This window comes from Catenovulum sediminis, assembly GCF_007289895.1.
Classification (GTDB): Bacteria; Pseudomonadota; Gammaproteobacteria; order Enterobacterales; family Alteromonadaceae; genus Catenovulum; species Catenovulum sediminis.
Genome location: NZ_CP041661.1, coordinates 115343 through 230685, shown reverse-complemented (window position 1 = coordinate 230685; position 115343 = coordinate 115343). Strand labels below are relative to the sequence as shown.

81 protein-coding genes and 2 pseudogenes (2 of these 83 running past the window's edge) are annotated in these 115343 nt (G+C 40.8%); 48 read left to right on the top strand and 35 right to left on the bottom strand.

The features are described from left to right. A protein-coding gene (locus FNT16_RS18450) for a glycosyl hydrolase 115 family protein (protein ID WP_143873304.1) crosses the window boundary here: on the bottom strand, nucleotides 1–700 show its 5' portion. 2180 nt of this gene lie to the left of the window's left edge; 700 of the gene's 2880 nt are visible here — the first part of the coding sequence; it begins with the start codon at nucleotides 698–700; its stop codon lies off the left edge, out of view. A 26-nt stretch (nucleotides 701–726) separates the two neighbouring features. Then, a complete protein-coding gene (locus FNT16_RS18445; RefSeq protein WP_143873302.1) occupies nucleotides 727–2676 on the bottom strand; it encodes a sialate O-acetylesterase in 1950 nt (649 codons plus the stop codon). Between the two features lie 345 nt (nucleotides 2677–3021). Here FNT16_RS18445 and FNT16_RS18440 point away from each other — a divergent pair, with 345 nt between their 5' ends. The 7 genes from FNT16_RS18440 (at nucleotide 3022) to FNT16_RS21060 (ending at nucleotide 13855) form a co-directional block, all read left to right on the top strand. Then, nucleotides 3022–4164 (top strand): carbohydrate binding domain-containing protein, encoded by a 1143-nt coding sequence (locus tag FNT16_RS18440; RefSeq protein ID WP_143873300.1) that lies wholly within the window; start codon nucleotides 3022–3024, stop codon nucleotides 4162–4164. A gap of 63 nt (nucleotides 4165–4227) precedes the next feature. Then, complete coding sequence (locus FNT16_RS18435; protein WP_143873299.1) at nucleotides 4228–5370, top strand: endo-1,4-beta-xylanase; 1143 nt, start codon at nucleotides 4228–4230, stop codon at nucleotides 5368–5370. Between the two features lie 69 nt (nucleotides 5371–5439). Continuing rightward, on the top strand, nucleotides 5440–7011 hold the full coding sequence (locus FNT16_RS18430) for an alpha-N-arabinofuranosidase (RefSeq protein WP_143873297.1): 1572 nt from the start codon (nucleotides 5440–5442) through the stop codon (nucleotides 7009–7011). Nucleotides 7012–7459: 448 nt separating this feature from the next. After that, nucleotides 7460–10171, top strand: a complete 2712-nt coding sequence (locus tag FNT16_RS18425; RefSeq protein WP_143873295.1) for a TonB-dependent receptor — start codon at nucleotides 7460–7462, stop codon at nucleotides 10169–10171. A gap of 72 nt (nucleotides 10172–10243) precedes the next feature. Beyond that, entirely contained in the window at nucleotides 10244–11773 is a 1530-nt protein-coding gene (locus FNT16_RS18420; RefSeq protein WP_143873293.1) for a tryptophan halogenase family protein, read from the top strand. Then, nucleotides 11774–12469, top strand: coding sequence for a SapC family protein (locus tag FNT16_RS18415; RefSeq protein ID WP_143873291.1), 696 nt, complete (start codon nucleotides 11774–11776; stop codon nucleotides 12467–12469). 363 nt (nucleotides 12470–12832) lie between these two features. Beyond that, nucleotides 12833–13855, top strand: coding sequence for a glycoside hydrolase family 11 protein (locus tag FNT16_RS21060; RefSeq protein WP_143873290.1), 1023 nt, complete (start codon nucleotides 12833–12835; stop codon nucleotides 13853–13855). Between the two features lie 124 nt (nucleotides 13856–13979). Here the strand turns inward: FNT16_RS21060 and FNT16_RS18405 are convergent, their stop codons facing one another. The 4 genes from FNT16_RS18405 to FNT16_RS18390 all read right to left on the bottom strand — a co-directional run bounded on the left by FNT16_RS18405 (nucleotide 13980) and on the right by FNT16_RS18390 (nucleotide 22140). Next, nucleotides 13980–15479, bottom strand: coding sequence for a tryptophan halogenase family protein (locus FNT16_RS18405; RefSeq protein ID WP_143873288.1), 1500 nt, complete (start codon nucleotides 15477–15479; stop codon nucleotides 13980–13982). A gap of 18 nt (nucleotides 15480–15497) precedes the next feature. After that, nucleotides 15498–16811 (bottom strand): tryptophan 7-halogenase, encoded by a 1314-nt coding sequence (locus FNT16_RS18400; protein WP_143873286.1) that lies wholly within the window; start codon nucleotides 16809–16811, stop codon nucleotides 15498–15500. Next, on the bottom strand, nucleotides 16808–18334 hold the full coding sequence (locus FNT16_RS18395; RefSeq protein WP_143873284.1) for a tryptophan halogenase family protein: 1527 nt from the start codon (nucleotides 18332–18334) through the stop codon (nucleotides 16808–16810). Before FNT16_RS18395 ends, FNT16_RS18400 begins: the two co-directional genes overlap by 4 nt. 452 nt (nucleotides 18335–18786) lie before the next feature. Further along, a complete protein-coding gene (locus FNT16_RS18390) occupies nucleotides 18787–22140 on the bottom strand; it encodes a TonB-dependent receptor (protein WP_143873282.1) in 3354 nt (1117 codons plus the stop codon). A 323-nt stretch (nucleotides 22141–22463) separates the two neighbouring features. Between FNT16_RS18390 and FNT16_RS18385 the strand changes: the two genes are divergently transcribed. Both FNT16_RS18385 and FNT16_RS18380 read left to right on the top strand, forming a co-directional pair. Next, complete coding sequence (locus tag FNT16_RS18385) at nucleotides 22464–23126, top strand: hypothetical protein (protein WP_143873280.1); 663 nt, start codon at nucleotides 22464–22466, stop codon at nucleotides 23124–23126. Between the two features lie 8 nt (nucleotides 23127–23134). Next, nucleotides 23135–23323, top strand: a complete 189-nt coding sequence (locus FNT16_RS18380) for a hypothetical protein (RefSeq protein ID WP_143873278.1) — start codon at nucleotides 23135–23137, stop codon at nucleotides 23321–23323. 123 nt (nucleotides 23324–23446) lie between these two features. On the opposite strand, the gene FNT16_RS18375 is transcribed toward FNT16_RS18380, so the two are convergent. Next, a complete protein-coding gene (locus tag FNT16_RS18375; RefSeq protein ID WP_143873277.1) occupies nucleotides 23447–24784 on the bottom strand; it encodes a glycoside-pentoside-hexuronide (GPH):cation symporter in 1338 nt (445 codons plus the stop codon). Nucleotides 24785–25049: 265 nt separating this feature from the next. Here FNT16_RS18375 and FNT16_RS18370 point away from each other — a divergent pair, with 265 nt between their 5' ends. From FNT16_RS18370 to FNT16_RS18345, 6 genes are all read left to right on the top strand, one after another. Continuing rightward, complete coding sequence (locus FNT16_RS18370; protein ID WP_143873275.1) at nucleotides 25050–26204, top strand: endo-1,4-beta-xylanase; 1155 nt, start codon at nucleotides 25050–25052, stop codon at nucleotides 26202–26204. 67 nt (nucleotides 26205–26271) lie between these two features. After that, entirely contained in the window at nucleotides 26272–29025 is a 2754-nt protein-coding gene (gene galB, locus FNT16_RS18365) for a beta-galactosidase GalB (RefSeq protein WP_143873274.1), read from the top strand. A gap of 18 nt (nucleotides 29026–29043) precedes the next feature. Continuing rightward, complete coding sequence (locus FNT16_RS18360; RefSeq protein WP_143873272.1) at nucleotides 29044–31218, top strand: alpha-glucuronidase family glycosyl hydrolase; 2175 nt, start codon at nucleotides 29044–29046, stop codon at nucleotides 31216–31218. A gap of 1 nt (nucleotide 31219) precedes the next feature. Further along, nucleotides 31220–32923, top strand: a complete 1704-nt coding sequence (locus FNT16_RS18355) for a glycoside hydrolase family 43 protein (protein ID WP_221935101.1) — start codon at nucleotides 31220–31222, stop codon at nucleotides 32921–32923. 96 nt (nucleotides 32924–33019) lie between these two features. Next, a complete protein-coding gene (locus FNT16_RS18350; protein WP_185976803.1) occupies nucleotides 33020–36061 on the top strand; it encodes a glycosyl hydrolase 115 family protein in 3042 nt (1013 codons plus the stop codon). Nucleotides 36062–36087: 26 nt separating this feature from the next. Then, nucleotides 36088–37446, top strand: a complete 1359-nt coding sequence (locus tag FNT16_RS18345) for a DUF1593 domain-containing protein (protein ID WP_143873266.1) — start codon at nucleotides 36088–36090, stop codon at nucleotides 37444–37446. A 61-nt stretch (nucleotides 37447–37507) separates the two neighbouring features. Here FNT16_RS18345 and FNT16_RS18340 read toward each other — a convergent pair whose 3' ends face one another. From FNT16_RS18340 to FNT16_RS18330, 3 genes are all read right to left on the bottom strand, one after another. Next, on the bottom strand, nucleotides 37508–39280 hold the full coding sequence (locus tag FNT16_RS18340) for a bifunctional lysophospholipid acyltransferase family protein/GNAT family N-acetyltransferase (RefSeq protein WP_143873264.1): 1773 nt from the start codon (nucleotides 39278–39280) through the stop codon (nucleotides 37508–37510). Nucleotides 39281–39297: 17 nt separating this feature from the next. Beyond that, nucleotides 39298–39936, bottom strand: a complete 639-nt coding sequence (locus FNT16_RS18335; protein ID WP_143873262.1) for an HvfX family Cu-binding RiPP maturation protein — start codon at nucleotides 39934–39936, stop codon at nucleotides 39298–39300. 92 nt (nucleotides 39937–40028) lie between these two features. Further along, nucleotides 40029–41342, bottom strand: a complete 1314-nt coding sequence (locus tag FNT16_RS18330) for a phospholipid carrier-dependent glycosyltransferase (RefSeq protein ID WP_143873260.1) — start codon at nucleotides 41340–41342, stop codon at nucleotides 40029–40031. 357 nt (nucleotides 41343–41699) lie between these two features. Between FNT16_RS18330 and FNT16_RS18325 the strand changes: the two genes are divergently transcribed. Both FNT16_RS18325 and lacZ read left to right on the top strand, forming a co-directional pair. Then, nucleotides 41700–42983 (top strand): family 43 glycosylhydrolase, encoded by a 1284-nt coding sequence (locus FNT16_RS18325; protein ID WP_143873259.1) that lies wholly within the window; start codon nucleotides 41700–41702, stop codon nucleotides 42981–42983. 156 nt (nucleotides 42984–43139) lie between these two features. Further along, nucleotides 43140–46388: a beta-galactosidase, LacZ type gene (lacZ, locus tag FNT16_RS18320; protein ID WP_185976802.1), complete on the top strand. Its 3249-nt coding sequence runs from the start codon at nucleotides 43140–43142 to the stop codon at nucleotides 46386–46388. Nucleotides 46389–46477: 89 nt separating this feature from the next. On the opposite strand, the gene katG is transcribed toward lacZ, so the two are convergent. Beyond that, a complete protein-coding gene (katG, locus tag FNT16_RS18315) occupies nucleotides 46478–48694 on the bottom strand; it encodes a catalase/peroxidase HPI (protein WP_143873255.1) in 2217 nt (738 codons plus the stop codon). 179 nt (nucleotides 48695–48873) lie between these two features. Here katG and FNT16_RS18310 point away from each other — a divergent pair, with 179 nt between their 5' ends. Then, a complete protein-coding gene (locus FNT16_RS18310) occupies nucleotides 48874–49365 on the top strand; it encodes a hypothetical protein (protein ID WP_143873254.1) in 492 nt (163 codons plus the stop codon). A 148-nt stretch (nucleotides 49366–49513) separates the two neighbouring features. Here the strand turns inward: FNT16_RS18310 and FNT16_RS18305 are convergent, their stop codons facing one another. From FNT16_RS18305 to FNT16_RS18290, 4 genes are all read right to left on the bottom strand, one after another. Beyond that, entirely contained in the window at nucleotides 49514–51616 is a 2103-nt protein-coding gene (locus FNT16_RS18305; protein WP_185976801.1) for a winged helix-turn-helix domain-containing protein, read from the bottom strand. Between the two features lie 57 nt (nucleotides 51617–51673). After that, the gene (locus FNT16_RS18300; protein WP_185976800.1) at nucleotides 51674–53275 is read right to left on the bottom strand and encodes an Ig-like domain-containing protein; all 1602 of its coding nucleotides are present in this window, start codon (nucleotides 53273–53275) and stop codon (nucleotides 51674–51676) included. A 279-nt stretch (nucleotides 53276–53554) separates the two neighbouring features. Next, nucleotides 53555–55597: a glycoside hydrolase family 53 protein gene (locus tag FNT16_RS18295; protein ID WP_185976799.1), complete on the bottom strand. Its 2043-nt coding sequence runs from the start codon at nucleotides 55595–55597 to the stop codon at nucleotides 53555–53557. 578 nt (nucleotides 55598–56175) lie between these two features. After that, on the bottom strand, nucleotides 56176–57288 hold the full coding sequence (locus tag FNT16_RS18290; RefSeq protein WP_143873247.1) for a DUF3083 family protein: 1113 nt from the start codon (nucleotides 57286–57288) through the stop codon (nucleotides 56176–56178). Between the two features lie 560 nt (nucleotides 57289–57848). On the opposite strand from FNT16_RS18290, the gene FNT16_RS18285 reads away from it, so the two are divergent. The 6 genes from FNT16_RS18285 to FNT16_RS18260 all read left to right on the top strand — a co-directional run bounded on the left by FNT16_RS18285 (nucleotide 57849) and on the right by FNT16_RS18260 (nucleotide 66890). Continuing rightward, nucleotides 57849–60332: a TonB-dependent receptor gene (locus FNT16_RS18285; RefSeq protein WP_143873245.1), complete on the top strand. Its 2484-nt coding sequence runs from the start codon at nucleotides 57849–57851 to the stop codon at nucleotides 60330–60332. A gap of 502 nt (nucleotides 60333–60834) precedes the next feature. Then, the gene (locus tag FNT16_RS21055; RefSeq protein WP_143873243.1) at nucleotides 60835–62172 is read left to right on the top strand and encodes a 2OG-Fe(II) oxygenase family protein; all 1338 of its coding nucleotides are present in this window, start codon (nucleotides 60835–60837) and stop codon (nucleotides 62170–62172) included. Continuing rightward, entirely contained in the window at nucleotides 62139–62327 is a 189-nt protein-coding gene (locus FNT16_RS21175) for a putative 2OG-Fe(II) oxygenase (protein ID WP_143873241.1), read from the top strand. The genes FNT16_RS21055 and FNT16_RS21175 overlap by 34 nt, the downstream gene beginning before the upstream one ends. Continuing rightward, nucleotides 62327–63841 (top strand): tryptophan halogenase family protein, encoded by a 1515-nt coding sequence (locus tag FNT16_RS18270; RefSeq protein WP_143873239.1) that lies wholly within the window; start codon nucleotides 62327–62329, stop codon nucleotides 63839–63841. Before FNT16_RS21175 ends, FNT16_RS18270 begins: the two co-directional genes overlap by 1 nt. Before the next feature lie 668 nt (nucleotides 63842–64509). Beyond that, the gene (locus FNT16_RS18265; protein ID WP_185976798.1) at nucleotides 64510–65709 is read left to right on the top strand and encodes an IS4 family transposase; all 1200 of its coding nucleotides are present in this window, start codon (nucleotides 64510–64512) and stop codon (nucleotides 65707–65709) included. 485 nt (nucleotides 65710–66194) lie between these two features. Continuing rightward, nucleotides 66195–66890 (top strand): SDR family NAD(P)-dependent oxidoreductase, encoded by a 696-nt coding sequence (locus FNT16_RS18260; protein WP_143873235.1) that lies wholly within the window; start codon nucleotides 66195–66197, stop codon nucleotides 66888–66890. Nucleotides 66891–66992: 102 nt separating this feature from the next. Here the strand turns inward: FNT16_RS18260 and FNT16_RS18255 are convergent, their stop codons facing one another. The 6 genes from FNT16_RS18255 to FNT16_RS18230 form a co-directional block, all read right to left on the bottom strand. Further along, nucleotides 66993–67295: a DUF3325 domain-containing protein gene (locus FNT16_RS18255; protein WP_143873234.1), complete on the bottom strand. Its 303-nt coding sequence runs from the start codon at nucleotides 67293–67295 to the stop codon at nucleotides 66993–66995. A gap of 26 nt (nucleotides 67296–67321) precedes the next feature. Further along, entirely contained in the window at nucleotides 67322–68917 is a 1596-nt protein-coding gene (locus FNT16_RS18250) for a PepSY-associated TM helix domain-containing protein (RefSeq protein WP_143873232.1), read from the bottom strand. After that, complete coding sequence (locus FNT16_RS18245) at nucleotides 68917–69210, bottom strand: hypothetical protein (protein ID WP_143873230.1); 294 nt, start codon at nucleotides 69208–69210, stop codon at nucleotides 68917–68919. Before FNT16_RS18245 ends, FNT16_RS18250 begins: the two co-directional genes overlap by 1 nt. Nucleotides 69211–69298: 88 nt before the next feature. Then, entirely contained in the window at nucleotides 69299–71299 is a 2001-nt protein-coding gene (locus tag FNT16_RS18240; RefSeq protein ID WP_143873229.1) for a TonB-dependent receptor domain-containing protein, read from the bottom strand. A gap of 141 nt (nucleotides 71300–71440) precedes the next feature. Next, on the bottom strand, nucleotides 71441–72796 hold the full coding sequence (locus FNT16_RS18235) for a histidine kinase sensor domain-containing protein (RefSeq protein ID WP_143873227.1): 1356 nt from the start codon (nucleotides 72794–72796) through the stop codon (nucleotides 71441–71443). After that, nucleotides 72793–73512 carry a response regulator transcription factor gene (locus tag FNT16_RS18230; RefSeq protein ID WP_143873225.1) on the bottom strand — a complete coding sequence of 240 codons (720 nt, stop codon included), beginning with the start codon at nucleotides 73510–73512 and terminating at the stop codon, nucleotides 72793–72795. Before FNT16_RS18230 ends, FNT16_RS18235 begins: the two co-directional genes overlap by 4 nt. A gap of 135 nt (nucleotides 73513–73647) precedes the next feature. Here FNT16_RS18230 and FNT16_RS18225 point away from each other — a divergent pair, with 135 nt between their 5' ends. The 3 genes from FNT16_RS18225 to rhaM all read left to right on the top strand — a co-directional run bounded on the left by FNT16_RS18225 (nucleotide 73648) and on the right by rhaM (nucleotide 78370). Further along, the gene (locus tag FNT16_RS18225; RefSeq protein ID WP_143873223.1) at nucleotides 73648–75534 is read left to right on the top strand and encodes a GGDEF domain-containing protein; all 1887 of its coding nucleotides are present in this window, start codon (nucleotides 73648–73650) and stop codon (nucleotides 75532–75534) included. 350 nt (nucleotides 75535–75884) lie between these two features. Next, complete coding sequence (locus tag FNT16_RS18220) at nucleotides 75885–78017, top strand: beta-galactosidase (protein WP_143873221.1); 2133 nt, start codon at nucleotides 75885–75887, stop codon at nucleotides 78015–78017. A gap of 38 nt (nucleotides 78018–78055) precedes the next feature. Continuing rightward, nucleotides 78056–78370, top strand: a complete 315-nt coding sequence (rhaM, locus tag FNT16_RS18215; protein WP_143873219.1) for an L-rhamnose mutarotase — start codon at nucleotides 78056–78058, stop codon at nucleotides 78368–78370. Here the strand turns inward: rhaM and FNT16_RS18210 are convergent. The 3 genes from FNT16_RS18210 to fucP are packed head-to-tail and all read right to left on the bottom strand — an operon-like array spanning nucleotide 78345 to nucleotide 82312. Then, a complete protein-coding gene (locus FNT16_RS18210) occupies nucleotides 78345–79382 on the bottom strand; it encodes a Kelch repeat-containing protein (RefSeq protein WP_246072575.1) in 1038 nt (345 codons plus the stop codon). The genes rhaM and FNT16_RS18210 overlap by 26 nt on opposite strands. A gap of 40 nt (nucleotides 79383–79422) precedes the next feature. After that, on the bottom strand, nucleotides 79423–80904 hold the full coding sequence (locus FNT16_RS18205; protein ID WP_143873217.1) for an alpha-L-fucosidase: 1482 nt from the start codon (nucleotides 80902–80904) through the stop codon (nucleotides 79423–79425). Further along, nucleotides 80885–82312: an L-fucose:H+ symporter permease gene (fucP, locus tag FNT16_RS18200; RefSeq protein WP_143873215.1), complete on the bottom strand. Its 1428-nt coding sequence runs from the start codon at nucleotides 82310–82312 to the stop codon at nucleotides 80885–80887. Before fucP ends, FNT16_RS18205 begins: the two co-directional genes overlap by 20 nt. A gap of 435 nt (nucleotides 82313–82747) precedes the next feature. Here fucP and FNT16_RS18195 point away from each other — a divergent pair, with 435 nt between their 5' ends. The 6 genes from FNT16_RS18195 (at nucleotide 82748) to FNT16_RS18170 (ending at nucleotide 90914) form a co-directional block, all read left to right on the top strand. Continuing rightward, complete coding sequence (locus FNT16_RS18195) at nucleotides 82748–84121, top strand: c-type cytochrome (RefSeq protein ID WP_143873213.1); 1374 nt, start codon at nucleotides 82748–82750, stop codon at nucleotides 84119–84121. 1 nt (nucleotide 84122) lies between these two features. Further along, on the top strand, nucleotides 84123–85598 hold the full coding sequence (locus FNT16_RS18190) for a DUF7133 domain-containing protein (RefSeq protein WP_143873211.1): 1476 nt from the start codon (nucleotides 84123–84125) through the stop codon (nucleotides 85596–85598). Nucleotides 85599–85693: 95 nt separating this feature from the next. Further along, complete coding sequence (locus tag FNT16_RS21050; RefSeq protein ID WP_143873209.1) at nucleotides 85694–86833, top strand: methyl-accepting chemotaxis protein; 1140 nt, start codon at nucleotides 85694–85696, stop codon at nucleotides 86831–86833. 740 nt (nucleotides 86834–87573) lie between these two features. Continuing rightward, on the top strand, nucleotides 87574–87786 hold the full coding sequence (locus tag FNT16_RS18180) for a hypothetical protein (protein WP_143873208.1): 213 nt from the start codon (nucleotides 87574–87576) through the stop codon (nucleotides 87784–87786). A gap of 10 nt (nucleotides 87787–87796) precedes the next feature. Further along, nucleotides 87797–89134 (top strand): Imm49 family immunity protein, encoded by a 1338-nt coding sequence (locus tag FNT16_RS18175; RefSeq protein WP_185976797.1) that lies wholly within the window; start codon nucleotides 87797–87799, stop codon nucleotides 89132–89134. Nucleotides 89135–89402: 268 nt separating this feature from the next. Then, complete coding sequence (locus FNT16_RS18170; protein ID WP_143873204.1) at nucleotides 89403–90914, top strand: Fic family protein; 1512 nt, start codon at nucleotides 89403–89405, stop codon at nucleotides 90912–90914. A gap of 673 nt (nucleotides 90915–91587) precedes the next feature. Here the strand turns inward: FNT16_RS18170 and FNT16_RS18165 are convergent. From FNT16_RS18165 to FNT16_RS18145, 5 genes are all read right to left on the bottom strand, one after another. Next, nucleotides 91588–94176: a glycoside hydrolase family 9 protein gene (locus FNT16_RS18165; RefSeq protein ID WP_143873202.1), complete on the bottom strand. Its 2589-nt coding sequence runs from the start codon at nucleotides 94174–94176 to the stop codon at nucleotides 91588–91590. Nucleotides 94177–94531: 355 nt separating this feature from the next. After that, on the bottom strand, nucleotides 94532–95434 hold the full coding sequence (locus FNT16_RS18160) for a hypothetical protein (protein WP_185976796.1): 903 nt from the start codon (nucleotides 95432–95434) through the stop codon (nucleotides 94532–94534). 152 nt (nucleotides 95435–95586) lie between these two features. Further along, on the bottom strand, nucleotides 95587–96867 hold the full coding sequence (locus FNT16_RS18155) for a TRAP transporter large permease (protein ID WP_143873200.1): 1281 nt from the start codon (nucleotides 96865–96867) through the stop codon (nucleotides 95587–95589). 54 nt (nucleotides 96868–96921) lie between these two features. Then, nucleotides 96922–97473 (bottom strand): TRAP transporter small permease, encoded by a 552-nt coding sequence (locus tag FNT16_RS18150; RefSeq protein WP_143873198.1) that lies wholly within the window; start codon nucleotides 97471–97473, stop codon nucleotides 96922–96924. Then, complete coding sequence (locus FNT16_RS18145) at nucleotides 97448–98467, bottom strand: sialic acid TRAP transporter substrate-binding protein SiaP (protein ID WP_143873197.1); 1020 nt, start codon at nucleotides 98465–98467, stop codon at nucleotides 97448–97450. Before FNT16_RS18145 ends, FNT16_RS18150 begins: the two co-directional genes overlap by 26 nt. A 239-nt stretch (nucleotides 98468–98706) precedes the next feature. Here FNT16_RS18145 and FNT16_RS18140 point away from each other — a divergent pair, with 239 nt between their 5' ends. Next, nucleotides 98707–99309: a hypothetical protein gene (locus FNT16_RS18140; protein ID WP_143873195.1), complete on the top strand. Its 603-nt coding sequence runs from the start codon at nucleotides 98707–98709 to the stop codon at nucleotides 99307–99309. A 361-nt stretch (nucleotides 99310–99670) separates the two neighbouring features. On the opposite strand, the gene FNT16_RS18135 is transcribed toward FNT16_RS18140, so the two are convergent. Further along, complete coding sequence (locus FNT16_RS18135) at nucleotides 99671–101125, bottom strand: sulfatase-like hydrolase/transferase (RefSeq protein WP_143873193.1); 1455 nt, start codon at nucleotides 101123–101125, stop codon at nucleotides 99671–99673. Between the two features lie 49 nt (nucleotides 101126–101174). Then, entirely contained in the window at nucleotides 101175–102602 is a 1428-nt protein-coding gene (locus FNT16_RS18130) for a sulfatase-like hydrolase/transferase (protein ID WP_143873191.1), read from the bottom strand. A 373-nt stretch (nucleotides 102603–102975) separates the two neighbouring features. On the opposite strand from FNT16_RS18130, the gene FNT16_RS18125 reads away from it, so the two are divergent. The 3 genes from FNT16_RS18125 (at nucleotide 102976) to FNT16_RS18115 (ending at nucleotide 105528) form a co-directional block, all read left to right on the top strand. Then, complete coding sequence (locus FNT16_RS18125) at nucleotides 102976–104424, top strand: helix-turn-helix transcriptional regulator (protein ID WP_143873189.1); 1449 nt, start codon at nucleotides 102976–102978, stop codon at nucleotides 104422–104424. Between the two features lie 178 nt (nucleotides 104425–104602). Further along, nucleotides 104603–104956, top strand: a complete 354-nt coding sequence (locus FNT16_RS18120; RefSeq protein ID WP_143873188.1) for a hypothetical protein — start codon at nucleotides 104603–104605, stop codon at nucleotides 104954–104956. Nucleotides 104957–105036: 80 nt separating this feature from the next. Further along, a complete protein-coding gene (locus tag FNT16_RS18115; protein WP_143873186.1) occupies nucleotides 105037–105528 on the top strand; it encodes a hypothetical protein in 492 nt (163 codons plus the stop codon). Nucleotides 105529–105861: 333 nt separating this feature from the next. Here the strand turns inward: FNT16_RS18115 and FNT16_RS18110 are convergent, their stop codons facing one another. Further along, entirely contained in the window at nucleotides 105862–106329 is a 468-nt protein-coding gene (locus FNT16_RS18110; RefSeq protein ID WP_185976795.1) for a transposase, read from the bottom strand. 238 nt (nucleotides 106330–106567) lie between these two features. On the opposite strand from FNT16_RS18110, the gene FNT16_RS18100 reads away from it, so the two are divergent. Next, nucleotides 106568–106975 (top strand): hypothetical protein, encoded by a 408-nt coding sequence (locus FNT16_RS18100; RefSeq protein ID WP_342779178.1) that lies wholly within the window; start codon nucleotides 106568–106570, stop codon nucleotides 106973–106975. Between the two features lie 276 nt (nucleotides 106976–107251). On the opposite strand, the pseudogene FNT16_RS18095 reads toward FNT16_RS18100, so the two are convergent. Continuing rightward, a pseudogene (locus FNT16_RS18095) lies at nucleotides 107252–107414 on the bottom strand (transposase); the annotation flags it as partial. A 203-nt stretch (nucleotides 107415–107617) separates the two neighbouring features. Here FNT16_RS18095 and FNT16_RS18090 point away from each other — a divergent pair. After that, nucleotides 107618–108130 carry a hypothetical protein gene (locus FNT16_RS18090; protein ID WP_143873181.1) on the top strand — a complete coding sequence of 171 codons (513 nt, stop codon included), beginning with the start codon at nucleotides 107618–107620 and terminating at the stop codon, nucleotides 108128–108130. 62 nt (nucleotides 108131–108192) lie between these two features. Here the strand turns inward: FNT16_RS18090 and FNT16_RS18085 are convergent. After that, nucleotides 108193–108438 (bottom strand): annotated as a pseudogene (locus FNT16_RS18085) (type II toxin-antitoxin system RelE/ParE family toxin); the annotation flags it as partial. Between the two features lie 95 nt (nucleotides 108439–108533). Between FNT16_RS18085 and FNT16_RS18080 the strand changes: the two are divergent. Together FNT16_RS18080 and FNT16_RS20465 are read left to right on the top strand one after the other, a co-directional pair. Continuing rightward, complete coding sequence (locus FNT16_RS18080; RefSeq protein WP_143873179.1) at nucleotides 108534–109493, top strand: DUF4350 domain-containing protein; 960 nt, start codon at nucleotides 108534–108536, stop codon at nucleotides 109491–109493. 75 nt (nucleotides 109494–109568) lie between these two features. Beyond that, nucleotides 109569–109745 carry a DUF6176 family protein gene (locus tag FNT16_RS20465; RefSeq protein ID WP_185976794.1) on the top strand — a complete coding sequence of 59 codons (177 nt, stop codon included), beginning with the start codon at nucleotides 109569–109571 and terminating at the stop codon, nucleotides 109743–109745. Between the two features lie 27 nt (nucleotides 109746–109772). Here FNT16_RS20465 and FNT16_RS18075 read toward each other — a convergent pair. Next, nucleotides 109773–110923 (bottom strand): IS3 family transposase gene (locus FNT16_RS18075; RefSeq protein WP_143873177.1). Its coding sequence is split into 2 segments (ribosomal slippage): nucleotides 109773–110680 and nucleotides 110680–110923, totalling 1152 coding nucleotides; the frame shifts between segments, so codons are not numbered across the junction. Nucleotides 110924–111009: 86 nt separating this feature from the next. On the opposite strand from FNT16_RS18075, the gene FNT16_RS20460 reads away from it, so the two are divergent. The 7 genes from FNT16_RS20460 to FNT16_RS18045 form a co-directional block, all read left to right on the top strand. After that, the gene (locus FNT16_RS20460; protein ID WP_185976793.1) at nucleotides 111010–111159 is read left to right on the top strand and encodes a hypothetical protein; all 150 of its coding nucleotides are present in this window, start codon (nucleotides 111010–111012) and stop codon (nucleotides 111157–111159) included. Next, the gene (locus FNT16_RS18070; protein ID WP_143873175.1) at nucleotides 111156–111359 is read left to right on the top strand and encodes a helix-turn-helix domain-containing protein; all 204 of its coding nucleotides are present in this window, start codon (nucleotides 111156–111158) and stop codon (nucleotides 111357–111359) included. The genes FNT16_RS20460 and FNT16_RS18070 overlap by 4 nt, the downstream gene beginning before the upstream one ends. 183 nt (nucleotides 111360–111542) lie before the next feature. Then, nucleotides 111543–112085, top strand: a complete 543-nt coding sequence (locus FNT16_RS18065) for a DinB family protein (protein ID WP_143873173.1) — start codon at nucleotides 111543–111545, stop codon at nucleotides 112083–112085. 160 nt (nucleotides 112086–112245) lie between these two features. Next, nucleotides 112246–112434, top strand: a complete 189-nt coding sequence (locus FNT16_RS18060) for a hypothetical protein (protein WP_143873171.1) — start codon at nucleotides 112246–112248, stop codon at nucleotides 112432–112434. Nucleotides 112435–112532: 98 nt separating this feature from the next. Further along, a complete protein-coding gene (locus FNT16_RS18055) occupies nucleotides 112533–113318 on the top strand; it encodes a YqjF family protein (RefSeq protein ID WP_143873169.1) in 786 nt (261 codons plus the stop codon). 178 nt (nucleotides 113319–113496) lie between these two features. Further along, nucleotides 113497–113991, top strand: coding sequence for a type II toxin-antitoxin system HigB family toxin (locus FNT16_RS18050; protein ID WP_185976814.1), 495 nt, complete (start codon nucleotides 113497–113499; stop codon nucleotides 113989–113991). A 225-nt stretch (nucleotides 113992–114216) separates the two neighbouring features. Further along, nucleotides 114217–115343, top strand: partial view of a sulfatase-like hydrolase/transferase gene (locus FNT16_RS18045; protein WP_246072573.1) — the 5' portion only. It continues 775 nt past the right edge of the window; the window shows 1127 of its 1902 coding nt (coding positions 1–1127); the start codon lies at nucleotides 114217–114219; the stop codon falls past the right edge of the window.

The following is a 115343-nucleotide window of genomic DNA, read 5'->3' as shown; positions in this document are numbered from 1 at the left end:
CATTGACATAAAACTGATGATTGTAACCACCAAAGTTTTTATTTACCCAGTTAGTCAGAGCCGGTGCTTCATCATTTAAAAAGATACCGCGATACTTGACTTTAGGGATTTCTACAATGGGCTTGTGTAATTGGCTGAATAAGGTTTTAGATTTTTTGACCGGTATATCCGCCCAGTAATACCAAGGAGAAACACCCGCTTGTTCACTAATATCATACGTGCCATAAATAGCGCCGCGCTTATTACTGCCCGCAATGATTAAAGCTTTTTTTATCTTGGGGGATATATCATTAGCCAATTGGATCTGATACGCATCCCATTGATTGTCAATGGCTGTTAAATTGATTTTTGCCGCTTGTTCAAGCTGTTTTAGTAATTGAGATTGGCCGATAGTGGCTATAACAATGACATTACCGCTGGCGGTTGTTAAGTCATTTATGAGCGGTAATTTTTGACCGGTAACCGCCTGTAGATCGTCTTGTAAGTCTTGAGCCGCTCTCAAAACACCTTTGCTTTCATTCGCTGCAACAAAAATACTGGCATTAGACTGGCCAACAATCACCATGCTTTGTTTGGTATCTGTGGCTGATTGGTCGGCATAGATAAACTGCTGTACACCAAATGCAAAAACCGGCTGGAGCAGACTGCATAACAAAGCTGCCAGCAGGCAGATTTGTTGTTTTAGTTTAGATAAGTTCAAAATATCACCTAACAATTAATGACAATTTAATGACAAGTTGTTGATACCGGCAACTCTGCCGGATAAGCTGGTAACGCTTTGTTATTGGTTAAGTTTGCGCGTTCAGGATTGCTTTGCCATGCATAGCGGACAAACTTAACTTGGCTGGCATCCGCTGTATTGATAATAATATTCGCGTCTTTAATTTTGGCATCTACCCACTGATAGCTTGTGCCATCGTTAGAAATTGCAAAACCGTCTAGCTTTTCGCCTTTGATGAATAAGCCGTTTTGTGGGTTTTCAATTTTAATAACAATTTGATTGTCTGTTTGCAGGGCGCAGCTTAAAATTGGCCCTTGATAAACGACATTGTGTTGGCCATATACAGTGTTCAGCGCAGCCAATGCAAATCTATCCCCGACCGTTTTTTTATTGAGTGGATGAATATCATTCCATTCGCCTACATCAATAGCTGTGATCATCGCTGTATTAGCCAGTTTAAGAGCCGCCGCCTGCGCTGCTCGAGTTTGTGCCCAACCAGCGTTGGAAGGGTCTTTATCCGCACTCATATAATTGGCAAGTTGAGTAAAAATAAATGGTAGACGCGGGTTGTTAAGTGTCTCTCGCCAGTTTTGGATCATTGCCGGAAACACTTTGGCATACTTTTCTGGATGACCAGCGTTAGATTCGCCCTGATACCAAATTACGCCTTTAACTTGCATGTTTTTAAGTGGCGCAAACATCGCGTTATACATTGCATTTGGTTGCATATGTGGCCAAAATTGAGTCGATGGTGCATTGTCCATTTTCGCGCCAAAACGGAATTTCCAGATACCCGCTAGATTAATTTTACTATCAGCAAAACTGATTTGATAAGGTTTATCTGGAATAAAACCACCTTGTCCGGCAGGCGCAACAATGCGTACAACCAGAGAATTTACCCCAGCTTTTAGAAGGCTGCTATCAATAGTGTAACGGCGCGGTGGGTATTGATAACTAACATGACCAACTTCTACCCCGTTCACATAGGTTGTATCAGAGTCAATAATTCTCCCCAGTTCTAAAAATCCGTTTTGCTGCGCCTGAGCGGGCGTGAGGTTAAAAGTGGTTCTATACCAGGCTGCACCACTAAAATCCTCGGTGCCCTGATCGCCCCAATAACCCGGAACCGACATAGTACGCCAGTAACTGTCGTCATAGTCTGGATTTTGCCAGTTATATTGTTTGCCTAAATCACTTTGATTTAGTTTTTGCCACCAATTATTGCTGTTAGTTTTATCTTGTTGTTGTATTTTTTCTAAATAACCGTCTTGCTGATTATTTTGCACCGTTTGATAATCTTCCGGAAATGCTTTTAAAGCAGCTTCGCTCATCCAACCCTGAGCGCGAGAGCCGCCATATGCATTATTGATGATAGCTACCGGCACACCCGTTTGTTGGTGGATTTTTTTCGCAAAAAAATAACCGACCGCTGAAAAAGAGCCTATATTGCCTGATTCCGCTTTAAGCCAGTTGGCAGATTTTACTTGCTTGAGTGGTCCATTATAGGCTGAGTGTTTGTCTATTTTTAACTGGCGGATTTGTGGAAAGTGATCTTGCTTAAGTTCGTTTTTATAGGTCAATCCAACGCGCTGCATCGGCAACTCCATATTGGATTGGCCAGATACAAACCAGACGTCACCAAATAATACGTCCTTGAGTTCCAGTTGCTGATTTGCTGTTATAAATGTCAACCTGTGAGGCCCACCGGCGGACATTTTGGGTAACTTTGTTTGCCAGTAACCCGCTTGAATGGTTGTTCTATCTATGGTTTTTCCATCCAACTGAATGAGCAAAGTCTCATCTTGATCTGAGTAACCGCTGATTACGTTAGCAGTGTTTCGCTGTAAGATCATTGAATCGGCGAATTGTGGAGCGAGTTTGATTTTTGCCTGTGCCAAAGTAGACAAACTCATCAAACTTAAAAGGACTAACGGCTTAACTATCTGTTTTTTCATCTTGGTTTATTATTGTTCATATAACAATAAGGTTAATCTAACTAAAAATATATAACATTTCAATATCAATTTTTAACTCGACTAGCGTGTGTTTTGCTGAGAATAGGGAAATAAACCCGTTTTTATAGGTGTTAACTGGCTTAATGTGTGCGGTTTAGTCAGTGTTTGAGTTCTGGTTGGATGATTTTAAGTATATGTTTGTTATTAAATATTTTGGTTATTGATGGCTAACTTTAAGAGTTAGCTCAATATAGTTAAAATAAATATAACAATGCATTGACAAATTTGATAACTCATTTGTATACTCTTTATGGTTTTTGTGACTATTACGGTAAAGGTACCATCATGTTTAAGTTGAACCATATATTAGTATTAATACTTGCAACAGGTAGCATTACAGCTTGTAGCTGGGAAACCGATGAAGAAAGCGCTTGGACAGTTGAAGTTGAGCAACCCCAAAATTCTGAGGATGAAGGTGGCGACACTAATGACGATAGCGACACGAATGACGATAGCGGTGAAGGTAGTGATCAAAATGCTGCTATTGTTTATCAAACCAGTTTTGAAGATGGCACAGTCGGAGACTGGATTGCACAAGGCTCGGTTGGGATGGCAACGGTGCAGGATGCGCAAGATGGTGTCTATGCGCTTGAAGCAAGTGGCCGTGCCGAGAACTGGAATGCACCAGGGGTTGTCCTGACTGAACAATTAGAGGTGGGTAAAACATATCAGTTTTCAGCTTGGGTTAAACTGTCAGGCAGCGACGCTGCAAACATTAAAATGACGTTAAAAACCAGTGTAGAAGGACAAGAAACAACATATAACGGTGTGACTGAAGCCGTTGCAGCGAGCGACTCTGATTGGGTGGAAGTTAAAGGAACTTATACATTTACAGCGGAAGGGACAGTCACGGAAGCTTTTTTGTATGTTGAAGGTCCAGAAGCTGGCGTGGATTATTTGATTGATAATTTTGTGGTTGAACAAGTGCAGGCTGCATCGGAAGAAGAAACTCAGAGTGATTTGTATTCTGCTAATTTTGACGACGGTACAGTGGGTGATTGGTCGCAACAAGGTGGGATCACCATTGAAGCGGTTGAAAATGCAAAAGTAGGATCACATGCATTAAGTGCGACAGGAAGAACCGCTGGCTGGAATGCGCCAGGTGTTGAATTGGTTGAAACCTTAGTGGTTGGTAACACATATGAGTTCAGTTTTTGGCTGAAATTATTAGATAAGGAAGCCGCTCAGGTTAAAGCTTCGATAAAATATAGTTTCGGTACTGCAAACGACCAATACGGTGAAGTTTTGCCTTTAACCGATGCTAGCAATGCAGACTGGGTACAATTAACCGGTCAATATACGGTAGATGCTATGGGGGAATCTGAGGCTCCAACGGGCATTTTTGTTTATATCGAAAGCAGTGATGCTGAGGCTAGCTACTTAATTGATAACTTTACAATTAATCCAGCTTCACCGGAAACGGATTAGCTGGAAGCTAACACTTTATCTATCCCTCATTTAAAAAAACAATATAAACGACACGGTTAATTTATGAATAAGATATTAAAAGCACTTGTTACGAGTTGCACTTTGATTGGTTTGGTCGCATGTGGCTCAGGCAATACCAACATTCCTGAAGCGCATTATTCTAACGACGGACTTCAACTTGATGAACCTTTGACTGAATATTCACAGGTAACTGTGACTAGTCTAAAAGAAGGGGCTGATTTACCGATTGGCGTCGCGGTTCCAGCGGGCGGTGCCTCAAACAGTATTTTTGTCAGTGAAGAAAGAAAAAATATTGTACTTCAGCATTTTAGCCAGGTTTCGGCTGAAAATATAATGAAGATGGATGCATTGCACCCGTCACAAGGCAACTTTAATTTTGATGCTGCGGATGAGCTGGTTAATTTTGCGGCGAACAATGGTTTGAGTGTGCACGGTCATGTTTTAGTGTGGCATAGTCAAACTGCTGGTTGGATGGAATCATTCAGTGGCAGTAAAGTTGAGTGGATCGACATGATGGAAAATCATGTAACACAGATAGCGACACATTTTTCAGGGCGTTTGCAAAGTTGGGATGTCGTAAACGAAGCCTTTTTAGAAAATGGAGAATATCGGGATGATGGCTCAATTTGGTATCAGAATATTGGTGCAGAGTTTATCGAACGTGCATTTACCACAGCCCGATCCGCAGATGCCAATGCCGAGCTATATTACAATGATTATAACCTTTCAAGCAGTGAGCCTAAAATTGACGCTGTAGTGGCAATGGTAAAAGATTTTCAGGCGCGTAATATTCCAATTGATGGGGTCGGTTTTCAAATGCATATTGGAGCAGATTCACCCAGCGCTGATACCATAAAAGCACATTTTCAAAAGGTCGTTGATTTAGGTATTAAAGTTAAAATTACCGAATTAGACATTCGTATGAATGCAGCAAACAATGACGACGCGTTAACACCGGATATCGCGGAACGTCAAAAAGAACGTTACTACGAAGTTGTTTCTGCTTACCTTGAAACCGTACCAGCAGCGCAAAGAGGCGGGATTACTATTTGGGGTATAACGGATGCGGATAGCTGGATTATTAATTTATACGACCAGCCCGACTGGCCATTACTGTTTAACAGCGAATTAGAAGCTAAGCCCGCATTACAAGGTGTGGCAGATGCAATTGCTGATAATCAATAGTTAGTAAAATGCCGGTTTTCGTTTTCACCGGCTTTTTCTCTTTTATAACTTACACGCTAAAGGTATTAAATGATTCAATTCGCTTTTCAATTGCCAAATAAATTACTGTCCAGTGTCTTGCTTACGTGTACATTAAGTGCGTTTTCTGTTCTAGCTGAAAATCAGGCTGTGATTTCAGTGGACACGGATAATACAACTTTTACGATCAACAAAAATATTTATGGCCAATTTACTGAGCATTTAGGCAGAGGTATATATGAAGGAATATGGGTAGGGGAAGATTCAGATATTCCCAATACCCGAGGTTATCGCAATGATGTGATTAACGCATTGAAAAATTTACCAGTGCCTGTCGTCAGGTGGCCTGGAGGCTGTTTTGCCGATGAATATCACTGGCGAGACGGCATTGGTAATCGAGCGTCACGTCCAACCCGGGTTAATTCAAACTGGGGTGGGGTTGAAGAAAGTAACCAGTTTGGCACACATGAATTTTTTGAGTTTGCCGAAATGATCGGCGCAGAGACTTACTTGAATGTTAATCTAGGTACAGGTACCGCAAAGGAGATGGCACAGTGGCTCGAATATATGACAGCGACGAATAATTCAAGCCTAGCTCAAGAGCGACGTGCGAATGGCCGACATAAACCGTTTAAAATTGATTATTTGACGATTGGTAACGAGGCTTGGGGTTGTGGTGGTAACATGACGCCTGAATATTACGCCGATTTATATAATCAATATGCAACTTTCGCCAAAACATATAGTGGTAAGCCACCGGTGTTTGTTGCAAGTGGCGGTACCGGAGACGATACCAAGTGGACTGAAGTTTTAAGTCAAAATAAACGCGCTAAAATGGATGCGATTTCTTTTCACTATTATACGCTACCGACCAACGACTGGAATAAAAAGGGTAAGGCCATCTATTTTCCGCAATCTGAGTGGGACTCAACTATGGTGAATACACTCAAGATTGAAAAGTTTATTCGGGATAATTTAAAAGTATTGGATACTCATGATCCTGAAGGGAATATCGGTTTTTATGTCGACGAATGGGGAACTTGGTACGATGTTGAACCCGAGCACAACCCTGGGTTTTTGTATCAGCAAAATACTATCCGTGACGCTGTGGTAGCCGCTGCAAATCTAAATATATTCCATCAATATGCTGAGCGCGTACAGATGACAAATATTGCTCAAATGGTCAATGTATTACAGGCGATGATACTGACGGACAAAGAAAAAATGATACTGACGCCGACCTATCATACGTTTAAGATGTATGCGCCGTTTCAGGATGCGCAATTTATTCCGCTCGAGATAGACACGATGGACTACGAAAGCTCCGGGGATGATAGTTACCCAGCCGTAAGTGTGTCAGCAGCTAAAGCTAAAGATGGTTATATTTATTTATCGCTTGTTAATTTATCTTCAAAAAATCTGGCTGATGTAAAATTAAAACTTACAAACAAGGTTTTTACACGAGCAGAGGGAGAGTTACTGACCTCCGAAAAAATGAATAGTTTCAATTCTTTTTCTCAACCTGAGCGCGTTAAACCAGAAAAAGTAGGGTATGCAATCAAGCGAGGTAGGTTATCTGTGGCCTTGCCTCAGCATTCAGTGCTTGTGGTTAAGCTTCGTTAGCTGATCGATTAAGTTAAAACCTGTTAGCTCAGTTGGCTTACCTCAAACAGGCGAGCCAATTGAGCTGGCGAGTCCGTGTCGATTTTCCTGGCTTACTCTTTTTTAGTCCTCTTTTTACCCTTATTTTCTCTCCTATTTCCCTTCCTATCTCCCTTATGTAAAAGTCCTTTGAACTATAATGTTAATGTGCTGTGTTGTATTATGGCTTAATTATTTTTAGACATCTTATTAAAATTAGAGAGAAAGGGTCTGTATAAAAAGCATTTATAATCAGCGGTTTATATTTTTTATCGTGGTTAATGTAAAATAATTGTATTAATTAGATTGCGGTTGTGGTGCGTGTATGATATATCTATATACTATATGGTCTAAATGACAACTACTGGCCGTATGGGATGAGCGACACATACGTTATTAAGCACGAATTCAAATTAGAGAGAGAGGGGCTATGTTTAAACAAACATTACTATCAGTTTCAATTTTATCTGCGTTAGCGGCGACACCCGTTTTAGCCGCTGAGGAAGGCGCATCAACTGAGGTTATCAAAGTGTCCGGTATCAGAGGAAGTCTGATATCGTCTATGAGTGTGAAACAGGATGGCAACGGCGTTGTTGACGCAATATCAGCAGAAGATATAGGTAAATTTCCAGATACAAATTTGGCTGAGTCATTACAACGAATTACCGGTGTATCGATCGACCGCAGCAGTGGTGAAGGGCAGCAGGTAACTGTACGTGGTATGGGACCTTCGTTTAATTTAGTGACGTTAAACGGTCGTCAAATGCCAAATAGTGGTGAAGGTCGGGCATTTGATTTTAGTGATATCGCTTCTGAAATGGTGAGCGGTGTTGAAGTTTATAAAACTTCGTCTGCTGCAATGCAATCTGGTGGTATAGGTGCATTAATTAATATCACAACCGCAAGGCCACTGGCGTTAGGAGATAAAATTTCAGCCAGTGCTAAAATGTCATCTGATGTTAAAGCTGGGGAAATCACGCCACAAATTTCAGGTTTAATCAGCCGTGAAATAACGGATAACTTTGGCATTTTATTTGCGGGTGCTTACCAACAGCGCAAAACAGAAGAAGATAGACTGGCGGTAACGCGCTGGAATACAAACCCGAATATCAGCGGCGTTGAAAACGTTCAAGGGTTAACCAGTGATAATTATTTTGTCCCTCAGCAATCTATGTATAGCAGACGTCAGGATGAACGTACCCGTATTAACGGTAACCTAGTTTTGCAATATAAGCCATCTGATAACTTAAGCACAACGCTGGATATAATGTATGCAGATGAAGAAGTTGATCGGTACAAACAAGAAGCTGCGACCTGGTTCTCGCAAAATACAGCACAGTCGATCACCTTTGATAATAACGGCACTACAATCGCTTACGATCAAGGCTCGAGTGCAGTTGACTTTTTTGCAGGTAAAGAAGTTTCCCGTACACTCAATAAATCAGCAGCACTAGGCGCTGAGTGGAAGTTAACAGACTCGTCTACAATAGAGGTTGAATATAGCACTGCGAAGTCAGAGTCTAACCCAGACGGTGAGTTTAATATTAATCAATCAGATGTCCAGTTTGATACGCCGTGGGGTTTTGAAGTGTCAGATGAGTTGGCATATTTTACATTTGATACACAAGACATGGCAGCTAATGGCAGCGCAGGGTTACGTACCTGGGTAAACGAGATGTATCAGGACAATCGTGAAGATCAAATTGATCAAACACGTTTTGATTATAGCTTTGATGATGGTGGTAATACCAAGGTTAAAGCCGGTTTAATGTATACCGACCAAACTAAAGATATTCGCAACGCGCAAAACGACCAAACTTGGGATGATTTTGCGTGGGATGTTTATGGTAGTCAGGATGTAAGAGATGAAGATTATAACTGGAACCCTGTTGGTGGCTTTATGGATGCTTTTGGAGGGGCTGGCGGATTTGCGGATGTCAATTTAGGCTGGTTTAACTTTGATCCAATTGTTGTGCGAAATCATTGGTTGGAGGATATTGATGATAATCTACCGTTAGATTATTTCTATCCAGAATATCAAACAAGTTCATATACAATTAACGAGAAAACAACGTCAGCGTATCTTGAATTAACTTCATTTACTGAGCTAGCGGGTGAGCCGTTAACGATAGTAGTTGGTGCGCGCTATGAAGACACTAAAATTGCTTCAACCGGTAATGAGCAAACTTTGCTTGAGTTGGAGTTTACCGATCCAGAAGAGGATATGAATCGCATTCAATCTGACTTTATTAAGTATACCGATGAATCAGATTACAATATTTTATTGCCTAGTTTGTCGGTTAAATATGAAGCAACTGATGAACTTATAATGCGATTTGCCGCATCTCGCTCGATTACTCGTCCGTCTTTAAATGATATGACTTCTGTACGCTCTATTCGCGGTACGCGTCCTGGATTATTAGATGCTTCGGCCGGTAATCCAGGGTTACGCCCTTTTGTATCTGATAACTTGGATTTGTCTGCTGAGTGGTATTTTAGTGATGTCGATTATGTTTCGGTAGGGGCGTTTGTTAAAAACGTGAGTAACTTTATTGTGACTCGAGTGTTTGAAGAAGACATTAATGGTGTAACCGACCCGTCAACCGGTACTGATCCAACTGGGCCGGATGCTCAAGACAAAGTGGCAATATTTAATGTAAGTCGACCCGCGAATGGTGAAGATGCACAAGTTTATGGTTATGAAATCGCAGGCCAGTATGCTTTTGGAGATACGGGTTTTGGGACCGTTGCTAACGTGACCTTAGTATTTACCGATAGTGATTTTGACCGCGAAAACGTCGGCCAAACCTTTGCGGTTACCGGCCTAAGTCATTCAGCGAACTTGGTTGGTTATTATGAGAAAGATGGTTTCCAAGCTCGTTTAGCGTATAACTGGCGTGATGAATTTCTACAAAGATTTGGTCAAAATACTTTATCAACGACAGAACCAACCATAGTCGATGCCTATTCTCAGTTAGATTTAACGGTGAGTTATGACTTAAATGACGAGCTGTCTGTATTCCTTGAAGGGATTAATATTACAGATGAAGCTTATCGTTCACACGGTCGATATGCAAATCAGTTGGTTGAGGCAACTGATGTAGGTGCTCGCTATTCTGTAGGCATTCGAGGTAGCTTTTAATTGAGCACTCAATTAAATTAGGCTCTTTATGGGCCACTTATTGTGGCCTTTTACGATTTTGGCAGGTGAGAAATGACAAACAGCAAAATTAGTTCGATTTTGATTGTGGGTGGTGGTTCTGCAGGTTGGTTGACTGCTGGGATTATTGCTGCACGGCACGGTCAGAGTGTAAAAATTAGTTTGTTAGAATCCAGCACACTGCCAACTATTGGTGTTGGTGAGGGGACTTGGCCTACAATGAAAACCACGTTGCAAAAAATGGGGATTTCAGAAACCGAGTTCTTTCGCTATTGTGACGTCTCTTTTAAACAGGGTGCGAAATTTTGTCAGTGGGTAACAGGTAAAAAAGACGATTTTTACTATCACCCGCTCACTTTGCCCAAAGACTTTCTTGATATAAACCTTGCACCGTTTTGGCTAGAAAATCCGAGTGATTCTTTCTCAAACTCAGTCAGCTTTCAGGAAGCTATTTGTGAAAAAAATTTAGCACCCAAAACCTTGTTAATGCCAGAATATGCTGCTGCGGCAAATTATGCCTATCATCTGGATGCGGGTAAATTGACAGAGTTTTTATCACAGCATTGTCAGCAAAAGTTGAATGTGCAGCATATTATCGGCACAGTGGATGAAGTATTGGTTTCGGAGCAGGGAGATATTAATAGCGTAAAAACGCAGGATGGACAAAGTTATCAAGCTGACTTATTTATTGATTGTACTGGCATGTCTTCATTACTGTTGGGCAAGGCATTGAACACCGAGTTTGTTGATAAAAGTGATGTTTTGTTTATCGACAGAGCGATAGCAACCCAAGTGCCGTATGAATCAGAAGATTCTCCTATTTTACCTTATACTTTATCGACTGCGCAGAGCGCTGGTTGGATTTGGGATATAGGCTTAACTAGTCGACGTGGGACAGGGCATGTATATTCATCACGCCATATGAGTGATGATCAGGCACTCAAGCAATTTTCTGATTATTTGGGTAAACCGCTTAAAGAAACAACCGTCAAAGAAATTAAAATTCCATGCGGACACCGTAAAGAATTTTGGAAGCATAACTGCGTGGCTGTCGGCATGGCTGCTGGTTTCCTTGAGCCTCTTGAAGCTTCAGCTTTAGTATTAGTTGAACTCAGCGCTAATTATATTCGCGATCAATTACCTGAAAATAAAGCGATTATGCCGATTATTGCTAAGCGCTTCAATCAGTTAAATACGCACAGATGGAACAGCATAGTTGATTTCTTAAAATTACATTATGTATTGAGTAAAAGAACAGACAGTCAGTTTTGGTGTGATAACCGAGATCCGCAGACTATTCCTGATTCTTTACAAGAGTTATTGCAGCTTTGGCAGTATCAAAGCCCTTATATGCATGACTTTTTATATAAAGAAGAGGTGTTTCCTGCGGCAAGCTATCAGTATGTCTTATATGGTATGGGCTTTGATACTCAAGCAGCACTGGCAATGAGCTCGCAGCAACGGCAAAGATATGCGCAAAGTATAAATGAAAACAAACAGATTAAGCAAAAAGCGCTAAACAGTTTGCCGGACAACCGCACGCTATTGAATAAAATTAAAACTTTTGGCATGAAGGCGATCTAAATGACTAACGATTATCAGATGTTGAGTAAAACAGCGCATAAAAATTTAAGAGTTTGTGAAAGTAAGCTCCATGATTTGCAAGTTGCTACACAAATCGCACCAGTGCTAATTACCGAGGTAGACAGGCTGGCAGCCGAGTTTTCACTATTTTTTTCGAAAAATAGTCAAACGGGTGATTTTGTGCTGGTGGCATTGTTAGGCTTTAGCGACAATGAAAATCTGTTTTTAGCAGACGGACAATGGCAGTCCAGCTCGATTCCTCTGGCGTTTGAGCGACACCCGTTTTTAATTGAACAAACTGACGGGAGTATTTTTATTGATATGCAGAGCCCAGCTGTCAGTACTACCGAAGGTGAACGAATTTTTGACGATACAGGTGAGGCGAGTGCTTACTTACAGCGCAAAATCTCTGTACTCGAAGCCATTTATAATGGTGCAGAACCGACGCAACAGTTTATTAAGTTGTTGCAAGAATATAACTTGTTAGAGCCGGTTAAGTTGGATATCACATTTGCTAATCAGTCTCAGCAATCTATTGACGGCTTATATACCATAGCTTCAGAGCGTTTAGCAGGATTGGCAGAGCAAGCTATGATTAACCTTCACAAACAAAACTTACTGCAACCCTGTTTTCTCGTAATGCATTCATTACAACATTTACAGGCACTTATCGATAAAAAGAATCAGCGGCTGTGAATCCCATTTCAATTTAATCTTGCTATAAAAACGCCCAGCGCATCACTGGAGAGGCGTCTTGTATCTGTCTTTATTTAATTTATTGGTTTTGACTATAAGGTTGTCATTTTACTGCATTTTGTTGAATGATGTTTAAGTCAATCATATTGAGTTATTTTAGTTTTTTAGCTATTTATCAATTTGTTAATGACTCTATTTTTATTGTGTGATTTTTAGGTTAATTAAATGTGATAGGCGTTGACACGTTTGTAAATGTGATCAAGACTATAACTGTTCGGTTTTTGTTCTGTTTAACTGATGGACTACAGAATAGGCTGAATAAAATGTTTAATTGATAAACACTTAAAAATAGGGAATCTCGTTATGAGAATTAAAAATACGAATTTAGTTAGAATGATTATCGCAGCTGCCGCCTTAACTTTTTCATCGGTTCAGGCTCAGACGCTAACTTCCAATGAGACCGGTTATAATAATGGGTATTTCTATTCATTTTGGACCGATGCACCCGGGACCGTTAGTATGACGTTAGGGGCGGGTGGTAACTATAGTTCTTCATGGACCAATACAGGTAACTGGGTTGGTGGTAAAGGCTGGAGTACAGGTGGCCGAAAAATAGTAAATTATTCCGGTACTTTTACGCCATCCGGCAATGGGTATTTAACTCTGTATGGTTGGACAACAAATCCATTGGTTGAATACTATATTGTTGATAACTGGGGGACTTATCGTCCGGGTGAAAGTGGTACTTATTACGGTACAGTAACAACTGATGGCGGTACTTATGACATTTACCGAACTCAAAGAGTGAATCAACCTTCTATTCAGGGCAATGCTACGTTTTATCAATACTGGAGTGTTAGGCAGCAAAAACGAACCGGTGGCACGATTACGACGGGGAATCACTTTGATGCTTGGGCCAGCCATGGTTTAAACCTTGGTACGCATGATTATATGGTGATGGCGACCGAAGGATACCAAAGTAGTGGTAGTTCGAATATTACAGTAAGTGAAGGCACTAGCAGTAGTAGCTCAGGTATTACCGTACGTGCTCGTGGTACCACTGGTAGTGAACACATTAAACTTAATGTTGGTGGTACGACTGTTGCTGATTGGTATCTGACAACTAACAATCAAAATTATGTATATCTGGGCAATGCGAGTGGAGACATCAACGTTGAATTTGATAATGATGCCTCTGGCCGTGATGTTGTATTAGATTATATTCAAGTTAACGGTGAAACCCGTCAGGCAGAAAATATGGAATATAATACAGCCGCTTATGACGGTGGTTGTGGCAATGGCTCATATTCTGAAATGATGCAGTGCAATGGTGTTATCGGATTCGGTTCTACCAGCGATTGCTTCAGCGGAAGCTGCTCTCAATAAAGCACACAGATAGAATATACTGCTTGCCATTTAAGTAGTTTAGCCTCAAGCCGGCTTTGTATTAAAGCCGGTTTTTTTGGTCGTTAAGCGTCTAGAAAAGGAGACATCAGTTAATTGTTGATCATCAGGCTTTGCAATGATGATGTATAAACTCATTGTGTGACGGCATATAATCGACACATTGCTGGACAACATTACGAATGTTGAGCAGGTTTTGCTGGATCTCTTGCTCGCTCATCATATTGGTGAGGGGATGATAGCTTTCGGGTTCAATATTTTGACCAAATAACACTTCAATCCAGCTATTTTCATTGAAAAGCTCATTGTTATAACGCATTACATGTGCGCTCGCTTTAAATAACTCAAGCTTTTCGGCAAGACTATCTGGCACCGACATATTTTTGCAGTAACGCCAGAATTTTGAATCCTCACGTTGCGTTGCTTTATAGTGCAGAATAATAAAATCGCGAATACTGTCGTATTCAAAATGGGTTTGACGATTAAATTCGTCGATATTGGCTTGATTAAAATTTTTGTCTGGGAATAACGCCATTAAACGCGCGATAGCAGACTGTACTAAATGAATACTGGTAGATTCTAGCGGCTCCATAAACCCGCTAGATAAACCAATTGCGACACAGTTTTTATGCCAGAAAGATTTGCGTTTACCTGTGGTGAATTTAATGAGTTTGGGATCATTGATTGCAGGTGTGTCTAGGTTGCTTAATAAAATATCGCGTGCCGTGTTTTCAGCCATATAAGCACTACTAAATACATGACCGTTTCCGGTTCTATGCTGTAGAGGAATACGCCATTGCCAGCCAGCAGAGTGCGCTGTAGAGCGGGTATAAGGCGGTAGTGGATTCAGTTTTTCACTGGGTACGGCCCAGGCCGAGTCGGTTGGCAGCCAATGTTGCCAGTTTTCGTAACCGATATTGAGTGTTTTTTCTAGCAGCAACGCACGCATACCAGAGCAGTCAATAAATAAATCTGCTGATAAAGGTGTACTGTCTTTAAGCGAGACGGATTCAATAGCGCCAGTTTGCGCGTTGACAGATGCTGAATCTATATCTGCAATTAGATGCTGAACACCCAGTCCAATGGCATAGTCTTTTAAATATTGTGCGTATAACCCAGCGTCAAACTGATACGCATATACAATATTGGAAAGCGGAGAGTTGCCCGCATCAATAGAGCGCATAAATTTATTCTGATAGGCCGCACAGCAATTAAGCGCGTAGTCTTTTAAAGGTTCAGCTTTATTTTGTTTGCGCATTTTCCACCAATAGTGATGAAAAGGCAAAGCGCTCATGTCTTGCCCTAAATGGCCAAAGCCATGAATATATGAATCATTTAATTGACCCCAGTTAACAAACTCAATACCCAGCTTAAAAGTACCCTGAGTTTTTTTTATAAAGTCATTTTCATTGATGCCGAGTGTTTTGTTAAATACCTGAATTTGTGGGATTGTGGCTTCTCCCACACCGATACTGCCGATATGAGCCGACTCAACCAAAGTGATCTGACATCCCTTAGCTATAAAGCGACTGAGCCCAGCAGCTGTCATCCAACCAGCGGTTCCACCGCCTACAATTAAAATGCTTGTTATATTATTATCAGTCATTTTTGCCTCTGAAAATTGTTAGATATTCTTTACTTTCTGGTTGAAAACCGACTTGATTTTTTCGCAGTGACTGACCAATTGTGCTTCGGTTAGCTGGTTGGCGTATGGGCTGCATTTTGCAGGGATAATATCAAATGACATCAATAATCCAATGATCCAATCTGGTTTTATTAAGTCTGGGTCTAACTGCAGAATTCTGCCGGATTCTTTAAATAAATTAATACTGTTATTGTTCGTCTCTTTTGAAAAAATAGCATGGAGAAGTTGATCATAACGCTGAAGAGACTGTATCTGTTTAGTGTAGTGTTCAGTAAAAATAGAGTTTAATTTTTGATTGTCGTTTCTTCGCGGGAAATGCTCAAATAGGTTGACGATAAATACACTGATTGTATCGATTGCTGAATAAGACCAGCTTTTTAATTGTTGCCACTGAACATCAAAAGCAATGTGACTAGCACGATAAAACGCCTGATTTTCAGCTGGGGTCAACTGTTTGCTCACTCGAATGTCACTTGCCTGTTGAGTGTATTGCGCAACAATTCGATTGATCGCAGTCTGATCATCGCTGAGTGCATCTGGCAAGTGGTTTAATGTGAGCTGACATTGACTCATGTTTTTGTTATCGGGCAATGCAAGTTTACTGAGCAAGCCATGCGCAGTCATTTCAATGGTTTTATGATACTGACCCGTAAACTTTTGGCAGGACGGTTCAAGCCAACTAATAGAGTTGGCTGTGAGCGGCATTTTGCTAGGTGCAATACTGCAATTTATGATGAGATCATGAGCCGCTGTTAAGGGCGGAATCGCATCCAACTGTTTAACCTTTGGACAGCTCATTTGTAGATAATGAATAAAAGATGCAGTATCTATGATGTAGCCATTCACATAAGTGGAATAAGCAGAATTCGGATTCTTTGAACTGACTTGATATTTGCCATGTTTGGCTTGTAAAACAGCCAAAGAATAGTTGCAGAAATCATCTTTTACCCATCTATTGTGCTTGAGCCGGGCAAAAGCTTGATGAAATTCAAGTGGTCCCAACGGTGCGCCATATTCACTAAATGCAAACCAATGTTGTTGTGACGCGTTATTAATATTAGTCATCACCTGATGAGCTAACAAAGGCTGATTGATTACTTGTTGAGTAAACTCGTTTTTGGGGATCTGAGCGAGTTTTAAATATTCGTCAAAATAGGGGAGTGCGGATTGAATGGCTGGTAGATTATTTGAAGATTTTTTTCCCGCTATAGTAACTTCAAAATGGGAATAGACTGATAAAGCCTTAGCAGTCATCCAGGCAGCCAAATTATTACCTAAGATTAAAATTTTCATTGACGCATGACTCCGATTTGATTAAGCCAACAGTCATGTCCCGGCATTTGACGAACGGTCTCATCTTGCTTGTCAAGATAACGCAAAACAAAATCTAATGCTTGCTGATTGGTCATCAAATCCGCTCTGGGATCGGTTTGCTTCGGTGTTAAACCTTGTCCGAATAATACGGATTGCCAACTGGGCTTAAAAAATAAACCTTGTTGGTTCTCAGTTAAAATACCTGTTAGTTTAAAAGTTTCTATTTTGTGCTTTAAACTGTCGGGTATATCGATACTTTGACAATCTTGCCAGAATGCTTCTTTGCGCTGATTTAAGTAATAATGCAAAATAATAAAGTCGCGAACGGTATTGTATTCATAATTGATTAGCCGGTTATATTCTGCGCGCGCTAGAGCAAACTGATTATCAGCCGGCATAAGCTCGATGAGTTTAAAAATACTGGCCTGAATCAGGTGAATACTGGTAGATTCCAGTGGTTCTAAAAAGCCGCTTGAAAGGCCAATTGCAATACAGTTTTTAACCCAAGCGCGCTGGCGCACTCCCGGTCGAAAGCGTATTGGACCATTTATGCGCGCGTTTTTAGATAAACCAATTTTTGCTTGCAATTGAACCAGCGCCTGCTGATCGGATAGGTACTGGCTGCTGTAAACGATGCCGTTACCACAGCGCGTTTGCAGTGGAATATGCCAATACCAGCCAGCTTGATGGGCAATTGCTTGAGTATAGGGATGCGGGCTGGAATGCAGCGGGCTTTGAATTGCGATGGCACTGTCGCATTTGAGCCAGTGTGACCAGTCTTGATAGTCAGATTTTAAAAGTTGACCGATAAGCAGTGCTCGAAATCCAGAACAATCAATAAATAATTCACCTGCTACCGTTTTTCCATTGTCTAAGGTTAGCGAGCAAATATCGCCGTCAGGTAATTTAGTCTTAATCGCTGTAACCTTGCCCTCAACGCGTTTAACCCCTCTTTGTTCACTGTATTGCCGTAAAAAACGGGCATAAGCAGTGGCATTTAAATGATAGGCATAGGAATAATTGTTCAAAAGTGGTGGCGGTAGGTTTTGCGCAAAACAAAACTTTTTTTCTCGTGAAGCTGCAATAGCGGTTGAGAAGTTGTCAAAAGGTAGCTTCAATCCGGCTTGCTTGGCTTTAAGGTATAAATTTTGGAAATTAATTTGTTGATATGCCTCGCCAAAATCTGAGAATGGATGAAAATAATCAGAATCTTTGTTGCCCCAGCCTTTAAACTGAATACCTAATTTGAATGTAGCCTCAGTGGCCTGCATAAATTCGCTTTCACTGATGCCTAACAAACTGTTAAAAGTACGGATATGGGGGATGGTTGCTTCGCCGACGCCGACAGTACCAATTTGCTCAGACTCAACCAGTTTTATTTGAATATTGTCAGGTTTAAGTGCTTTGGAAAGGGCTGCGGCTGTCATCCAGCCTGCCGTTCCTCCGCCTAATATAACAATATTTTTTATTAACTTAGGTCGAGAAACTGATTGCATCATCATTACCTAATTATATTCTCTACGAGAAAGCAGGCGAAACCTAGGGCGTGTTTATCTTTGTTTATAATTTGAGCTGAGAGAAAAAATGGTCTTAGGCAAGGCAGAAATAATGAAGTTTAGTCATCTAAATAAGTTATTTCTAACGCTGCATAAGATCATTTTGTCCTCAGCCCGAAGGGCAATGGCTATTTTAACCCTTAACGGCATTAGAATTCGTTTATTTAGAATGACTAAACCCCACTCATTCTGCTTTGTTAATGATTAAAATAGCCTATTGCTCAAAAATAATACAAAGATAAACACGCCCTAAGTTTAGCCTGCTGATTTTAACCTGAATACAGGTTATCGATACCCAGATGGTATAAAACGAGTGTGATTTAGACCGCGTCTAATTGTCGCCATCACACCCCAAAATGTCATCCAAATACCCTTCAATTAATACAATATTGCATTAATTAAAAGTTTGCGCGAATAATCAACTGATATCGTCGATCTTTGGTAAACCATGAGCGGCCGAGTTGTAAATTATTGTCGACTTGCTGGAATGTTTTCGTTTGTTCCGCTGTTAGATTTACGCCTTGCACACCAACTTTGATACTGTCAGTTAATTGATAGAATAATGAAGCATCTAACTGACCTTCGTCATCATTGAAAATAGGTAGTTCAGTAATAACGTCTTTAGACGTTAACAAGAATTTTGAACGCCATTTGTAGGCTATCCTTGCAGACCAGCCATCTTTTTCATACATACCAATTAAATTAGCCGTATGCTCAGACTGACCACGCAATGGTAACTGGCCTTTAAATATATCCAGTGCTTCACCCCCACCTTCGTTAGCCACATCAGAACTATCCAAATTTGAGTTAGGGACCCCTTCAGCTTTAATGTACGAGTAGTTTGCTTGTAAACCTAAGCCGTCAAAAGGAGAAGGTAAGAATTGATAGAATTGATTATAGCTTAATTCCACCCCTTTCATTTCGCCTTTGCCGCCATTGGTTGGGCCGTCAATAATAGCGGTTTGAGTAACCCCTGTATCTGGATTCGTATAATCGACATTGTAACCCCCTTTAATAAAGAAGTTACTTAAGTCTTTATAGAAGAAAGAAGAGACAATTGAACCGTCGTCTGCAAAATACCATTCAAGTGATAAGTCCAGTTGGTTTGATTCCATTGGTTTTAAGAATGGATTGCCTGCACTACCACTCCAACCTTCAAATATAACTGAGTCAGGATTAATGACTCTTTGTTGCTCTAAATCTTCACCAAATTCATCGACCGGCATCCCAGTTGTAGAATCTGCAGGTGCATCTGGATGCGGATTTTCAGCGTGATAGTAAGGGTCTTTGTAACTGACCGACGTGGTGTAAGCAATTGGGCCTAATCGGGTATAATTGCGTAAATCGCCTATATCCGGCAATGCTATGGCTTTTGATAACGCAAATCGTGCCAATAAGTCATCGGTAAGTTCAATTTTAAGGTTAAAACTTGGCAGTACTCGGCGTGTTTTATTTTTCGCAAAGTTTTTGGTGTAAGCACCGCTGGCAAACCCTTTTATCTCTTGTGGTAAGTAGTTGTAGGCATCACCCAAGAATTCAGATTCTTCAGCAAATAAATCATACGCTTCAATATTATAATTGTATGGGTCCCAACCTTCAGGTGCTGGAGTGGTTGTGTTCATTTCAGGAAATATCATAAAACCATCGGTTTCACTGACAATTTCAACTAAACGCACACCAAAATTACCTGAAACTCGGTGATCGGCAATATCGGTATCATAGTCAATACGGACATAAACAGCTTTATTTTCTTCTGATGTATGGCTGATTTCGTTATCTTTGAAATATCCATTTAAGTTGATTTCAGAGCAGTCATCTTCAGATACCCTATCATCTGCCATAACAAAGTCTAGACAGTCATCGGCTGCTAAGGGCGCAAGTCGGTCACCTAAATTGTATCTATCTTTAACTAATGCTTCAGATGGGTGGAACATTTGATTGCCGCCCAGAATATTGAGCGCATCGCCACGATAAAAATCACCCCAGTTAATAACATCGTATTCGTCTGCAAGACCCGCATCAATCATAAGCTCTGAATCTAACCAACCGCGATCTTTCCACATAGGCGCTAATTTGCCCCAGTCATACTGAGTTAAGCGAATTGTTTGATCACGTTTACGATAGCGCACACCAAATTTAACTGATGAGAATACATTGTCGTCAAGGAAATATTTTGCATCCAATCGAATGGCATCAGAAGTGCCTTCACTATCACCAAAGTGGTCCATACCTGCATGCATCAAATAAGAGCTTGGCTGAGTGAAATAGTCATCACCTGTGTAGTCAACCCCGTATTGTTCATAATGTGCGGTTAGCTGCTCATTTGTCATATGGGCAAACGGATTACCAAGATGCAAAGTTGGGTAGTCATCTCCCCCCATCAGATCATAATTTTGAACACCGCGCACAGCGTAAATAAGTTGCATATCATAGGTATCACGAGCCGCTTCAATATGTTGAATATCAGCTTCTAATTCCCAGTTGTCATTGGCCATCCAGCGCACATTGAATGATAAATCATCGACGACAGATATATCTTCATGGTATCGGGTATCCGCGCCGATTTGTAGACCGAAGTTATGTACTTCATTCATATTTGACCAGCGCTCGCCATCACCTCGCCAACCACTTCTTCTATCAGAAATCGTACCGCTTTGGAATGTGCCTTCTGGTGTGATATCCCACTGATCATCTGGCGCCGGGTAAGTAAATTGTTCATCCGTTCGTGACGCATATCCTACATCACTTTTTAACGCATTTTCTTTCCAAGAAGAATCTGATTTTGAACGCATGAACTGCAATGAAGCTTCAATATCGCCATCTAAGCTTTTCCATTGGAGCGCGCCCGCTAAACCTGAACGAATGTGAGTATCGTTTTTCATCGTTAAATTAGAACCCGCCGGCATTAAAATACCGCGGTCGCCTACTTCAACGCCCTCTGGAATATTTGCAAAAGTGCCATTATAGGTATAGTAAGGTGCATCTTCGGCCACAGCACCAGCTTCAATCATTTGCTCTAAGGGTCTAAATTCGAAACGTTTTGACTGAATACCATGTGATTCAGTGGCTATTTCAGAGCGCGAAGCATTCACTAAAATCCCCCAGTGACCAGATTGAGTTTCCCATCGGTCACTGTACAAGCCAGCAATTGTTGGCGTGACTTCGCTTGCCATGTCACCATAGTTGGCTTCTAGAGTCAGGGCTACTTTACGTCCTTGACTGTCAAAAGGCTTACGGGTACGTAAACTGATGGTGCCGGCAATACCACCTTCAATCATATCGGCTGTTTGGTTTTTGTATACATCCACACCGGCCATCATGGTTGAAGATACGTCGGAGAAACTTAACCCTCGGCCCGACGTTGCAGAAAACGAATCGCGACCGTTAAATTCACTGCGGGTTTGGCTCATCCCCCTTACAACAGCACCTGAGCCCTGCGCAGAAAAATGGTCAGGATCATTCGGTGAAGCAAACTGGTCGATTGATACACCCGGCACACGTGCTAAAGATTCCAGTACACTTGAATCTGGCAAGGCGCCAATATCCGTTGCCGTAATTGAATCAACGAAAGTATCTGCATCGCGCTTTATCGCCTGAGCGGATATAACGCTACCGCGAATGCCCTTTACTTCGATTGTCTCAGTTTCTTGTTGACTGTCCTCTGCTGCATAAACCGGTTGTAACAACCCCAAAACTGCTAGGCTAATCAAGCTTTTTTTGAAGCTTTTCATATTTTTTATTGTATGTGCCATTTTACACCTGTTGTTTATTTGTAATGAATGTGTTGTTGCCGACTAAAAAAATAGTTATATCTTATGTTGTAGGTAGTTTATTTGACTATTACTATTTGGTCAACTCTGCTATAAATATTTATTTACTTTTTATTAAACAAATGTTCGGTTTTTTGTGGTTTTTAAATTGTAATTTATTGTTTAACACTGTTTATGAACTTTTAAATCTTTGTGTTTGTGTTGAATTTGCACGTTTTTCATATTGAAACATTATGGTTTTTGTGACTATTATGTTTGTGTTTTAGTCAAATTAATCATTTTGATGCAAATGAGGATGTTAAAAAATGTTGAGATTTTTTTGTTCAATTTTTGCTGTTTGTGTGGTCACAGTGAATTGTTATGCTGAACCGAATTTAACCGTGCAGGGACTCAGTAGCGAAGGTAAGCTACCCAACCGCATACTGGAAGCTTTGATTGCTCGCGAAGGTGGGTACACAATCGTTTACCCAGATGACAAGAGTGGCATTGAAACATCAGAGCCCAAGTTACATTCCGAGATTTTATCCGGTGAACGTGATTTGATGTGGACGCTAACGAGCAAAGCACACGAAGAAAAGTTTCAAGCAGTATATATACCCTTATATCGAGGGCTTATTGGCATGCGAATTGCTCTTGTAAAAGCGCAGAACCTAAATTTATTTAAAAATGTATCAAGTTTACAGGATTTACAACAATTTAAAGCCGGGCAGGGTTTAATGTGGGCGGATACCAAAATTCTGGAAAGTAACCAATTGAAAGTTGTTAAAGAATTAAAGTACTTGAATTTATTTCCAATGCTGGAAGGTGGCCGGTTTGATTATTTTCCGCGGGGTTACCCGAACCCTTTAGTGAAATTGAACGTGAAGCCAAATATAATCTGGCTGTCGAACCCTATCTCTTGCTTAAATACACAGCCCCGTTTTATTTTTTTGTACGCAAAGGGAATACCGAATTACACGATTATTTAAAAAATGGTTTGGAAAATATGATTGCGGATGGCACATTTGAAACATTATTTTTTAATGACACACAGGTCAAACAAGCCTTAAAGCAAGCCAATGTTAAGCAGCGTATCGTGATAGAGCTAAATAACCCGGGGTTGACTCCACAAACTCCGATTGGACGCAAAGCCTTGTGGTTCGATCCGATTAATGAGGATTTTTAACCCAACGGGGCAGTTTTTAGCTAGTTTTTTTAGCGCTTTATTGATCTGCTGACGTCAAAGCCCAAAATACAACAACAGATGAATGTCGCTATTTTTGGGCAAGATGTGTCTTGGTGATCACAGCTATTCAGATATGCTCAGTTTTTCCTGTACTTTGTAGAGCTTACCCTCAGTTAATTTGTATTTGTTCATGACAAAGTAAGCGGCTGCCAGTAACACTGCAGGGACGGCCGCAAATCCTAACATTATTCCACTTAACGCTTCTTTGGTTTGTGCCTGATTGGGTACATAGTTATAAATACTTAACAACCAACCGGCTGTCGCCCCGCCAATGGCAAAACCTAATTTAATAGCGAGCAAATGACCTGAAAATGTCATTGCCATAATTTTTTTACCGGTTTTGAGATGTCCATAATCTACTGTATCTGCGATCATTGAGAACATCAGCGGCGTTACTATCATGTGCACAAAGTTAGCAACAAAAAATACGAAGAAGATGAATACAATCTGTGATGCTGGCAACACAAACAAAGCGGCATGCGCAATAACACCGATGATCAGACCAAATTGAAAGAGTGGTTTTTTTCCAAACTTCTGTGACAAGAAGTGAGTGGCCAGTGCACCTAAAACAGAAGCTATCATACCCATAGTTAAAAAGTTACTGGTAAGTGATTCATCACCTACATAATATTTAACATAATGAGGGGCAATGGCGGAACGCAGACCAATTAATGTTAAAACAAATACCGTGATGACGACCATTAAAACCCATTGGTCATTTTTAAATAGGCTAGCGAAATCTTTTATGATACTTGATTGTTTGCTGACTTTTACTTGTTCTCGCTCTTCAGTTAATAAAAAGCAGGTTAAAAAGCAGACAACCGCTAACAATGCTAAAATTGCCATTGCGTACTGATAACCTGTTTGCTGGCCATATTCTGCAAACGCATCTACTAATTGTGGTAATGCCCAAACGACAATGACCCCCCCACTCATTGCCATGGCAAAACGAAATGATTGTAATGAAGCGCGTTCGCGAGGATCGCTGGTCATAACGCCGCCTAGTGCTGAATAAGGTATATTGATTGCGGTATAGCAGGTCATTAATAGCGCGTAAGATACATAGGCATATACCAACTTGCTATCTTGTGCTATATCAGGGGTGGTAAAAGCCACAACGGCGAGCATACCGTACGGAATACACATGATTAATAAATAAGGCCGATAAGTACCAAAACGTGTACGCGTTCTATCTGCAATGCCGCCCATAATTGGGTCAGTTATACCATCAAATAGTCGCACAACCAGCATTAAAGTTCCGGCAGCGGCAGCACTAATGCCAAAAACATCTGTGTAAAAAATCAGCATGAAATTGGCCAGTATCTGAAAAACAATGTTACTCGCCGTATCTCCCAACCCATAGCCCAGTTTCTCTTTTATAGAAAGGCGTTGTTGCGACATTTTTATTACCTTTGTTACGCTTTATATAGTTTATATGGTCATATAAACTATATAAAGCGTGGGTTAATGTAAACAGTTTTTATTTAAAAAAGATACCAAACAATGGCAATTATTGGAATTTTATCTGTTCTAATTGTTTTTAAGTTGTAAATAGATGTGAGAATTGACTGGATTTTTACAAATTAATTTCATATAGTTTATATGACCATTATGTTTGTTGTTTAACATAAGTAAAAATTCAGCTTAATTACGTGTTGAGGTAAAAATGAAAAAATTCTGGGTTGCAGCTTGTGCCAGTTTAGCATTAACGGCTTGCGTACATACCACTGCTACTGATCATAAAGAACTGAGTTTAAGAGATGCGTATAAAGATATCTTTTTAGTTGGGACGGCGTTAAGTGAATCTCAAATAATGGGATACAGCGAATACGATAGAGAAAGTCAACAGGTGTCAAATAAACAATTTTCAGCTGTGACAGCAGAAAACTCGATGAAATGGGAAGAGATACATCCAACCCCAGGCACATTTAATTTTAAGGTGGCAGACAAACTCGTCGAGTTAGCTGAACAAAATGACCAATTTATAATTGGTCATACCTTATTGTGGCATTCGCAAACACCCGATTGGGTATTTGAAGATCAAAATGGTAATCCGGCAAGTCGAGAGTTATTGTTAAATCGTCTAAAAAATCACATTGATACTATCGTTGGCCGCTATAAAGGGCGTATTCAGGCATGGGACGTAGTCAATGAAGCTTTAAATGAAGACGGCACTATGCGCCAATCTAAATGGTATAAGATTTTGGGTGAGGACTATATTGCTAAAGCCTTTGAGTTTGCGCATGCTGCTGATCCAAACGCTGAGCTTTATTACAATGATTATAATTTATGGATGCCGAAAAAACGTCAGGGTGCGGTTAGAATCGTTCAGTCTTTGTTAGATAAAAATATCCCAATTACCGCAATTGGCATGCAGGCGCATTATAGTATCCCTTCATTGGTCACTAACCCAGATTTAACTGAGTTCGAAGCTTCAATTGTTGCCTATAAAAATCTAGGCATAGAAGTCATGTTAACCGAGGTCGATGTGACGGTTATTCGCTTTCCTGGTGCGGCAAATCAAGGCGCGGATATTTCTATAAATTATGAACTTCAAGAAAAATTTAATCCTTATAGCAAAGGCTTACCAGATTCTGTTTCAGCAGAATTTACCCAACTTTTAGTTGATATGTTCAAAATTATTGCTCGCCATCAGGAATCCATTTCCCGAGTGACATTTTGGGGGGTAAACGATAGCCAAACTTGGCGAAATGGCTGGCCAATCGAAGGGCGTACAGACTACCCACTATTGTTTGATCGTCAGAATCAACCAAAGCCAGCAGTTAACGCATTGATTGAATTAAGTAAAACACATTTTTAATGGTTAGTCAGTTTAACGCAATTAAATAAGCCAATTTTATTGGCTTTCGAGCGACAGGTATTAGGTAATGAAAAATTTAGTCACGGCAATTTTGGCGACACTTGCAGTCAGTGCTTGCTCAAAAGCGCCCGATAATCCAGTTGATATCACTCAAATTAAAACGCAATCTGCATCAAAACGAGAGATCATATCGCTAAATCAGAACTGGCGATTTTATAAATATGATGATACTGCATCTGCGGATGAACTGATTTATGACGTTCGACCTAAGGTTAAGCATTTTAAAGATGATAAAGATGCAGATAGTAAACCCACTGATGCCGTTAAGGTAAAAGCAGATAAAGCGATATTGAAGCCCTGGATTCTACCAACAGGAAATGCATTTTTAGCGGATCCTGCCAAGCGACATAAACGTCCTGCCGGTAATCCAGGTGGTGATTTTAAATTTGTTCAACACGATTTTAATGACAGCGCATGGCAACAAGTTAATTTACCACATGACTGGGCAATAAGCGGGCCATTTTATCAGGGTGAAAATCCAGAAGTTGGCGGTGGTATGGGGCGTCTGCCCAGCCCAGGGATAGCTTGGTATCGCAAAGATTTAACCATTAATAAATCAGATTTAAATAAAAAGATTTATCTAGATATTGAAGGTGCCATGTCATATTCAATGGTTTGGTTAAATGGCAACTTAGTTGGCGGCTGGCCATTTGGTTATTCCAGCTATCGATTAGATTTAACGCCTTATATTAATTTTGGTGGTGAAAATCAAATTGCGATCCGGTTAGATAACCCAAATCATTCATCACGTTGGTATCCTGGTGGTGGAATATATCGTGATGTTTGGCTGGTTAAAACCAATCCGGTTCATATTGCGCAGTGGGGGACTAAGATTAGAACTGAGTCCGTTGCGAATAACCAAGCAGTGGTGGCACTTGAGGTAAAAGTGGACAATACGACTCAGACTGAACAAGTTGTTGAGGTCAGCACTGAAGTTTTCGAAATGAACGAAAATGGTCAATTAGCGGAAACTGTTGTTGCTAATTCGGTTAAACAAACCCTTATGTTACAGCCCACCTCTTCGGTTTCAAGCAGCAGCCAACTCTTAGTGAACAATCCTAAACTGTGGGGGCCGAAGCCTCAGCAGACTCCTAATATGTATGCAGCTGTTACTACGGTTTGGAAAGATGGTAAACCCATTGATCAATATACTTCCGAGTTTGGTATTCGAACACTGACATTTGACCCAAAATCAGGTGTTTATGTGAATGGTGAGCTAATTAAGCTAAAAGGGGTTAATCAACATCACGATCTAGGTGCACTTGGTGCGGCTTTCAATCGCAGAGCAGCAGAGCGTCAATTAGAAATTCTGCATGAAATGGGTGTTAATGCGATACGTATGGCACATAACCCACCCGATCCTGAACTACTTGAATTAACCGATCGCATGGGTTTTTTAGTGATGAATGAATCGTTTGATGTTTGGCAAAAGAAAAAAACACCACATGATTTTCATTTAATTTTTGATGACTGGCATGAGCAGGATTTGCGCGCTTTGGTTCGCCGTGACTATAACCATCCTTCTGTTTTTATGTGGAGTATTGGTAATGAAGTCGGTGAGCAATACGAAGGTCATGCAGGTTATCAATTAGCTCAGCACTTAACGGATATTGTGAAAAGCGAAGATCCCTATCGTCCCACCACCGCATCTAAAAATTGGGCGAAGCCTGACATGCCTTTTGCGAACGGCATGGATAGCATTAGCTTAAACTATCAAGGTGAAGGTATTCGTCAAGATCCACTATTTGACAATGTAACGGATCGAATTAAAACGCCACCACAATATGATTTATATCATGCCGCGCATCCAGATAAAGTAATTATTGGCAGTGAAACGGCATCTGCATTGAGTAGCAGGGGCTTTTATACTTTCCCTGTGACAGAGAAAATCAGCTCACCTGCCAGAGATGGCATGGGGGGCGACTCAAAAGCTGAGCAAGTGAGCAGCTACGAGTTATATGCCGTTGATTTTGGTTCATCGCCAGATAAAGTATTTAAAGCGGTAGAGAGCCATCCATTTGTGGCTGGGGAATTTGTCTGGACTGGCTTTGATTATTTAGGCGAACCAACCCCTTATTATTCAGCACGTAGTTCCTACAATGGTATTGTCGATTTAGCGGGCTTCAAGAAAAACCGTTTCTATTTATATCAAGCGCATTGGCGCCCTGATTTTCCAATGGTGCATATTTTACCGCACTGGAACTGGCCGGATCGAGTTGGCAAGGTTACGCCAGTGCATGTCATCACATCAGGTGATGAGGTTGAACTATTTTTAAATGGTAAATCCTTGGGTCGCAAGCAAAAAGGCAAATTTGAATACAGATTAAGATATGATGATGTTGTTTACCAACCCGGCATATTAAAGGCGGTAGCATATAAAAATGGGAAAAAATGGTCAGAAAATGAAGTTAAGACGACTGGCCTCCCTGCTCAGTTATCACTTACCGCCGACAGATCCACAATTCACTCTGATGGTGAAGATTTAGCATTTATCACATTAAAAGTTGAGGACGAAAATGGCTTAGTGATACCAGATGCAAATCATTGGATTGATTTTAGTGTGGAAGGCGATGCTGAAATTGTTGCGACAGATAATGGTAAACATTCAGATTTTACCCCTTTCCCTTCGCCAAGCCGTAATGCATACCATGGATATGCTTTAGTCATTGTAAAAGCAAAAATGGGTAGCAAAGGTCAATTTACCGTTAAAGCCGATGCTGACGGCTTAAAAGCAGCCAGCGTGATGATCAAAGTTAATTAATTACAAAGTGAGAATTTAATGAAATCGTTTATTGTTTCGTTTTTATTATTGGTGATAGGGTTAACTAGCCCTATCACTCAGGCTTCTAGTATCGTCACGGGGGAAGACGGTTATCGTTTATGGATGAAATATGATTTATTGCAAAACAAGTCATTGCGAAAAGCTTATCAAAAGCAACTGACTAAATGGTCGGTTGTTGGTCAGTCAGAAACCAGTCAAATTATTCGAGATGAGCTGGACTACGCATTAAGCGGTCTGTTGGGGCAGTCTGAGCCTGCTGGTTATCGATCAGCCAACTTAGTGGTGGTAACCGGACGTTTGGCAACAAGGTGGATACCGGATCTTGGCGACGAGCTAAGCAAATTGGGAGATGAAGGCTATATCATTCGACAAGTTGAACATAATAACAAGTCGGTTATTGTGGTTACTGCGAATACGGATATCGGCGCGCTTTATGGTACCTTTAATCTACTGCGTTTAGTTCAAACGCAAACCCCTCTTGACGCTGTGGATATTAGCTCAGCGCCTAAAACCAAAGTGCGGGTATTAAACCATTGGGATAATCCAGACAGACATGTTGAACGGGGTTTTGCTGGAGAATCCATTTGGGACTGGCATAAATTACCGCATTACAAGTATCAAAAATATACAGATTATGCGCGCGCAAATGCTTCTATCGGGATTAATGGCACAGTGTTAAACAATGTTAATGCTGATCCCATTATGCTGACGCCTGCTTATCTTGAAAAAGTCAAAGCGCTGGCTGATTTGTTCCGTCCGTATGGATTAAAAGTTTATTTATCCATCAAGTTTAATTCACCTGCAACACTGGGCGGATTAAAAAATTCAGATCCGTTAAATCCACAAGTCGCAAAATGGTGGGATAAAAAAATCGCTGAAATTTATCAGCTTATTCCTGATTTTGGTGGCTTTTTAGTTAAAGCAAATTCAGAAGGACAACCGGGACCGGGCGATTATGGTCGCACGCATGCGCAAGGTGCCAATATGTTAGCCGATGCTCTTAAACCACATGGCGGTATTGTGATGTGGAGAGCATTTGTTTACGCCAATGAAAAAAATGAAGAGCGCTCTAAACAAGCATATTCTGAGTTTAAACCTTTAGATGGCAAATTCCGTGAAAACGTAATGGTACAGGTTAAAAATGGGCCAATTGATTTTCAGCCGCGAGAGCCGATTAGTCCATTATTTGGTGCAACTCAAGAAACTCCAATGATGATGGAATTTCAAATCACTATGGAGTATTTAGGATTTAGTACCCACTTTGTCTATTTAGGGCCCATGTATGAAGAGGTCTTAAAAACAGATACTTATGCAAAAGGCAAAGGCTCTACCGTTGGTAAAGTCGTGGCCGGTGAAGTTTATGATTACCCGCTTACCGGTATGGCTGGAGTTTCTAATATAGGCTCTGACAGAAACTGGACGGGACATATCATTTTACAATCTAACTGGTATGTATTTGGCCGGATGGCGTGGGATTATAATATCAGTGCAGAGCAGGTTGCCGAAGAGTGGACCAGAATGACGCTGAGCAATAAATCAGCGGTTGTTAAAAAGGTCACTGAGATGATGATGTTATCGCATGAGGCAACGGTTAACTACATGACGCCCCTGGGTTTACATCATATTATGGGGACAGGGCATCACTATGGTCCGGCGCCTTGGGTAGATGATTTAGGCCGAGCTGACTGGAATCCGGTTTATTATCACAGAGCAACAAAAGGTGGCATAGGCTTTGATCGCTCCCCGAGCGGGGTTAATGCAGTTGAGCAATATTTTTCACCGTTGAAAGAGCAATTGGCTGATCCTAAATCAACCCCTGAAAAATATTTATTATGGTTCCACCATTTACCTTGGGACTATAAAGTGAAGTCTTCTGGTAGAACTTTATGGGATGAAATTGTCCACCGCTATTATTTGGGGGTTGACCAAGTTGCGCAAATTAGCCAAAGCTGGGACAGCTTGCAAGGTCAAATAGATCCATTGCAATTTAAGCAAGTGCAAATGGCAAATACCATCCATTTAAAGGAAGCAATATGGTGGCGCAACGCATGCGTATTGTACTTCCAAACGTTTTCGCAAAGACCGATACCACCAGGTTTGGATAAGCCGCAAGGCACTCTAGATACTTATAAGGCGATGGAATTCCCGTATGCGCCGGGACAAGGAGAATAATTTGTCGGTAAAGTTATTTAGAGTTTTAGCTGCCAGTGCTGTTATAGCGCTGGCAAGCTGCTCACAAATGCAAAAAGAGCATAAAGCAAATATTCAGCAACAGACTGGAACCGCATATTTTGACTGGTTTAAATATCAGGGTCATGATGATGTTTTTAATCACACTCTGGCCGACGACGAGTTTCAAAATCCAGTTATCTCCGGTTTTTATCCTGACCCGAGTATCACTCGCAAAGGAAAAGATTATTATATTGCTACGTCGTCGTTCGCTTATAACAACGGCCTGCCCATTTTTCACAGTAGGGATCTTGTAAATTGGGCATTGATAGGCCATGGATTAACGCGAGATGAGCAAATCGAATTGTCTGGCATTGATATATCCAGTGGTATCTATGCACCCACTATTCGATATCATGATGGCTTATTTTATATTATTACGACCGCTGTCTATTCGGGCGGGAATTTTATTATTACTGCCGAAGATCCCGCAGGGCCATGGTCACAACCCATCCTGTTACCTGAAGTCGGTGGCATCGACCCAGATATCTTTTTTGACGATGATGGTCGAATTTATATTGCACATAATGATGCGCCACCTGGCAAACCGCTATATGACGGACATAGGGCGATTTGGCTATGGGAATATGACCCTATTGCTCAGCAAGTTAAACCAGAATCACGAAAGCTACTCGTTGATGGTGGTACTGATATAAGCAAGAAACCGATTTGGATAGAAGCCCCGCATATTTATAAGGTTAATGGTTGGTATTATCTGGTCTGCGCCGAAGGTGGCACTGGTTATAACCATTCAGCAGTTGTTTTTAGAACCCGAGATTTAAGCGAGCCTTTTATTCCTTATCACGCAAATCCAATTTTAACTCAGCGCGATCTGGATATTGAACGCGTCAACCCAATTACAACAGCAGGCCATGCTGATTTAATTAAAACACCACAAGGTGAGTGGTGGGCGGTATTTTTAGCAACGCGTTCATATAACAAAACCTTGTACAACACAGGGCGCGAAACCTTTTTACTACCCGTTGATTGGACAAACGAAGGCTGGCCTGAAATTTTACCGCCGGGTGAAACAATTCCTTATCGCCTTAAAAAGCCAGCAGGTGGTGAAAAAATTGCTAATACGGAGCAAACAACGGGTAATTTTAGTTGGCTGGATGAATTTGAAAGTGAACAACTTGATTTACACTGGAGTTGGTTGGGTCGTCACAATAATACCAACTGGTTAACGTTAAATAATGGTTTTGCACAATTAAAAGCGGCTAAACGACAGTTAAGCAGTTTAGAGCAGCCCGTTTATTTAGCAAGACGGGTGCAACATCAAACTTATCAAGCCAGCACTCAAGTTTTACTACCTCAATATTCTGGTTTACAGCTGGGCATTACTGCGTATCAAAATGAAAAGTTTCATTACTTTTTTGCATTAGAAAAAACAGATACAGCCTACCGCTTGTTTGTTGAATCTGTGGTTAAAGGTCAACGGCGCATGCTTGCAAGCGTTGATTTGGATAGTGGGGGGGATGCGATTGAGCTGATAGTCTCTGCCGATAAAGACAAGATTAGTTTTAGCTATCGTCAAAGTGAAGCTATCAAACCAGTCTTAACCAACGCAGATGCAACTATTTTAAGTACAGCAAAAGCCGGTGGATTTGTCGGATCTATGCTGGGCTTACATGCTAGGAAATTTTAAAACTGGAGGCTGGTTCTTTAACTTGTGCTGCACCCGCATTTGAGCAAGTTAAAGAACTTTACATCGATAGATTTAATGAATAGGGCGATGATAAATATGGATACCTTATTTAATCATTTCACCACTAAAAAACTAAAAGTTTTCGCATGCTACATTTTTATTTGTGTGGTGAGCGGATGTGGCGTTTCAGACAAGAACCCAATAGAAGCGATTTCTAAATATGCTTCTGATAATACATGGCAACCTTATGATGGTATGCAAGTTGAGCAAGTATCTAACAAAGATTATTTTGCGATTCCATTTATGCCAGTGACTGTATCGGCCACACCCAACTCAATGAAAATTGCTGATCATTTAACCGCAGCGGGCATTTATTATAGCCAATCTGATGCGCAAGTTGTCGAAATAGCCGCTAAAGCACTGGCTTTGGATATACAGTCGGTTACCGGTCGTAAAGCGCAGGCCTTAGCAAGCAAACCTAAAGGTAAAAGTACAATCTTGATCGGCACTATAGGTAACAGTCCACTAATTGATGAATTGATCGCTAATAATCAACTAAAGGTGTCATCTATTGTTGGCAAATGGGAAGCTTATACAGCACAAGTGATTAAAAATCCGCTTAAAGATGTTGAACAAGCACTGGTGATTGCAGGCAGTGATAGACGTGGTACAGCGTATGGCGTGTTTGCATTATCTGAAGCAATGGGGGTTTCTCCTTGGCATTTCTGGGGGGATGTACCGGCTCCATCCAAACCCGCACTTTACATTGCGGGTCAGCATATTCAACACTCTCCGGCTGTTAAATATCGTGGCATTTTTATCAATGATGAAGATTGGGGATTATTACCCTGGGCAAGTAAAACGTTTGAGCCAGAAACGGGTAATATCGGCCCTAAAACTTATGCGACTATATATCAGTTATTGTTAAGGTTACATGCCAATATGATTTGGCCGGGTATGCACGAATTTCCGCGAGAGACGACACCGTTTTATTTAATGCCGGGTAATAAAGAGATGGCTGATAAATACGCAATCGTCATCAGTACCTCACATCATGAGCCAATGTTAACCAATAGCCATGAGTTTAAAGAGGATGTACATGGTGAATATAATTATTGGAGCAATAAAGAGACAATATATAAATTCTGGGAAAGCAGAGTAAAAGAAACTGCTGACTATGAAAATATCTATACAATTGGTATGCGAGGTCGAACGGATGTTGGCATGCTCGCGCCAGAAGGTACAACTGAAGCGGGTAAAGCTAAAAAGATTCAAAATGATATTATCCCAGATCAGCGTCAAATGATTGCTCAGCACGTTCATCAAAACCCTACGCAAATCCCACAAATCTTTATCCCGTACAAAGAAACTTTAGTGCAATACCAATCAGGTTTAGAGTTGCCTGACGATGTGATTATTGTATGGCCAGACGATAACCACGGGTATATTCGTCAATTGTCGACACCCGAAGAACAAAAACGAAGTGGTGGCTCTGGTGTTTATTATCACCTGTCATATTGGGGGGTACCCAGTAGCTACCTATGGTTAAATAGCACACCACCTGGTATGACTTATGCTGAGATGATTAAAGCTTGGGAGTTTAACGCCAATAAAATTTGGATTGTTAATGTGGGTGATATTAAACCACATGAATTTGGTACTGAATTTTTCTTGCGCTTGGCGCGAAATCCAGAAGCATTTAGAAATTTTGACCAACGCCAATATTTTAAACAATGGACTGAACGCACTTTTGGCCAAAAATATGCAGAAGATATTGCAGATGTGATGCAAAGTTATTTCAGCTTAAACATAGTCAAACGTCCAGAGCATATGCATGTCAGTGGTACAAATACTTTTAGCATGATAGCAAAAGGGGATGAAGCCGCTGTCAGGTTAAATAAATTTGAGCAAGCAACTCAACTTGCAAATCAGGTTTATCAAAACTTACCGGAGAAATATAAGAGTGCATTTTACCAAATGGTATTATATCCATTACGGGCCTCGTACTTAATTAATAAAAAAGAACTGTTAGCAGAGCGAAGTCGTTTATGGGCCAAACAAAAACGAGCGGCAACGCATTTATTGGCTGAACAGTCTATCCAAGCGCATCAAGCATTATTGGCTGAAACGCAATTTTATAATGACATAAATGCTAATGGGAAATGGCAGCATATGATAAGCCCCATGCCATTAAGCGAACTGCCAAAGTGGGCCTATGATACGCAAAACCCATGGCGCAAAGCGGAGTTAGGTCGTTATCAAGCACCAGATAAAAAGCAACTTGCCGTTGCGCTTGAAGGTTCTGAAAATCCTTTAATACCTACCGACATTGGTATATTGCCTTTGTTTAATCGAGCTGCCGATACGCGCTATTTTATTGATGTATTTAACCAAGGCAAGCAGGCATCCAATTGGACGGCAAGCGCAAATCGCCCTTGGGTTAAAATAAGCCAAACAAGTGGGAAAACAGATGCGAGAATTACGCTTAGTATCGACTGGGATTCTGCGCCTAATGGCACTGAAATTCCGGCAGTTGTTACTATATCCGACAATGATCGTAAATTTGATATTCAACTAAAGGTGTTCAACCCTGCCAATTTAGCGTTTGGTAGTTTGCCCGCAGCGGTAGAAAATAAAGCTTCTGTTGAAATAGAAGCTGAAAACTATATTGCTAAAACAGACGCTGATAATGGTGTGGGCTGGCAGCAGTTTAATAACGCTGCAGCGTCAGAGCACGCTATGACAGTGCAGCCTTTCACGGCAGCAAGCATTGAATTACCTCAATTGCAAACTCGCAGCCCATCGTTAAGTTATCAGTTTTATGCCGTTAGCACGGGTAAAGTTAAAATTTATAGCCAAGCTTTACCTACTCATAAGATAACAGCAGATCACCCGGGGGTTCGATATGCGATATCAGTTAATGGAGATAAACCACAAATCATCGGTTTACATTCAAACGAGTACTCAAAATTGTGGAATGTTAATACTTTAAGGGCCGCATCAATTGGTATATCTGAACATCAAATAAACCAAACTGGTATCCAAAATATCAAAATCTGGATGGTTGATCCCGGTGTAGTATTAGATAAGTTTACAGTGAAATTTGACGAAAGTGCGATACCCACTCCTCTTCACTAGAGTAATTGAATTTAATAGGAAAATTTATGTCAAGTAACAAAAAAATGATGCATTTTATTGGCCTGTTCATATTGTCGTTAGCAGTGGCCAGTTGTAGTTCGAACATGAGAAAAACAGAAAGTGATCATGCTCAAGCTTTTAAAGCGCGAGTGATTCACACCACGGATATGGGCGCCGATCCAGATGATCAGCAATCATTAATTCGACAATTAGTGATGGCGAACGAAATTGATATTGAGGGGATTATTACTTCAACCGGTTGTTGGAAAAAATCACAACAAGATACCACTTACGTAGATAAAATTTTACAAGTATATAGTCAAGTGTATCCAAACCTAACTCAACATGCGCAAGGTTTTCCGACACCTGAATTTTTACAGTCAGTTTCAGTAATGGGACAAACTGGTTATGGGATGAGTGATGTTGGAACAGGCAAAAATTCTGCTGGCTCCGACTTAATCATTGCTGCAATAGATAAAAAAGATCCTAGGCCCCTGTGGTTAACTTGTTGGGGCGGTTGCAATACGATAGCTCAATCGTTATGGGATTTAAAAAATAATCGTTCAGCTACTGAACTGGCTGAGATTATTAAACGAATTCGCGTATATGATGTATTAGGGCAAGATGATGCTGGCACTTGGATTGCTAAAACATTCCCTGAGCTTTTGTATATTCGAAGCCTAGCTGTTTATAGCTGGCAACCCTCTGATGAATATTTAGTTGAACATATTCAAAGCCATGGGGCGTTAGGGAGCGCTTATCCAAATCGTCAGTGGGCAACTGAAGGTGATACACCGGCATTTATGCATTTAATAAACCCGGCTTTAAATGACCCTGATAAAGTGGCGCAAGGTGGTTGGGGCGGACGTTTTGCTGAGAAAAAGCAGCCCGCTATTCGCGGTATGAAATGCATGAAAGGCGAAGATGAATTATATGACCCTTATTATATGTATGGTGATGCATCTGAAGGTGGCAAAGCAATTAGCCGTTGGCAAACTGCATACAACAACGATTTCCAAGCACGTATGGACTGGACAATCACACCTCAGTATGAAGATGCAAACCACCATCCGCACGCGGTTGTGAATGGTATAAAATCTGAAAAAGTTGTCTATTTGACAGCAAAGGCGGGAGATTCCATTTTATTGTCTGCCAGTGGAAGCTCTGATCCTGATGGCGATAAAATTCAATACTCATGGGAACTATATAAAGAAGCCAGCAGTGACAATTCAGACGTAGCGATTCTACAACCGTCTAATGTTAACACCCAGTTAATGATCCCAACTGATGCTAAAGGGAAAGACATACATATTATTTTGACCATTGTGGATGATGGAGAACCTAATTTATATGCTCATCGCAGAATTGTGATAAGTGTAAAATGATGAAATGAAGGACGGCCAATAGCAATTAGCAATAACGTTAAAGTTATTGCTATTGCTATTGTTATTGCTGATTCGCATGAACGTCCGTAACACCATGACAGTATCTTGTATAATCATCGCCTAAATAAAGTTTTAACAGTTTTTGTGGTGCGTCCGGTAAATAAACGCTTAATAATAAACCGGGCGTTGTCGCAAAGTTGGGATCTAAGCCTAACGCATGAAATTTAGCACCGAGTTGATGGTACTGTTTTAATAACACTGGCAGGCCTTTGCCGTCGGGCTCAATTTGTTTGACTAACCATTCCAAGGTGTTTATATCTTTGTCATTGACCAAAAAAAACTGCTCAAGCGCTTTTGGGGCAGGGTGCTCAAACGGGCAAATTGCAGTTGCGCTGCGGTTTGGTCCTTCAATTAAAAAAGATTCTATCAGTTTGATACTCAGCGGTTGATATTGCGTGCTGAGCGAAACCGTACCATATAAGGTTTTATACTGGGGAAACCGGCAAACAAAGCGGCCAATGCCTTTAAACAGCAACAACAGTGCGTGATAGCTTTTTTGCTGGTTTGCGACGACAAAAGAACGCCCCATTTCCAAACAGGGCGCTTGTTGGTTAATAAACTGGGCACTGAAGTTAAACATGTTGGCTAAATATAAGGTATCAATCTTGTCTGTTTGGCCCATGCGGTATGCGCCGACAATATCTTCTGATGCACTATCAAAGATAAACAAATGGGTGTAGCTGTAGTCAAAATCATCACCGTCTTGTGGTGCACCGCTACCTTCATCCCAACTGCGAAACGTTGCTTCGCGTAGTCTTCTGATTTGCGCTAAACAGGCCGGTATTTGATTGCCCTGAGCATAACATACGACAAAGTTTTTAAAGTTGATAAGGTTCTGGTTTTGTTTGCTTAAAGCTAAAACTTCAGCGTGCATATCAGCTTTACGACTCGGCTCGGCAAGTGGTTGGAGATCGGGTGTTGATTGCACAGGCCAAGGGTAGTTATACGCCGGGTTTTGCAAATAGGTGAGCAGTTGCAATCTATCGCTTATTTGTTGTGGGTTATATTTTGACAAAGCATTTAAATCTTGGTGTTGCATGATTTTCCCTGCATAAAAACGAATGGTTTTACCTTTTGCGGCAATCATTTCACGAATGAGCATCAGTAGCCGAAAGCGAAAATAAATGCGGCCTAATCGATAAAATATAGCTCGGTTTTGGCCCGCAATATACAAAGGCAGGACATCTGCTTGATTATTTTCTATCAGTTGAGCCGCGCTGCGGTGCCATCTGTGATCGCTAATTGCTTGTGTTGATTGTTGATAATAACTGACGCGTCCGGCCGGAAATAAGAGTAATGCGCCGCCAGATTTTAAATGCTGGTGGCATTTTTTTAATGAGGTCACATTGCCTTTCGCAGATGCTTTGAGCGGGTTCGTAAAAATAAACTTCTCATGCAGCTCTGAAAAAATACTGAGCCCTTGATTGGCCAGTACTTTTAAATCAGGCCTTTGTTGGGCTAAAAAATAAGTTAACAATACACCTTCTAAACCACCAAATGGATGATTGGCAACAATAACCAGTGGTTTATCTTTAGGCAGGTTAAGCGGGGTTGTAAACTCGCTTGTTAACTTAAATACCTCAATAAATTTTTCACAAAATGCCTCGGCGCTTAAGCCAGCAAATTGATGCTGCTGATACAAATAGTCTAAGTGCCGTATCCCAAGCAGTTTATCTGCTAATTTTCCAAATATTTTATGCCAAGCTGAATGCGGCTCAGGCAGCAGTTTTAACAAAGATAAGTTATTTGTTTTCTGAGGCATTTCATTTAACATCAAGTATTTTCTTGAGTTCAGTTTATGCGATTGCTCTGGCAAAAACGAGCTTTAAGCCAATAATCTAGGCTGGTAAAACGGCCTCCGCCAGTGAACAACAAACTCAATAAGATAATAAAATAGGTTGCAGCAAACTCGATACCATTGTTTAAAATGACAAACTTTCCACTGGCTGTTAACCAATTGTAGTGGCCATATTCTTGTAATAATGAATTAGCGGCCGCCAGCTTTTCATCCGCTTGCATGATGCTTTCATTATAGAAAATCGTGCCATCGGCCAGCCAACTAGCGCTGTCTGCAATGGCAAGCCAACCATTGGGTAAGTGCACGGTAAAAATAGCAACCAACATAGTGATCATCAGCGGAATACTCACCAGACGGGTTAATAACCCCAGCAATAACAAGATCCCGCCAATCAGCTCAGCTGCAGTTGCTAGAGCAGCCAATAAAATCGGAAAAGGCAAACCCAGTCCCCAGTCACTATTGCCAAACCAACTGACAATATCACTAAAATTGGTGTATTTATTCCATCCGGCTTGAATCATTATCGGCGCAAGATAAAGACGAAATAACAAGGGTGGAATTCCGTCCAATATACTTAACTTTTTGACACTCGTTTGATACAAACATTGAATCGACTGGATAATAGCTAACATATAAAGGTACTCTGCAGGTTTCTAATCGGGTTTATAAACAAAAAGACAGTCGAAAATACATTTTTCTTTCAATGTTTCTGCTTTCACAACAATTATATCCAGCTTTTAAACCACATCCTTTGATAAAAACCGTCGACAGAAAGCGGAAGTCCGAGTTGAAATGGTAACCAATATACAAATGCAAAAGTTAAAATAAACAGACAAGTATAGGCAGCATATTTGTGGGTTTTAGAACCCTGTAGCAAAGTCGTTAATAACCATGCCAACGCAATAAATGAGAAGACAGAAGCAGATTGATAGTGGTATAAAAAAGTACAACGCGAAACCAAACTCCAGGGCAACCAAGACGCGAGATACCCGCCTGTTATAAACAGCAGGGTAAACTGGTTGGAATTAAATGTTTTGTTTTTCACCATATAAGCTATCTGTTTAATCGTCATGATTAACATTGTTAGCATCGCTAAACTGGCCATCCAATACAACACTGGGTTGCCAAAAGAATGAACGTTTTTAAAACATCTGGGTTGATTATCGGTTGCCGGAATTTTTTCGAAATGATAACTAATCGGGCGCTGCATTAAAGGCCAGCTGTACCATTTTGAACAATAAGGATGGGCATCTTCTGAAACTCGGTTTTTGTGATAGGTAAAAAACTGTCTGTGCGTTTCAGTAAAGTCGTATTTGGTATTTAACTGTAAATCGGGTATCCAAATTAAATAGTACAAAATGGCTGGGACAAGGGTAATGGCTGATAGTATTTTCAGCCCTTTTTTATCTATTGTCGGCCAGTTGTTATGAGTAAACCTCTTAAATTTAAAGCGAATAGATTTAAGTAAAACGACAATAACCAAAACCGCCATTGTGATCGCCCAATAACTTAACCCACTCCATTTAACACTGATAACCGCTGCTAAACTGCAGCCGAGCAATAGCGGTAAATAACCGTTATTTTTTTGCAGTGTTAATAAGGTTAAATACAAGCTTAACGCGCCCCAAAATAAAATGTGTACATTGCTTAGACCAAAGCGTGAGGCAACTAACAAAGCACCGTCAAAGCTAACAAACGCAAAAACTAACAACGAAAATAAATGTGATTTTTTCAGCCGATAGGCCGATAGCGCAAATAAACAGCAACTTAGAAAACCCAACAACGCATTGACCCAACGATAACTGACTGGGTTAAGCTCGTTAAATGGCACACTGCCTAAAGTTGGTTCGTTGACCCATGGCAACATATGGTAAATATGCATGCCAGCCATCATGACATATTTAGCCAGTGGCGGGTGCGAGTGGAAAAAAGATTCTTGCTGAATATAGTGATACGCAAAATTGGGAAAATATACTTCATCAAAAACAGGTTTATTGATATCACCCAACTGATAGAAGCGCAGAAATAATGCACTCATCGCAATCAGTAGATATAAAAATTGGGCCGTCCGGGTTTGCACGTTGAAATTACTCTTTTTTCTTATTTATCGATAGCTTAAATCAATACAGTAGTATGAGGTTACTACATTTTATAAAATTTTATTATCGATTTATTACATCAATTATGTTGCTATGTCTTGCATATTTTTATAATGTGGTATCGTAGCACTATTTGGATTGCTTAACGTTTTTGCAGAATCTTGTTTTCAGTTGTTTAACTTTAGCAAGAATATAAGTTTTGGTGTAAACGTTTCACCTTTGGCTGCTTTGAAGTTATCACTTTCAAAAGTTTGCCCAAGTTTAAAATCGGTTCGACAAGTTAAGGTCTCAAGGGTATGGATAGATTACGTTTTTTAAAGCAAGTGTTGTATCTAATGATATTTGTTTATTTATGTGGGTGTAGTGGATCTTCAGAGAAACCAATTCACCATACACAGAGTCAGGATGGTTTTAACGGGGCAATCGCGTCATCCGCTTCAGCTAAAGTGAAAAAATTGAATATCGTGATTGATGACGAAAATCAGACCGTTTACTTACCCGTCAAGCAGGGTACAAATTTAACTGCATTTGACCCTCTGCTTATCACAGCTTCTGGGGTGAAAGTGACACCAACAGGTAAACAAGACTTTAGCCAAGGCGCAATTGCATACCATGTTTCTGTTAACGGCAAAAGCAAAACGTATCGAGTTTCTGCAGCGGTTAATAATAACCCGGTTATTGAGGGTTATTATGCGGACCCTGAAATTATCTATTCACAACGAGATAAAAAATATTATCTCTATCCGACAAGTGATGGCTATCTTAACTGGTCAGGTACTTATTTTGAAACTTTCTCCAGCACAGATCTGATTAATTGGACAAATGAAGGTACGATTTTAGATTTACATAAAGACGTTAGCTGGGCAGATAGAAATGCGTGGGCACCGAGCGGAATTGAAAAGAAAATAAATGGTCAATACAAATACTTTTATTATTTCACCGCGGCACAAAAAATAGGCGTCGCAATCGCTGATAATCCACAAGGGCCATTTGTTGATTCAGGTAAACCATTAATCGACTTTAAGCCGGAAGGTATTCAGGGTGGGCAGGAAATTGATCCGGACGTTTTTATCGATCCGGTTTCCGGCAAGAGTTATCTGTATTGGGGCAACAGTTATTTAGCCGTCGCCGAACTACATTCAGACATGGTAACGCTAGATAAAACGACGATAAAAGTGATGACACCGGATGCAAGTTTTATGGAAGGTGTTGAGATATTTTACCGCAATGGGAAGTACTATTTTTTATGGTCTGAAAATGATACGCGAGACGAAAATTACCGTGTACGTTGGGCGATGGCAGACTCACCTTTGGGGCCACTTACTATTCCTGAACAAAACTGGGTCATCACTAAAGATCCAGAGCAAGCCATTTTTGCCACAGGCCACAACTCGGTGATTAACATACTAGGTACAGATGAATGGTTTATCGTTTATCACAGATTTACGCGTCCGCATGGCATAAGCATGGGGCGTTCAGCCGGTTACCATCGGGAAGTGAGTATCGATAAACTCAGCTTTGATGCAAGCGGTAATATTATTCAAGTAATGCCAACACTAGAAGGCATTTCGCCTCAATAGAGCGGACAGTTTATATCCGACGCGTAAACCCCGTGAAACTGCATTTTACACTTAGGGATGGGCGCATTTTTGGCCGCGGGCAGTGAAGTTTATAAACTCGTTCAGCAATAAGCTTGTCGTTTACTCAATAAAAAAATAAAAGTTATGGAAATCGATATGATACTAACGCGAAATAACATTCAACAATGCATTTTGATTGCTTTGGCCAGTATGACCACCGCTTGTGCCTTTAGCGGAGAGCAATCCCATCAAACTGGGCAAATCACGGAGCATCTTGAATGGGAAAATCCGGAGATTTTTGCGCAAAATAAACTACCGGCAAGCGCGACATTTTATGCATATGAATCTGCTACGTTAGCAGAGCAACAGCGAAGAGAGGCATCGAACTATTTCACCTCGTTAAACGGAGAATGGTCATTTAATTTTGTAAAAAAGCCGGCGGATAGACCGGTTGATTTTTATCAAACCGATTTTGATTACTCGAACTGGGGCAGCATTAAAGTGCCGGGTAACTGGGAATTACAAGGTCACGGCATCCCTCATTACGTTAATATAGATTATGTTTTTCCGGCTAATCAGCCATTTATTCCGCATGAATATAATCCCGTCGGCTCTTATATTAAAACACTAACCGTACCTCAGAGTTGGCAGGGAAAACGGGTTGTATTGCATTTTGGCGCGGTTAATTCTGCAATGTATCTGTGGGTAAATGGTCAAAAAGTGGGTTATAGCCAAGGCTCAAAATTACCCGCTGAATTTGACATTACGGAACATGTTAAAACCGGAAATAATAAAATTGCTATTGAGGTCTATCGTTGGTCCGACGGCAGTTATTTGGAAGATCAGGATGCTTGGAGTTTAAGCGGCATCGACCGTGAAGTATACGCATATGCGACACCCAAAACTCATATTCGTGATTACACCGTGACGGCTGATTTGGATGATGATTTTGAAAATGGTGTATTTAATTTAGCACTTGAAATTAATTCGAATGAACAACAAAGTCGCTCAAACGATGCGAATGTCAGCGTAACGGTTAGTATTAAGGACGGAAACGCCCTGCTGCTCAATAAATCCGCTTCAGCACAAGTAAATGGTCAGCAAATCATTAATCTGGCAGGCATTATTAAGGATGTTCAACCCTGGTCAGCTGAAACACCGAAGCTGTATGATTTAACCATTGAAGCGGATATGAATGGCGAAACTCAGGTAATTAAACAAAAAATTGGTTTCCGCCACATCGAAATGCAACACGGCCAATTTTTAGTAAATGGGAAGGCCATAACGATCCGGGGCGTCAACCGCCATGAGCATGATCCGAAATCAGGAAAAGCGCTCAGTTTAGAGAGTATGATCGCAGACATAAAGTTAATGAAACAATTAAATGTCAACGCCGTACGTACCTCTCATTATCCCAATGACGAACGATTTTACGCTTTAGCCGATCAATATGGTTTATATGTGCTTGATGAAGCGAATATTGAATCACATGAGTATATGCAAATAGGCAATGGCCAGGGTAATAACAACGAGGAATTTCAGCGTAAAACTTTCTTAGGTTATCAGCCTGAATGGCAAGCTGCACATATTGATCGTGTTACTCGAATGGTTGAGCGTGATAAAAATCACCCGTCCATTATTATGTGGTCTTTGGGTAATGAAGCCGGTTTAGGCACTGCATTTGAAAAAGCGGCTGAATGGATTAAAACAAACGAGCCAACACGCCCGGTGACCTATGGTGGTTGGGGGACTGTTGATGGTCATTCTGCCTTAGACTATGTCGATGTCTATACGCCGATGTATGACTTTATGTGGGAGATGAAAGATTGGGCACTCAGTCATCCAAAACAACCAATGATTCAGGCTGAATATGCACATGCTATGGGTAACAGTCTGGGTAATTTGCAGGAATACTGGGACTTAATTTATGCGTACCCACAATTACAAGGTGGTTTTATATGGGATTGGGTTGACCAAACTTTGTTTAAAACCAACGACAAAGGCCAACAAATTATGGCTTATGGTGGTGATTTTGGTGAAAGTCCAAGAGCAGATTCAGATAATTTCTTAGCCAATGGCGTGATTCAATCTGACAGAACGCTTAACCCGCACGCATGGGAGTTGAAAAAAGTTTACCAACCTATTTATTTTAAAGCGGTTGATTTAGACAATTTGACCTTTGTTTTAGAAAATCATCATAATTTTACCAACGCCAGTGAATATGATTATGACTGGATATTAGCTAAAAATGGTCAGCCCGTTAAACAAGGTCAGTTAACCAATATCCAAGCTGAGGCGGGTAAAAAACAAATATTTAGCCCTGATTTTAATCAAAGCATTATCACTTCTGATGCTGAGTACCACATAACGATACGAGCGAAAGCGAAAAGCGGACAAATTGCTTTTGTTGAAACGGGTGACGTGGTTGCTTGGGAGCAATTTGCGTTAACAGAGCCAATTTTTAGCAAAGTCAACAACACATCTCAAAACACACCACAAAACACAGCTCAAAACATATCGGAAAACACGGCGCTTAAGCTTGCACACGCAGAGCATTCGTTGGATGTTCATGGGCATGGTTTTGCCGTTTCTTTTGATAAACAAAGCGGTCAACTTGCCTCTTATCAACTGCAAGGAAACCAGTTAATTCAGCAAGGGCTTAAACCCAATTTGTGGCGCGTACCAACGGATAATGATGTCGGTGCAAACCTGCAAGGGAAATTAAAAGTATGGAAACAGGCAAGTGGGCAGCAAACCTTGGTTTCAATTGACAGTGCACAAACTCCACACGGTCATATTGAAATTACGACCAAGCAGCAACTGGGCGACAATGATGCTTTATTTGTCACGCGTTATCAAATTAATAGCCATGGTGAAATCAACATAGATGCAGACTTTTATCCGCAAAAATGGCGCATGCCGATGTTGCCCAAGGTCGGCATGAACATCATACTTAACGGTGATTACAAAAACATAGAATGGTTTGGTCGTGGTCCGCATGAAAACTACATAGACAGAAATACCTCTGCTGCCGTTGCAGTATATAAATCACATGTCGATGAGCAGTATCACGACTACTCGCGACCACAAGAAACAGGTAACAAAACCGATGTACGTTGGTTTAGGTTAAGCAACAACCAAGGGCAGGGCATTGAAATTAGCGGTCATCAATTGTTGAGTATGTCGGCGTTACCTATGTTGAATTCAGACTTAGAGCATGACAGAAAAAATGTTCATTTACATGGCGCAGAAGTTGAGTTTAAAGATTTGGTTAACCTGAATATTGATTACAAACAAATGGGCGTTGGTGGTGATAATTCTTGGGGTGCATTGGCTCAGGATGCATATCAAATTCCTTCAGGGCACTACCATTATGGTTTTACAATCAAACCGCTGAAGCTTTAAGGGTAATGAATTAACGCGCTAAAGAATAAGCGTAAAATAAAAACAACAAAAATGCCGGGTTATTCATCCGGCATTTTTGTTTAGTAAAGCTACTTTTGTTTAAGATCAAATCTGTCGTTTGTCATCACTTTTGTCCAAGCGTCGATAAAGTCTTGCACAAACTTATTTTTCGCATCGTCTGATGCATACACTTCAGCAATGGCTCGCAGTTCAGAATTTGAACCAAAAATTAAATCAACTGTTGTGGCTGTCCATTTCAATTGGCCTGTCTTGCGATCAAACCCCTCATAGACACCTTCTTTTGCCGATTTTTGCCATTGTGTCGACATATCTAAAAGGTTGACAAAAAAGTCGTTATTTAAGGTACCTGGGCGTTTTGTCAAAACACCGTGGCTAGACTGTTTATAGTTGGCATTTAATACTCGCATACCACCGATTAAAGCGGTCATTTCAGGCACTGTTAAGCCGAGTAAGTCCGCGCGCTCAACAAGTGCTTCAGCCGGAGCATAAAAACTTTCTTGACTATAGTAATTACGAAACGCATCGGCTTTGGGCTCTAAGTAATTAAATGACTCTATATCAGTCATTTCCTGAGAAGCATCCATTCGACCGGGTTTAAAAGGCACTGTGATCGGATAACCCGCATCTTTCGCCGCTTTTTCAATTGCAGCTGCGCCGGCTAAAACAATGGTGTCCGCCAATGAAATCTTTTTACCCGCAGCCGCATTGCGGTTAAAGTTGGTTTGCACTTGTGTGAGCTTTTTCAATACTTTATCGATTTCTTGCGGGTTATTTACCGTCCAGTCTTTTTGCGGAGCCAGTGCTAAACGAGCGCCGTTTGCACCACCACGCATATCGGTATCACGATAATTTGCCGCAGATGCCCAGGCAACGCGAACGAGTTCCGGCACTGTTAAACCTGTTAGCAAAATTTGAGCTTTAAGCTGCTTAACCTCTTCTGCAGAAACGAGTGGGTGATCAACTTCTGGAATATAGTCTTGCCAACTTAAAATTTCAGCGGGTACTTCATCCCCCAAATAGCGTGCTCTGGGGCCTAAATCTCTGTGATTTAATTTAAACCAAGCTTTGGCAAAGGCTAATTCGTACTTTTTGGGATCGGCACGGAAACTTTCAGCAATTTTTCTAAACGCTGGATCTTCTTTAAGTGCAATATCGGTGGTAAACATGATAGGTGCATGGCGTTTGTCTGCAATATGCGCATCCGGAACCATGTTAGCCGCCGCTTTATCGTCTGGTATCCATTGAATTGCACCGGCAGGACTTTTAGTTTGCACCCAGTTAAAACCAAATAAATTATCTAAATAATTAGTTGTCCATTGTGTCGGGGTGACTGTCCAAGCGCCCTCTAAACCACTGGTGATGGTATCTTCAGAGTGACCTTTACCACATTTATTTTTCCACCCTAAACCTTGTTCTTCAATTGTGGCAGCAGCCGGTTCTTTATCGACGCAATCTGCCGGCTTTTTAGCGCCGTGCGCTTTACCAAAGGTGTGTCCACCGGCAATTAACGCAACTATTTCTTCGTCATTCATTGCCATTCGACCAAATGACATTCGAATATCGTCAGCCGCAGCAAGTGGGTCTGGTTTACCGTGCGGACCTTCTGGATTGACGTAAATCAAGCCCATTTCAACGGCTGCCAAAGGCCCTTTTAGTTTGCCTTTTTTGTCACGACGTTCGTCGCTTAACCATTTTTTCTCAGGTCCCCAATATACATAATCAGGTTCCCAGTCATCTTCTCGGCCACCAGCAAACCCAAATGTTTTAAAGCCCATATCTTCAAGCGCAACGTTACCTGTTAGAGCCATCAAATCAGCCCAAGAAATATTGCGACCATATTTTTGTTTTATCGGCCACAATAAACGCCTTGCTTTGTCTAGATTCGCATTGTCTGGCCAGCTATTGAGTGGATCGAACCTTTGTTGGCCACCGCCGGCACCGCCGCGTCCATCATGTACTCGGTAAGTGCCTGCCGCGTGCCACGCCATGCGAATGAAAAATGGGCCATAGTGACCATAATCGGCCGGCCACCAGTCTTGCGAGGTCGTGAGTATTTTTCTGATATCTGCTTTTACAGCGTCAAGATCTAAGCTTGCAAAAGCTTTGGCATACTCAAAGTTTTCCCCGTACGGGTTTGATTCAACACCATGCGCTCTTAATTGGCTCAAATTAAGTTGTTCCGGCCACCAGAACTGATTTGACTTTACATCGCTTGATGCCAAAGCAGAAGCACTTGAGACTGCAACTGCGACGGCAGTTAACATAGGTATGGCTTTTTTAAACATCGTTTTTCACCTGCAATTGTTATTTGTTATGGAATTCGCAATCAGTATAAAAATGTCGCTAATAAAAGGAGAGCGGAGAAAATAGATAGAGGTAATCGGGAAATTCAATTAATGTAACAACACACCCTACAATAAAAGCAGAGGCGTATTTTGCTGAGTAAAATTTATGACGAGATGTGGTGTACTTCGCAGTTAAAAATAAGCAAAACGTTAGTCAAAAAGTGCACGAATTTTTGGCCCAGTTACAGAGTATTGAACCGCAACAATATTATTATCCCGCAAATGAATTGCACCTGACAATTCTGTCCATTATCAGTTGTGTCGCCGGTTTTAAATTAAATGATATCCAGAGCGAGCGTTACGTGGATATTTTTTTGCAATGTATGCACAAGATAAAGCCGATCGAAATTCACTTTGCAGGTGTCACGGCTTCGTCTTCTTGTGTAAGTACAGCGCATGTAACCGCCGTTAGGCTAAAAACGCAGATGCGCGATGCTCAGCATTTTGTCGATGTGTTAAATGGCCACCGAAAGCATGATTTTGGATATATTAGGCTCACTGAGTTTGATTTGGTTTTTAACAACTGGTATCAAAATTTATCTGAAACTCAAAATTTGGCACATTGGTCTGTAGGCAAAACTGCCACTCGCCTCGTATATGGGTGCAAATAGCCGTTTAACCTCATCATCTTTTAGTATCGGGCTGGTTTTGTCCTAATTATGCCTATTCTGCTGTTTATGGTTTTGGAAACCTTGTTGGGGTTAACCGCTTTTCTTATGGTTTGGGCTCTGAGTTTGATGATTTAGGGGGATCAACATATCAGTTACTGAGTACAGGTTTTAGAGTATACACTTGCCTATTGGCTACTGTGTTCGTTAAAAAGATGATTTTGTTGCCCGATTTATCGACCGTAAACTTTATTCTAGAGCGTTTATCGTGTTTTTTTAGTAACTCAAAAGTATTTTTATTGATAGGCAGTTGCACAATCTCAGGTGTGTTGTCTACATCATAATGCACTGTCAATAAGCGGTCACGAATGTACCATTCATTGAGCATATTATCCGGCGATATAGAGTATTGATTACTTACTTTTCCTTGTGTAAAAAATGCATAGTTTAATGCACTCGCATAGGTTGGCTGAAATACTATTTCGTTTTCGGAGAGTGCTGCAAACCGGTAGAAATATTGTTTTGTAACGGGGGTTAATTCCTGCGTATTTATTGTGTATATACTCGTTTGAATATCCGGTTCGGGTTGACTAATCATAATCTGGTTTGAATTGTTGAGCCAGCTAAAACTGTTTACATTTGTGATGCGAGCAAGTGTGTTATAAGGTGGGTCGGAAAGCAGCACGATCAAAGAAGCTAAGTCGTTTTCAGCATGAGTTATAAAAGCAATTTTTTTACCGTCACTTGACCATTTTGGTGAAGATTTGGTTTCGGGGGAGGGGAAATTTACCTCAGTGAATACTTTACTAATCAAGTCGTACTGCCACAACTTAGAACTTCCGTCTTTATGAGCAAGCATCAAAAGCTGATCACCCGCATAATTTATGTCAATGCTGTCAATGTTGTATTTCGGATTTAGCACATCCTCCCAATTAAAGGCATCATGGTGATTTTTTGATGCACTGTATACTGACGACCAAACTTCTAAAGAGCTAATAGCGATGCTTTGTCCATTGGGGTGAAAGTCAAAGTTAGTTATTTTGTCTTGTTTTATTTGTTTGACTTCTTTTGAATGGATATCAAGAAGCCACAGGCCAGAATTTACATTGTGTGCTGTCGAATAATATAGATTTGTATCGTCAGGGCTCCATTTAATATCATGAATAAACCCTTGCACAGAGTATATTTTTGAAATTTTCTGGGTTGCTTTATTAAAAACCTTAATATAACTTTGCTCAGAGCTTAGATTATATTCTATATAAACGATTAATTGATCGTCTTTATTCGCTACAGGGTGAATTAATGGGTTTGTTGTTGATTGTGCGCGTATAATTTGGTTAATTCTGCCTGTCGCTATATTAAGCCTGCCGATAGTGAACAGTGCATTGGGGTTTTTAGGCTTAGCTTGCCCTTTCTCAAAGGATTGACGATTATCTATTGATAAATACATCGCTGTGTTATCGTGACTCCAAGAAAAACTTTCTTTAAGGAAGTTCATACAGTTGGCAACCGAGCGGCTATTTTTTGACAAGAATGTATACACAATAAGTTCGCATGTCTTGGCTGTTGAGTCATTACTAATTTTAAAAAATGCTAATTCCTGACCCGACGGTGAAATTTTAGGGCGAATATAATGATAGAGTTTATCGCTAAATAATTCAGTGTAGGTCTCCAACTGTAAATCTCGAATAGCAATACCTTCCATGTTATTTTTATGAATTTGGCTGACCAAAAACCGCCCACTGTTGTCATAATTGGCATAGTGCTCATGGTACATCTGATTATTCAGCCACAGCTGACTAAAATTAATAGAGGTTGAATGTTGTTTCTTTGTGATGTAAGTAGCGATTATAGATATGATGAGAAAAACGAAAATACTACTGACAACAGGCGCTTTAATAAATGTTCGATTTTGAGTTTTTGCGGCCTGTGATCTAGGTTCAATAATTAATCGGTAACCTTTTTTTGTCACTGTTTCTATATATTTAGGTTCTTTTGCTGAGTCGTTTAAGTATCGACGCAGCTCTGCAATGGCTTTGCTAATGGAATCATCAGAAACTATCGTGTTACCCCAAACGTGCTGATGTAAGGTTTCTTTGCTGACAACCTGTCCGTAATTTTGCGCTAATATTGCAAGGGTTTCCATTATATTTGGAGGGAGTTTGTACTCTGTATCTTGGTTTTTAAGGCTTCTAGTATGCGGCTCGACGTACCACTTGCCGATAAAGTATCCAGAGTTATGCGGAGCAACCAAATTTTTTACCAGTCGAGATAATATTACTCCGCAGTTTAACATATTGGTTTCTATTTATTAACTTATCCGTTTTTTAAACCTACTTTTTTGTAAGTATGTTTGACGCCGTAAGCCCTTTATAGCTGCGATTAAAGTAAGTATTAGCCAGTGGACCCCACCTCCACTTTCTGTGGTTTTTTGTGGATCCTCTTCTAACGCGGCCAACACAGATATAACCACAGTAGCTGGATCTGAATCTGCCCCTAAACTGTCTGTAACTATGTAACTAAAAGAATCTTGGCCAATGTAATCTTCATTGGCTGTGTAACTTAGTTGGCTTGTGCTTTTGCTTAAAGTACCTTTCTCCGGTTCAGTTACAATAGTGATATTTGCAATGGTTAAAGAATCCTCTATATCAATATCGTTGTTTAAAATATCAAGTAAAGTCTTTTGTCCTGAAGTAACCTGTATTGTGTCTTTTTCAGCGATTGGTTTATCATTGATTGGCGTTACCTCAATTTGGACCAGCGTGTTTTCTGATAATTGCCCATCAAGATTTCGTACTGTATAGACAAAGTTATCGTCACCTGAAAAGTTACTGTTGGGTTGATAACTTAACATTCCAACTGCTGCTTCTAATTGAATGCTTCCAGAATTTGGCTGCTCTACGATAACTAGGCTAGTGCTATCCAACGCAGCTAAGTTTGGATCATTGTCTAAAGGATATATATTGATTGTATTATCTTCTCCAACAGTAACCGTATCCGGCTGTGTTAAAGGGAATCTGGCTTCGGGAAGCGTAATTTTTCGAATATGTCCACTACCTCTCTGAGTAACAAGCAGGGCGCTATTATCTAACATAGCTGAAATACCAAGAGGCCTGTCAAAACGCGCGTTTTCTGCATTTCCATCTAAAGTGGATTGCTCATTTGCAGAGCCAGCCACCAAGGATATATTTCCTTGCATATCAACACGGAAAACAAGGTTTTGATTAGTAGCTGTTGCATAAATATAACCATCTAAATAGGCAATATAACCAATGTTGCCATATGGGCTAGTGACTAATTCGGTTGTTTGACCTGAGCTATCTACTTTTAATATTTTGCTATCCCACCAATTCGCCACGTATAAATTGTTATTTGCGTCAAAGGTGATACCTGTAGGTCCATTGAGTGGTGCGCCATCAATAATCGTTTCTACTTGGCCGGAGTCTGATAATTTAAACAGTCTGTTGCTGGCCCAATGTGCATAGTAGCCAGTGTTTTGTTCGTCAAATATCACCATAGCGCCACCACCTGTATTTGGCTCGCTAATGATAATGTTCGTATTGTCCTGTTGTTTATACCAAATATTATCTTGTTTGCTTTTAAACACAATATCGTTTGTTTGATTGATTCCAAAAACTGCAGGCATTTCGTTTGTTGCAAATACAGTTGTTACAGTATTGTTTTGAACCTCTAGTTGTAGAACTTGGCCAGTTGACCAATCCCCAGTTGGTAAATTCCAGAAATAGTAAGTGTCGTTTGGAGCGGTTACGATATAGTCGCTAAATCCGTTGGTTGTTTGAATAGTCGAAACTTCGAAAGCTTGTGTTGTAGGAAACGTTGCTGTTAACAGTAATCCGGCGCCAACTAAAGTTTTAATCAGCAGGGTTGGGTATTTATGTGTAACTGAGTACATTTTATTCTCCATTATTGAATAACTCTATATGCAATATGGTGTAGTTCCTTGCAATAGTAATGAAGGTTGTCTGAAATAGTATGAAGTAAATTTGAATTACCTTGAAAAACACTGGTCAGTTACTTTAAGTTGCTCCAGTCACCTTAAAGTTTAATGCTCAAAGATTCATTATTTATAAAACGCCCGCTCGATGATCTGATATTGATTGACCGTTTGATGTATGTTTTTTTGAGCTACAAGGGCTGTGTAACCGCAGCCCTGTCTTGGATTTATAAAGTTTTAGTTTCCAGCAGTTTGAGTGATCACCGATTGTTGGCAATTTGCCCAATGGTTTTTAATCAGGCTTGGATTATTGATAGTGTAAGCTCTGTCTGTTGCGTACATCTCAGCACATGCCTGTGGTACGGTTTCTCTAGCGCTCCAGTTATTTTGATTTAAATAATAATAACCGCCAGTGGATGCGCCAGTCAGTTGTCCAACATAAACCCAAGTGTCGTTGCCTTTTGCATTCATGGGTAAAATTGACCAATTTGAGGTTCCCTGAAAGTCACCGGTCACATAGGCCGTGCTATAAACCGGACTGCTTTGCATATTTACTTCAAACGCATAAGTTAATGGCGTATCACAGGTAGCCCATGTATTACTAACAATCGCATCTCCGCTGCCGAGTGAATATGCGCGATCTGTCGTATAAGCATTTGCACAAGCTGCAGGCACGGTTTCACGGGCTGACCAGTTATTTGCATTTAAATAGTAGTATCCACCTGTTGTATTATTGTTAATTGCTGCATAATAATAAAAGGTTTGTCCGTTAGTTGTCTGCATCGGTTCTATTGTCCAACTTCCATTGCCGGTAAAATCACCGGTAATATACATGCCGTTGGATGTGTCAGTACCGCTTGCATCTAACATAAACAATACTTCGGCTGAGCCAGTTTGTATGCTTGCACAGCTAGACCATTGGTGCGCAAAAGTGACTTCGCTGGATAGGATCTCGAATCCTCGGTCACTGGCAAAATGTTCTGCACATGCAGCTGGAACTGTCTCGCGCGCAGACCAATCAAATGCGTTAAGAAAATAATAGGCACCTTGCGAATTTTCTTGTACGGGTATTGTCACGCTATAAATGTCGTTGCCTTCATCTGCCATTTCAATTAACTGCCATTCGTTAACACCACCAAATTGGCCTGTCACATAAACACCCTGACTGGTATCTACACCTGTCATATCAACTTTAAATTGTGTGTTAACGTAATTGATGGTTTGCGGCGTGTAATCTTGTGCTAAAAAGTCGTTACCACCGGGTTGAAGTAGGTTATAGTCAAAATCAAAAAACGTTAGGTTTTCCCAATGCGAACCTTGTCCCCACAAAGTAAAAGCATCTGTACTGACCCAAGCCGGTTCCCAGTAAACAACCCCTAAACCGCCACTGTTGGCAACGGCCGTTGTCAGGTCGATCATGTAATCTTTTTGCACCAGCGGTGAAGGCGCAGGATAACCCGGTGCAGATTCATTTATAATGTTATTGGCATTGTCATTAGCTGATTCTGTTGTCCATGTATGTGCAACTTCAACAATCATAACCTCTTTATTAAAATCGTTTTTTAGCAGGGTAATGAGATCCGCCGTTTGCTGAATACTATAGCCATGCCATTTGTAATAATAAGACATACCAATGATGTCGTAATTTGTCAGTCCGGCGCTTTCTATGCCACTAAAAAAACCATGCACATGCGCTGGGTTGGCAATATGCAAAATGGTTTGTGGCATTATTGTTGATAGTGCACCTGCATCTTTTGTCGCCTGTATCCCCGCACTCATCAACTGTGCTTGTCGATTGTAATCAATTGGGTATAAATCGGCGCTACTTGTGACACACATATTGCCATTGGTTTCGTTACCAATTTGAACCAGCTCAGGCATTAATCCTTCAGCATCTAAAGCCACCAAGGTGTCATATGTGTATTGGTATAGCAGGTTAGCCAGTTGGTTGGTGTTGGTCGCATGGTGCCACGCTTCTGGCGCATACTGTTTATTTGGATCGGTCCATTCATCCGAATAATGAAAATCAAGCAACACTTGCATGCCCGCATTTTTAGCCCGTTGAATGGTTTCTTTTACATCGTTGAAATTTGAGTAGTTTGTCCATTGTGGGTTATGCCACAACCTGACTCTGACCAAGTTGGCACCATGATCAGCAAATATTTGGTAGGGGTCTTTTGCTATACCGCCTTCTTTAAATACCGCATTGTGGTCTTCCATTTCGTTGACGTACGATAAATCAACCCCTTTGTAAAAAGGGTTCGCGTTTACCGCTTGCATACACACAAGCAATACACTTATTAAGACAAAAAGTGTGTGTATTTTGTTTTTTAAATACTTTGTTAGTTTTGTTTTGAACATGAACGTTTCTTCCAAATTAATTTATTTTGTTAATATTCCGTTCCCTATCTTTTTTCTTGTTTAGGTAATCGTTTACCTATGTTTAGGTTAATCTTTTGTAATGAATATGTCTAATAAATATTCATTTATTTCTATTTTTTGGTTTATATATGATTTATTGTGGGTTTTGGGTGATTTTTTGGTGGGTTTTAGGATGTGTAGTCTTTTTGAATTGTTTTGTTTGGAAATCGTTTAACCTTTAGCTTAAGTTAAAATCTGGCTACAACTTAATTTATTTCACTGCATTTTTACTTTGTTTTCACATCATTTAATTAACATTGGCGTACAACGCACCTTTATAGCCTTCATAATAGCATTCATAGGCTTGGTAAATTAAGGTCTTGCAAAAAGTAGGTCTGGCTGTAGGCTTTTTTGCTGGCGGGAAGTAACAAGTAGTGACGCTGCAAACGCGTGAGCGCGTTTGCAGCGTTGATAGCTAATAGCTAACCAAGCTGAAATTAAATATTAATCCCGACGTGCTGATGGGTGCGCACAAACATATTTTCAGTTTCGTGCTGGTAATCTAGTTTGTTCGCTATTGAGCGCATTGCAGAATGTACTTGATTTAAAAACTTACCATAGCCATAGCTGGTTTGGTCGTCTTTAGATGCAATAAATACAAATTGAACTGTGTCTACTAATTTTCTGCACGAATAGTAACAGCTGAATCCATTGCCCGGCTCATTTTCGTTAAAGTCGATGGTTTGCAATTCACCATTTTCTGAAATGACGGTGTCAGATTTGCTGCGAACCACAGGAATTAAGTCATTCGCTATCATAATGCCTTGATCAATATCATTTTGTTTTGCACATGCAGTAAATGTTTCTTCAAGCATTTTATATAATGGCTCATAAGGTTTAGGTGCAGATTTTACGATATCAACCAAACCTCGAATGCGCTTATTTAACGGCATACTGACAACCGCATAGGTTTGTGCATCTATTTTATCTTCGTCCAAAATCACATCGTGCGCTTTAAAGCGACTGGCAATTGAACGTAATTTATGCGCTTGTGTACCTTCAATGCCTTTGTCTTTAGCAAATAAGTCGTAGGTTAGGTGCTGGTGATCGCATAAACGTACAGCGCCTTCGTCTAAACATAGCAACCTAGTTAACTCTTCAACCGCGCTGCGGACTTTTACGTGAAAGCTAGCGGAGTTATGACGTATTTCTGCACCATTGGCTAAAAACAATAATTTAATTTTACGCACACGTTTTTTGCCGTTTGTATAGGCTTTGTGGCCAGAGTGATATTTAGGGCTATAGAGAAATACAATTTGTTGATCCGTTTGCGCGGTCATTTTTTCAGGGCAATAACGCACCCGGATAAATTTATCATTGGCTACAAACTGGCAGGTTTCAAGGCCGTGTTTGTCACATACATCAAAAAATAATTCAGATAATTTTTTATAAAAATCGCTATACGGCTGCTCTGTACCTGATTCTATATAATCTGCAAACTTGGCAAGTAGAGCATCGGTTAATTCGAATTTTGCTAATAAATACTGATTTTCCCGTGCGTTTGACGGTATATATACTTTGTGCTGAGCACTTCTGTCTCTGACTGGCATGGTAATTACCTTATATAGCTTTGTTATTCTTACGTATTATAGATAAGTGGTTATATTATGCATTGATAACATTGTTATAAGAATAGTGCAAATGTTGATTTTTGGTTTCTGCCCACTTTTATCATTTGATTTAGTTGAATTCGAATTCTTTTATGCTATACAAATTAAGTTGGATATTTATAAGTTGGATCTTAAACATTTAAGTTTTTTATCTTTCCTCTGCTTGGCATCTTGTTTTTTGCTTCCGCCTATTTATGTAATTTTTCGACGTATGTCATGCTATTGGCACAGGATTTCATTTATTATATAAACCAATCACTTTCTTGGTTAATTTTTATTATGTATTTGGTTTTTATTTAACCGATTGAATTTTAAAGGTTTGCGTTATATTCTTCTTATTTTTTACTGAAACGTTTAAGAAAGTACTTGTAAGTGAGAATTTTCCTGTTATATTTATGTGTATCGATTGTTTTTAATGTTGCGTTTCTGAAACGAATTTACACCTAAATCGAGTTTACAGTCTAAGCTATTAACAAATATTCCTAAGATGGGAGATACACATGAGAAAACTTAATAAAGTGTCATTGGCGGTAAAAAATGTATTAATTGCATCGTCAATGGCTGCGGTTGCTAGCCCTTTGCTAGCACAAGATTCAGAAGCTGAAGTTAACGAAGTCGCTCAATCTAAAGAAGCTTTTGAAACGATTGTCGTTACTGGCTCACCTGGCGGCAGAACACAAATAGAATCTGCTATGGCGGTCACCAGTGTTGATTCTGAAATGATTAAGGACTTTCAGCCCAGTTCTGAATCTGAAGTTTTCCGTATGATCCCTGGTATACAGGTTGCTGGTACAGCCGGCCCAGGTGGTAACTCTAATATCGCTGTACGTGGTTTGCCGGTTGCAACGGGCGGTTCGCCTTTTGTGCAAATTCAGGAAGATGGTTTACCAACGGTTTTATTTGGTGATATCCAATTTGGTAACAACGATTATTGGACGCGTTTTGATTCGTCAGTAGAGCGAGTTGAAGGTGTACGTGGTGGTACAGCAGGTACGTTTGCATCACAAGCACCAGGTGCCATTATTAACTATATCAGCAACTATGGGCAGTTTGATGGCGGCCTTGTAAAGCTGACTACCGGGGTTGGTTATGACGAAACAAAAGTCGATTTTCGTTATGGCGGCGCAGCCAGTGGTAGTGTTAATTATCATGTCGGTGGTTTTTATAAAAAAGGGCGAGGTCCGTTAGATGCAGGTTATGTTGTTAGTGATAGCATGCAGCTTAAAGCCAACTTAACTAAATACTTAGCAGATGATGCCAGTTACATTCGTTTCTTGTTTAAAGTTGCCGACACTCAAGAGCCCAACTATACGGGCTCACCAGCGCTTGCTAAAGCAAGCAAAAACGCGGATGGTAGCTATAACATCAGTGATATTCGTGAATATCCGGGTTTTGATGGACGAGATAAATCAAACTATTCTATTTACAATCAAAACTTTAAGGTCGTGAACCGTCAAGGTGATTTAGAGCGCGTTCCTTTGTCTGGTATTTCAACCAAATCCGTCGCGATAGGTACAGAACTTCACTACGAATTTGAAGATGAAATTATACTGGATAACAAGATGCGCTGGACCAGTATGAGTGGTTCATTTAACAGTTCATTTTTGAGCTTAAACCCAGTTGGCGATTTAAACCTAGTTTATGCCAACGGTCCTAAAACAGGACAGGCTTACGACAAACCTTATTATGATGGCAATGTTAACGTAAATACCAACATCAGCGACATCGGCAGTTTTGTCAATGATTTAACATTAACTAAAGAATTTTACGTTGATGGTAATACTTTATCTGTGCGCGGTGGTTTGTTTTATATGACACAAGACATTGCGCAAGACTGGCATCCAAACCGTGCCTACAAAGAGTTAAGTGGCGATAACCCTGCCATGCTTGAATTGCTTGATGATAATGGCAATCAGCTAACCGCAAATGGTATTGCTGGTTACAGTGATGCATGGGGTAACTGTTGTGCGCGTGAAGTTGATTTAGCTTATACAGATACCGCACCTTATATTTCATTAGATTTAGACACTGATATGTTTACCGTCGATGCCAGCGTGCGTCGTGATACAGTTAAGGCGTCTGGTTGGGCTGTCGGTTCAAGCGGTACACCGATTGATGTATACGTATCAGGTGAAGATGTCACTTTACCGGCATTGGTTGCAGACGGCGATAGTGAATATTTAGATTACTCAGTGAGTTATAACTCTTGGACTGTGGGTGGTTTATATAAATTCAGTGACAATACCAGTTTCTTTGTGCGTGGTTCAAAAGGCGGCCGTTTTAACGCGGATAGACAAACCATGAGTGGTAAAATCAATGCAGATGGTTCGTTGACACAAGCGGGTGAAGTTGCAGCGGTCGATTTTGTAAACCAGTACGAAATGGGTGTTAAAAACCGTGGTGATGTTTTGGGTGGCTACTATACTTTCGAAATGACTTTATTGCAGGGTGATTTTACGCAAAGTGCATATGAGCCAACTTCGACACCTTCATGCCCAAGTGGCGGTTGTGTATTAGATAATGAGTATGAATCTCAAGGTGCAGAAATTTTAGGTTCATTGCGTGTTGACCGATTAAGCTTAATCGCAAATGCAACCTTTACCGATGCACAGGCACGCGCCGCAGGTGGTGGTGAGTGGGTTGAAGCTTGGGAAATTCCAAGTTTAACTTACACTATGTCAGCCAATTATGAAGTCACCGATGAATTAATCGCTGGCGTCAATATGACGGGACAAACCGATACCTATGCACGTGGCTCGTTAGATAAATATGAAGGTTCAACAACTTGGGGTGCAAGTGTGCGTTATGCACCAACAGAAAACCTTGAGTTTAGTGTGACCGGTTATAACATCCTTGATGACTTTGCGGTGCGTAGCCCAGGTCAAATTATCAATGTTGATGAGTCTAACAATACGGCTACGTTGTTTGTGAACCCAACTTTAGGGCGCACGATCACAGCCTCTGTTAAGGTGACTTTCGAGTAAAAATTGATTGTCGGCTAAAGCCATGACCTACACTACATGAGAAGCTCAAAGCTTAAAAATGTAGGTCGCGGCTTCAGCCCGACAAATCTTGCAATATGTACAATGTCGCCCTAAAGGAACGACCCACACTGGTTGTGAAACTTGAAACTTGAAACTTGAAACTTGAAACTTGAAACTTGAAACTTGAAACTTGAAACTTGAAACTTGAAACTTGTAGTTTGCTGCTTTTGTCGGCCTAAAGGCGCGACCTACACTAAATGCGTAGCTCAAAGCTCAAAGCTCAAAGCTCGTAGCTCGAAGCTCGAAGCTCGAAGCTCGAAGCTCGAAGCTCGAAGCTCGAAACTTGAAGCTTGAAACTCGCAGTTCGCTGCTTTGTCGGCCTAAAGGCGCGACCTACACTACATGCGTAGCTCGTAGCTCAAAGCTCAAAGCTCCAAAATGTAGGTCGCGGCTTCAGCCCGACATTTTAGCTCAGCTAGGTATTATTGTTCGGAGACGGAATTTGCAATTAAACAAATTATTACAACAAGCTCAGCAAGATATACAAAACGGACATATTGAAAGAGCCATAAATCAACTGAATGCTTTTATCGAATCTGATTCATCGAAGTTCGAAGTTTGGAAATTATTAGGCTATGCATATCATCAAGCGCAGTTAGAACCTGAAGCAGCTAAAGCCTTACAGCAGGCGTTAAAATTTAAACCAAACGATTATGACAGTGCAATGGCATATGCACAAAGTCGTTATCTTGCAGGTTTCGATGCACAAGATGCATTTTTGCAAGTTATCAAAATAGCCCCCACTGATTTAAATGCGCTGCGCGGTTACGCGTCAGCACTGGTAGCCGATCAACAAGTCGATAAAGCTGACGCAATCCTATCTGCAGTATTACGAGATTGTCCTGATTGGCTAGACGGCCATAAATTATTAACAACACAAAGGTATACAAGCGGCAAAACACAGACGTTTACACATTCATATCAGCAAGCGTGTCGTGCGCAACCCAAAAACTTACATCTTTGGTTGGCTTGGTATCAGGCTACTGCTCAATTAAAAGATTGGCCCCGTGCGCTACAGATTATTCAGCAAGCAGAAAAATATTTCGCAAATAATATTGAGCTAAAAGTAGCACGTACCTTTATTGCCAGTGAATCAGGCGATGATAAATTAGCAGAAAATTTATTTATTCAAACTGAAAATATAAATCATGTTGTACGTGATATGGCATATTTGCGCTTTTGTTTAAAAAAACGGAATATCTCAACAGCGGAAAAAATTGCACTGACCTATGTAAACACCGAATCGGCTGCTGTTTTTTGGCCTTATCTTACGCTTATCTGGCGGCTGCAAGATAATACCAAAGCACAATGGCTAGATAATCCAGCGCTTATAAAAAGTTATGACATTGATTTAACCGCTAAGCAAATGGCTGAGTTAGGCGCGACATTACGTCATTTACACACAGCAAGCGCGCCGTTTGCCGAGCAATCTGTTCGAGGCGGGACGCAAACAAACCAAAACTTGTTTTTGCGCCATGAACCTATTATCCGACAATTGAAACACCGTATTGAAAGGCAAATCTGCCGATATAATCAAGAGTTGCCATTACTGGACGCGGATCACCCGTTAAACACGGCTAACCGTGAGCAAATTAAAAACGGAATGATTCAGTTTTCAGGAAGTTGGTCGGTGCGCTTGCAAGCCCAAGGGTTTAATGTCAGCCATACACATCCACTCGGTTGGATTAGTTCTGCGCTTTATATCGATTTACCTAAAAAAACTGAAATGGGCACGCCACCGGCCGGATGGCTCAAGTTTGGCACCCCCCACCTGAGTTAAACATTGAACTGGAGCCGGTTAATAAAATCGAGCCTAAAATTGGTCGTTTGGTTTTGTTTCCTTCTTATAGCTGGCACTCAACTGTTCCTTTTAATGAAGGTGAACGCTTGGTGGTTGCATTTGATGTCGCCAGAACAAACAAGAGAATAAATTAATGCAAACAGCACAGTCTAAATCTAAAAGCATAAAAAAAGTATTGATTGTTGGTGGCGGAACCGCGGGCTGGATGACCGCAGCGGCGCTTGCCAATGCGTTGCAACAAGGTTGTGAGGTTACTCTAATTGAATCTGAAGCAATTGGAACGGTTGGAGTAGGGGAAGCAACCATACCGCCCATTCGTGTTTTTAATCAAACATTGGGCATTGATGAAAATGACTTTGTGCGTGCAACAAAAGGCACTTTTAAGCTAGGCATTGAGTTTGTCAACTGGGGACGTGAACAACACAGTTATTTTCACCCGTTTGGGAGTTTTGGCCGACCTTTTGATATGGTGAATATGCATCAATATTGGTTGCAAGCATTTCAAAACCAACAAGCCAGTTCGTTAGATGATTATTGTATGGCTTGGGCTGCAGCGCGTGAAGGTAAATTTGCACCACCTAACAGAGATCCGCGCAATGTATTATCAACTTATGAATACGCTTATCATTTTGATGCGGGCTTGTACGCTCAGTTTTTACGCAAATACGCAGAAAATAAAGGGGTAAAGCGTATTGAAGGTAAAGTGGATAATGTCACACTTAATCCAGATTCAGGGTTTGTACAGTCTGTTACAATGCAAAATGGCGAGACCCTAACTGCTGATTTATTTATCGATTGTTCGGGCTTTCGCGGCATTTTAATCGAAGGTGCTTTAAAAACGGGCTATCAAGCTTGGGATCATTGGTTACCTTGTGACAGTGCATGGGCGGTCGCAAGTGAAAAAACAACATTGACACCCTATACCCGATCTATCGCCCATCAGGCAGGCTGGCAATGGCGTATTCCGCTACAACATAGAACTGGCAACGGACATGTATTCAGTGGTCAATTTATGTCAGAAACACAGGCATGCGATATTTTGTTAGAAAATTTAGACGGTAAAAGACTAACGGATGCGAAATTACTGAAGTTTAAAACTGGGCGAAGAAATTTATTCTGGCATAAAAATGTGGTTGCGATTGGATTATCCAGTGGATTTTTAGAGCCCTTGGAATCGACTAGCATTCACTTAATCCAAACTGGAGTCGCTAAACTATTGGCCTTGTTTCCGGACAAAGATTTTGATCCATTGGTTATCGATGAATATAACCGAGTTGCAATAAAAGAAATTGAAAACATTCGGGATTTTTTAATTTTGCATTATCGGTTAACCGAACGTCAAGACAGTGAAATGTGGCGTTATTGTGCCAGCATGGCGATCCCAGATTCGCTGCAATATAAAATTGAACATTTTAAACGTTACGGGCGATTGATATCGAGCGAAATGGATTTATTTGGTAAAGCAAGTTGGTTAGCAGTGCACATTGGGCAATTTAACATTCCACAAAATTATGAACCATTAATGGCACACAGAACGAATGACTCACAGGCGTGGTTAAATAAACTAAAAGCGGCGATGGCTGCAGCGGCTAAACAATTACCAACGCATCAGCAATATATTGATAAATTTTGTAAGTCGTCTTTTTAAGGCGACAAATGTTTATTGCAGAATTTGTCGGCGTAAACACCGGACTTTATTTCTAGAGGAAATCTATCTTTTATTAAATCTTAGTTCAAAGCCCGCTGCCTTTGTCGGCCTAAAGGGACGACAAATCTTGCAATCTGCACAATGTCGCCCTAAAGGGACGACCCACACTATTTGTGAAACTCGAAACTCGAAACTCGAAGCTCGAAACTCGAAGCTCGAAGCTCGAAACTCGAAACTCGAAACTCGAAACTCGAAACTCGAAGCTCGAAACTCAAAAATGTAGGTCGCGGCTTCAGCCCGAAAAATCTTGCAATATGCACAATGTCGCCCTAAAGGGACGACCCACACTGGTTGTGAAGCTCAAAGCTCAAAGCTCAAAGCTCAAAGCTCAAAACTCAAAACTCAAAACTCAAAACTCAAAACTCAAAACTCAAAACTCAATAATGTAGGTCGCGGCTTCAGCCCGACAAATCTTGCAATCTGCACAATGTCGCCCTAAAGGGACGACCCACATTGGTTGTGAAGCTCGAAGCTCGAAGCTCGAAGCTCGAAGCCCAAAAATGTAGGTCGCGGCTTCAGCCTTAAGGCTCCCCACAAATTTTGAAGAGATGCCCACTTATTGGTTAAACTAATTTCGCCAAAAACAAGTTACAACAAGGGGCATCAAATTGTTATTATCAAACTTGCTTTCAGAAAATTCAATAGCACTGGATAAACGAATTAAAAAGGCACTCTCCGATACCGTTTCTTGTGTTCAACATGGTGCGAAGTTAAGCCTAACCGCGATTGGCAGAACACTTGGTGAGCAAAGCCCTTCCACTACAGAAAAACATTGCATCAAACGTGTTGATAGATTACTTAAAAATGAGAAATTACAACAAAACCGCACGCAATTTTATAAGACTCTGACCGCTTATTTAACGGGTGGAATTGAGGGTGCTATGCCCATTATTGTTGACTGGTCAAGTGTTTACGACCAAAGCTTTGTACTACTTCGAGCTTCGGTCGCATTTGATGGTCGAGCTTTTACCATCTATGAAGAGGTACACGCTGAAGGCGCTATGAATAACCATAAAATTCATGTCAAGTTTCTTCAGAATTTAAAGCAGATTCTGCCCGATGAGTGTTGTCCTGTGATTGTTACAGACGCTGGATTTAAAGTGCCATGGTTCAAAGCAATTGATAAATTAAATTGGTATTGGCTTGCACGTACTCGCGGTACTGTAAAATGTAAAACAGATGATAACTCAGAATGGACATTGGTGGATGCCTATCACTCACAGGCCAAAACAAAACCCACTACCTTAAAAGGTTTAGTCTTATCAAAACAACACAAGTGGTCTTGCAGAGGCGTCTTGTATAAAACATCACCCCCACCAAAGAAACACAAAAAACCCACGAAACGACCTAACTGCAACAGCTATAAAAAATATTCAAAAGGTAACAGTGAGCCCTGGTTTCTGGTCAGTAATCTACCTGAAGATGAGTTTTCTGCTCTTGCTCTGGTTAATATTTACAAGCGTAGAATGACAATAGAAGAAGCTTTTAGAGACACTAAAAACGAATATTATGGGCTGGGCTTAAGGCGCTCTAGAAGCCAATCTATCGAGCGTTTACAGGCATTGCTACTCATCGCTTTGCTGGCTCAGTGGCAACTATACGTCATTGGAAAAGCTGCAGAATTGCAAGGTTATCACCGACACTTTCAGGCCAATACCGAAAAGCGAAGGCGTGTCTTATCATATTGCTATCTGGCCAAAAGAATATTGCTGAATTCAAGTTTTGCTATAACAAATTCGATGCTCCAAGAAGCTTTTGAGTTACTCATTATGGAAACGAGATGTCACCTTAATTGTGGGGATCCCTAAGGCTTCAGCCCGACAAATCTTGCAATATGCACAATGTCGCCCTAAAGGGACGACCCACATTGGTTGTGAAGCTAAAAGCTCAAAACTCGAAACTCGAAACTCGAAACTCAATAATGTAGGTCGCGGCTTCAGCCCGACAAATCTTGCAATCTGCACAATGTCGCCCTAAAGGGACGACCCACACTATTTGTGAAACTCGAAACTCGAAACTCGAAACTCGAAACTCGAAGCTCGAAGCTCGTAGCTCGAAGCTCAAAGCCCGCTGCTTTTGTCGGCCTAAAGGCGCGACCTACACTACATGCGTAGCTCGCAGCTCGTAGCCCGCTGCTTTGTCGGCCTAAAGGCGCGACCTACACTACATGCGCAGCTCGCAGCTCAAAGCCCGCGTCAACGAATTTTCTTTTGATCGTCATCTACAGATGTTATAAGTCTTCTCCGTTACAAAGTGATTTTGTAAACACACACTCAAGTGGGGAGAAATAATAATGCAACAACATATGGTGATTACAGGTGCGACATCTGGGATAGGACGAGCGTTAGCCATTGAAGCGGCAAAGTCAGGTTTTAAGCTTAGTTTATGTGGCCGCAACGAAGAGCGTTTACGTGAAACCGTCAAATTATTACCAGATGATACCCGAGTTTATACAGATACTTTCTGTGCTTCAGAAAGCGATAAAATACATCAGTTTATCAGTAATGCATCACAGGAATTAGGCAACGTAGATATTTTGATTAACTGCGCTGGTCTTAACAGTGCTAGAGGCGAGGGGCATCAAGTTGCAATAGAGGATTTGCATTGGATGATGCAAATTAACTGTTATGCGCCGATAGAATTTTGTAAAGCGGTGATCCCACAAATGCAAGCATTAAAAAAAGGTAAAATCGTCAATGTATTATCAACCGTTTGCCTATTTTCAAACCCTGGGATTGCGGCATATAGTGCTTCAAAAGCCGCATTAGACAGTTACACAAAAGTGATGCGTAAAGAGCGAAGGCAAGACAACATTCATTTTCTTTCTGTGTATCCCGGTGGTGTCGATACCAGTTTCCGCTCCAGCGAACGGCCAATGTATTTAAGTGCAAAGTCAGTTGCCAAAGCGATCATGGCTAATTTAAAAGCGGATGCAAATACTCATATCCATGAGTTGGTATTAAGACCTCAAGTAGAAGAAAATTTTTAGCGGTTGAAAGCTTAAAATAACAAAACCTCAGCCCATTAAATTGATTGGCTGAGGTTTTTGTATGTGCCTTCGGTATATTTTTAGTGGCTGCATTCGGCACAGTTATTTAATTTTGACAAAATATCTTAACCACTTTGCTCTATAGGTCAAAATAAGCGCGATACACAGTGCATCTAACGTGGCTAAGGCAAGCCAGTATGTCATCCCTACGGCGAACCCTTTTAGTACTATTATGATCGCAGCGCTAACACATAAGATCCCATAACCCGCGATACGAAACCATTTGATTTTTATTTTCGATAAGCGCTTTGTGCGTCCGGCAACCTGCTGATAATGCCGGTTTAGCGATAGGGCTAATAAGCTAAAACCTAACAATTGCATTAAAACTTGGCTAATAAACATCATAATTTAGTCTTATGTATTTGTGTTGGTTAATACTTTTGAAGCGGATAGGTTTCGTCATGGTTTGGCTCAGCATGACTGGCTATTGCATTTTTCTTACCGAACAGGGTGGCCGTGCAGGCAAACACGGCACCTGTGATCAATGCGGTTAAGTCAAAACCAAACATAATCCAATCTTCATTTATGATACTGGCCGCAATATGGTGACCTGTGTATAGATAATTGATAACAGGTAACAGCAGGTAAGATGCACTTGCTATCCACAACATATCTCGCCAACAATATTTTTGGGCTCTAAAGGTGCAAAATAACAGGCTGATAAGTAGCGCCAGAAACATGCAATGTACTTCCCACTCCGCTCTATCAGGCATAGATACAGGTAACAAACGATTACTCAAAAAGTAACATGCAACGCTTATCGGCAAACCGATTATCATCGCAATGTTGAGTCGTTCAAAAAACAAAAGTTGCTGTAACTTCTGCTTTTTTTCTGCATTTTTTAAGCGTTTTTTTATCCAAATAATGGTCCCGCTTGCAATCATAGTCGCGCCCATTAAACCGGACAAAAAATACAACCAGCGCAGGTAAATATCGGCAAATAAACCTTCGTGTAAATGTTCAAGAAAATCATAGATTCCCGCAGCGAAACCCATTTTTCCGTCTGAGATATCAACCACAACCTGACCGTCTTTAATTTGATATGTCAGAGATGATGCCCGTTCGATCCCTTCAAATTGATCAAACCAAACTTCAAAATGCGGATTGTCAGAATGCCTTTTTAGATAACCGATGTAGCTAATTTTCTGTTCTGGATATTTTTGCTGTGCATCTTGTAAAACACGCAGCATAGATAAGTTTTGTGGTTCAATGTCTGTTTTTTTTTGTATACTTTTATCGGCGAAAGCTTCTTTATAAAAACGATTGTTGTTTTCTCGACCTTCACCAAAATTGACTTCAATCACGGTTGACATGCTGACAACCATTAACAGCATTAATCCGCTATAGGTAATCATTAAATGAAAGGGTAGCGGCAAAACGCTTAAGACATTATGGATGTCGAGCCAAGATCGCAGACCTTTATTCGCTCTAAAGGTAAACAATTCAACAAATATCTTTTTGTGAATAATGATGCCGGTTATCAAGCCGATTAACATCAGCATGGCCGCTAAACTGGTTAAAATATATCCCCATAATTTGGGTATATAATGCAAGTTATAATGCATCCTGTACAAAGTCATGCCACCACTGGTTTCGCGCACATCAAGGGTTTCACCAGTGGCAATGTTCATGTTTTTAACTTGCCAGTCTCGTTTTACATTGTTTTTCGGATCGGCCGGTTGCAGCCAAGATATATTAACAAAAGGCGAACGCTGGGTTGGGTACATCAGATACCAACTGGGTGAATCGGCTGCATTTTTTTCTAATTGCTGCTGCGCACTTTGCAACGTTTGCGCATAGTTTATTGGCTGATTAACAGGCGACATTTCGGGTTGCATCCAGCGGTCTATTTCGTCTTCAAAATAGCCCAAGGTGCCGGTTACAAAGATAAAATATAATAGCCAAGCAAACGCAAAACCCGTCCATGTGTGGAGTCCGTTCATCGATTGACGAAAGCGATTTTTCATTAGCGGAACACCCATTCAAGGTAAGCCATTAAAGCAAAACAAGCTGAACATAAGGCGCTAATTGACAACAATGCGCGTGTCGTCGATTTACAGGCAAATACATAAATAATTATCAGTGCATACAGGATAAAACTCAGCATCATAGCGCCAACGATGCTATCGACGTTTTTAGCCTCTTGCGCTTGGTAAGAAATCAAAATGGCAAATTGGTTTGTCAGGATAAATCCACCGACAAATGCAGTTAAGATACGTGTGATTACCCTTAAAGTTTGGGTTTTATCGTTTTTAGCCATGGCGAAAGATCAGTTTGAGACGGAAAAAGACAACTGCACTTGGCAGATGCCGCATGCAGTTGTCAGGTTTAGATGTTTTTATCTAAGGTTAAAAGTCGTAGCTTACCGTTAGGCGAATATCCCGCCCCACTGCATTTTGACCAGCGATAATTTCATAACCTGCGTTATGCGTTAAATCTTCAACTGAACCTTGGCTTAGGTACGTTTTATCCAACAGGTTTTTAACCGCTAAATTGACTTTTAAAACATCTAACGGTTGCCATGATGCATACAAATCGTGCAGTGTATAACCTTGTTTGCTTGCCGTTAAGGTTTCTTCATACGGGCCGCCCGCATCAACCAATACTTCAAATGGAGCAACCGATTCAACATATTGAGTGACCCAACCTAAGGTGAGTTTGTCATTCACGACATAACTTAAGTCTAAGATGTAATTGTCACCCATTGTTGTTGCAGTTGAGCTGTGGAAATAACGTGTTGCTTTATCACCATTAAACTCTGTCGTGGCATGGTTAATATCTGTGTGCAGATAAAAATTACCCAGATTTAGATCAAACTGCAGATAAACCCCTTCGGTTTCTAGATCGTGTGCTAAATTTTCGGCAACCTTACCCCAAGGGGCCATATTGCCAATGGGGTCTTTGATTGTTGATTGGTAACGGCCAATACCTAATTCAAAATTATCACCTTGGTAATCTAAACCAAATTCAAGGTTGGTTGCGGTCTCTGCTTTCAGATTAGGATCGTTAGAGTAATAACCTACTTTGTAAGAATCTTTAACTTTAGGCCCGCGCATTGCAGATGCGAAACCTGCACTGATGCCGAGTTTTTCTGTTAGCTGATAGCTTGCACTTAGGTTGGGTGAAAAACCACTGTCGCTGATTTCTTGTCCAAGCCAATCTGTTAATTCATATTCATCAAAGCGGCTCCCCGCAGACAAGGTTAGCGCATCCGTTACCTGGATAATACTTTGCGCAAAAACACCGATTACTTTACCTTCTTCATGTGTTGGGGTTTCGGCCAGTGCGCTTTCATCACGACGGTAGTTCAAACCATATACAAGGTATATATTAGAAAATTCGCTTTTATTTTGAATGTTAATGCCTTTTGACTCGACGGTTCCTTCCACTAAATATTCGTCGTAGTACCTTGTTTGTTCCTGATTCGATTGATAAGCCGTTACTCTAAAGTTGAGCAAATCGCTGGATAGATCGTCATATCCATAATTAACAATGATACTTTCACGTGTGCCTTGGGTCGGTGATATCCAGTTTTTGTGACTCGGGATCAGTTCAGGTTTATATAAAATATCACCTTCTTCTTCTAGATTTTCGTAACTGACAGATAAATACTGCCCATCGGTTATGTAGGCAACCCCTTTTAGGTACCCGAGCATTTTATCTGCACCACTGCCGACAATTTCGTTGCCGTCACCATCTTCGAAATTATCATTTGTCGCAGAAACTAAATTGACTAAACCACTCAATTTTCGATCATCATCAGCACCATAAGCCGTCACACTCACTTTATTGCCACTGCCATTGCTAAAATGCGAAGCTTTTAAGATACCACCAAAGTTTTCGCCGTTTGTTAACATGTCTATTGGGTTTTTAGTGGTTAAGCGTACCGCACCTCCTAACGCGCCGGGACCTACTGCAGCGCTACCGGTACCCGCTTCTATTTCTACTTGTTTTAATATTTCAGGTTCAACCGTTACGCGACCTGCGTGGTGAAATACCGCTTCTGCGATTTCCGCACCATCGATTGAAATATGTAGCATATCTTCACCGACATTTCGCAGGTAGATTTTTTGTGACATACCGACCGAACCGCCAACATTGACTGAAGTATCTAGGCGGAAAATATCGGCTAAATCATTGGCTTGAAGTTTTTCTAATTCATCTTGACCGATTAATCGGTCAAGACCACTGGTTGCTTGCCCTTTAACCTGAATCATTTCAATATCATCCAGATCTGACTTTTTGTTTTTTTCGGCTGCGAAAACCGGGGTTGCGACAAAACTGCTGACAATCGCTGCGGTCAGTAGGTTGGATGTAAAGTTTTTTGAAGCGCTTTTAATGTTCTGCATATATCAGTCTCATTATCGTTATTTTTAAATATTTTCGATTTGAAAGTTTTAAAATTATACATAATCGAATAATGAGAATTATTATCATTAAGATTGCTATTGGGAAGTGCTTTTGCAATTGTTACATTTGCCAATATTTTGTTACGTTTTAAACTTGTCGTTTTTTGGCAAGTAAATTTGCATGAGTAAACCACCGTTTGGTTTATTACTGGCTTTAATGCGTGCGGCAACGGACTCTAATTGGCGTTTTGCAAGCGCTAAACCTAATCCGAAGCTATTTGTATGAGCCATGCGGGCTTTGTCTACCCTGAAAAATGGCTGAAATATAGATTCCAGCATGTCCTCGGGTACACCAGGACCTTCATCGCCGATAGATAAAATAAATTCTTTAGGTTCTTCACTCAGGATAATTTCGACTGTTTTATTATTGGGCGTATATCTAAGTGCATTGCGCAGGATATTTTCGGTTGCCTGGCCTATCGCCCGGTGGTTTGATTGTTGAATAAGGGCACTATCGGGCAATTTGATGCGCATTTTATTTTGCGGAAATTCAAACTGAGCATCGTCGATAATTACATCTATTAAGTCTACCAGTTCCACGGTTTCCAGTTGAATGTCTGGGCGCTCATTTTCCAGCCAGGCAAGCGTTAATGTATCATCGACTAATTTGCGTATCTGTTTAGATTCACGCTCTACCCGTTCAAGATTTTGCAAGCAGTTGTGCTGGTCTTGCAAACTTTGCACAGCGATGTCTAGGCGGGTGAGTGGGGTACGCAGTTCGTGGGATAAGTCTGCTATTAATTGACGCTGACTATTGATTAAAGCACCAATGCGGTGTGCCATTTGATCAAATGTATTTGCCAGTTGCGATATTTCGTCATTGCGTTTGCCTATTGATTGATTTACCCGCACTGCAAAATGACCTTTGCTAAATTCCCGTGTGGCGCGTTCCAGCTTTTTTAACGGGTCCATGATGTGATGGTACAAAACCCACGAAAGCAAACTCAGCAGCAGCATCGGCAAAATAATTTTTAAAATAAAACGCGTTGTTTGCCAGTACGAACCGGGACGCATTCTCTTAGGTAATTTAATTAAAAAGCTTTTCTGGCCCTGTTCAAAGGGAATATCCATTACCGGGTTGTAGTTTAAGTACAAATGGATTTTCCAGTCGACGCTGCGTCCTAAAAAAAAGCGTTCAGTGTAAATGTCGTTTAACGGATCGCCTGCTATTTTGGTAAATTCATATTCAACAATCGAAACCCAGGTATTTTCTTGTTTTTTTAATGTTTCTAACCAATCATGTAACGCCGCTTTGTTGCCGGCATAGTATAATTTTTCTGCTTGCTGACCCCAATCATTGAGCTGTTGACGATCTTCCGGCGCCAGCATGCTCATATCTTCTTCTGTGTGCTGAGCCAGCATATTTATCGCATAAAAAAGTGCAACGACACCGGTAGCGATAATTAAACACAACTTCCAGAACAAGCGTTTATTCATATTAAACAATACCCTTTGCCGTGTACGGTTTCTAAACGTTCACCGGGCCAACCTGCGTTGTTTAATTTGCGCCGGACTCTGCTCAGGTGCATGTCTAAGCTTCTGTCATGCGCACCAAAGGTTTTGTGCAGCACTTTTTGGTAAAGGTAGGCTTTAGATAAAACTTCGCCTTTATGCTGCACCAGTTCTGCCAGTAACTTGAATTGGATTTGTGTCAGTTCTAAGGTTGTTGTATTAACAATGGCTGATTGTGTTTGTCTGTTGATAGTTAAACCATCAAAAATTAATTGATAACTTTCTGATTCTTGTTGATGTTGATGTTGATGAGTGCGTCTGAGTAAAGCCTCAATTCTTAACATTAACTCAGTGCGGTTGAATGGTTTAGATACGTAATCATCCGCGCCCTGACTTAACCCTGTTATCCGCGCTTGCTCTGCGCCCTTGGCGGACAACATAATCACCGGCACCTGACTTGTTTTACGCAGCATGCTTAATACAGAAAAACCATCACGTTTAGGCAGCATCACATCCAGCAAAACAAGATCAGGGTCTTGTGTGGTTGCATTGATCAAACCTTGTTCCCCATCAAAGCAGGTGTCAACTGCATACCCGGCATGGGAAAATAATTCAGACAATTGTTGGTTAAGCTGTTTATCGTCTTCGACGATTAAAATTCGAGGTAAAGTCAATGTATTGGGCTGCACAAGTTGTATCATTTTTAATAATGTAATTGAAAACAATTATCATTAACATTGTGCGGTAAGTCAACTATCCAGCATGCCAAGAAATCAGGCAAAAATATTAACTAACAGCTATGCTTATAAAATTATACATTAGCTATTCGAACAAATATGACATATAAAAAGCGGCTGGCTTTAATTTCTTCAGAACTGACCCGCAATAATAATGGACGAATATTCAGAAGCTTACAAAAATTAGCCAATCAAAAAGGGGTGGCTTTAATCGTTTATGAGGGCAGAACCTTGGGCGCTAAACAATATGCACAAGCGCAGCGAAATTTTGTCTATCAGTTTCCTCAAAAAGGCATGATAGACTTTTTGGTTGCAACCAGTGCTGCAGTTCCCCGAGCATACCCTAGAGATAAGTTTGAAGCTTTGTTTTTAGATAAGTTGGATTGCCCGACCGTAGTGTATTACAACGAAAGACCCGGTTGTCACTCAGTACAAATCGATAGTGCAAGTGCATCAGCCGAAATGGTGAAACATTTAATTGAAAAACACCAGTATTCACGTTTCGCTGTTTTAAAAGGACCGGAAACAGAACCTGAAGCGCAAAAGCGCGCGGCGGCAACGCTGAATACATTAGCTGCATATGGATTAGCAAAAAATACCTTAGTTGAACAAGCGGATTGGAGTGCAGATGGCGCTATTCGGTTTATCAAAAAAGTGATAGCAGAATCGCGGAACATTGAAGCTATTATTTTTCCCAATGACGAAACGGCAATTGCGGCATTGGATTATATTAACCATTTTGCGCAGGATAAAATTGGAAAATATGCCGTTGTCGGTTTTGACAATGCGCTTAATGCGCGTTTAATTAACCCGCAATTAACAACTGCAGAACACCCGCACGAGGCGATGGCTGAATATGTCGTTGATACTTTGTTAAACAACGCTGCAATGCCAAAATTTAAATTATTTCCTGCACCGATAAAGTATCGTCAATCCTGTGGTTGTAATAATCAATTTCAGCCCGCAGGGACGGACAATCGGTTATTTACGCAAGAATTTAATATATATGAAAACGTGCAAGCATTTGACTATCAGGATTATTTTGTCAAATTAACCACAGCGCTTGTGAATCGTGGCATTCGAGGCTGTTTCATTTCACTTTATCAAAATGAACCGTTTCAATTACAAGAAGATACTCAATTGCCACAAAACGCTAAGCTGGTGTACGCGTTTGATGCGGGAAAACGTGTTGCGATAGAGGAGGGGAATATTTTCCCGACCCGTGATTTGATACCCAAGACGTTATTTAAATTGGATGACTATGCTTGTTTAGTCGTCAACAATCTGTATTTTGCCGATCGGCATTTTGGTTTTGTGGTGTTTGATTTATCCGTCGGCCGAGTGCAGGATGCACAGGATATCTGTGCCAATATTGCCAGTACACTGAATACCGTACAGATATTTAATAACTTTGAAAATGCAGTGGATCGCAACCAGCATTTATTAAAACGATTGACGGAAAGAAACGAACAGCTTTCACATTACAATCAAACCCTTAAAGAGCTTTCCAATTTGGATGAGATGACTGGTTTGCTAAATCGTCGTGGATTACACGAATCATTCAATAACTTGCAAAAAGAATCAGGCTCCAACGAGTTTACTATTTTTTATGCAGATCTAGACGATCTTAAACAAATCAATGACAAATTGAGCCATGCTAAAGGGGATGAAGCAATTTGTTTAGCTGCTGAGTGTTTGACATCACTTTTTAGAAAATCAGACGTGATTGCACGCGTAGGGGGCGATGAATTCATAGTCTGTACAGCCATGAATCAAACACAAGCAAAACAGGTGGCAAATCGGCTTGAATCTCGCTTGTTCAAAATAAATCAGCAAGAAAAATTAGATTTTAAATTAGGTATTAGTATCGGTTTTTATACTTTTAAACAGCATAAGCTTGTAAATATTGAACATGCGATTACTGAAGCCGACAAAGCGCTTTACCTAGAAAAAAGAGCAAAAAAGTCACTCCCACCAACTGATTAACAATTAGTTTGGTTAAGCTGCAAAATCAGATCCAGTTAAGTTTGTTTTTCATCAATATGAACCTGCCAATATGAATGAGCAATTCTATAACAAATACCTCCCTTTTTGAAACTTATTGACTGAATATGACTAATGGTTGTTGACTGTGATTATTCTGGCCGTTACTATCTATTGTAAAAGAATTATTAAAACAAGACTTTCACCGTTAACAACAGTGTCAAGATAATAACATCAAGGGATATGATGGATGTTTGGATCGCTTAATATTCACCCTAATGAGGTGCTGAACATCCACATAATAAAAATCAAATTAGACATGTACAAACTTAACTAAAAAGTGGGAAATAAAGATGAAAGTAAGCCGTCGAGATATGTTCAAAATCGCAGGTATTGGGCTAGGAGCCGGAATGGCGGTCAAATCAGGGATCGCCTTTTCAGCGTCAAGTACACCTCAGCGAATTGCGAACTACAAAATTAAAAAACTTTACCACGGCGTAGCTTATTATCCCGAGCTTTGGCCGTTAGAAGATATAGATAGAGACATCGCCGAGATGAAAAAACTGGGTATCAATGTGGCCCGTATGGCTGAATTTGCATGGTCAACCATGGAGCCAGAAGAAGGATACATTAACTTAAGTTTATTCAAAATGGTAATGGATAAAATGCATACCGCGGGCATTGATGTTGTTTTATGTACGCCAACCGCAACGCCACCGATATGGCTTACACACGGTCATCCTGAGCGTCTGCACAAGAATGAAAATGGCGAGATAATGCACCATGGCGCACGCCAACATGCCAGTTACGAACACCCAGCCATTAAAAAAGCCTGTTTTAATATTATCAGAGCAATGGCGAAAGAGTTGGGTAAACATCCAGCTTTAATTGGCTGGCAGATCGATAACGAAATGAAAGCTCATGTGGCAGAAGATTTTAGCGATGCAGCGATTGTCAACTGGCATAAGTGGTTAAAAGCGAAATTCGGCACGATTGAAAAACTTAACGAAGCTTGGGGAACCCATATTTGGAGTCAACATTATCAGCGTTTTGAGCAGGTACCCGCACCTGTTAAAACCCCGTTTTTGCATAATGCTTCGTTAATCACCGCATATAAAATGTTTTGTCGGGAAAGTGTGGCCGATTTTATGAAGGAGCAAAGTGATATTTTGCACGAATATTCCGACTTACCCGTGACCCATAATGATAATCCAGCCTTTAATATTCACCACGAACGGTCCATGCGAGCGCAAGATTTTGCTTCATATGACGCTTATCCAAACGATAAACAATGGCCCGCTTTGGTTTACCGTTCTGATATGTATCGTTCTGCTATCCCGGGACGTCCGTTTTGGTTGATGGAAACCAGTGTATCTCACAACGGCTGGTTGGGTAATCATCAACCGCCGCATCCGCCTGAATTCTTGAAGGTAGAAGCATTATCTGTATATGCGTTAGGCGGGGAAGCTTTTTGTTATTGGCTATGGCGTCAGCAACGCAGTGGTGCAGAGCTTCCACACAGTGCGGTTATGAGTGCATGGTTTAAGCCTAGCATTGGTTATACAGAAGTTGAAAAAGTATCAAAAGCGCGACAGCAACTAGAACCATTTGTACTGGGCGGAAAAATGGTGGGCGCACAGGTCGCAATTACTTATTCTGATCATGCGCGGGCTATGATTGAAACAGAAGCTCTGGATAAACGTGAAAATTTCCCGAATCGTTACCGTGGTGTCATTGAAATGTGGCAAAAACACGTAATGGATTTGGGAATTCACCGCGACGTTCGATTTGAAAACGCAGAGCTAAGTGGCTTAAAAGTATTAATTACGCCTGCAATGCCCTATGTAAGCGAAATATTTATGGCTAGAGTGCTTAAATTTGTCAAAGAAGGTGGCACTTGGATTGCCGGGCCGGTTACGGGTACGCGTGGTAAAGAACACACAGTACCCACTACAGCAGGTTTGGGTTTGTTAGATGAATTTTCTGGCGTCGAAACGAAATTTGTTGTACCGCTGACTAAAACCGGTTCGAAAGGACGTGGCTTTAATATAGAAACAGAGCTCAGCGGGTGGTGTGCTGCGATGCAACCGAAAGCGGGTACCAAAACGATTGCGACGATTGAAAGTGGAGTCGCTGCAGGCCATGCATTTATCACTGAGCGTTCAATTGGTAAAGGTCGTGTCGTTGTATTAGGGGCACAGCCTCACGGTGAAAGTGCACAGCGATTTATCAACACGTTAATTACCTACTACGCAGATTTGTCTGGTGTTACCGAAAAATATAACGTGAGTTCAGGAACAATAGTTGCCCCCCGGCTCGATCATAATGGGCATAAATTATGGGTGGTGATTAATATGGACGGACAAGGTGGAAGGTTACAAATTCCAGCGGGCTCTAAAGATGCTATTAGCGGTAAAAAAATTACCAATACAGAGCTTCATATAGCGGCATATGACTGGCGCGTTGTTTATCCAGCAAATTTATAAAGATACGCGCAATAGATTAAATTTACAGAGAATGAAAAATGGAAAAAATTGCATTTGTTATGCAGCTAAATCAAGGTTGTGAAGATGAATATAAAAAGCGGCATGATGAAATATGGCCGGAATTAGCTGTCGAACTTAAACAAGCAGGTATTCACGATTATTCGATATATTTGCATCAGGAGAGTTTGCAACTCTTTGCAGTTCTATGGCGGAATAATCAACATACCATGGACAAATTACCCACCACTGAAGTGGTTAAAAAGTGGTGGGCGTACATGGCAGATATTATGCAAACCAATCCAGATAACAGCCCCACCGTTGTTGAACTTAATCAAGTGTTCCATTTAGATTAAGCTTTAGTTTTTCTGTTGTCGTGAGCTCTGGGCTACCACCGCGGTTACCAGAGCCGCAGCACGTCCAGATGGAATTATCGTATAAAATTGCGCCTGAGCCATGTCGTCCTTGCAGCATGTTAGGTAAAGTTCGCCATTGTTCAGACTTTATATTATATGCTTCCACCTCATTATGTGCGACGCCGGGCCGATCACTTTCTCCGCCCAATACAATCAGGTTTTCACCTACCACCAGAGTGGAGGTGCCAGCGCGACCGGTCGGCAGATTATTTTTAGCGGGTAAAGTACGCCAAGTTTTGCTTTTTATATCGTATACATCAACGGGCATCACTAACAGAGAAAATACTTGGTTGGTTACTTTAGAGGTTCTTCTGCCGCCCACTAAATAAATTTGTTCACCGATTAAACCTGCCTGAAAATGATCACGTGCTCTGGGCGCATCGGGTAGCTGTTGCCATTTTCCGCTTGTGAAGTTATAAACATCCAGCCAATTTACCCAACCGTCAATGTGTCCATTGGTAATGCCGGCCGCTAGATATAAATTGTCGCCTTTAATAATCACGCCCGCGCCGCCACGACGGCGATTTTCTGGAATAGACGGACCAATTTCCCATTTGTCTTGTTCAGGATAATAATAAATTAAATTACCAACCGGTTTTTCATCTGGGTAGCCACCCGTCATCGCACCGGCGATGATAATTTTATCTTGATAAATGCCTGCCTGAAAGTGATGGATTTGAAAAGGCGGTTTACTGCCTTTTTGCCAGTTGTTATTGACTGGATCATAAATACTGACGGCTCTCACACCCCGTCCACCTAATGCATAAAACTTATTTTTATACTGAATAAAGGTAGCTTCGTGGCGCGGCACGGGCTCAGCATTTGTTAAAACAGCTTGCCAGTTCTCGGCTGGTTGCAATTGTTGTTGGTTTTTTTGAGCAGGTTGATCAGGTTGATTCTGACATCCCATCAAACTTATCTGAGCCAGCAATAACAAGCAAAAAAATCTCATCTTCGTATTCCTATTGGATAAGTTAAAAAAATATATGCCATTAATTTGTCTTAAAGGTGATTTTAAACGCGTGCGCATAGTCAGTTGGTGCGTCAGCGGGTGGCTCTATTATTAATGCATCATCGGCTTGATGCCAGTTAATTTTTTCTGCGCTGCCCAACAGCTTGATTGATTGAATCTTTTTAACTTTGTAACGGGCTAAACTTTTAATCGAGATATTTTCAGTTGGCCATCCCAACACAAACGCGTATAGCGCACCCTCTTTAGTTGTAAATCGAATATCTTTGGCCGTGCTGTCGGGGTTTTGTTTTTCACTTAAATGGCCTTCCGTCACTTGCGTGGGTCCCTCTCCAAAGCGATGCCACGGGCGTGTACCATAAATGGCTTCACCATTTACTTTGAGCCATTCACCCATATTAAGTAATCGCTGTCGTACCGGTTGTAAAATACGACCATCTGCGGTAGGGGTGATATTTAACAGCACTCGACCGTTTTTGCTGACAACATCCACTAAAAAATCAATCAAACGATCAGTTGATTTATAATTTGGTGTATTGGTATGACTCCAAGAATCCCAATCAATTGAATCATCCGTCAACCATGGAAAGGGCTTAATATCACTCATACGTGCACGTTCTAAATCTAAAACGGCTGAGCCCGGCTGCAAATCTTCAAACTTATAGGTAACAACGACATCTTGCCGGCGCTCTGCTGCCTGATTATAATAATCAGCCAAAAATTTAAGCCTGTATTGCTCTGCAATAATGTCCATTTTATTATCAAAATAAACTAAATCAGGCTGGTATTTATCAACCACTTCTTGCACTTTAGCCAGCCATTCATCATTAAATTGTTTATCAGGCAATGGCTCTGTTTTTTGATTGGCCATGACAAATGTGCCTTTTGGTACATAAGGGCCATATAAATCGGCGTATTGCGGATCGGAAGCATCGGTATTCTTATCCCAGGTTGGGTACCAAACATACTTCCATTGATGGTGAAAAGTGGCAATAAACTTTAAACCTTGCTCGCGCAGAGCAACAGACATTTCACCCACAATATCTTTTTGGGGGCCCATGTCTTTAGCATTCCAGCGGGTTACCTCGCTGTCCCACATGGCAAATCCATCCGCATGTTCGCTGACCGGGCCTGCAAATTCAGCTCCAGAAGCAGCAATCAGCTGTGCCCATTCTTTCGCATCAAAATGCTCGCCGGTAAACTGTGGAATAAAATCTTTATAACCAAACTCAGATAAATCACCATAAGTCTCTTCATGGTGTTTACGTATAGGATGACCTTCGCGATACATCCATATCGAATACCACTCTGTTTTATGCGCAGGAACAGTATATGGACCCCAATGAAAATAAACGCCAAATTTAGCGTCTAAAAACCATTGAGGCGTTTGATGTTGTTTAACTGAAGGCCAATTGGGTTGGTATTCATTTGCATCGGCAAGACTTACTGCCAGCAGTGCAGGCAGTAAGTACAGGGTGGAAAGCTTAAACTTTGTATTTAACATGTGCTCGATAACCGTAAAACGCGATCATGACAAAACAAATGAGTGGTAATACAAAAGAAGTTTGTACGCTGGGCAAACCAGCAAATAATGAATCACCATCAATGAGTGAGCCTTGCAGCGGCGGCATAATTGCGCCCCCTACAATTGCCATCACTAAACCAGCTGACGCTAAACTGGCGTCTTCACCCATATCTTTAAGCGCGATACCGTAGATGGTTGGGAACATCAGTGACATACAGCCTGAAACCCCGACTAAACAATATAAGCCTGAATATCCGCCTAAGAAAATAGCGCCTGCAACTAATACACCGGCACCGGCTGCTAAAATCATTAATAGTTGGCCCGGACGAACGTAGGACAACAAGAAAGTACAAATAAATCGACCGGATAAGAAAATACCCATCGCAATCATATTATAGCTCTGCGCCTCTGCTGCCGTTAAACCGACAGAAGTCATGCCATAATGGATGATAAAGGTCCAACACATAATTTGTGCACCCACGTTAAACGCCTGTGCGAGTACGCCTTCTAGATAACGACCGTTTTTAAATAAACGTTTAAAGGTATCTTTTAAAATGGTGGGGGTTAACGGCTCTTGATCTGATTGTGTTTTAGGCATTTTGGTAAATAAAAACGCTAAAAAAACTAAAAATACAACACCGGCAATGGCAACATAAGGGCCTTTAACCGTTGCAAGATCTGCCGCTTGCATTGCTTGGTGCGCAACGGGTTCGTTGACGGCAAAATCGTTTAAAGCCTGAACTAATTTGCCATCGACTTCGGCAGGCAACATGTTTGCGTATTCAGGATGGTTTGCTTTTTCTTTGGCACGAAATGCTTCGACTTGTAACTCATTCAGAATATAAGTTGATGCCACCATCATCCCGGTTAATGAGCCAATTGGGTTAAAAGCCTGCGCAAGATTGAGGCGTTGAGTGGATGTATCAGGGTGGCCCATCGACAATACATAAGGATTAGCGGTTGTTTCAAGCAGGGCAAGTCCGCAGGTTAAAATCCATAAAGCGGCTAAAAAGAAGTTAAATTCCATATAGCTGCTGGCGGGAATAAATAAAAGCGCGCCTAACGCATATAGACTCAAGCCTAATAAAATACCGGATTTGTAATTATATTTGCGGATGAAGATTGCAGCCGGGATAGCCATAAAACCATAACCAAAATAAAACGCGAACTGAACCAGACTACTTTGCGCATTGGATATTAAAAAAATATCCTTAAAGGCCTTTACCAGTGGATTGGTAACATCATTGGCGAATCCCCATAATGGGAATAATAACCCAACAAGAACGAAAGACAGAAAATATTTCTTTTCAATTATTTTCGGTTTGTTAACAGTGGTGTTACTGGTTTCTTCTACCAAGCTGGTATCCACGCTTCTGCTTGTTTCCATAGTATTACCTGAAATTTATATATGAATAATTGTTTTTATGCTAAACCTAAACCGTTAGGTTGTAAATAAGGCGTTATAAAAAATAACCAAAATCGCTTGTTTCAGCAAGAAAATTATTTTTGTTAACAATTATTTGGTGTGCATGCAGCTGTATACGGTATTTAGAGTGAATTGTAGGGCGTGAAAGCGCAATTAAATCATGAGGTTAATTTATTTGGGTGGTGAATTTACAAAGTTGATCCGGTGCGCAGTGTTAATCGAATATCGAAATTTTCTAAAAATGCACTTAAATAGAGATGTGTGTTGCTAACTGAAAATTTTAAATTATATTTAAAAAATAAAATTCATGTGTTAATTTTGTCGTGCTGGGTGCTTTATAACAAAAGACAAACAATGCATTAATGAAAATAATCCTATTAGGTAGGTACAACTTTTATGAACCACACTTTTAATTTTAAATTTATTTTAATGAGCATGCTGTTATTTAACAGTGTCGCGCATAGTAATCCCTCTGACTTAGACAAACAGATTGAAACAATGAGTTTGCAAACAGAGCATTTAACCGCTGGGCAAAAAACGTTTGAATCGGTTTGTGCTGCTTGCCATAGCGCCGATTTAAGTGGCGCGATGGGTTTTAACTTGAAAGACGGTGAGTGGGTACATGGTGGTCAACCTTCAGATATATTCAAAAATATTCAAAATGGTTTTTCACAAGCGGGGATGCCGGCTTTTAAAAACATCTTGAACGAACAGCAAGTTAAACAAATCACAGCTTATATATTGTCTAAACGGGAAGGTTGGGACAATTTAACCTATAAAATCTATACGCTCGGTGGCGACAAGTCGCGCAGTTGGGCGCAGTTAGAAAACCATAGACCTGTTAAACAAGGTCCAGCGTTAAGAAATATGCCAGATTTTAGCATGCCAGAAAGCGAAGAATTTGCGATTGAATTTACAGGCGATTTTTATGCACCTCGCGAACAAGATACGGCGTTATACGTAAAAGCACCTCACGTACTCATTGACGTGTATATAGATGGCCAGCCCGTGAAAAAAGTGGGTAATCAATGGAGTGGCAGCTGGCCGCTTAAGCGTGGTAAACAACAGATGACATTCAGATTAATGACGCCGCCTAAACCTTTCCCGAAATACACCCGTACCAACGCGCCATTGATCGTCACTAATAAAGAAAACACCATAAAGTTATTTGCCGCTTCAAAAGTTGCAGAGCAGCAACTGGCCGGCACAGATTTTCCAATAAAAGCGGATAAATCCATTCAGGTGCAACGCAAGGTTGTGGTTGATTTACCTCCCTATACAGTTGCCGTTGGTTTGCTAGAAAAAGTTAATTATGGTTTTAACACCCGCAGCTGTGCAATAAGCGGTGTGTGGCTAGGAGATATGTTAAATATTGGACCCAATATTAAAGGCCGAGGACAAGACGGAAGCGTACCTTTAGGTAAGTGGTTATTTAACCGCAATGCGCAAATAATGCCAAAGAGCAAGCAGTGCGAGTTTATAAAATACAACCGACAGGCTGAAACCCGATTTGATTTTAAATTACAAAATGTCTATCTGTCGATGCAGGGGGTGGCAACAGACGGAAAAACCTTATCGCTGAACTATCAGGTGTTGGGTAATCCGAAAAACGTCAACGACCTGCAGTTTAAATTACCTGAAAACAAGGCAATGTCGATTTCGGTAACTGGTGGTCAAATTAAAAGCAGTCATAAGGGTAAAACCTTTGTCGTTAACCCAGCGCAAAACAAAAACTTTAGCATTCAAATAAAAGCGACCGGAGCAGAGTAAAATGCAAAATAAACTTAATGTAGTGAAAAACCAGTTTATCCGTGCATTTGTTTTGTGTGGCATTGTTTTTAACGCGCAAACTGCAAATGCCGTTGGGCATCCAAAAGGCAATTACATGCCGGACGGATATTCTGTAGAAACCATCGATTTACCGAAAGATGTGCCTTTTCATATAACCGGGCTGGACACCAGTAAAAATAACGAGGTATTTGTTGCCACCCGTTTGGGTGAAGTTTGGCGCTTAAAACAAGGAAACTGGACAAAGTTTGCGGATGGTTTGCATGAACCAACTGGTTTAATGATAGAAGATGATGGCAGTATTATTGTCGCGCAAAAACCAGAATTAACCCGTCTGGTCGATATTAACAACGACGGGCAGGCAGATGATTATATTCAAATTACGGACGACTGGAACTTTCACGATAATTATCACGAATTTACTTTTGGCCCAGTAAAAGATAAAGCCGGCAATTATTACGGGACCCTTAATTTAAGTCATGGTGCGCCTAAGTCGTTTTCGCTTGGCACTATGGGCAGCGCGGGTGGATATCGTGGATGGGCATTTAAGGTGAATACAAAAGGTCAATTTGAACCATTCGCTTATGGTTTGCGTTCACCCGCTGGAATTGGCATCAGCCCGCAAGATGAGTTGTTTTTTACTGATAACCAAGGCGATTGGGTTGAAACCTCTAAGCTGCATATTTTGCAGGAAAATAAGTTTTACGGGCATCCAATTCCGCTCATTGATCATCCTGATTATAACGAAGATAAAATTCGCAGTATGACACCGGCAGACTTTGACAAATTGCGTGAAAAGCCGGTTGTTTGGATCCCGCATATTGAAGTGGCAAACTCGCCGGGAAATCCTGAATGGGATACCACAGAAGGCCAGTTTGGCCCCTTTAAAGGACAAATTTTTATTGGTGATCAAACCCAGTCAAATGTCTTTCGTGTGATGCTGGATAAAGTGAACGGTCAATATCAGGGGGCGGTCATGAACTTTGTCGGAGGCATGCAAAGTGGCAATATCCGTACGCGTTTTGATAGCCAAGGACATTTATGGGTGGGTCAAACGGCGCGCGGTTGGGGCGCAAAAGGCGGTAAACCTTTCGGATTAGAAAAAATCGTTTGGGACGGCACCAACCCGTTTGAAGTGCTGGATATCAAACTGACGAAAAGTGGTTTTAAAATTAACTTTACTGAAGCGGTTGAGCCTAACACCGTGCGTGCAAATAAAATTGCAGTATCGGAGTGGAACTACAAGTACAGCGGCGAATACGGCTCAGCTAAGCAAAACCTGAAACAGCTTGATATTCAAAAGGTCAGGTTGACGAACGATAATACGACATTGTGGGTCGATGTGCCGCTAACCGCGGATAAAGTGGTGATGTTTGATTTTAAAGCATTGACCAGTGCCAGTCAGCGCAAGCCCAGCGTAAATAAACTTTATTACACGCTAAATCAGCTGCGTAACTAAATTTTTTGCGCACATTTAGGCAGCAGGCAACACACCATGCTGTTGCCTGAATAACTTGATTAACTAATTTACCGTTTAATTTAGGCGTTGAGCATATGTATCAAACATCAGAAATTCAAGACCAAACGAGCCGCAAAAAAAGTCATCAAACCTATGTGATATTTGTCGCATTACTGTTTGTTGTGGGCGCGGCAGCTATTCCACTGTATTTAGATATCTGGCTAAATTGGTTATGGCTGTCTGTTGGGTTGTTTGTATTTTTGTATTTTCAGTTTGCTCAAAATCAACATGAAACAACGGATAAAGAATCCGAACTACATACCATGCAGCGACAGCTGCAAAACTTAATTGAGCAAAAAGACAGCGAAATTAGCGAGCTTAAGTCACAACTGGTGACGGTCAATGAAAAGCAAGTTTTATACAATACCGTATTGGATTTAATTCCTGACTGGATTTACGTAAAAGACACGCAGCATAACTATATATACGCAAATCGCTCATTTTTAAAAGCAATCCCTCAATTGGAGTTGGGAAAAAGTGATGATATTTTTATGCCGCCTGATTTTTGTGAAAAAGCCTGGGCGGATGAAAAAGCTGTAATGCATAAAAAAATGCATTTTCAAGATATCGAAGAACAAGCCGGTGATGTCTGGCTAGCGACAACCAAAGTGCAATGGACAGAAGCCAAAACCGGACAATTAAATGGAATAATTGGTATTACAAGAAATGTCACCCCGCATGTGCACAACCGGCAAACGATCGAAAATAATAACCGTTTGATAAGCGAAAAAGTTGAACGAGTGTATGAAATTCAGGCCGATACGCAAAAAGCCGGCAAACGCTCTAAGGATTGTTATCAAGTATTTTCAAATTTATCTGAAATCATCACAGACATTAATACCAAAAACGATCTGATCGGCGAAACAGTCGAGCTGATCCAAGGGCTTGCGAGCCAATCAAAATTATTGTCAATTAATGCCGCGATAGAAGCGGCCAAAGCTGGCGATTCCGGTCGTGGGTTTGGTGTTGTTGCCCATGAAGTGCGTGAACTGGCCGAACGCAGCGAACAGGCTGTGAGTGAAATTAAAGCGGCAATTAATGCCAGTACCGATGTCATAGGCTCTGGCAACCGCATGATGACAGACGTTAGCCAATCGTTTAATCAAACAATTGAAAACTTTCAGACCATAGCACACAACTTAGATGAACTCAGCGACGATTTAAGTAAAATATAAGACTCACCGCTTTTTAAACTTAGTCGCTATCCCGCTATCAACCAAAGTTAATCCTTATAAACAAAGCTATCCAAGGTTTAAAAATTCACAGCATAATGTGAAAAACATAACCCCCGCAGTTGTAATGGTCTAATACAACTGTAGAGATTTATAGATTCAAAGAATGTAAGAATATCTAATGGAAAAGAAGGCGGTGCTAGTGATGAACTATGGAAGCCTAGTGGCTATACTTATGACCCTGAAACAAAAATAGGAGTGGCGGAGGCTGTTATCGCCCGCTTTCTGGGATGAAATTCCAAACACGTGGATAAAAGATTTTTAGCGATGAGGGAAAGTATTAAAAAGTATGATTTTTATAACAAAGTTAAATTTGAATGTAAAAAAAACAGAGCTTAAATACGCATATCACCATGAAAATTTCGTTTATTGTTTTAATATACTTTCTTTGCTTGTCGATGAAGGGCAAATTGCAAGTGAGTGTATTGAAAATGAGTTGGTTGCAATGACCGATGAACCTAATATGTGTTTAATTAGTACAAGCAAAATTAACAGCTGACTATGCCAATAAACCGAATGCTAAAGTATTTGATCAAGAAGACCTTAAATATCAAGGCAACAAAGGTATCGACCATGTTGTACAAGACGTAGACGCTGATGGTAAGGTTTGGGTTCATATTTACGATAGTAAGCAGGCAGCACAAAACGGCACCTTTCAGTTATCGAAGTTAAACGATGGGACGTTGCAAGGTAGTAAAGAATGGATTACAAGCAGGGCAAAACTATTGCCCGACAATAGCCCAGCTAAAGCTGTGATATTGGACGCGGTAGATTCGGGTAATTTCAAATTCTATCTTGCAGGCGTGGTGCAAAACCGCAGTGCTGAACTCAATAATTTTGATTTTAAACCAGGTGAGCTGCTGTTTGCATCTGGCATTGATGTGCCATCTAAATAAAGGAACCATAATGCATATAAAAGAACTACTTCAACCAGGTTTAGATAAAATTGAAAGTACACTCAAACTAGAAGAATCTTTTCGTGAACGCACGCTAGAATTTATTCGCACAAACACTGGTGACCCGCTTATGTGTCTACGAGGGGTGTCTACTTACCATTATGGCTTAGCTATGCGGGCCTGGTATTACCAAAAAGATATTAAGCAAATGCGCCAGCAGCTATATATCGCGGCTAAGGCTAGAGTGCAAGCGGTGAACCGTGGGACGATTGAAATTAATGAGCTCGATAACCGCCATATGGGGCATCACCTCTTACCATTGCTGAGTAACCATCCGGAGCTAATTCGCTGGAGTATTCAACGCGATAACATGGTATTTGAGCGAGAAGGGGAACTACTGGTTAACTGCTACCCAGATGCATATCACTATTTGTCAGTAACTTACATGCTGGCACTACGAGGTGAGTTTGAACTGGTTAAAAAACGCTGCGAATTTTTGCAGCAAAACCCCAGTACACAGCCAAATTTGATTAAATACCAGCCCGACTACCAGTTTTTTATGGCGTTAGTAGAAGGTGATGAAGCCGAAATGACACGTTATTTAAATTGGTTAACCTCAATTGAGGTGGCTAAAGAGCGTAACTTTGATGATTTATTTGCGCTTGAACAAAACCTGTTCTCGGTATTTGGCTTTTTATACACACGTTTGGCGTGGATGCATGGCTATAAAATACAAGTAGACAGCCCTTGGTTGCCAATGGAGTGGATAGACACAACGCCGCTTGCGGCAGAAGATTACCAAGACCACTATGACTTTCTGCAAGGTTACGACATATTTACCCCTTGGGGGAATGAGTATTCTGCTTTTACCCCACGCAGGCCAAATGAACCGCTGCGCGATTTAAGTAAATTTGTAGACCCCTACTTGCAACCCAAAGAAACTCATCTGGCTCAGAATCAGCAAGTCATTGGTTACGAACCCCTGCCCGAAGGGCATATGGACCAATTTAAAAGCATGACGCCTTTAGTTGCACAGTTGTATTCAAAACGTGCTGGTTTTGAAATGAAACCCAGCAAAAAAGCAGTAGCCTATTTAGACGTTTTACTGGCCGAAGATGACATTAAAAATATAAAAACCGACACCAAAGTTAAATTGTTTGGCATATTTTTGGGTGATGCAATTATCAAAGAATATGGTGGAGCGTGGGTAAAAGCGTATAACCAAGAAGCGATAAAAATTGGTGATAATTTTTTCACTTTACCATTAAACCGAATTTGGCGAACCTGTGAAGAGGCAAACAGCGGCAGCATCAGTCAATATTTTGAATCAATACAGCAGTTTGTTTAAATGTGTTAATTTTTATTGTGGCAAATCTACTCTAATCATTCCTCCATATGATCGCCGGTTATAATTCTGTACTTCTTTTGGAAGGATTATGGCCGGAAAGCTCTTTTTCTTATGACTTCTTTAATGAAATGAGCGTTAAAGCCTAAAAACGGATAATCATTAAAACCTATAAGTAGTGTGACATCAAAACCTATAAATGATATAACACTAAAACCTAGAAGTGGTGATTGATTACTGGTAAGTATCACGAGTAATAGTTGGAGCGAACATGAATGACATATCACAAAAACTAGCAAATTCGCTTGAGCAATTACAACAGCTTCAAGAATCTGGGGTTGTTGCCATCCAGTCGAAGCAACTCAGCAGAGTGCATCGAGAGCGGCTATTGAAGCATGGGTTTATTCGCGAAGTCATCCGTGGCTGGTACATATCGGCGATGCCAGATGAAAAGCACGGCGACAGTACATCTTGGTATGCTTCTTTCTGGGATTTTTGTGGTGCATATTTATCGGAACGTTTCGATAATGTCTGGTGTCTATCACCTGAGCAATCAATTAGCCTGCATATCGGCGATAAAACTGTTCCTCAGCAGTTGCTCGTACGCTCGCCCAAAGGTAATAATAAACCCACCGCCTTCCTACACAACACCTCGATTTTTGATGTCAGGTTGAACATGCCAGCCGCAGAACACATTGAAAATCTGGATGGGCTCAATGTATACAGCTTAGCGGCAGCACTTGTTTATTCTTCGGCGAACCAGTTTCAAAATGCGCCCATTCAAATGCGTACTGCCTTATCGATGGTGACAGATGCATCCGACGTATTGTCCGTTTTACTCGCCGGTAATCACAGTGTTATTGCCGGCCGACTAGTGGGGGCTTTTAGAAATATTGGTCGAGACCTGATCGCTGACAATATTTTAAAAAGCATGCAAGCGGCTGACTTGAAAGTGCAGGAAGAAGATCCATTCGCAGAGAAAGTGAAAGTGAGCTTTGGCCGTCGTGATGTGTCCCCCTATGTTAATCGCATGCGGCTGATGTGGGCCCAAATGCGTGAAAGTGTCATAGCGCATTTTCCTGAACAAATACAACAAAGCGTCGACATCGAAACCTATATGGCCGAAGTGGAAGACAAATACGTCACAGACGCCTACCACTCACTGTCCATCGAAGGCCATCGGGTGACTCGCGAATTGATTGAACTGGTTCGCTCTGGCAACTGGCAAGCTGAAGGTTCAGACGAGAGTAAAAAACACCTAGATGCCATGGCTGCCAAAGACTACTGGGATGCGTTTCAGGAAGTTAAAAAAGCGGTTCTAGCAGTCTTAGAGGGCGAGAACCCTGGGGATGTATTGGAACAGACGCACAGCGATTGGTATCTCGCCTTATTTGGCCCAAGTGTGGCCGCCGGTATTATTAAACAATCAGACTTGGCCGGTTACCGGTCAGGGCCTGTTTATATTCGCCAGTCTATGCACACCCTACCTAATAGGAACGCGGTTCGCGACATGATGCCGACGCTCTTTGACTTACTCGCAGAAGAGGAAAATGCAGCAGTCAGAGTGGTACTGGGGCACTTCATTTTCGTCTACATCCACCCTTACTTTGATGGTAACGGCAGAATGGGAAGATTCATCATGAATTTAATGATGGCCTCAGGCGGTTACCCGTGGACAGTCGTGCCCGTCGAACGACGGGATGAGTACATGCAAGCATTAGAAGCGGCGAGTGTGAAACAGAATATCGTACCTTTTACACAGTTCTTGGCATCGCTGCTTTGATCTGATCCAATACTTTTAGACACCACGCTAAGTGAGTGAAAAAACTGACGAGATGAAGACGGAGTTTTAATATGGACGAGACTTGGAGGAATAGATTGCTTGATAATCCTTTATATCATTTAGCTAAGCTAGACATAATGAATGAAGGATTGCCCAAGTTGTTACGAGGCTGTTGTCCATTTGGGAGTTCTTCTGGTGATAATTGCAAAGCTCGTTATAGAATCGAAAACCTAGCAACAATAGTAAAGATTCTATCGTTGTTAATTGAAGAACGAGTAATACATTCTAAGGATATTGAACTTGAATTGATAAATATGCTTCAAGATTATAAGTACTCGCTAGTTGTATTAACTTATGTACATTTCTACTTAAAGAATTATATGACAGATAAACGATATAATCCTTTTCCATGGAGGTTAGACTATCACAATCTACTTCAACTTTTTGTAAATAAAAGGTGGAGTTATTCAAGCTCAGAGGAAAATTTGAAATACACTTACAATTTTTTAGTTTCCAGCATTAATACTATTGACCCTGACACGAGTAAAATCATCAGTAATAGAGGATTAGATTATTACTTCGATAAAACGTAAAACGCCCTAGATATATTTATAGATACCGGAATAACGTAAACAAGGCCGATACTAAACGGGTATCGGCCTTTTTATTTGGCTTATTTTTGCAGTAAAGCTTGCGCTGCATGTGTTAAAAATAAATATCGGCTACCCATCGGGATCACGTATTCATTTTGTCCCCAAAAGAACGGCCAGTTACTTTTGTTTTCTGGCAGATCCGGTGGCAGTACTAATACGCCTGGAACAACTCCACCCGGGATAAATGAAAAGTCGGCTCGGTTTGAGCCGTAAGCGGCCGTTTGTGACTTGGCACCGATACCGGAGGCAAAGGAGTAATTAGAATCTGGGTGAGTGCCAAAAATATAGTTGAGGCTACGGTATACCAGCTCTTTTTCAACAATGTCTGGGAAGGCTTTATTGAGCCAGTAATTGGTGATACCAAAACCCATAACTGAACCGTTTCCGGCCCATCCTCCGCGGGTAATCGGAACACCGTATGGGTTGTCCTGTTCAATATTGACTATTTGCTCTCGATATTTTTCGGTCAGCATTCTAATTTTGCTTGCGTAAGCTTCGTCCATATAGGGCAGTGCCAAAATCAGCATGGCGACGTTATCACCATGATAATTGTCTTCAACCTGATGGAGTAATTCGTTTACTGCTTGCGTGTAGCGCGTATCTTGCGTGGTGATAAGAAGTTCCACAGCGGCTTTAAGTTTTTCTTCTTCCAGCTTGCCACCGGTTGTATTGCCAAAGCGGTATGTATTGGGTTGTCGGTTTTTTTCGTATTCCCATACCTTTTTAGCTGTCATTAAACTCTCTTCAGCAAGTGCCTGATTGATTGGGCCAAGCACACGGCTGGCGGCAGCAAGAGCAGCAGCAGAGCCATAATTTAGTGCACTGGTGTTGGTGGTAAATGCCCAGCGGTCATCAAAGCGGCCACTGTGGGTGCCGTTTTCTGGCATTAGCTCTTCAGTGCTTGTTGGATCGACAGTTGAAGGTTGATACATTTTACCGACAGCACGTTCCGCCGCATGTGGATCCATACTGGCGTCGTATATCATGTTGTCGGTTTTGGTAGAACCATCACCAAGATGAGGGTACTGATATAACCGCCCAGCGACAATACCTGGAATGGCGTGACCAATGGCGCGATGTTGCGCAATCAGTGCTAAAACACCATGTTCGATTTGTTGTAGTATGTCTTGCTTACCATCAGGACGGTTAATTTCAGTGAATTTTTTGGCTTGATCAACCGTGGTGTTATCACGCTCAATACCAAACTCTTCAACGGCATGCACTAAGCCTTGTACAGTGTGATATTGCGACTGAGTGCGAATATCATAATCACCAGCATCGTACCAGCCACCGTAATTTAAACCATCGATATGTTCAAAAGGTTCAAAGTGGGTATCGAGTGCTTCTCCATGGGCGTATAGGTCAAAGTGTTCGTAATTGGCAGGTGCCTGTAAGGCATCATCCATATGCGATCGGCCGTGCCATACGCGATAAGCTTCACGTACCAACATATGGTCCATTTGCACTGGAAAGAAGAAATCCAGCGTTGGTTGCCAGACTTTTGCCAGCACACTGTTATCAATTGGAAAAGTATGAGTCGTTTGTTTGCCGTAGCGTAGCTGATACAAACCCGGCTCAGTAATCTCAGAAAAATCAAAGGTGGCATACTGATAACGTAAATAATTTCCCCACAGGTTGGGCTTAGCGCTGTGTACAGTTTGGTGACTGCCATCGGCGTTTATTTTAAGTAATTCTATACGTTGCTTTGGCGTGTCGTTTGAATCCAGTTCGATTATGGCTTGCTTGGGTTGTTTCGGATGGTAGCCAACCTGAGAATAGCCGACGACAGGCTGGCGAACCCAGTTGGGTAGGGCGCTGATGTCTAGGCTCCATTCCACAACTTTTCCGGTGCGGCCAGCAGGGATTAGGTCTCGTACTACATACCATCCGTTTTGTGCTTTGGTACGACCGTCAAATAACATGAGTTCGCCATCACCTAATGTTTCGGTAATGGTAACGCGACGCGTCGGGTCTTCTGGCGCCAGAACAAGTGTTTTGCCTGTAGCAAAGGGAGTGGGTTCAGTTAATCCATTGTCGTTCATACGCATACCATTAGTGGTAGATGCTGAACGTGGAAACTGGCCTGGTTTTCCATCGGCAAGATAAGCTTTATCCCAGTATTCGGCAGGTACAAATTCCATATTAAAGCCGGCCTGGCCTACTAAATTTGTCGGTAGAGGTTTGTCCAAATGTACACTGATAATAACTTTGTCGCCTTGGGTCGTGGCTTTTACAGCGTAACTAAAGTTATGCTCTGGGTAGGCGAGTTGTGTGGTAATTGTATTGGTTTGCGAGTTTACTTCACGGCTGACTAATTGCCCCATTCCGTCCCACTGTTCTGGTGTATGCAAAAGGCGTACATCGCCGTTGGTGGCAGTGCGTTCACCATGGTGCACAATTTCGATACCGGCGGTTTTAGAGTCGAAAAATAAACCACCAGGCTTGCTGGAAAACGCAAACACGTCAACGGCAGCGGAGTCAAAATACGCTTTCTCGTTTAGCAAAAATGCATTGTATGAATGACTATTAGGTTGTTGTGCACATGCGCTTATTAGGCCGGAAATGACGATAGCCTTTACCAGCGGTCGCCAAGAGGATAGTTTTTGCATAAGTAACTCCGTAGATTATATATTTGCATATAGTTAATGGTTTTTAAGTGTTTTGTTGTAATCATAATGACCATTAGGTGTTAAACATAACGCAAATTTAAACAAAAGACGAGATATAAACGAGCATAAAATTAATTTTTTAACATTATCGAAATCGTGATAGCCAAAAAACTTTACAGTTTAAAGTTATACAGTACGCAAGTATTTGGGGTTGTTTGCTGAGTAAAAATCACAAAAAAAGATTCTAATTTATTTGTTATATGAATTTTTGTTTTTGCTGGTGGTTTTTATTTTAGGGTTTTTTTCGGGTTTTTCGCGGGGGGGTAAATGATGCTCTGAGAGATTATGCGCTAAACTACGGCATAATCCCCTGACCGATGAATTTTTTGAATTTTTGCGGGCTGGCATTTTCATCACCGAGTAATAAAAAGTACAACATACCAGCATCGGATATGTCAGCTTTGTTATCTGGGTGGCGTTTCATGCGTTCATATATCCAGGCTACGCTTGGATCTGAGTGATTTTTCATCCACTGCCAAACTGACCAGTCTTGTTTTGAATTCCACAATAAATTTACGTCCCATTCAGCGTTTTGATCCTTGATGCGATGATAATTAATGCGTTTACCGCTCAGTTCAATAACGTCGGTTAAGGTGTGATGTTTTTGCTGTTCCGGTACAGGTTTTTTATCGAATTTGGGGTCGCCTCTGCGTAAGTGATTATCGTTATAGCCACTGTGAGAAAGAACATAAACATGTGACAGGCTGTCTATTTTTCCATTCGCGATAACAGCTTTCACCGCACGATAAAAGAATTCACTGGGGCCCATATGAACAAAGTATAAAGGGTCTTTGTGAGTTGAAACTTCAATCACTTGAATCAGGTGGGCCAACGCTTTTTTATAATCTGCACTGACATCAAAGAATTTTTTGTTATCAAAATTCCAATAATTAATTGCACCTTGAACTCCGATCGCCATTTCATTTATTGCCGTAGTATGTTCTGGCGCGTCGATAAAATTATTGTAAGAGTAGTGCACTAAGTTTTTATGCATTTTTAATTTAGCAATTATCGCTAAGGTGGCGGGGGTCGCACCCCAATCATCCGGATCTGCTCTTGGCCAAAAATGATGATTATCTGGCTGATTGTTGCCGTCTGCGCTGATCGCAATTCGATTGTTATCGTAACCCCAACCGGCCGCAAACGTATGTGTTGTTAGCAATAACAACAAGGATAACAGTGTTGATAATATTTTCATTTTGAGTCTCTTAATTATCGCCTAGGCACAAAACATAAAAGTTTGAACCGCGTTTTTATACTTATTTATCAGTTTAATATTGTACACCTGCAAATTTACAATTTCACATACAAATGCAATTAATATATGGATTATAAGTCGGCAGCAAAATGCTACCGATACAAAAGCGTGGGTAACCACATAGACAGTTCAGGTATAAAAGTAACCAGAAATAACACGATAACCAATGGGACTAAAAACGGAATGGTTGCTTTCGCGCATTCTTCAAATGGTACTTTTGACACTCTTGATAACACATACAACACCATACCGACTGGGGGGGTTAACAAACCTATCATCAAGTTAAGTACCATCATCACACCAAAGTGCACTGGGTCAATGCCTAAACTAATCGCAATAGGCAGCAACACTGGGGTGAGTATAGTGATAGCCGCAATAGTTTCCATAAAGCAGCCGACAACGAACAATATTAACGTCATTAGCAATAAAATAGTGGTTTTATTGTCTGTAATGCTCAGCATCCAAGTGGTAAATTCTTGCGTGACTTGCTGGCTGGTTAACACCCACGAAAAAATTGCAGCGCCGGCAATAATTAACAAAATAATACTGGTGGTTTCAATCGTTTCCATACTCACTTTAACCAGCTTTTTCCAACTTAAGGTGCGATAAACGCAAGTGCCTAAAATAAGGGCATATGCAGCGGCAGCTATGGCGGCTTCAGTGGCGGTAAAAATACCAAATAAAATACCCACAATAATAATCACAGGTGTCATCAGTGACAAAAATGCAGATTGAAAAGTACTGTTTAAGCGCGTCATACTAAAACCAGCATCTTTTGGGTAGTTACGCTTTTTCGCATAATAAAACACCATAATCATCAGGGCGATTGCCATTAATAAACCGGGAATAAAACCCGCGGCAAATAACTGACCGATAGATGCACCCGCCATTACACCATAAATAATCATAGGTAAACTGGGTGGAATTATCGGGCCGATAGTCGATGATGCCGCAGTTAAACCCACCGCAAATCCGGCATCATAGCCTTTATTGCGCATTGCCTTGACTTCAATCGCACCTAAACCTCCGGCATCGGCTACCGCAGCACCTGACATACCTGCAAACATAATAGAGGCACTGACATTTACATGGCCCAAGCCACCTCGCATCCAACCGACCATTGCGTTGGCAAAATCAAATATACGATTTGTGATCCCCGCTGAGTTCATCAGCGCACCGGCAAGAACAAAAAATGGTATGGATAACAGCGGAAAGCTATCGATGCCACCCACCATTCTATGCAAAACCACCAGCTCGGGTACTTGTCCGTCAACCATTATTGCCAGTAGCGCTGAGCCTGCTAATGCAAACGCCACCGGAAAACCAAGAATGATCATGATAATCAAAGAAATAAATAATGTTGCAATAACCATGTTGATTCCTAATTTCGTTTAATCGCAGCTGGTTGTGCTATCTTGATTAATTGTTTAGGTTGGATTGGAAATAATGTTAAATAAATACTGATAACTGCGTGCCAGCATGATTAATAAACTGGCAAAAATAACCCCATATAAAACGCTGATGGGCAGGGGTATCGAGGCCATTTTATGAATGTGCAACAAAGGTATAATCTGCCACGCAAAATACGCTAACGCGGTGATAAAAATAACGTTAAACACAGCGATAGTTTGATATAAAAGAGTCGATAATTTTGTCGGCATCCAGCGGTGAAACAGTGCAACAAAAATATGGGTGTTTCTGCGAACGCCAATGCAACCACCCATAAACCCTAAACATATCAACTGATAGCGTGCGACTTCTTCAGTCCAGCCAAGTGGCGCTGAAAAAACATACCGACTTATAAATTGTGAAAATACGGTCACTGCTAAAATCCAAAACAGAATAAATGCTATCCAGTCTTCAAACTTATAATCAGCGTAGTTAAACACAGTGTCGTCTTCATGTTGGAAGTCGATTTGTGCAGAAGCGGCCCGATTCTGAGGCTCATTAGAACTATTGGATGTTTTGTAATCTGTCATAAAATTCAGCTCCCAATGATTGTTTAATTTCCATATGGCGCGGTAAGGTTTTTGCTCTAAACAAACTGCGATCGACGGTTAATACCGTGACACCTTGCGCTTTAAACCAGTCGAGTAGGGCAGATTCGGATGCTCTGGTATCAGACGAGACGCCTTGTGCTGCTTCTTTTAATACTTGGTTAAATATAATTTTGTCTTGCGTGTTTAATGACGACCACAAACGATCACTTAACACGGTCAAAATAGAGCCTTGTAAGTGGCCCGTGAGGCTAATGTATTTTTGCACTTCATAAAACTTTTTAGCTTTAATCGTTGGCAGCGGGTTTTCTTGTGCATCAACCACACCTTGTTGTAGCGCCAGATATACCTCAGAAAAGGCAATAGGACTCGGGTTCGCTCCCACCGCTAACGGAAACATTTTATAAATGCTGGCATTGGGTACGCGTAGTTTTAAATTAGCCATATCGTCAGGCGTTTTTATCGGTTTGTTTGCTGTTAAATGTCGCTGGCCATAGTAGTTGTTGGCCACGATTTGATTTCCTTTAGTGGCTTTTTTGTAACCTAAGCTCATTTCCTCAAATAAAGCGCTGTTGTTAAAGTTTTGCCAATGTTGATAATCTCTGAAGATATAAGGCAATTCGGACAATGTCATAGGTGGGTAGTTTTGCCCAGCAAAACTGGTGCCTGTGTAGATAATATCGATCGTTCCTAAACTTAAACTCTGATTTAATTCTGCTTCTTTTCCCATTATAGAGGTTGGGAAAACTTGTATTTGATATCGACCTTGTGTCTGCTTTTTAATTTCTTGCGCTGCCCACACCGCCCATTTATGCAAAGGTTCGGAAGTTTCATACACATGACCCCAAGTAAGGCGCTTAACTGTATTGTCATCTGCGAATAACGGATTACTGAAAAGCAAAGTAACAAATAACAACTTAAACAAACTTTTATTCAAGCTCTTACACAAGTTAAAAAGCGCTAATTTATCTTTCATTGAACTAATCTCACTTGTAACCCCTGTTTTTTATAAAACGTTAACGAGACGAAATATTATATTGCAAAAAATGTTCATTTTGTTGTATTGTTAACATTTAACCATAATGTTGTTGCAAAATGCAACTAAACAATGGTGTGCAGTGAGCAATTTCTGAACACCTAACAAAAGGTCGCTGGGATGCGAGCGTTTTAACCATTTAGCCATGAAAGTAAGTACAACTATTGAAAGGTATTACAATGAAGAAATTAGTTCTCTCAACCCTAGCTGCTTTAGCTTTTAGTTTTAACAGTTACGCAGGGTTATTGATTAGCTCAGCTCAATCTGAATATACAGTGGGTGAAACGCTGTCAGTTGATTTATTTTATCAAACAAACGATGGCAGTGCTGCGGCAGACGTTATCGATATTTGGTTTGATACTAATGTTTGGTTTACTTATTCTAACGACATTGCCAGTTTTACCGACTTTGCTTTATCCAGCGCGTATGACGATGCAGATCCCTTTGCTTTTGTTTTTGATTATGCCGCTAATGAAGCTGAATACTTTTTATCTACTTTTGGTACGGCCGGACCATTTGATACAAGCGATTTATTTAGCTTAGGTTCGCTAAATTTTCAAACCAATCAAGCAGGCTTGTTTAATTTTGATGTCATTGATTTTGCGTTAAGTGACTTCAATGGATATTTTGACGATACAGCGCAATCAAGTTATTCGGTGAATGTGGTTGCAGCCGAAGTACCAGAACCTGCAACCTGGGGATTATGCGCACTCACTGCCTTTTTGTTGTTCACTCGCAAATTTTCAAGTACAAATGCTCAAATGCCAAAAACGCAATTGTAAAATAATGTTGCCTGCATAGATTGTCGGTTTTAACAGTGGTTATGCGGGGGCGAATCTGCTCCGCTAATAAAGCCAGTTGCAGAGCTAAAGCTGTAAATAGATTGAAAAGGCTAACCCCTTAAAATCACGATCAACACGCTAAAATTGATTCTGAATTGTCACTCCTACTTTTTAAACTAAACTGATACCGTCTGCAGACGGTTGATTGTGGTAGATTGGTATTGGTGGGCGGCTCTGTAATGGCGCGTTCTGCAATAACTGCAGGGCGAAACGATGAGAGGACGAATGAATATGAGACAAGATAAAAAAGACAGTAAGACAATACATGGAATTACTCTAGGCGCATGCTTTGGTTTAGCATTTACTTAACGATATATTTTTCACGCGCTTTAGCTTGTGCGCGATCGTCCTTATTTAGTTGTTCATAAAATGCTTGAACTGCGCTCTTATATTCATTCGACTGACGCAAAATGTTTTCTTTGTTGTTTTTATTCCACTCATTCCACAGTTTGGCTAATTCTGCTTGTTTTTGTGGGTATTTATCCACCGCATTCACTTGTTCCGTTGGGTCATTAACCATGTCAAAATATGCACGGCCAACACCGGGTAAACCTTGCTGCATATATTTAGCTGTCATTGTACGCACAGCCCAGATATTGTCGGCCTCTTCTAAACGCCAGAATAAGGCATTATGCGGTGTTCCGGTTTTGCGTTTTGTCATGTATGGCTCTAAATTAACGCCGTCAAGCAAACCATCTGATGCATCTGCTTTTGCAATGGCAACAGACGTAGCTGCAATATCCAATGCAGATACAAGGCCATTAAATTTAAACCCTTTTTTAATTTTATTCGGCCAATGTGCGATAAACGGAACATGTACACCACCTTCCATTAATGCAACTTTGCCGTGGCGAAAGGGTGAATTATCAGCCCAGTCAAATTTCGGCCACCAAGTGTCTGGATATAAACCACCGTTATCCGATAAAAAGAATATTAGGGTGTTTTCATACTTGCCTTTTTCTTTTAATGCATCAACAACCATGCCTATACCTTGGTCCATTTCATCCACCATAGCGGCATAAATTTGGCGATTTTTGTTTTTGATATGTTTGTATTTATTAATGGTTTCTTGTGGTGCTTGTAATGGCGCATGTGGCGCATTGTATGCAATATACATCATAAAGGGTTCATCGCCGCTGCGTTTTATATATTTGGCGGCATCCCGGCTTAAAGCTGTGGTTAGGTACTCATCAAATTCAGCCGGTAGATTATTGCGCACTATAGGTGACCAATAACCATCCGGGCTGCCCACTTGCACTTGCCCTGGCATGTACATATGGCCGCCGTCTAAAAAACCATAAAAATAATCAAAACCTTGTTGATTAGGCTGAAATTTTGGCGCAGCGCCCAAGTGCCATTTACCAAAAATAGCGGTTTGATAACCCACTTTTTTTAAGCGCTCAGCAAAGGTTAATTCTTCTGTTGGTAAGCCCATGTGTGGATCAAACGGCGCGTACGATACGTTGTTTTCCATGCCAAAGCGAGCTTGATACCGCCCCGTTAATAAGCCTGCACGAGAAGGGCCACAATATGGATGTGTCACATAACCGTTTTCAAAAGTCACGCCATTTGCCGCGAGTTCATTTAGTCTGGGTGTTTGGATTTGTGTTGAGCCATTGGTGAACCCTACGTCGTTATATCCTAAATCGTCCGCTAAAATCACTATGATGTTGGGTCTATTATCGGCAATTGCGCTAAAGCTACCGCAAAGCGCGATTATCACGATAAAGCGTGTAAATAAGTTTGATAATTTCATATTAGTAAAACTCCCCAAGGGCTTTAAATGTGTAACGACTGCGGTTAATTTAATCTGCTTGATGATCACGAAAATCATCCATTCTGCGCATTGCTGCGCCTTCAAATTCGCGTTTTAACTGCCATAAAGGGCGTTCTAACGTGAGCTCCCATTCAAACAATTTTTTGTATAGTTGTTTAACGATTGTTGGGTGTTGGTTGGCAAGGTTTATTTGCTCAGCTTCGTCTTTAGCTATGTTATACAATTCGGCTGGACGATCAGGAAAGCGTAATAATTTCCAATCCATATAACGGATTGCCGCGCGGTTTTCTTTTTTCCAATACAAAGTTTTGTGTGGCCGCGATCGTGTTTTATTTTGCGCGTTATCTGTCAGGTAGGGCAGTAGATTAACCCCATCTAAGTGAGTAAATTCAGATAAATTAGCGCCTGCGACACTTAAAAACGTTGGCATTAAATCGAGCGTACTGACTGGGTATTCAAAACGAGTATTGGCGGGTAATTTTGCAGGCCAGCGAATTAGCATAGGGACTCGGATCCCACCTTCTAAATGATTGGCTTTAGTGCCGCTTAACGGATAGTTATTCGCGTAATTCTGATCAGTAGGTCCGCCATTGTCATTCACAAATACCACTAAGGTATTGTCGGCAATGTTTAGTTGTTCAAGTTTGTCGAACAATAACCCCAGTTGTTGATCCATGTTTAAGTTCATTGCGGCAAGTATTTTGCGCGTGCCGGTTAAATCTGGAAACGGTGCTAAATCTTCAGGTTTAGCTTGCATAGGGGCATGCACAGCTGTTAACGAAAGCACTGCAAAAAAGGGTTGTTTGGTATGCACCGAGCGGGAAATAAACTGGCTTGTTTCTTCAACAAGTGCATCGGTTAAATAACCTTGGTGTTCTTTATATCCTTTAAACCCGCGTTCCATGCGCTCGTTCTGACGGCTATTAAGCTCGTTTTCATCGTACGCATAATAACTGCGTGAACCGGTTCTAAAACCATAAAAATGATCAAAACCGCGGCGCATTGGATGATATTTATCATGATCGCCTAAATGCCATTTACCGATTAAACCTGTGCTATAACCTAACTGTCGCAGGTGGTCAGCTACCGTCAACTCAGACAAAGGCAAACCCATTTCGTTACCGGTTAAACCCGACTCACTCATATAGCCCGGAACGTTATTTTCTTCAAAACCAAATTTTTGCTGGTATTTACCTGTGAATAGCCCTGCGCGCGACGGGCCACAAACTGCAGCAGTCACATAAGCTTGTTTAAATAAAATGCCTTGTTTAGCAAACGCATCTAAATTAGGGGTTTTCATGGTTTTACTGCCATGAAAACCAAAATCGTGATAACCCGCATCATCTGAAATGATCAACAAAATGTTGGGTTGCTGTTCTGCTTTTACTGTAAAAGAAAATGTTAAATGTAAGCAAAATAAAGTGAGGTATAACTTGGTTTTAGACAATAAATACATGGTTTTTTCTCAGTGCTAATTAATATTTTTAGTGTTTTCAAACAAGGCAATGACACTAACTGGGTACCGATGACCCCATAAGTGTTAACCTTTAGCTAAAATCATGCTTTAAAAATCAGCTAAAATTTTATTTTTTTAAAAAGTTATTATTTTACAGAGGGATATGGGAATGCTTGCTTTATGGTTTTATAAAAAATAACGTGAAATTTTATTTTAGAAATAGGCTTTTGGCCTATATTTAAAGTTTAATTAAACCGCCGCCGTAAAATAGCGACACGTAAATTGAAGCGCTGTAACTTTAAGTTAGACACCGACTTGCATTTAGCATGAACCCAATTCAGGTTTGGCCAAATATAATGAGCTTAAAAAATAAATGATATATACAGAATTAGATTGGAACACTTTTCTCAGAGCCATCATTCCTTTTATTGCCGCTAATATATTTTTAATGGTACTGATTTATTTTACTATCGTCCGTTCACGTATTGGTAGCGCTTATCCGTTTTATGCAACGTTTATCAGCTGCATTATTTTGTTTTTATCGGGCCCGCTTATTAACATCATGCCCATTGATAATGCGAAACGCTGGTTTGATTTAGTTAGAAATGTTTTGTTATTTAGCGTTGGTATGCCGGCTCTGTTATATGGCCTGCTGATACAGGCTGAAATTAAAATTCGGCGTGAATTTTTTATTGTTGCTATCGCGCTGGGCGTAAGTTGGTCGGCTTTATTTATAATGGCGCCGCCTTTTTATTTTCACCACCTTGATCAATCTCCTTGGCCGCGATTGTTTGACAGCATTACCAATCAGCATATTTACCTGTCGCAAATTTTTGTTGTGACAATCCAACTGTTAATACCGAGTTTGTTTATACTGAGCCGACCCATTAAACGCTATGTAGAGGTTTTAGTATATGGTGTTTTGTTACTGTATACCTGCATATGCATTGGTAATGCGTTAGAACAATGGGGTGTTTATTATGGTGGTTCGGGTTTAACCGCGATTATTTGGGCGTGGGCCATATATCGTGATATTCAAATGACCAACGACAAAGTAAAGCAGCATTATTTACACCAAAACTCGCTTGCTATCGCGCAATACGCGGCACCGTTAAATACTAAATTTACCGAGTATTACCCCGCCAGCATTAACGAATCTTATCCTTTTAAAGAACGTGAAGCACTAATAGAAACCGTTAGCGCAGCCCGCAGTGGCTTGGTCGCTGGCCGGGTAACAAACTTATTGCAAGCGTTAAAAAGTTTTAGCCAGCACAATGTCGATACCTATCGGGTACGCGCTAAAGAAGTACTGTTTATGCTGTTTGATGCGTCAATATTCAACAGTGGCAACGCTGCAAATTTACTCGAACGGTTAGAAGACAAAGGGCAAACTTTAGAAACCACAACATCATTTAAAGATATTGATGAAATTATTCTGCAAGAAGCCAGCTTTTTAGCACAATTAAGCGGTGAAACTAATGAATCGCCTGCAGATACCGCCTTAGTCGATAAAATAAAAACATATATTTTAAGTCACTATAACCGTGATATCTCCATTAATGACATTGCCAATGAAATCGGCGCTAGCCGTTCACACATTACTAAAACATTTAAAAATATAACGGCGCAAACCATTAACCAGTATTTAATTGATGTGCGTATTAACAAATCTAAGGATTTACTAATAACCATGTCGGTAACAGAAACCGCATTTGAAGTAGGCTTTAATAACTCGGCCTATTTTTCGACTGTATTTAAAAAACAAACGGGCAAAACACCTAAAGAATATCAACAGTCGATTACAAGCGCTGAAAATGGCTAATGTAGCTTTGTCGATTTGGCTTGGTTTCTGTCCTAAAATATTGTTGCATTTTAGCCAACCAAGGCTTAAGTTTATGAAATGATTAATTTAAAACTAATTGGAATGGCGTTTATAAACTCAATTTTAAAAAGTTCTATACGCTCTTCTAATGAGTAAGCTGTTATACGCAAAGGAAATTATGCAACGTAATTTGATAGTCGCTGTAGTCATTGGAGCTTTCTTAGGAATTGTTATAGCGATTTCCAATATTGACGAGTCTTTTGTTGGTCTTTTTACTTCTATATTTTTATCGGTAGTGGCAGGACTTTTTACTGTTTATCTTATTAGAAACAAACCAAATTTATATGCACTAGTTGCCGTAATTACTTCCGCGCCATTTTTGCTTTGGGGTTACGGTTTGAATAGTGGTTTGGTTTACTTACTTGGTTTATCTCTAGTTTACGGAATTCTATCGGTTCAGCTTTTCCAAGCTTTAGGTATAGCCAAATCCAATTTTAACTATTTACTTCACAAGTTTAAAAGTCGTGAATAAATTTGCGTATAACAATCCAATTACTCCGACCTCAACTCGCTGCGCTCGTTTCGTCGGCATATTGGGGCGTTAGGGGCCCCATGGAATCGGATATTATTCACAAAAAAGATAGCGGTCATCTGATTGTTTTGTCTGTAGTAATGGCACTTCCCGCCAGCATTTTTTTGTGGCCGCTTTTTATTGCTGGAGTTACTACAAGGGCCATGGAGGTCGCTGTTTATATTTTCCCTGTATCGGCTTTCTTTATGTTCGTAATTTATAGGCTTTATAAAACATCGAAAAATAGAATTTTTCTAAGTCATAAGGGATTGCTGATAGAGGATTTGACCTCCGAATTTATTCCATGGTCTGACATCTTAAGTGTTGATGTAGTTGAGCAGCCGGTATATCGTGGCGCAACAGCCCATTGGCTCGTTTTAAAAACCAAATATGACGGTAAATTTTCAAGTAAATTTGTACGAAGAATGAATGATCATTTAGTGGGTGGTGGTGTTCCCTCATGCAATCTAACTGCGTATAAAGACCCTGTAGATTTAGTGTGGTCAAACATACAGGGAAGGTTAAAGCCCTAATAAATAAGGATATGTTGCGCGAACCCGCAACTTAATCCTATTGTTGGACCGTTTCTTTGCATCCTGCAATCACGGCATTAGTGCATCCTTGCACGTCACAAGCCCGGTGTTGAGTTCTGCTTATATAGGGAAATAAATAGGTTTGTCGTCATGGCTGACTTTTTTCAAGGCGAGTGAAGCTAGACCGTTTTCGGCCGTGATTTTTAAAGCATTGTTTTCATGTTAGTTTTTGTTTCTCCTGTCAGTTTGTTTAATGCTTTAGGTGAGCCATCATCCATGCAGCCGTAAACACTTCCTTGTTTTAACTCGTCACAACATTCATCCGTTTGCGTATCACGCCTGCGCGCACCATTTCATGATGGCAGCACGGGCAAGTAACCTTCGGCCTTGGTGTTCGTAATTTTGCGCCGTTTGAGTTTGGCATTGCCATGCAGCAATCCAATATTGCGACTGCGGCGAAACCCTTTGGGTAAGGTGTGTTTTATCACGCGCTAGAATATTTTTTTCAGCAATCACGCCGCGATATAAATAACGAGATAAATAAATGAGCGCCTTTTCACCTTGCCCGACATGCTGACAATCTGCTATCCAGCTTTTAGGTGAGCGTGGTACTTTGAGTTTTGCATCGGTTAAGGCTTGGTGCATTTTACCTCTAAAGACTTTGGCTAAATTTTGGGCATTAAACAAATAACGTCCGCGTTTTTGTTTAATCAGTTGCCCGGATTTATCCAGAGCCAGCGCAGGCACGATACAATGAACATGCGGATGAAATTCAAGTTGGCGAGAATGGGTATGTAACACGAGCGACACAAATGGTTAAATAGGCGCAGTCAAAGGCACAGCTTTAACTGGCGGGGTTTTAAAGATATGTTAAAGTATTTTCAAATAAAACCACTACGGGTCAGCAATCGGCAGATCTCGGTAGATTGGTATTAGGGGGCTTTGTGTTTTACACGGGCAATGATATTAATGAAGAGCCGGATACGGTGCTATTTTCAACATTAGGGCACGTCCGGATCTGTATGGGGGCGGCCCAGCAATGGGTCGTTCTACCATGACGCTGTATGGAAGCGGTATGTTGATAATCGGAACTATCTTACTTTTAATCATTGGCCTTATTCACTCCTATTTAGGCGAAAAATACATATTAATTCGTTTATTTCGACGTGAAGATTTACCTAAATTACTTGGAAGTGATTGGTTCACTAAACGTGTTCTAAGATTTGCGTGGCACTTAACTACTCTAGCTTGGTGGGGCTTTGCTGCTATTTTGTATGTTTTATCAACTCCAAGCGTAAATGTTAAAAATGAAATCCTTATAATAATTACCGTAGTATTTGCTTTAAGTGGCATTGTTTCATTGTTGTTTTCTCGTGGTAAACATTTATCATGGTTATTATTTTTTATAATTGCAGCAATGAGTTACTACGGAATAACATACAGCTAATAAATAAGGATATGTTGCGCGAAGCCGCACCTTAATCCTATTGTTGGACCGTTTCTCTGCATCCTGCAGTCACGGCATTAGTGCATCCTTGCACGTCACAAGCCCGGTGTTGAGTTCTTCTTATATAAGGAAATAAATCGGTTTGTCGTCATGGCTGACTTTTTTCAAGGCGAGTGAAGCTAGACCGTTGTCGGCCGTGATTTTTAACGCATTGTTTTCATGTTAGTTTTTGTTTCTCCTGTCAGTTTGTTTAATGCTTTAGGTGAGCCATCCTCCATGCAGCAAACCAATATTGCGACTGCGGCGAAACCCTTTGGGTAGGGTGTGTTTTATCACGCGCTAGAATATTTTTTTCAGCAATCACGCCGTGATATAAATAACGAGATAAATAAATGAGCGCCTGTTCATCTTGCCCGACATGCTGACAATCTGCTATCCAACTTGCCATTCGCTAGTAGTTATCGTTTAATAACAGTTAGTTATTTAAACGGTGATCTTTCTACAGAGGACTTTCACCTCATTAGTTAATACCCATGTCGGGCGTACACAAGAGGCTGCTGTCGGACTGGCAAAAATTCCGGCTTCGCCTCCACTTTTCCAGCCGCAGAGCAGAGCAGAGCGTTAGCATTGAGAAAGTTCATTATGAATATTTATATAAAAATCATTATCTGCCTATCCTTGGTTATTTCAATCGCTGTAAATTCGGAGGAGGTAGCCGACAATGAATACAATAATTATAGAGGTTTCAATCCAGATATTTCCGATGAGCACCCTGTGGAGTTTTTTCGACAGTATGCGATATTCATTCAGATGTATGATGAAAAGGTAATTGAACTATATTCTGATAGTGCTCAAATACTGGGATATACAGAACACGCGCACGGTTTAGAAAAATTTGGAGAGCTTACAGGTAAGGAGTGGAAGAAATCAGCGAGCGCGGCACTATGGATGTCAAGAAATACTGGTGATAAAATTACGTTCTCAAATGCAAGCTTTATAAAAATTGATAACGGATTTCGAATTAGTGCAGATCGGTACTCAGTAAAATCATGCTATACAGATTCTAGCTTTTATCTGGTTGTGAAATTTAATAAGGAGGGAAAATTGAAAATAATGAAAGAGTACTTTGAGGTAATTGCAGAGTCAAAATGCTAATAATGCCATCACGCATCGCCAGCAAGCTGGCTGGACAAACTTTTCGTCGTTTCTTTTGTGGCTTAGCGTTGTGCTACTACGAAATAACTAACTGCAATTTTTCCGCATATGGCAGGCATGACAGCGTGTGACCCAAACGCTATTAATTCTAAAGTGACAGTACCATCTTCATAACTGTAACCAAGTAATGTTAGTTGTTTTTCCATTTTAAACTTGCACACACGAAGAAATGATAAGTCGCCTTTTTTCTGTTCACCTAAATAAGGATCTTCTAAAAGGTCTCGGATAGCACTATCTAAATCAGTTTTTTGGTTATAATGCGTACCTGTTGTTTAAATTGATGTTGATTTTTGTCGTGCCATGCGATTAACACGCGTTTAAACGTAAAAAAATGGAAATAAAAATGAATTTTTTCAAAGTGAGTTTTCTTGGATTATTTTTGATTGGGCTATTGGCTTGCTCAGACAGCCTCCAACAAGCTGACCCAAACTTTACCCCTCAAAATACCCACAGAACTTTTACGGGGGCGAATAGCCCTGTTGTATTTATCGACGAAGCTCACAACAATTTTCTGACGGCAAGTGGCCGATATAGGCCGTTTGTTCAAGTTCTTAAGAGTGATGGTTACATAGTAAAATCCAACAAAAGTCGATTTTCATCAGGCAATTTGGATGGCGTTGATATACTGGTTATTGCTAATGCATTGGACAAAAAAAGAAATAACTGGAATCCTCCTTTTGCTGAAGCCTTAACCAATGAAGAAGTGTCAGCTATTAAAAACTGGGTATTAAAGGGCGGTTCGCTTTTTTTAGTTGCCGACCATACTCCATTTCCTAAAGCTATCGAAAATTTAGCTGACGAATTTGGCTTCAAATTCAGTAATGGTCACGTTGGTAACGCGATGTTTCGCGATAAGGACAAAACGCTCGGTGACCATGCTATCACTTCAGGAGTAAAGCGAGAAAAACAAAACTTATATCTACCCAGCGAGCTGACCAGCATTACCTGGGGAGCTTTGCAACCAAACCCCATAAAGCAAGTTAGAACATTTGGCGGTTCAGCTTTCAAATCACCATCTGAGGCTAAATCATTGTTAACTCTTGGAGAAAAAGCTGTTTCTATTGTCCCTGATGTACCTTTTCAAGTTAACCCTGATACTCCCAGAGTTTCTATGCGTGGTTGGAGTCAAGGTGCTGTATTAGAGATTGGGAAAGGTCGAGTAGCAGTATTTGCTGAGGGTATGATGTTTTCATCTCAAATAGATACTAAAACAGGGAAAACATTTGGCTTTGCTTCTATCGGCGCTGAACAAAATGAACGATTTTTATTGAACGTTATGGGGTGGCTTGCTGGCGCTATTTAGTTAATTTACGCACTGATTATGGCTTTGGCTTTGCTAGGGAGTCATTATGTCTATGTGTCAACAATAGGGGATAAAATGGAATTAAGTTGTGTTTTAATTGAACTTAAAAGTGGTAGCTTAGAAAAAGTACAAGAGTGGGCTAATTTTATTTTAGCTAACGAAGAAGAGGCTATAGCTACTTTGGCACATGAAAAAGTAACGATAGAGAGTTTCTTTTTAATAGATATTGGGGGTGTCGACTACTTGATTTGATCTGATCCGCTAACTCTGGACACTTAACTAAGCATTATTTTTCAATTCAAAATTCTCTGGGCTTAAATAGCCGAGTGAACTATGCCTTCTTGTTTTGTTATAATCAACTTCAATGTACTCAAAAACAGCTTGTTTCATGGTTTCGCGGTCCATGATTGGCTCGTACTGAATAGCTTCAACCTTCAGTGAATGGAAGAAACTCTCTGCACAAGCGTTGTCCCAGCAACAAGCTTTGCGGCTCATGCTTTGGATAAGCTGATATTTTTTAATCAGATCTCGATACGCATGAGAACAATACTGGCTGCCCCTATCACTATGGACGATGACTTTTTTTGGAAAACCACGACGATACAGTGCCATAGTCAACGCGTCACAAGCCAACTGAGCCGTCATTCGATTACTCATCGACCAGCCAATGACAGTACGTGAATACAAATCGATAATCACTGCCAGATATAACCAACCTTCACTTGTCATCAGATAGGTGATATCACCGACCCATTTTTGGTTAGGGCCCGTGGCATCGAAGTTCTGCTCCAACAGGTTTGGCGCTACAGGAAGCTGGTGATCGCTGTCAGTGGTTGTCTTGAATTTACGCGCTGCTTTTGCCACTAAATTTTGTCTACTCATGCTGTTCATAATCGTTTTTAAGTCTGCGTAATTCCCATCTTCCGCGAGGTCGACTTGAATACGTCGAGCGCCCGAGCGTTCTTTGCTCTGGACAAAAAGAGCTTTGATTTGCTCATCACGGCTTTGCTGTTTGAGTAATCGCGCACTCGGCTCTTTGCTTGACTTTCGCCACGCATAATACCCACTTCGCGTCACACCAAGCACAGTCGCCATTGATTTTAGGCGAAACTGGTGCTGGTGTTCGAGCATAAATTCGAATCGGCTTATTTTTGATTTTTCGCGAAGTAGGTGGCCGCCTTTTTTAGGATGTCTAAATCCTCGGCTTGATCAGCCAATTGGCGTTTTAACTTAGCAACTTCAGCTGCAAGCTCGGATTCGCGTTGGCTAATTGTGGACTTTTTCACAGTGGCAGTTCGCCAGCTATAGAGTTGCGATTCATAGATTTTAAGTTGCCTAGCCGCTTCAGCAACACCAACTCGTTCGGCTAGTTTCAGTGCTTCTGCTTTAAATTCAGCGGTGTAAGTCTTGCGGATCTTTTTAGTTGTCATATTCACCTCGTTAAGTCATTTTACTCACTTAGCGTGGTGTCCAAAAGTATTGGATCAGATCAATTGGTTATATGCGTGCGCCTTCAATGTCTAATGCACAAGAGGCTGTTAAAACTTCGGTCTCACAAATTGATCAAGTGCATAAAGCGTTTAAAAAAGAAACATGGTTGGGTGGAAAAGAAGCGACGTTACTTTTTGATCTTTCAAGAATAGGCAATGAGCAAAGTTTCGCATGACAAGGTGTTCTATCAACCAGTATTTAATTGATGTGCGTATAAACAAATCTAAGGATTTACTAATAACCATGTCGGTAACAGAAACCGCATTTGAAGTAGGCTTTAATAACTCAGCCTATTTTTCGACTGTATTTAAAAAACAAACGGGCAAAACACCTAAAGAATATCAACAATCGATTGCAAGTGCTGGGAATGGTTAATGTAGCTTTGTCGATTTGGCTTGGTTTCTGTCCTAAAATATTGTTGCATTTTAGTCAAACAAGGCTTAAGTTTATGAAATCATTAATTTAAAACTAATTGGAATGGAGTTCATAAACTCAATTTTAAAAAGTTCTATACGCTCTACTAATGATTAAGCATGTTATACATGAGAGGGAACTCAGATGAGCCTGAAAGATCACTTTGAATTGCTGTCCATATACAATCAATGGATGAATTCTAAAATTTACGAGTCTGCAAGTTCGCTCTCTGCAACAGACTTAACTGCGGATCGTGGCGCTTTTTTCGGTTCTATTCTTGGAACTCTGAATCACATCATCGTTGGTGACACCATCTGGCTGAAGCGGTTTGCCACCCATCCATCCTGTGTAGGGTCGTTGCAGGAGGTCGCTAACCTTCCAAATCCGACAAGCCTAAGCCAGATAATGTTTGAGGATATTGCTCGTTTATCTGAACATCGGGCTTGGCTTGACCGACAGATTATCAGCTGGGTAGCCGGGCTAACCGAAGGTGATCTGAATTTCGTTCTCTGCTACCACAACACCAAAGGGGTTTCGGCCAACAAGCGATATTCGAGTCTTGTTCTCCACTTTTTTAACCATCAGGCCCACCATCGAGGGCAAGTTTCTGTTTTATTATCACAAGCGGGTGCGGAAGTTGGAGTTACTGACCTATTGGCTCTGATTCCGGAGGAAACTCATGTATAACAAAAAGCAGCACGCGAATAAAATTACTCGCTACGCTCCCAATTTACCGGTGAGTTTGGCGTTAGCATTGAGAAAGTTCATTATGAATATTTAGATAAAAATCATTATCTGCCTATCTTAAAGCAAAGTTAAATTATGTTGAAATTAAAAAGGAAGTTAAATGTATTGGGTAGAAATTATTAGTTTTGTATTGTTCGTTGTTTTAATGTTCATCGGGTATAAAGCAAACAAACGAAACATTATGCTTTTAGCATCAATAGTGCTGCTAATTGGTTTAGCTGGTGAAGATTTTATATCAGGGGTTTCAGAAGGATATAAAGATGCTACTGCTAGCAGCAGTGTTTTATAACAAAAACATCATGGTGGGAATTTTACTCGCTGGCCTTCGGCCAAAGCGCTTATAAAATCTCTATATGTTAAGCGCTATATTTCTAGGGGGATTAGGCGTTGGATTCACTAAAGTTAAGCGATTACCTACATTCAAGACCTTCACCAAAAGGGATTGATGTTCTATGTAAACTTAAGCACTTTGCGATAATTACTTACGCAGTAGATCCTTCAAGGTTTGATGGGCTTTTCCCAGATCGTTTTAAGTTGGATACTGTCGAAATTAATGGAGTAGAAAAAGCTCTAATTTCAGTTGTCCCATTCATCGATGTTGATTTTACTTCCGCTGTTTATCCATTTCCAAAATTTACTATGGGTCAAACCAATTATCGAATCTATATAATCGATAACGAAACAAACGAACGCTGTGTTTGGTTTCTAGGCACAACATTGGATTCATGGACGCTAGCAGTTCCAAGAATTTTATGGAACTTACCTTGGTATTCAGGTGAAGTTAAATTCGACTGTGATTTCGATGAATCGCAAAGAATTTACCGTAAATATAAAATGACAACGGATGCTAGCTGGGCGCCTGCCAATGTCGAGTTGTCTCAAACAACAGGTGCTGAAATTAAGCTTGAAGGGTTTCCAGATACTGAAACAGGGCTTGTGTATTTAACTCACCCATTGGCTGGTTTTTACCATCGTCGCGATGGTAAATTGGGAACTTATCGTGTTTGGCACAAACAGCTAGAGGTTTCTTCAGCAAACCTGAAGTCAGCAAATTTTGGTTTGTTAACTCGTTTAGGCTTAGTGACTGAAGAGGAGCAACAAATTGCACATAGCGTACTTGTTGAACCAATAAATGAATTTACTATTTATTTGCCGCCTAAAGTGGTGAAATAATAAACAAGGATAAGTTGCGAAGCCGCAACTTAATAATCCTATTGTTGGACCGTTTCTCTGCGTCCTGCAGAGATTGGGAAAGGTCGAGTAGCTTTTTTGCCAATATTAGGTAAACGAGGGTTTCATATTGTTCATATCGAAAAGCATTGGTTAGAAATACCCTAAGTATGCCAAGGCAATCATTCAAGCTTATGATGTTTTAAGAAAGGTTGAATGCAAAACGCCAGAAGAGTTAAAGCAGTACTTTAGTAGTTTAGACAACTTCAAATATAAAGATAAATGGTATGTGATCGATATATCAGGCAATAACATTCGGTTAATGGTATTTATTGAATTTAGGGCCGGTAAGATGTTTGTCAAACATGTCGTTAATCACCCTGATTATGATCGGCACGAGCCACTAATTGATATGCTATCCATGAGCATTGAAAAATATGAAAATACAGCCGACGAGTTTCAAGCGTTTAATGACGAATTGAAACAACTGAATTCAGGCGTTGCGGCGTTATCTGTTTTAATGGATCAGTACAAACTTAATACTACCGATTTTGAAAATGAAATTGGTAAAAAAAGTCTTGTTTCAATGATATTAAATGGAAAGCGCCCATTGAACCTAAATCATATTCGTAAACTATCAGAGCGCTTTAACCTTCCTCCACAAACTTTTATTTAATATGCCAAATGTTGGGATTCGTCTAGGCTCATGCCAACCTACCATACATGGAAATTAGAACGGTTTTATTTAACTTATGGCTTTATGATTCTTCTATTGCTCATAAAAAAATGTGTCAGATCGCGCCGCTCATAACAAATACTCCATATGTTTTACTAATAGCGCTTTATTAACAGTGCTTTATTAATTGCATTTTATTAAAAGTAAAAAGGTTGGAGTATTAAAATGGCAAAATGCCTTAAACAAAAAATGCTGTTTGTTATCGGTTTGCTCGCGCTGACGGCTTGTAGTCAAAATATTATCGATGAGCCAAGCAAAGAGATTCAGGCCAATAAAAACAAACAGCCACCCAATATTTTGTGGATCATCACGGACGATCACCGCCCCGATTCTATCCGAGCTTATAACCGCGCGGTATATAATCAAGATGACAGCCCGTTAGGTTATGTAGAATCACCCAATACAGATCGCTTGGCAGCCGAAGGTGTGTTGTTTACTAATGCCTTTTCTAACTCACCTGTTTGTGCCCCGTCTCGAGCTTCGATGCATTCAGGTCGTTATCCATTTCGGCAAAGCCGATTAGCATTCGAAATGTCGCACCAGGGGCCCGATTTTGTTAAACCACTTGTATCACAACACCTTAAATCAGCCGGTTATGGCGCTGCGGTCTTTGGTAAAGATGATCATTATGTATTTAGATGGGGGCCGGGTCAGGGCTTTTATAATATTGATGAATTGTTTGATACCCGAGTGCATTTTAAACACGACATTCAAAAATATGAACTTGGCGATATATATGTAAAAGCGGGCTACGACAAAATAGACGGCAAACTAGCCATCACTGGCTTAACGGAAGTCGTGCAATATGCGGATGGTTCAATACGGCAATATCATGTCCGCCGCAATAATACGGATTTAACCGCAGATGATTTAGCGCATATAAAACAAACAGATGAAGAGTTCGATATATTGCGAGCTTACACCCGAGGCAGCAATAAAACCATTATTGGTGGCGTTAATCCGAACCCGAAAAACGATACAATTGATGCAAAAATTGTACGTGAATTAAGACACTTTTTACAAAATGAAAATCAGCAATACAACACATTAGCAGGCCACCCGCGAAAGGGCGTTGATTCATCAAAACCTTTGTTTTTAAACCTTGGATTGCATTTACCTCACACCCCAGTTTTACCGCCAAAATCAATCAGAGCACGTTTTAGTAATAAAAAGTATAAGTTGCCAGAATTTGATGAAGCTGAATTTAACAAGCTACCACTTCAGTTACAAAAAATTTATCGTGCTATGAAGATAGATGGCATCACGGATGAAGAAAAACAACAAGCCATTCA

What these genes read in the sequence shown, in the direction of transcription:
- FNT16_RS18090 (WP_143873181.1), top strand. Translation starts at nt 107,618, where the DNA reads ATGAATATTTATATAAAAATCATTATCTGCCTATCCTTGGTTATTTCA.
- FNT16_RS18425 (WP_143873295.1), top strand. Translation starts at nt 7,460, where the DNA reads ATGTTTAAACAAACATTACTATCAGTTTCAATTTTATCTGCGTTAGCG.
- FNT16_RS18435 (WP_143873299.1), top strand. Translation starts at nt 4,228, where the DNA reads ATGAATAAGATATTAAAAGCACTTGTTACGAGTTGCACTTTGATTGGT.
- fucP (WP_143873215.1), bottom strand. Translation starts at nt 82,312, where the DNA reads ATGGAAACAAGCAGAAGCGTGGATACCAGCTTGGTAGAAGAAACCAGT.
- FNT16_RS18335 (WP_143873262.1), bottom strand. Translation starts at nt 39,936, where the DNA reads ATGTTAGCTATTATCCAGTCGATTCAATGTTTGTATCAAACGAGTGTC.
- FNT16_RS21175 (WP_143873241.1), top strand. Translation starts at nt 62,139, where the DNA reads ATGGCTCAAGTTTGGCACCCCCCACCTGAGTTAAACATTGAACTGGAG.
- FNT16_RS18390 (WP_143873282.1), bottom strand. Translation starts at nt 22,140, where the DNA reads ATGGCACATACAATAAAAAATATGAAAAGCTTCAAAAAAAGCTTGATT.
- FNT16_RS18070 (WP_143873175.1), top strand. Translation starts at nt 111,156, where the DNA reads ATGACAAGGTGTTCTATCAACCAGTATTTAATTGATGTGCGTATAAAC.
- FNT16_RS18415 (WP_143873291.1), top strand. Translation starts at nt 11,774, where the DNA reads ATGACTAACGATTATCAGATGTTGAGTAAAACAGCGCATAAAAATTTA.
- FNT16_RS18325 (WP_143873259.1), top strand. Translation starts at nt 41,700, where the DNA reads ATGGATAGATTACGTTTTTTAAAGCAAGTGTTGTATCTAATGATATTT.
- FNT16_RS18080 (WP_143873179.1), top strand. Translation starts at nt 108,534, where the DNA reads ATGAATTTTTTCAAAGTGAGTTTTCTTGGATTATTTTTGATTGGGCTA.
- FNT16_RS18190 (WP_143873211.1), top strand. Translation starts at nt 84,123, where the DNA reads ATGCAAAATAAACTTAATGTAGTGAAAAACCAGTTTATCCGTGCATTT.
- FNT16_RS18285 (WP_143873245.1), top strand. Translation starts at nt 57,849, where the DNA reads ATGAGAAAACTTAATAAAGTGTCATTGGCGGTAAAAAATGTATTAATT.
- FNT16_RS18255 (WP_143873234.1), bottom strand. Translation starts at nt 67,295, where the DNA reads ATGATGTTTATTAGCCAAGTTTTAATGCAATTGTTAGGTTTTAGCTTA.
- FNT16_RS18065 (WP_143873173.1), top strand. Translation starts at nt 111,543, where the DNA reads ATGAGCCTGAAAGATCACTTTGAATTGCTGTCCATATACAATCAATGG.
- FNT16_RS18430 (WP_143873297.1), top strand. Translation starts at nt 5,440, where the DNA reads ATGATTCAATTCGCTTTTCAATTGCCAAATAAATTACTGTCCAGTGTC.
- FNT16_RS18140 (WP_143873195.1), top strand. Translation starts at nt 98,707, where the DNA reads ATGAAGAAATTAGTTCTCTCAACCCTAGCTGCTTTAGCTTTTAGTTTT.
- FNT16_RS18295 (WP_185976799.1), bottom strand. Translation starts at nt 55,597, where the DNA reads ATGCAAGCGGTAAACGCGAACCCTTTTTACAAAGGGGTTGATTTATCG.
- FNT16_RS18100 (WP_342779178.1), top strand. Translation starts at nt 106,568, where the DNA reads ATGGGTCGTTCTACCATGACGCTGTATGGAAGCGGTATGTTGATAATC.
- rhaM (WP_143873219.1), top strand. Translation starts at nt 78,056, where the DNA reads ATGGAAAAAATTGCATTTGTTATGCAGCTAAATCAAGGTTGTGAAGAT.
- FNT16_RS18350 (WP_185976803.1), top strand. Translation starts at nt 33,020, where the DNA reads ATGGATACCTTATTTAATCATTTCACCACTAAAAAACTAAAAGTTTTC.
- FNT16_RS18195 (WP_143873213.1), top strand. Translation starts at nt 82,748, where the DNA reads ATGAACCACACTTTTAATTTTAAATTTATTTTAATGAGCATGCTGTTA.
- FNT16_RS20460 (WP_185976793.1), top strand. Translation starts at nt 111,010, where the DNA reads ATGTCTAATGCACAAGAGGCTGTTAAAACTTCGGTCTCACAAATTGAT.
- FNT16_RS18370 (WP_143873275.1), top strand. Translation starts at nt 25,050, where the DNA reads ATGAAAAAATTCTGGGTTGCAGCTTGTGCCAGTTTAGCATTAACGGCT.
- FNT16_RS18210 (WP_246072575.1), bottom strand. Translation starts at nt 79,382, where the DNA reads ATGAGATTTTTTTGCTTGTTATTGCTGGCTCAGATAAGTTTGATGGGA.
- FNT16_RS18400 (WP_143873286.1), bottom strand. Translation starts at nt 16,811, where the DNA reads ATGAAAATTTTAATCTTAGGTAATAATTTGGCTGCCTGGATGACTGCT.
- FNT16_RS18175 (WP_185976797.1), top strand. Translation starts at nt 87,797, where the DNA reads ATGCATATAAAAGAACTACTTCAACCAGGTTTAGATAAAATTGAAAGT.
- FNT16_RS18360 (WP_143873272.1), top strand. Translation starts at nt 29,044, where the DNA reads ATGAAATCGTTTATTGTTTCGTTTTTATTATTGGTGATAGGGTTAACT.
- FNT16_RS18230 (WP_143873225.1), bottom strand. Translation starts at nt 73,512, where the DNA reads ATGATACAACTTGTGCAGCCCAATACATTGACTTTACCTCGAATTTTA.
- FNT16_RS18245 (WP_143873230.1), bottom strand. Translation starts at nt 69,210, where the DNA reads ATGGCTAAAAACGATAAAACCCAAACTTTAAGGGTAATCACACGTATC.
- FNT16_RS18330 (WP_143873260.1), bottom strand. Translation starts at nt 41,342, where the DNA reads ATGAGTGCATTATTTCTGCGCTTCTATCAGTTGGGTGATATCAATAAA.
- FNT16_RS18115 (WP_143873186.1), top strand. Translation starts at nt 105,037, where the DNA reads ATGGAATCGGATATTATTCACAAAAAAGATAGCGGTCATCTGATTGTT.
- FNT16_RS18340 (WP_143873264.1), bottom strand. Translation starts at nt 39,280, where the DNA reads ATGTTAAATGAAATGCCTCAGAAAACAAATAACTTATCTTTGTTAAAA.
- FNT16_RS18395 (WP_143873284.1), bottom strand. Translation starts at nt 18,334, where the DNA reads ATGATGATGCAATCAGTTTCTCGACCTAAGTTAATAAAAAATATTGTT.
- FNT16_RS18155 (WP_143873200.1), bottom strand. Translation starts at nt 96,867, where the DNA reads ATGGTTATTGCAACATTATTTATTTCTTTGATTATCATGATCATTCTT.
- FNT16_RS18290 (WP_143873247.1), bottom strand. Translation starts at nt 57,288, where the DNA reads ATGCCAGTCAGAGACAGAAGTGCTCAGCACAAAGTATATATACCGTCA.
- lacZ (WP_185976802.1), top strand. Translation starts at nt 43,140, where the DNA reads ATGATACTAACGCGAAATAACATTCAACAATGCATTTTGATTGCTTTG.
- FNT16_RS18420 (WP_143873293.1), top strand. Translation starts at nt 10,244, where the DNA reads ATGACAAACAGCAAAATTAGTTCGATTTTGATTGTGGGTGGTGGTTCT.
- FNT16_RS18300 (WP_185976800.1), bottom strand. Translation starts at nt 53,275, where the DNA reads ATGTACTCAGTTACACATAAATACCCAACCCTGCTGATTAAAACTTTA.
- FNT16_RS18120 (WP_143873188.1), top strand. Translation starts at nt 104,603, where the DNA reads ATGCAACGTAATTTGATAGTCGCTGTAGTCATTGGAGCTTTCTTAGGA.
- FNT16_RS18445 (WP_143873302.1), bottom strand. Translation starts at nt 2,676, where the DNA reads ATGAAAAAACAGATAGTTAAGCCGTTAGTCCTTTTAAGTTTGATGAGT.
- FNT16_RS18220 (WP_143873221.1), top strand. Translation starts at nt 75,885, where the DNA reads ATGAAAGTAAGCCGTCGAGATATGTTCAAAATCGCAGGTATTGGGCTA.
- FNT16_RS18345 (WP_143873266.1), top strand. Translation starts at nt 36,088, where the DNA reads ATGTCAAGTAACAAAAAAATGATGCATTTTATTGGCCTGTTCATATTG.
- galB (WP_143873274.1), top strand. Translation starts at nt 26,272, where the DNA reads ATGAAAAATTTAGTCACGGCAATTTTGGCGACACTTGCAGTCAGTGCT.
- FNT16_RS21050 (WP_143873209.1), top strand. Translation starts at nt 85,694, where the DNA reads ATGTATCAAACATCAGAAATTCAAGACCAAACGAGCCGCAAAAAAAGT.
- FNT16_RS18385 (WP_143873280.1), top strand. Translation starts at nt 22,464, where the DNA reads ATGTTGAGATTTTTTTGTTCAATTTTTGCTGTTTGTGTGGTCACAGTG.
- FNT16_RS18170 (WP_143873204.1), top strand. Translation starts at nt 89,403, where the DNA reads ATGAATGACATATCACAAAAACTAGCAAATTCGCTTGAGCAATTACAA.
- FNT16_RS18235 (WP_143873227.1), bottom strand. Translation starts at nt 72,796, where the DNA reads ATGAATAAACGCTTGTTCTGGAAGTTGTGTTTAATTATCGCTACCGGT.
- FNT16_RS18240 (WP_143873229.1), bottom strand. Translation starts at nt 71,299, where the DNA reads ATGCAGAACATTAAAAGCGCTTCAAAAAACTTTACATCCAACCTACTG.
- FNT16_RS20465 (WP_185976794.1), top strand. Translation starts at nt 109,569, where the DNA reads ATGGAATTAAGTTGTGTTTTAATTGAACTTAAAAGTGGTAGCTTAGAA.
- FNT16_RS18150 (WP_143873198.1), bottom strand. Translation starts at nt 97,473, where the DNA reads ATGACAGATTACAAAACATCCAATAGTTCTAATGAGCCTCAGAATCGG.
- FNT16_RS21060 (WP_143873290.1), top strand. Translation starts at nt 12,833, where the DNA reads ATGAGAATTAAAAATACGAATTTAGTTAGAATGATTATCGCAGCTGCC.
- FNT16_RS18250 (WP_143873232.1), bottom strand. Translation starts at nt 68,917, where the DNA reads ATGAAAAATCGCTTTCGTCAATCGATGAACGGACTCCACACATGGACG.
- FNT16_RS18260 (WP_143873235.1), top strand. Translation starts at nt 66,195, where the DNA reads ATGCAACAACATATGGTGATTACAGGTGCGACATCTGGGATAGGACGA.
- FNT16_RS18270 (WP_143873239.1), top strand. Translation starts at nt 62,327, where the DNA reads ATGCAAACAGCACAGTCTAAATCTAAAAGCATAAAAAAAGTATTGATT.
- FNT16_RS18060 (WP_143873171.1), top strand. Translation starts at nt 112,246, where the DNA reads ATGTATTGGGTAGAAATTATTAGTTTTGTATTGTTCGTTGTTTTAATG.
- FNT16_RS18405 (WP_143873288.1), bottom strand. Translation starts at nt 15,479, where the DNA reads ATGACTGATAATAATATAACAAGCATTTTAATTGTAGGCGGTGGAACC.
- katG (WP_143873255.1), bottom strand. Translation starts at nt 48,694, where the DNA reads ATGTTTAAAAAAGCCATACCTATGTTAACTGCCGTCGCAGTTGCAGTC.
- FNT16_RS18165 (WP_143873202.1), bottom strand. Translation starts at nt 94,176, where the DNA reads ATGCAAAAACTATCCTCTTGGCGACCGCTGGTAAAGGCTATCGTCATT.
- FNT16_RS18130 (WP_143873191.1), bottom strand. Translation starts at nt 102,602, where the DNA reads ATGTATTTATTGTCTAAAACCAAGTTATACCTCACTTTATTTTGCTTA.
- FNT16_RS18440 (WP_143873300.1), top strand. Translation starts at nt 3,022, where the DNA reads ATGTTTAAGTTGAACCATATATTAGTATTAATACTTGCAACAGGTAGC.
- FNT16_RS18225 (WP_143873223.1), top strand. Translation starts at nt 73,648, where the DNA reads ATGACATATAAAAAGCGGCTGGCTTTAATTTCTTCAGAACTGACCCGC.
- FNT16_RS18205 (WP_143873217.1), bottom strand. Translation starts at nt 80,904, where the DNA reads ATGTTAAATACAAAGTTTAAGCTTTCCACCCTGTACTTACTGCCTGCA.
- FNT16_RS18125 (WP_143873189.1), top strand. Translation starts at nt 102,976, where the DNA reads ATGATATATACAGAATTAGATTGGAACACTTTTCTCAGAGCCATCATT.
- FNT16_RS18160 (WP_185976796.1), bottom strand. Translation starts at nt 95,434, where the DNA reads ATGAAAATATTATCAACACTGTTATCCTTGTTGTTATTGCTAACAACA.
- FNT16_RS18135 (WP_143873193.1), bottom strand. Translation starts at nt 101,125, where the DNA reads ATGAAATTATCAAACTTATTTACACGCTTTATCGTGATAATCGCGCTT.
- FNT16_RS18145 (WP_143873197.1), bottom strand. Translation starts at nt 98,467, where the DNA reads ATGAAAGATAAATTAGCGCTTTTTAACTTGTGTAAGAGCTTGAATAAA.
- FNT16_RS18375 (WP_143873277.1), bottom strand. Translation starts at nt 24,784, where the DNA reads ATGTCGCAACAACGCCTTTCTATAAAAGAGAAACTGGGCTATGGGTTG.